The organism is Chloroflexota bacterium (assembly GCA_023475225.1).
Classification (GTDB): domain Bacteria; phylum Chloroflexota; class UBA6077; order FW602-bin22; family JAMCVK01; genus JAMCVK01.
Window position 1 is genome coordinate 1 of the sequence record JAMCVK010000008.1, and the last position, 93,459, is coordinate 93,459.

At 54.9% G+C, this 93,459-nt stretch carries 79 protein-coding genes, 1 tRNA gene and 1 pseudogene; 16 read left to right on the top strand and 65 right to left on the bottom strand.

Annotation, left to right across the window (positions count from 1 at the left end; translation table 11 throughout):
• From M1136_01245 to fabF, 6 genes are all read right to left on the bottom strand, one after another.
• Positions 1–609 (bottom strand): hypothetical protein (locus tag M1136_01245; GenBank protein MCL5074265.1); only part of this gene is annotated, 609 nt, incomplete at its 3' end.
• Between the two features lie 329 nt (positions 610–938).
• Positions 939–1,181 (bottom strand): NIL domain-containing protein, encoded by a 243-nt coding sequence (locus M1136_01250; protein MCL5074266.1) that lies wholly within the window; start codon positions 1,179–1,181, stop codon positions 939–941.
• A gap of 15 nt (positions 1,182–1,196) precedes the next feature.
• Positions 1,197–2,114: a signal recognition particle-docking protein FtsY gene (ftsY, locus tag M1136_01255; protein ID MCL5074267.1), complete on the bottom strand. Its 918-nt coding sequence runs from the start codon at positions 2,112–2,114 to the stop codon at positions 1,197–1,199.
• Between the two features lie 30 nt (positions 2,115–2,144).
• Positions 2,145–5,798 (bottom strand): chromosome segregation protein SMC, encoded by a 3,654-nt coding sequence (smc, locus tag M1136_01260; GenBank protein ID MCL5074268.1) that lies wholly within the window; start codon positions 5,796–5,798, stop codon positions 2,145–2,147.
• On the bottom strand, positions 5,789–6,535 hold the full coding sequence (rnc, locus tag M1136_01265; GenBank protein ID MCL5074269.1) for a ribonuclease III: 747 nt from the start codon (positions 6,533–6,535) through the stop codon (positions 5,789–5,791). Before rnc ends, smc begins: the two co-directional genes overlap by 10 nt.
• 4 nt (positions 6,536–6,539) lie before the next feature.
• On the bottom strand, positions 6,540–7,778 hold the full coding sequence (gene fabF / locus M1136_01270; protein ID MCL5074270.1) for a beta-ketoacyl-ACP synthase II: 1,239 nt from the start codon (positions 7,776–7,778) through the stop codon (positions 6,540–6,542).
• A gap of 316 nt (positions 7,779–8,094) precedes the next feature.
• Here fabF and M1136_01275 point away from each other — a divergent pair.
• Positions 8,095–8,169 (top strand) — tRNA-Lys (locus M1136_01275).
• Between the two features lie 47 nt (positions 8,170–8,216).
• On the opposite strand, the gene M1136_01280 is transcribed toward M1136_01275, so the two are convergent.
• The 11 genes from M1136_01280 to M1136_01330 form a co-directional block, all read right to left on the bottom strand.
• On the bottom strand, positions 8,217–9,044 hold the full coding sequence (locus tag M1136_01280; GenBank protein ID MCL5074271.1) for a putative DNA binding domain-containing protein: 828 nt from the start codon (positions 9,042–9,044) through the stop codon (positions 8,217–8,219).
• A gap of 273 nt (positions 9,045–9,317) precedes the next feature.
• A complete protein-coding gene (locus tag M1136_01285) occupies positions 9,318–10,541 on the bottom strand; it encodes a TIGR02391 family protein (protein ID MCL5074272.1) in 1,224 nt (407 codons plus the stop codon).
• On the bottom strand, positions 10,529–11,617 hold the full coding sequence (locus M1136_01290; GenBank protein ID MCL5074273.1) for a hypothetical protein: 1,089 nt from the start codon (positions 11,615–11,617) through the stop codon (positions 10,529–10,531). The genes M1136_01285 and M1136_01290 overlap by 13 nt, the downstream gene beginning before the upstream one ends.
• A 164-nt stretch (positions 11,618–11,781) precedes the next feature.
• The gene (locus tag M1136_01295) at positions 11,782–12,534 is read right to left on the bottom strand and encodes a hypothetical protein (protein MCL5074274.1); all 753 of its coding nucleotides are present in this window, start codon (positions 12,532–12,534) and stop codon (positions 11,782–11,784) included.
• Positions 12,535–12,843: 309 nt separating this feature from the next.
• A complete protein-coding gene (locus M1136_01300; protein ID MCL5074275.1) occupies positions 12,844–13,239 on the bottom strand; it encodes a DNA cytosine methyltransferase in 396 nt (131 codons plus the stop codon).
• A gap of 20 nt (positions 13,240–13,259) precedes the next feature.
• A complete protein-coding gene (locus M1136_01305) occupies positions 13,260–16,859 on the bottom strand; it encodes a DUF559 domain-containing protein (protein MCL5074276.1) in 3,600 nt (1,199 codons plus the stop codon).
• Between the two features lie 53 nt (positions 16,860–16,912).
• Positions 16,913–17,134: a type II toxin-antitoxin system HicB family antitoxin gene (locus M1136_01310; protein ID MCL5074277.1), complete on the bottom strand. Its 222-nt coding sequence runs from the start codon at positions 17,132–17,134 to the stop codon at positions 16,913–16,915.
• On the bottom strand, positions 17,134–17,388 hold the full coding sequence (locus tag M1136_01315; GenBank protein ID MCL5074278.1) for a type II toxin-antitoxin system HicA family toxin: 255 nt from the start codon (positions 17,386–17,388) through the stop codon (positions 17,134–17,136). The genes M1136_01310 and M1136_01315 overlap by 1 nt, the downstream gene beginning before the upstream one ends.
• 3 nt (positions 17,389–17,391) lie before the next feature.
• On the bottom strand, positions 17,392–20,364 hold the full coding sequence (locus M1136_01320) for a DEAD/DEAH box helicase family protein (GenBank protein MCL5074279.1): 2,973 nt from the start codon (positions 20,362–20,364) through the stop codon (positions 17,392–17,394).
• Between the two features lie 2 nt (positions 20,365–20,366).
• A complete protein-coding gene (locus tag M1136_01325; GenBank protein MCL5074280.1) occupies positions 20,367–20,810 on the bottom strand; it encodes a type II toxin-antitoxin system VapC family toxin in 444 nt (147 codons plus the stop codon).
• Entirely contained in the window at positions 20,810–21,100 is a 291-nt protein-coding gene (locus M1136_01330) for a hypothetical protein (protein MCL5074281.1), read from the bottom strand. The genes M1136_01325 and M1136_01330 overlap by 1 nt, the downstream gene beginning before the upstream one ends.
• A 284-nt stretch (positions 21,101–21,384) precedes the next feature.
• Here M1136_01330 and M1136_01335 point away from each other — a divergent pair, with 284 nt between their 5' ends.
• The 3 genes from M1136_01335 to M1136_01345 all read left to right on the top strand — a co-directional run bounded on the left by M1136_01335 (position 21,385) and on the right by M1136_01345 (position 26,041).
• A complete protein-coding gene (locus M1136_01335; protein MCL5074282.1) occupies positions 21,385–22,485 on the top strand; it encodes a PQQ-binding-like beta-propeller repeat protein in 1,101 nt (366 codons plus the stop codon).
• The gene (locus M1136_01340; protein MCL5074283.1) at positions 22,400–25,276 is read left to right on the top strand and encodes an Ig-like domain-containing protein; all 2,877 of its coding nucleotides are present in this window, start codon (positions 22,400–22,402) and stop codon (positions 25,274–25,276) included. The genes M1136_01335 and M1136_01340 overlap by 86 nt, the downstream gene beginning before the upstream one ends.
• Positions 25,277–25,549: 273 nt before the next feature.
• Entirely contained in the window at positions 25,550–26,041 is a 492-nt protein-coding gene (locus tag M1136_01345) for a cytidine deaminase (GenBank protein MCL5074284.1), read from the top strand.
• Positions 26,042–26,054: 13 nt separating this feature from the next.
• Here the strand turns inward: M1136_01345 and rtcA are convergent, their stop codons facing one another.
• From rtcA to M1136_01475, 26 genes are all read right to left on the bottom strand, one after another.
• Positions 26,055–27,122: an RNA 3'-terminal phosphate cyclase gene (gene rtcA / locus M1136_01350; GenBank protein ID MCL5074285.1), complete on the bottom strand. Its 1,068-nt coding sequence runs from the start codon at positions 27,120–27,122 to the stop codon at positions 26,055–26,057.
• Between the two features lie 236 nt (positions 27,123–27,358).
• Positions 27,359–28,483 (bottom strand): N-acetylmuramoyl-L-alanine amidase, encoded by a 1,125-nt coding sequence (locus M1136_01355; GenBank protein MCL5074286.1) that lies wholly within the window; start codon positions 28,481–28,483, stop codon positions 27,359–27,361.
• 147 nt (positions 28,484–28,630) lie between these two features.
• Positions 28,631–29,653: an ABC transporter substrate-binding protein gene (locus tag M1136_01360; GenBank protein ID MCL5074287.1), complete on the bottom strand. Its 1,023-nt coding sequence runs from the start codon at positions 29,651–29,653 to the stop codon at positions 28,631–28,633.
• Positions 29,654–29,714: 61 nt separating this feature from the next.
• A complete protein-coding gene (locus M1136_01365) occupies positions 29,715–30,905 on the bottom strand; it encodes an acyl-CoA dehydrogenase family protein (GenBank protein MCL5074288.1) in 1,191 nt (396 codons plus the stop codon).
• A gap of 127 nt (positions 30,906–31,032) precedes the next feature.
• Entirely contained in the window at positions 31,033–31,611 is a 579-nt protein-coding gene (locus tag M1136_01370; protein ID MCL5074289.1) for a 2-oxoacid:acceptor oxidoreductase family protein, read from the bottom strand.
• Positions 31,592–32,437 (bottom strand): thiamine pyrophosphate-dependent enzyme, encoded by an 846-nt coding sequence (locus M1136_01375; protein ID MCL5074290.1) that lies wholly within the window; start codon positions 32,435–32,437, stop codon positions 31,592–31,594. The genes M1136_01370 and M1136_01375 overlap by 20 nt, the downstream gene beginning before the upstream one ends.
• The gene (locus M1136_01380; protein ID MCL5074291.1) at positions 32,437–33,597 is read right to left on the bottom strand and encodes a 2-oxoacid:acceptor oxidoreductase subunit alpha; all 1,161 of its coding nucleotides are present in this window, start codon (positions 33,595–33,597) and stop codon (positions 32,437–32,439) included. Before M1136_01380 ends, M1136_01375 begins: the two co-directional genes overlap by 1 nt.
• A gap of 22 nt (positions 33,598–33,619) precedes the next feature.
• A complete protein-coding gene (locus M1136_01385; GenBank protein ID MCL5074292.1) occupies positions 33,620–33,820 on the bottom strand; it encodes a 4Fe-4S binding protein in 201 nt (66 codons plus the stop codon).
• A 17-nt stretch (positions 33,821–33,837) separates the two neighbouring features.
• Complete coding sequence (locus M1136_01390; protein MCL5074293.1) at positions 33,838–34,875, bottom strand: LLM class flavin-dependent oxidoreductase; 1,038 nt, start codon at positions 34,873–34,875, stop codon at positions 33,838–33,840.
• Positions 34,876–37,701 carry a molybdopterin-dependent oxidoreductase gene (locus M1136_01395; GenBank protein MCL5074294.1) on the bottom strand — a complete coding sequence of 942 codons (2,826 nt, stop codon included), beginning with the start codon at positions 37,699–37,701 and terminating at the stop codon, positions 34,876–34,878. It abuts the gene before it with no gap.
• A 13-nt stretch (positions 37,702–37,714) separates the two neighbouring features.
• Positions 37,715–38,839, bottom strand: a complete 1,125-nt coding sequence (locus M1136_01400) for an ABC transporter permease (GenBank protein ID MCL5074295.1) — start codon at positions 38,837–38,839, stop codon at positions 37,715–37,717.
• A gap of 1 nt (position 38,840) precedes the next feature.
• Positions 38,841–40,418 carry an ABC transporter ATP-binding protein gene (locus tag M1136_01405; GenBank protein MCL5074296.1) on the bottom strand — a complete coding sequence of 526 codons (1,578 nt, stop codon included), beginning with the start codon at positions 40,416–40,418 and terminating at the stop codon, positions 38,841–38,843.
• 98 nt (positions 40,419–40,516) lie between these two features.
• A complete protein-coding gene (locus M1136_01410) occupies positions 40,517–41,299 on the bottom strand; it encodes a flavodoxin family protein (GenBank protein MCL5074297.1) in 783 nt (260 codons plus the stop codon).
• A gap of 20 nt (positions 41,300–41,319) precedes the next feature.
• Positions 41,320–42,411: a M20/M25/M40 family metallo-hydrolase gene (locus tag M1136_01415; GenBank protein ID MCL5074298.1), complete on the bottom strand. Its 1,092-nt coding sequence runs from the start codon at positions 42,409–42,411 to the stop codon at positions 41,320–41,322.
• Between the two features lie 106 nt (positions 42,412–42,517).
• Positions 42,518–43,540, bottom strand: a complete 1,023-nt coding sequence (locus tag M1136_01420; GenBank protein ID MCL5074299.1) for an ornithine cyclodeaminase family protein — start codon at positions 43,538–43,540, stop codon at positions 42,518–42,520.
• 137 nt (positions 43,541–43,677) lie between these two features.
• Positions 43,678–44,808, bottom strand: a complete 1,131-nt coding sequence (locus M1136_01425) for a BMP family ABC transporter substrate-binding protein (protein ID MCL5074300.1) — start codon at positions 44,806–44,808, stop codon at positions 43,678–43,680.
• A 96-nt stretch (positions 44,809–44,904) separates the two neighbouring features.
• Positions 44,905–47,211: a xanthine dehydrogenase family protein molybdopterin-binding subunit gene (locus tag M1136_01430; GenBank protein ID MCL5074301.1), complete on the bottom strand. Its 2,307-nt coding sequence runs from the start codon at positions 47,209–47,211 to the stop codon at positions 44,905–44,907.
• An 85-nt stretch (positions 47,212–47,296) separates the two neighbouring features.
• Entirely contained in the window at positions 47,297–48,226 is a 930-nt protein-coding gene (locus M1136_01435; GenBank protein ID MCL5074302.1) for an ABC transporter permease, read from the bottom strand.
• A gap of 42 nt (positions 48,227–48,268) precedes the next feature.
• Positions 48,269–48,745: a MarR family transcriptional regulator gene (locus tag M1136_01440; protein ID MCL5074303.1), complete on the bottom strand. Its 477-nt coding sequence runs from the start codon at positions 48,743–48,745 to the stop codon at positions 48,269–48,271.
• A 94-nt stretch (positions 48,746–48,839) separates the two neighbouring features.
• Positions 48,840–50,204: an amidohydrolase gene (locus tag M1136_01445; protein MCL5074304.1), complete on the bottom strand. Its 1,365-nt coding sequence runs from the start codon at positions 50,202–50,204 to the stop codon at positions 48,840–48,842.
• 19 nt (positions 50,205–50,223) lie between these two features.
• Positions 50,224–52,158, bottom strand: coding sequence for an aldehyde ferredoxin oxidoreductase family protein (locus M1136_01450; GenBank protein MCL5074305.1), 1,935 nt, complete (start codon positions 52,156–52,158; stop codon positions 50,224–50,226).
• 221 nt (positions 52,159–52,379) lie between these two features.
• Complete coding sequence (locus M1136_01455) at positions 52,380–53,780, bottom strand: amidohydrolase (GenBank protein MCL5074306.1); 1,401 nt, start codon at positions 53,778–53,780, stop codon at positions 52,380–52,382.
• Positions 53,781–53,894: 114 nt separating this feature from the next.
• Positions 53,895–54,908, bottom strand: coding sequence for an NrtA/SsuA/CpmA family ABC transporter substrate-binding protein (locus M1136_01460; protein ID MCL5074307.1), 1,014 nt, complete (start codon positions 54,906–54,908; stop codon positions 53,895–53,897).
• Between the two features lie 134 nt (positions 54,909–55,042).
• The gene (locus M1136_01465) at positions 55,043–56,434 is read right to left on the bottom strand and encodes a monomethylamine:corrinoid methyltransferase (GenBank protein MCL5074308.1); all 1,392 of its coding nucleotides are present in this window, start codon (positions 56,432–56,434) and stop codon (positions 55,043–55,045) included.
• A gap of 22 nt (positions 56,435–56,456) precedes the next feature.
• Positions 56,457–57,134: a corrinoid protein gene (locus M1136_01470; protein MCL5074309.1), complete on the bottom strand. Its 678-nt coding sequence runs from the start codon at positions 57,132–57,134 to the stop codon at positions 56,457–56,459.
• Positions 57,135–57,298: 164 nt separating this feature from the next.
• A complete protein-coding gene (locus M1136_01475; GenBank protein MCL5074310.1) occupies positions 57,299–58,018 on the bottom strand; it encodes a cyclase family protein in 720 nt (239 codons plus the stop codon).
• A gap of 243 nt (positions 58,019–58,261) precedes the next feature.
• On the opposite strand from M1136_01475, the gene M1136_01480 reads away from it, so the two are divergent.
• Positions 58,262–58,507: a YfhL family 4Fe-4S dicluster ferredoxin gene (locus M1136_01480; protein ID MCL5074311.1), complete on the top strand. Its 246-nt coding sequence runs from the start codon at positions 58,262–58,264 to the stop codon at positions 58,505–58,507.
• Between the two features lie 173 nt (positions 58,508–58,680).
• On the opposite strand, the gene M1136_01485 is transcribed toward M1136_01480, so the two are convergent.
• Genes M1136_01485 through M1136_01500 form a run of 4 tightly spaced genes read right to left on the bottom strand, consistent with a single transcriptional unit; the run spans position 58,681 to position 62,779 of the window.
• Positions 58,681–59,724 carry an SPFH domain-containing protein gene (locus tag M1136_01485; GenBank protein ID MCL5074312.1) on the bottom strand — a complete coding sequence of 348 codons (1,044 nt, stop codon included), beginning with the start codon at positions 59,722–59,724 and terminating at the stop codon, positions 58,681–58,683.
• Positions 59,725–59,752: 28 nt separating this feature from the next.
• Entirely contained in the window at positions 59,753–60,268 is a 516-nt protein-coding gene (locus M1136_01490) for a hypothetical protein (protein MCL5074313.1), read from the bottom strand.
• A gap of 27 nt (positions 60,269–60,295) precedes the next feature.
• The gene (locus tag M1136_01495; GenBank protein ID MCL5074314.1) at positions 60,296–60,814 is read right to left on the bottom strand and encodes a hypothetical protein; all 519 of its coding nucleotides are present in this window, start codon (positions 60,812–60,814) and stop codon (positions 60,296–60,298) included.
• Positions 60,815–60,832: 18 nt separating this feature from the next.
• On the bottom strand, positions 60,833–62,779 hold the full coding sequence (locus tag M1136_01500; protein MCL5074315.1) for a DUF2207 domain-containing protein: 1,947 nt from the start codon (positions 62,777–62,779) through the stop codon (positions 60,833–60,835).
• Positions 62,780–62,914: 135 nt separating this feature from the next.
• Here M1136_01500 and thyX point away from each other — a divergent pair, with 135 nt between their 5' ends.
• On the top strand, positions 62,915–63,553 hold the full coding sequence (thyX, locus tag M1136_01505; protein MCL5074316.1) for an FAD-dependent thymidylate synthase: 639 nt from the start codon (positions 62,915–62,917) through the stop codon (positions 63,551–63,553).
• A gap of 20 nt (positions 63,554–63,573) precedes the next feature.
• Entirely contained in the window at positions 63,574–64,173 is a 600-nt protein-coding gene (locus M1136_01510) for a biotin transporter BioY (protein ID MCL5074317.1), read from the top strand.
• A 7-nt stretch (positions 64,174–64,180) separates the two neighbouring features.
• Here the strand turns inward: M1136_01510 and M1136_01515 are convergent, their stop codons facing one another.
• From M1136_01515 to M1136_01535, 5 genes are all read right to left on the bottom strand, one after another.
• Positions 64,181–64,801, bottom strand: a complete 621-nt coding sequence (locus M1136_01515; protein ID MCL5074318.1) for a DUF47 family protein — start codon at positions 64,799–64,801, stop codon at positions 64,181–64,183.
• A 15-nt stretch (positions 64,802–64,816) separates the two neighbouring features.
• Positions 64,817–65,800 (bottom strand): inorganic phosphate transporter, encoded by a 984-nt coding sequence (locus tag M1136_01520; GenBank protein ID MCL5074319.1) that lies wholly within the window; start codon positions 65,798–65,800, stop codon positions 64,817–64,819.
• A 441-nt stretch (positions 65,801–66,241) separates the two neighbouring features.
• A complete protein-coding gene (locus M1136_01525) occupies positions 66,242–67,624 on the bottom strand; it encodes an extracellular solute-binding protein (protein MCL5074320.1) in 1,383 nt (460 codons plus the stop codon).
• 120 nt (positions 67,625–67,744) lie between these two features.
• On the bottom strand, positions 67,745–68,581 hold the full coding sequence (locus M1136_01530) for a nucleoside phosphorylase (protein ID MCL5074321.1): 837 nt from the start codon (positions 68,579–68,581) through the stop codon (positions 67,745–67,747).
• A gap of 121 nt (positions 68,582–68,702) precedes the next feature.
• Entirely contained in the window at positions 68,703–69,503 is an 801-nt protein-coding gene (locus M1136_01535; protein MCL5074322.1) for an SDR family oxidoreductase, read from the bottom strand.
• A 367-nt stretch (positions 69,504–69,870) separates the two neighbouring features.
• Here M1136_01535 and M1136_01540 point away from each other — a divergent pair, with 367 nt between their 5' ends.
• The 4 genes from M1136_01540 to M1136_01555 all read left to right on the top strand — a co-directional run bounded on the left by M1136_01540 (position 69,871) and on the right by M1136_01555 (position 74,169).
• Positions 69,871–70,497 carry a polysaccharide deacetylase family protein gene (locus M1136_01540; GenBank protein ID MCL5074323.1) on the top strand — a complete coding sequence of 209 codons (627 nt, stop codon included), beginning with the start codon at positions 69,871–69,873 and terminating at the stop codon, positions 70,495–70,497.
• A complete protein-coding gene (locus M1136_01545) occupies positions 70,497–71,420 on the top strand; it encodes an ABC transporter permease (GenBank protein ID MCL5074324.1) in 924 nt (307 codons plus the stop codon). The genes M1136_01540 and M1136_01545 overlap by 1 nt, the downstream gene beginning before the upstream one ends.
• Before the next feature lie 28 nt (positions 71,421–71,448).
• Positions 71,449–72,330: an ABC transporter permease gene (locus M1136_01550; GenBank protein MCL5074325.1), complete on the top strand. Its 882-nt coding sequence runs from the start codon at positions 71,449–71,451 to the stop codon at positions 72,328–72,330.
• A 114-nt stretch (positions 72,331–72,444) separates the two neighbouring features.
• Positions 72,445–74,169 (top strand): ABC transporter substrate-binding protein, encoded by a 1,725-nt coding sequence (locus M1136_01555; GenBank protein MCL5074326.1) that lies wholly within the window; start codon positions 72,445–72,447, stop codon positions 74,167–74,169.
• 70 nt (positions 74,170–74,239) lie between these two features.
• On the opposite strand, the pseudogene M1136_01560 reads toward M1136_01555, so the two are convergent.
• The 6 genes and pseudogenes from M1136_01560 to M1136_01585 form a co-directional block, all read right to left on the bottom strand.
• Positions 74,240–74,758: pseudogene (locus M1136_01560) on the bottom strand (2-oxoacid:acceptor oxidoreductase family protein).
• A gap of 63 nt (positions 74,759–74,821) precedes the next feature.
• Positions 74,822–75,583 (bottom strand): thiamine pyrophosphate-dependent enzyme, encoded by a 762-nt coding sequence (locus M1136_01565; GenBank protein MCL5074327.1) that lies wholly within the window; start codon positions 75,581–75,583, stop codon positions 74,822–74,824.
• Positions 75,584–75,612: 29 nt separating this feature from the next.
• On the bottom strand, positions 75,613–76,701 hold the full coding sequence (locus M1136_01570; protein MCL5074328.1) for a 3-methyl-2-oxobutanoate dehydrogenase subunit VorB: 1,089 nt from the start codon (positions 76,699–76,701) through the stop codon (positions 75,613–75,615).
• 10 nt (positions 76,702–76,711) lie between these two features.
• The gene (locus M1136_01575) at positions 76,712–77,047 is read right to left on the bottom strand and encodes a 4Fe-4S dicluster domain-containing protein (GenBank protein MCL5074329.1); all 336 of its coding nucleotides are present in this window, start codon (positions 77,045–77,047) and stop codon (positions 76,712–76,714) included.
• Positions 77,048–77,440: 393 nt separating this feature from the next.
• On the bottom strand, positions 77,441–79,465 hold the full coding sequence (feoB, locus tag M1136_01580; GenBank protein MCL5074330.1) for a ferrous iron transport protein B: 2,025 nt from the start codon (positions 79,463–79,465) through the stop codon (positions 77,441–77,443).
• 3 nt (positions 79,466–79,468) lie between these two features.
• Positions 79,469–80,218: a metal-dependent transcriptional regulator gene (locus M1136_01585; GenBank protein ID MCL5074331.1), complete on the bottom strand. Its 750-nt coding sequence runs from the start codon at positions 80,216–80,218 to the stop codon at positions 79,469–79,471.
• Between the two features lie 187 nt (positions 80,219–80,405).
• On the opposite strand from M1136_01585, the gene M1136_01590 reads away from it, so the two are divergent.
• The 5 genes from M1136_01590 to M1136_01610 all read left to right on the top strand — a co-directional run bounded on the left by M1136_01590 (position 80,406) and on the right by M1136_01610 (position 85,638).
• Complete coding sequence (locus M1136_01590; protein ID MCL5074332.1) at positions 80,406–80,774, top strand: metallopeptidase family protein; 369 nt, start codon at positions 80,406–80,408, stop codon at positions 80,772–80,774.
• A 107-nt stretch (positions 80,775–80,881) separates the two neighbouring features.
• Entirely contained in the window at positions 80,882–82,540 is a 1,659-nt protein-coding gene (locus tag M1136_01595; GenBank protein ID MCL5074333.1) for a S8 family serine peptidase, read from the top strand.
• A gap of 135 nt (positions 82,541–82,675) precedes the next feature.
• Positions 82,676–83,227: a hypothetical protein gene (locus M1136_01600; protein ID MCL5074334.1), complete on the top strand. Its 552-nt coding sequence runs from the start codon at positions 82,676–82,678 to the stop codon at positions 83,225–83,227.
• A gap of 199 nt (positions 83,228–83,426) precedes the next feature.
• Positions 83,427–84,125 (top strand): response regulator transcription factor, encoded by a 699-nt coding sequence (locus M1136_01605; protein ID MCL5074335.1) that lies wholly within the window; start codon positions 83,427–83,429, stop codon positions 84,123–84,125.
• Entirely contained in the window at positions 84,118–85,638 is a 1,521-nt protein-coding gene (locus M1136_01610; GenBank protein MCL5074336.1) for an ATP-binding protein, read from the top strand. The genes M1136_01605 and M1136_01610 overlap by 8 nt, the downstream gene beginning before the upstream one ends.
• A gap of 8 nt (positions 85,639–85,646) precedes the next feature.
• Here M1136_01610 and M1136_01615 read toward each other — a convergent pair whose 3' ends face one another.
• From M1136_01615 to M1136_01645, 7 genes are all read right to left on the bottom strand, one after another.
• Positions 85,647–86,417: an MBL fold metallo-hydrolase gene (locus M1136_01615; protein MCL5074337.1), complete on the bottom strand. Its 771-nt coding sequence runs from the start codon at positions 86,415–86,417 to the stop codon at positions 85,647–85,649.
• Between the two features lie 119 nt (positions 86,418–86,536).
• Complete coding sequence (gene arcC / locus M1136_01620) at positions 86,537–87,478, bottom strand: carbamate kinase (GenBank protein ID MCL5074338.1); 942 nt, start codon at positions 87,476–87,478, stop codon at positions 86,537–86,539.
• A 31-nt stretch (positions 87,479–87,509) separates the two neighbouring features.
• Positions 87,510–88,517, bottom strand: a complete 1,008-nt coding sequence (locus tag M1136_01625; GenBank protein ID MCL5074339.1) for an ornithine carbamoyltransferase — start codon at positions 88,515–88,517, stop codon at positions 87,510–87,512.
• 107 nt (positions 88,518–88,624) lie between these two features.
• The gene (locus tag M1136_01630; protein MCL5074340.1) at positions 88,625–89,671 is read right to left on the bottom strand and encodes an N-acetylornithine carbamoyltransferase; all 1,047 of its coding nucleotides are present in this window, start codon (positions 89,669–89,671) and stop codon (positions 88,625–88,627) included.
• A 132-nt stretch (positions 89,672–89,803) separates the two neighbouring features.
• Positions 89,804–91,579: an adenine deaminase gene (ade, locus tag M1136_01635; GenBank protein MCL5074341.1), complete on the bottom strand. Its 1,776-nt coding sequence runs from the start codon at positions 91,577–91,579 to the stop codon at positions 89,804–89,806.
• 80 nt (positions 91,580–91,659) lie between these two features.
• A complete protein-coding gene (locus M1136_01640; protein ID MCL5074342.1) occupies positions 91,660–93,042 on the bottom strand; it encodes an amidohydrolase in 1,383 nt (460 codons plus the stop codon).
• Positions 93,043–93,157: 115 nt separating this feature from the next.
• Positions 93,158–93,459: hypothetical protein (locus M1136_01645; protein MCL5074343.1), on the bottom strand; the 302-nt coding region annotated here is incomplete at its 5' end.

Here is a 93,459-nt window from a genome sequence, read left to right on the forward strand (position 1 = left end):
TTGAAGAGTCTTCTCCCTTTGAACCGCCCTCAACCTGTTCCGTCGCTCGTACACGGCCTCCTTGTCCTTGCCCCACCTTAGCAATAAACCTTCTCCTTCTATAGAGCCGGTCTGTACTGCATATGCATCGTTTATATCAGTTAACAGCAAATCGAATCCGGATTCAACGGTGAAGGTCCCCATGCTTCGACAGAAGCTATACTCATCGCATGGCTGGAGACAATCCATCCCGATGATGATCGCCCGTTCCCGTTTTTGCAGGTAATAAGTATCGGGAACGTGATCGGAAAAGGCTTGATCTAGAAGCCAGGTAGCGTGAATATCACAGGGGTGGATCCCAAAGATGATTCTGCGGGGGGCTTCCAACGTGGGCTCGATCGAGACTTCTTCACCAGTCTTGAAACGGAATAACGTTTCCGTTTGGGGAAAGAAATATTTCTTAGGGGGAGTAATAGTGATAGGATGATCGCTCGCCATCTCTTCAATAGCGTCGATGCGAGCGAAGACGAATCCTCCATTTTTGCGCACCGGACCAACGAGCTCACCGTATGCTTTAAGGCTTTCTAAGAACGATGGCAAATCCTGCTTATAGATTAACCTCAATGCCACACCAGTTCACACTCCTTGCTTGTTATTTCAAACTGGCCAGGGCCCCTGTCCGGTCACCCGACATCCTCCCTCAAACCGTTCGGCTGAGCTGCTAGAAGGAGAACTATTCCACCATGCGGCCCTCGCTCTTAAGCCAGCAACCTATGGTAGATTCTCTCCAGAGGGACGTCTATCCATCAGAAGGATAGTTTCTATGGTCAAAAAGAGCTATCTTTCTTGTAGCCAGAAGGGGCAACATGTAGAGAGCGTTTAATATCTCCCAAAAGCCCCGCAGGTCGAAGACTCTTCGAGCTGCGTCCCCTTGAAGAGTCTTCGACCTGGAACCCCCGTCAGCCGGCGATGATGTCCCCCTCGACCGGGTCCACCCTTACTCCCTGGACACGGGCGTACTCGATGGCCTTTTCCAGGCTATCCTCATCACCCTCCATCTCCAGGATCACCCAGCCCTCATCCTGGACAACATTAGCACGGCGTATGTTTGTGACCACGCTAAACTGTCTACCTATTTGATAAATCAGAGGTTGATCCACCAGCTCCTTAGGAAAAGTAAACTTAACGCGGCGCTTGGCCATTTTTGTCCCTCCTAGCTAGGGTATTAGAGCCCCCACAAAGGTTTCGGCCTCAAATTCGCTGAGATCGCTCAGCTTTTCACCAACTCCGATGAACTTAATCGGTAGGCCCAGTTCCTGAGCTATGGCAAAGGACACGCCCCCCTTGGCTGTTCCATCCAGCTTAGCCAGAACGATGCCTGTTACGCTGGCCGCGGCTGTAAAATGGCGAGCCTGAGCGAGGGCGTTCTGTCCTGTCGTTGCATCGAGCACAAGCAGTACCTCGTGGGGTGCACTTTCATCCTGCCTTTTGAGCACCCGGCTGATCTTTTTCAATTCCTCCATCAGGTTTAACTTCGTGTGCAGCCGGCCAGCTGTGTCAATGATTAAAACATTCAGCTTGCGGGCCACTGCTGCCTGCCAGGCGTCATACACCACTGCCCCTGGATCAGAGCCTGGCTGATGGGCGATCACCGCTACCCCAAGGCGTTCTCCCCAGATCTGTATCTGTTCGGCGGCCGCTGCCCGAAAGGTATCAGCTGCGGCGATGATGACCTTATAGCCAGAGTTTTGCAGATAGTAGGCTAACTTGGCGATGCTGGTTGTCTTGCCCGTGCCGTTCACCCCAACAACAAGGATGGCATTCAAGCGATCAGGCTGCAGGGACAACAACTGCCTGTGTCCAAATATGGCTACCATCTCCTGACGGAGGATCTCCTTCACCTGGAGAGGGTCAGAGATTCGTTCTTGCTTGACCCTTTGTCGTCCTCGCTCAATCAGAGCAGTGGTAGCGGGCACGCCCACATCGGCCTGAATTAGCAGTTCTTCTATCTCATCCCAGAGGCTCTCATCGATCTGGGCCCGATTGAAAAGACCAGATAGCCTGCCGAAGAAGGAATCCCTCGTCCGGCGGACCCCATCCTCAATCTTGTCCGTCTTTCTTAACTTATTCCACATCCTACGACTCCTGGCCTGATAATCGTGTCCTTAGACTGAAACGAGCTCCTTCAGCCTTTCCTCCTTATCCTCCAGGCGTACAGAGATGGTGCGTGAGAAGCCGTCTTCGTCTTTAGAGACCCCATAGAGTATATCAGCCATTTCCATTGTACCACGATTATGGGTGACAACGATAAATTGTGTGCGTTCGGTCAATGTCCGCAAGGTCTCGCAGAAGCGCAAGATGTTAGCCTCATCCAGGGCCGCATCAACCTCATCGATAACACAAACTGGTGTGGGATGAACCTTGAGAAGAGCAAAGAGGAGCGCCACGCCGGTTAAGGCCCGTTCGCCTCCCGACAGCAGGACAAGGCTCTGCTGACGTCGGCCAGGAGGTTTGGCGATGATATCAACACCGGGCCAGGAACTATCATTCGATACAGAAGACTGAATCCTCGGACCATCTGGTTTAGTGAGCACCAAGCGGGCTGCGCCACCACCGAATAGGTCCGTGAAGTAGGAGCGAAAGGCGGCGTCGACCGTGGTGAAGGACTCGGCGAACTGACGGGCCATTGTCCGTTCCAGTTCCAGCGTGACTTGGCGCAAGGATTTGACCGCCTGTTGTAAATCCTCCAGCTGACCACTCAAGAACGTATAGCGATTTTGGACCTCCTCATACTCCTCAACGGCCCTTGGATTAGGAGGACCCATCGCCCGTAAACTATTGCGCACATATTCTAGGCGGCGTTTCACAGCCTCCTCATCCTTCTCCACCCGGTCGTTCTCTGCTACCACCGAGACGGCCTTCAGCCATTCGGCTAACTCATCATCAGAGAGGTCTTCAGGGATATTCAATTCGATGGCCATCTGCCGACGCAAACCGATCAACCGTTCACAGCAGCGCTCTTTTTTAATTGTGGTCTGCTCCTGTTGCATCCTTAGACTCATCTGCTGAGAATGCAAGGCCGCCTTCTTTTCTTGTAGTGCTGCCTGCTCCACCTCCAGGGTATTCAGCTCCTCTCCAGCCCGCTGCATGGAAGCATCCAACAGGGCTATCTCCCTCGAAATCGTTTCCCTCCGGGTTATCACGGTTGCGCTCTCCGTCTCGATGGTTGCCAGCAATTGTTCCGCCTCCTCAAGGCGGATCTTCTTGGCCTTCAGCTGGGATTCCAAGCGGGAGAGGACAGCCTCATGAGCATGTAAGAGATCAGCCTGTCCCTGCGCCTCCCGCTCCTGGAAGGCACGGGCCATCTTGAGCTGGGTCAGATGATCCGCTAAGCCCCTCTTTTTCTCTTCGAGCTCTTCTATGCTATGCCGTAACTCTTCGAGGGGGTTGTGGAAGGCAACCTGCCCCACTTCAGCCTCGCGCAGCTGCTCACGGGTGGTCTTCTCTTTGTCATCCAGCACGGTCAGCTCGGTGCTTATCTGCTGTGCAAGGGACTGCGACCAATCCAGACTGTGCCTGAGACGGATAGCATCGCCTTCTATTTGGCCCTGCGCCTCATTATTAGAATTGATGGACGAAGCGAGCTCCTGCTCCTGTTTTTCCAGTGAGGCGAGATCATCGGCCAGCTGCCTCTCCTGGAACTGCTCCTCTTGTAGGGAAAGGGCAGCGGCCTCGATTTGGGCGGTCAACCGGGCGATGGCTGAGGCGAGATCACGCCTCTCGCGTTCACGTCTTATAATGCCGCCTCGTTCTTGGGCCTGACCACCAGTAATTGCCCCACTTGGGCGCACAACTTCTCCACCAAGGGTAACCATCTGCCAACCGAGGGGACACGATTTCAGGAGGCGTCGAGCTGCGGCCAGGTCTGAGACGATTATGGTATGGCCCAAAAGATAACCAATCGCAGCCCTATAGCGCGTATCACAGTTGACCAGACTTGAGGCCACCCCGATGATGCCGGGGTGGGAAAAGGACGACAAGCCAACGGTCCTCAAGGTATCCAGGGGCAGAAATGTAGCCCTTCCGGCGGCATTTCGCTTGAGATATTCGATGCCTCTTTCCGCATCTTGCCACCGCTCAACGACGATATCCTGGGCATGAGAGCCGAGAGCCACTTCGATGGCCGTTTCCAGATGGTCAGGCACGTCAATAAGGTTGCCCACGATATCAATGATTCCCGAGAGGCGTCCTTTCCCTTCCCCCCTTTTCGCTGCCTGGAGTATCGCCTTTACTCCAGAGAAATACCCTCCATAGCCCTTGCGCCAATCGCTAAGGATCTCCAGACGTGTCTGCAGCTGCCACCGCTCTTTCTCTCTTTCCTTAAGAGCGGCATATGTGCTCTCTCGCCTCGTCCTCGCCTCAGCGACCAGGGTCTGCAAATGAGCCTTCTTTTCCTTGATCGTCTTCATTTTTTCCCCTAACTGGGCCGCTGCATGCCTGAGGGCGCTCAATTTGCCTTCGATCTCCGCTGCCAGCAGCTGATCCCTTTGTCGTGCCGCCTGGTGCTCGTCGAGAGCCCTTAATAGCACTTCCCGTCGTTCGCCCAGCTGGGATAGGCGATTACCCAGCTCAGCGATCTGAGCCGTCAGCTGCGAGTGCATCTTCTGCTTGCTGGTCAGTTCTTCAGTCAGTGGTTGGAACATTTTTTCAAGGCTGCACAAATCCCCTTCTATCTCTACAAACAGGAGATTGTCCGACTGCCCCTCTGTCTCCATCGCCCTAAGTTTTTCTTGGAGGGACAAGATAGATTCCGTCTCTGTAGAGATGGCCGCTTGCAGGGTTTCGATCTCCTCCTCAAGATCATCCCTCTGCTGTCCCAAAGCAGACTGACGCTCCTTGGCCAGGGTTAAGTGCTGCTGCCACTCTCCTAGTTGCTTGTGCAGCCCTTCGCTTTTACGCCCCCATTCCGTAAGGAGCCCTCGCTTCCCCATAATCAACCTTTGCTGTTGGGCAAGCCGTTCCTCTAAGTCTTCTTGCTCAGCCAAATTTTTGGCCAATAGCTCCTGCAAATCCTGTGCACGACCCTCTATTTCCCTGAGAGCTATCTTAGTATCATTCCATATTTGCCCGTAATAGGTCTGTAACAATCCATTCAATTCCTTCGCCAGCGCTTCATATTCCCGGGCCTGGCTGGCCTCTTTTTGCAGCGATCGCAGGCGAGGCAAGATTTCGCCGATGATGTCACTCAAGCGATTGCTATTCTGTTCGGTCAGCTGTAGCTTCTCGCGGGCATCGGCCAGGTCGTGCTGATAGCGCCTGATGTCAGCCACCTCTTCTAAAAGGGCGCGCCGCTCCTCCGGTCTCAGGCTGAGGGCGGCGTCGATGAGCCCCTGTCCTACAACGGTACAGCTATTCGGTCTCAGATTTCCCTTGAGCAGGAGCTCGTTGACATCACGCCAGCGAACACGCTGGTTATTGATAAGGTACTCATTCTCGCCTGAGCGGTAGGCCCGCCGGGTGATGGTCACTTCCACATATGGTAGAGGGAGCAGTCCAGCGCTATTATCCAACGTCAGCGATACCTCGGCCATACCGAGAGGGGCACGCTTGGGGCTGCCGGCAAAGATAACGTCTTCACTGCGTTTACTGCGAATAGCCTTGAGGTTCTGCTCTCCCAGCGCCCAGCGGATGGCGTCGGCAATGTTGCTCTTCCCGCTGCCATTGGGGCCAACGATGGCCGTGATGCCGCGACCGAATTCAAAAACGGTAGGGGAAGCGAAGGTCTTAAAGCCTTGCAGTTCTAAACGTTTCAGGTACATATCTTCCAGGCGATGAGGGCTTGACGCGCCGCATTCTGTTCTGCCTCCTGTTTACTCTTGCCCTGGCCCTGGGCCAGGGGTGCGCCGTTCAATAACACCTGAACTGTGAAGGTCTTGTCGTGATCCGGCCCTATGGCGGCGATGGTCTGGTAGGTTGGGGTAAGTCCTCGCTCTGCCTGGGCCAGCTCTTGTAAACGTGACTTGTAATCTTTAATCAGCTCCTGTTCGAGGATACGATTTAGCTCCTTCTCAAGGAGGGGTAGGAGAAGGGATTGGACAACAGATAGCCCCTGGTCAAGGAAGGCGGCCCCTAATACGGCCTCGAAGGACGCCGCCAGGATGGTTGGTCGTTGGCGCCCTCCTGTGGACTCCTCACCGCGACCCATATAGAGGTAATCCCCCAAGGAGAAACGAGCAGCGATACGGGATAGCGTCTCGGTGCAGACGAGGGCGGAGCGCAAGGTAGTCAATTCCCCCTCAGAGTAGTGAGGGTACTTTCGGTATAGATATTCAGCCGTCACTGTTCCCAGCACGGCGTCACCCAGAAATTCCAGGCGCTCGTTGGAGAGCAGGTCGAAATTTGGGTTCTCATTTAGATATGAGGGATGGATAAGCGCCTGCTGCAACAGCCGTTTATTTGTGAAGGTTATACCAATGACTTTTTGCAGGGACTGCTGAGATCGGGGCAGGCATTTAACCTTCGCTGTAGACATCTTAGACGAGATCATCTCCCCCATTGGGTTATCCCCAAGCCTTGAGGATGAGCGTCGCATTATGTCCCCCAAAGCCCAGGGAGTTAGAGAGTGCCACCCCTACCTTAGCGCGACGGGCGACGTGTGGGACGTAATCGAGATCACAGTCTGGGTCAGGGTAATCCAGGTTGATCGTGGGGGGAATGATGCCGTTTCTGATGACCAGCAGGCTGATCAGTGCTTCCAGAGAGCCGGCTCCTCCCAACAGATGCCCCGTCATTGATTTCGTTGAACTGATAGGCAGTTTATAAGCATAGGCGCCAAAGACCGTCTTAATCGCCTCTGTTTCCGCCTTATCGTTAAGCGGTGTAGCTGTTCCGTGGGCATTGATGTAATCCACTTCCTCAGGAGCAATATTAGCTTTTTGCAGGGCCCGTTGCATAGCCAGAGCTGCGCCGGCGCCACCTGCTACTGGCGCCGTGACGTGGCTGGCATCGGCCGTAGCAGCATAACCGCTGATCTCCCCCAATATCTCTGCTCCTCGTTGCTCAGCGTGAGCGGAGTTCTCCAGGATGAGCACTGCCGCTCCTTCTCCCAACACAAACCCATCACGTTGAGCATCGAAGGGACGGCTGGCCCGTTGCGGCTCAGCGTTACGTGTAGAGATAGCGCGCATCGTATTGAAGGCGCCGATGGCGATGGGCACGATAGCGGCGTCTGTTCCTCCAGCGACCATCGCCTGGGCATCCCCACGCCGAATGGTCTCATAGGCCTCGCCGATGGCGTGAGCCCCACTGGCACAGGCCGAAACGGTACAGAAATTTGGCCCTTGCATTCCAAAGGTGATGGCTATTTGTCCCGCGGCGATATCATTGATGAACATCGTGCTTAAAAATGGGCTAAGTCTACTCGGTCCCTGCTCCAGAAGGACCTTGTATTGGGAGGAGAGTGTGGCCATGCCGCCGACGCCCGAGCCGACAATCACCCCAACATCGGCGGCGTTGCTTGCGTTGATCTTCAGTTTGGACTGTTCCAGGGCTTGACTGGTTGCGGCGATGGCCAATTGAGTGAAGCGATCCATGCGGCGTGCCTCTTTGTAGGGAATATATTGGCCTGGATCGAAGCCCTTCACCTCAGCGGCGATCTTAGTCTCGAAGGCGCTGGGGTCAAAGTAAGTGATGTAATCGACCCCTGAGTGACCAGCGATTAAGGATTGCCAGGTTGAATCAACGTCCAGGCCAAGCGGCGTGATGGCGCCCATTCCGGTAACAACGACGCGCTCGTACACAGCTGTTGCTCCCTCCACCAATCGATGTATTGTGTGGCTATTATAATCGAACCTCCTGGCGGCGGCAACAGCGGTGGCTGAGAGTAGCGAAGAACGAGGGGGTGTCCGCCCCTTTGGCAGGGGTCTGGGGATGTGCCCCCCAGAGCATAAAAAAGCCCGTCCTTCCACAGGAAGGACTACCTTGGATCCGCTGTGGGGGTTTGGGGGACGTTATCCGATACTCTCCCTCTGTCCAATTTGACGGCGGAGGGCTATTTCGCCTATAATACGGCTAGCGACGCTGGGGTTATGTTTAGAATGATACCTCGATTCCCAGGGGCCGTTAGCTCAGCGGCAGAGCACCTGACTTTTAATCAGGGTGTCGCAGGTTCGAATCCTGCACGGCTCACCATGGTGGACGAAAGGTAAAACTTTTGATTTGAAAAGACTTTCGCCCTGTCACTCGTCTTGGTACAGGGGCGGCAGTATCTCCTCGCCAACGTCCCATAAGGCTTTGGTTGGGCGATCTGCCCGGCTCAAAGAAAATCTATGAATCTCGTGTCGAAGACGGCCACGCCAATGGAAGCGTATCTCGAACCCGATCTGGCCCTCCGGCACTAGATCGTCCCGACCAGGGGGCTGTGAGAGGTCGAAGGTGGCAGAACAGGTGAAGTTCTTGAGCTGGGCTCCACTCACCTGGCGCCACTCCATAGGTGGCCTGAATCGTACACCACGGAATCTCCACTCGATCGTGGGGACGTAGTCACCGGCGACCTGTTGCAGATTCCAGTTTGGCTGGAACTTGTCCTCTGTTCGAGTCAAGCTTCGGCTAAACAATTCGAAGCGGGGACAGTTCCGCTCCTCTGACCAATCCTTTTGCCCGGCCAATAATCGTTCCCTCTGCTCTTGGGGACTCATGACCTGATTGGTCTTGCCGACTCGGATTAGGGGCTTCCCGAACGCATAGAAGAGCTCGCCTTGCCTTGGGGCCTTCACTGATATGGCCACGACTGTTTTCGCATCTACTTGGTGAGAAGTCAGGCTCACATATAAGGGCGGCTCTGTAGATCTGTGTAGCTTGTTGGCAAAGTTCTCCAAGGTGTTCGTTCCCAGACTAGCCCCCACTACCAGTCCAGCGTCTGACACCCCTACCAGCACGGTTCCACCCTCGGCGTTGGCAAACGCGCAGAGCGTTTCTATAGCTTCGTTCTCTGCACTGAGACTTTCCTTGAATTCGATATAATGGCCTTCGCCCTGCTCGATCAGTTGCTCCACGTTTATGGACATAGGTCTAGCTCCCCGCTATTGTCATTTTCTTTCCTGCGGCTAGCTTCAGGTGCGGATGTGTTATTGGATTCCCTCCTTCCTATCAGTTCCTGGCGGCCAGTCTGTCGAGATAACATTGGCCGGGTTACTGCCATGAGGCAGCAGCGATGGCAATCGTCTTCATTGGACGTTCCAGCATGTCCGCCCGCAGTGTGTAGCACGGTAAAGAATGACTTCAGCAGTTCCACCTCTTCCCGATCTGGCTTCACCCGTGCCTCGATGATGCCTAGCAAGTCATGGTAGATGCCCGCTACCCCTCTCTTCAGGCGATTTTGCTTCTTCGATCCTCTTCATGAGCAAGCTTATCGTGACCATCTGGTCAAGGGCTTCGTAGCCATCCAGTTCAATTAGAGGATGATCCTTTGGCTTGTGACCTTTTGGGTTGCGAAACGCTTTGAAAACTCCTTCTGCTATCAGAGCTAAGCCTGCTTGTTCATTCTTGCCGGACTCTTCTTGAAGGTAGTCATTGAACTTGATTTTCAATTTCGCCGGCTGACCTACAAGTTTCATAGTTGCCTGTACAAGTTCAGCTTCACTCTTGTTACGAATCTCCGTCTTTTGTTGAATCAATTCATTAAGAACTTTTGTAGCCTGCTCAACCGCGGCAACGTAGGACTTATTCTTGAAGTCATGCTCAGCGATTTCTCGCACCCGTGCATGAAGAGGATAGGTGTCGAATAGCATGTCCACATCTGGCTTTTGGGTTTGTCTTGCGACTGCTTCGTAAAGCATGCCAACTGCCAGATTAGTGATGGACACCAAGTTTTCGTCTTCGGTAGCTGGACTTTCGATCGTAAAGCTATCCTTAACGTTTTCGAAGGTCTTCCATAGTGGCACGTTGTCTTGATTCCATTTTTCTTTATAGCGTTCGTACAGCCACACCATGCCGATGACGTCTTCGGGAGTAGCCTCTTGTTCACCAAGGACAGGCCATCTAGTGGGAGGTTTGTCCAGTTCCACAAGAGCAGCGGTATAAAGCACTCGGCGCATAGGTCTTCCTGTTGAGCTATTTTGGCTGCTAATACGCCGCAGCGTGTCACACTGAGAGCCACTTAGCCGCCGGACCTTGACACCGAGGATAACGCAAAACACCTGCTCCGGGTCGTTCAGGAGGGAGAATTTTCCAACTTCTTTTACCAAAAGACTATCCAGTTTGCTAAGGATTTTGTCTATCAGCGCATAACGACGGTTATCGTTACCCATAAGATGAGCACAAAGACCCAAGGCTGCGAGGTTACGTTCTTGCGACCACGCCGATTCGGAGAATGCCCAGCTGAGTAATCCAGCAAGAGATTCGCTGAACAGCGGGTTATTTGCTATTCCATCTTGGCTGAGAGCATACGTCAGCCAGGCCCAATCGAGGGGATGAGTTAGGCCGTCGAGTGCCGCTTTCCGCCGAACAATCGCCTGCTTTAGTTTCTCTTTATAGGAATAAAAGTTGAGCATCACAGGAACCATGCCTTCTCCCTCAACTTGCCTGCAGCAATGATTTGGTTCCAATGATCGGTGCCGACCTCCAGAACTAGCCGTGCAATGAGGCGAGCGTAATTTACTGTCACAGGTATGGCAGCAGCATTAAAACCTCGCCAGTTCACACGGGCAAAGTCATGAATCTGTCTTACTAGGTTTGGAAACTCCTCCACGGCCAGGGTAGACCTCTTGTCCATAGCTATGTCCAGCACCCGCGGCACACCCACTTTACGCCTCTGATTTCCCACCCGCCCATCCAGAAGCAACAGGGCTTGATGGTAGCCCAGATCCACTTTCAAGCTTGAGACGGGTATATAAGTCAGATGACTGGTGTCGAAAAGTCGGAAGCTGGAATACTCATTCAGATGCAGTAGTGCGTAAGGGATTTGTTCTTGGAGGCCATCAAGCGCTCCCTGGATCGCTTCCAGCTCTCTATAACCTGGACGCTTGTGAAGATGGACTACAATGGAATCCGGCACGTCCCTTAATTTGCGATATTCTTCCAGTGCCTCGGAGATCAGCCTCGTTAAGCCCTCAACATACTCTTCCCATCCGAAGACCGGGGCCTTGGAGTGCATAAGGAGAAAATCGCCATCCTGAGTGAAGAGAGTAACAAAGCCCACGAGAAATCTTCTGTTAATATCCTGAACGCGACTAACGCCCAGAACAAGTTGTTGTCGCTTCATTGGATTAGCAACGACCCACGGAGTCCCGCCCACCTTCGCATAAATTGCTAGTGCAACATTTTCCAAAACCCAGGGGCGCTGATTTGGATCCCCCAGTTTCTCGCCAATTACCACCTGATTCGGGACACCATTGCCAAGAAGTTCACCCTTGCATGCCTGATACAAGGGACTGTTACGCCTGGATGTCAGAACGAAGATTAGGTCTAAATCCTGAGTGCTCAGGCCGGTTGATGCCTGGCTTATTTCTTGGGCATTCTCCAAACTTATGGATCGCTCTCCCTCGAAAGAAAGCGGAACCCGGAAAAGTCCATGGAAGCCAACAAAACCGCCTTCACCTTTTGTAAGGCCCTCAACTAGCCGCGTCTTAACATCCTGCATCGTAGCAGGATAAATGATCCCACAGCGAATATGAGTCTTCCTAAACAAATTTGAGTCGTAGGGGCCGAATTGTTTTAACCCTTGTCTGGGATTCAAAGCAACAGCATAGGTGGAGGAATAATTAAAACGGAGTTGGGCTTGGGGAAAGACCTCGCCGTAAAGATTCATCTGCCCTCCCCTCCCAAGATAATACGGGTCGGTTCGTGATGGAGCGAAACCGTTATGTCGCAATGAAGTCGGAAGTCAGGGAAGCGGCGAACGAATGGGAGGATATGGTCAAGTAATCGTTGGCGTGCCACTTCTGTATTGATTCTCCCAGTTGGTAAAAGGTCTCCTTGGATTTGCCGAACTTCCGAAAATGTTTTACTTCCGAAGCGTTCCCTAATGTCATGGGCGTTCAAGGGTTTGTTCGACTGGTCTTGAAGAGTGTAAGTCACGTCAACTATTAGGCCAAAGGCAAGTTCGTCTGTTTCACGATTCTTCAGGAAGAGACTACGGAGGTCAAAACCTCGGTAGAGGCGGACATTGCCATCACTAGTCGACTGATATTCTGTCCAGTTAAACACTTCGCAGCGTCCTTTTCGCTCAAGCGGCGTATAGCGCTCCTGCTTGACACGATCGATAAAACCTTCGAGAATCATCCGGGAGGTGAGGCGTGGCCTATCTGGAAGTGTGACATTCGTTTCACTAAAACCTTTTGATCGAAGTAAGTCACAATCTTCGCCATAGCCGTAAACCTCGTCGCCTTCAGCGTAGACCCAAACTCTCTTCCCACATTGTGCTAGCCCGTTACGCAAAGGGCGAAGGTCAGGATATAAGCCGCGATCCGCCCCAAGGAATAGCATTGGGTCAGTAGGCACTTGGACACGAAACAAGTTCAGATAAAGTCCAACATCCAATCTCGCGGTAGCCATCATCTATCTTGTGCTCCCAACCGTAATCTTTTGCGCACCCTCTTCACCTTTTGTTTAGTTTAGGAAAAGCAAGCATGTAGTTCAACACCAATTCAGCTCTTAGAGCAGCCTCTCTACGGCAGTTTATGTGGCCGCCTCTTTATCTTCGCATAGTGACGCCGAGCTTAGTGCTGACAGTGTCTGAGTGAGCTTCCGTGGGACGCGGCACACTACCTTGCGTTTTGGTTGCCAAATGATGCCTTTTACTCGATTTACAGCAATAGCTCCTACGGAATATTGAACGGACTGTAAAAATACCCGATCCCTTGCGGTTCAAGGCGGTTGCCGAACAATGGCTGTAGTCGAATTTCCTGGTTGCGCCAATTGGTTGCATGGATCATGGACATAGTGGGGGTCATTATACAGACGCAGTTTGCCATGTCCCACGCGGCTAAACCCTTGACAGAGAGGCCCACCGACGATCACGTCTACGCTCTCGAGTCCGTGTTGTTGAATAAAGGACTGCGGATCAGTGATTTTCGCTATATCAGCCTGTGCACTCCAGCCTTTGAAGTTATGTGCGTGCGTCTGGCAAGCTGGAGGGTCAACGTCAACACCAAGGCCGATTTCATAGCCAGCCATATGGAACCCCAGACTCATGCCGCCTGCACCGCAGAACAAGTCTAAGACCACCGGTCTGGACTGCTCTCTTTTCGTTATCTGTCTCATGCTATTCATAGCTACCCTGGTCACTGCGATACTTGATACACCTTCAGCACTTCATCCCCGTAGTGATTGATGACCTTGACAGCGATCTTCCCGGTCTTCGGTGGGTCGAACGGCCGGCTGACAGTGGAGTAGAGTGAGGCCCAGGCAACCTCGTCTATCTCAGCCTTGAGGGCCCGCTTGAGCTTGTCGTAGGGTTCATCATCACCGCAGAAGTAGGCCTGACGCACAAAGAACGCCTCGTCATTGTAATCGGTGTCGATGAACCAGCAGGCGATGTCATCGGTAGAGTGACCACGCACCTGCCCGGTGGTGGGGTCATACACGTCCAGGCCCTTGATCTCCACCGTCAGCTTGCCGTCTTTCTGCTTCTTGACCTCGATGTCCGGCTCGCCGAAGACCATGAACAGGTTCCCCACCCCGGTCCTTTTCAGGAACTCATCGCCCATCTGGAGGTCAGGGTTAATCTTGGCGCTCAGCACCTTCAGCTTCCCATACCTCTTCGCCTCTTCATTCACATGGGGGTCGAAGGCAAAGCCGCAGACGATGAGCAGGTCAAAGCCAATCCCTCGGACCGCTTCCTTGGCCGCCTCCTTTACCAGCTCCGCCCCCACCGTGCCATGCTCCGGGCCAATGCACACGGCGACTCGCTTCGCCTGGCCATTCCCCTCGTATTCGCCTTCGCCGTGGATGTATAGCCCGGCGTAGGGCTCCAGGCGGTCAAACTTGATGCGCTCCTGCTTCTCATACTGCTGGACGCCCGCCTTCTTCAGGTTCTCCAGGACCATGGTCTCAAACTGGCCCGGGCCGGCACTTTTAGCCGCAGCTTCCTGGGTTTTGGGCACTGCCTGCTCAGCGGAGAGGACCCGGTGGGGGGAGAGGCTTTCTACGGTGAAGGGGCCGGTTACCCGAACCACCTTGTTCTCCTCGTAGGGCTGGTCGTAGAGGGTCTCGCTTTCCGCGTGCCGGGCGATGGCGGCGTCAATCTCCGCTCGGGTCATGCCCTCCTTGATGTCTGGGTTGTTGGCAATGGACTTAAGGGTGACGTGGGGCACCCGCCGGTAGACGAAGCCTTTCTTGATGTCCCCCTCGGTAGGAGGCAGTGGCGAGGGCGGAGGCTGGTCCGCCAGCTCCACCTGCCTACGGATACCCTCAGGGGTATCCGCCAGGATGTAGTAGGGGAAGCGGGCGGACATCAGGCGGGTGCGGGCCAGGGCGATGGCCACCCGGCTGGTGTCGATGGTAATCCACCTGCGCCCCCACTGCTCGGCCACATAGGCCGTGGTGCCGCTGCCACAATTGTGCACCGCACACACTTCGGTGATGAATGAGTGAGCGTCCTCCACTTCGAGATCGTAGACCTCTTCTTCCGTCTGCTCATACGCCAAGTTGGTAATCTCAACGGGACGGCTATCGGGACCAAAGTACACGACATCGCCCACTTGCAACGAGTCCGCACGCCGCCACTGCCTGTAATGATCCTCGGAAGGTTGCGCCGCCTGGAGAGCCCCGCGGATAGTGGTGACCACTCCCTCCAATTGGTGTAGAACTTCGTCATTGGTGAACCGCAGAATATCTAAGCCATGCGCTTTGAGATAGGCATCCCGCTCCCGATCGTAGGCGCTGGCTTCCGAATTGAAATGAGTATCTCCGTCTACTTCCATCACCAGTCCGGCCTCCCACGAATAGAAGTCGGCGATATAGAGGCCGATAGGATGTTGTCTCCGAAACTTCGCGCCCAGTTGTTCGCCGCGCAAGGCGCTCCAGAGGCGCCTCTCAGGAGGGGTCATCCCCTTGCGCAACGCTCGAGCATGCTGAAAGTGGACTATCGGCACGTGACGCCACGACCGCTCGGCGCCGTAGGTCAGGGGTCGCCGGCGACACAGGACCCGATGATCAGCGGTGACCCACAAGGTTTGCGGACAGGCATCGTGCTGGATGCCGACCATTATCCCTTTGTAGGATCTGCGAATGATACGGAGAACTCGATGAGGCTCGCCGCCGTGGCCTAGGACGAAGTCGCCGGGTTTGAGGGATTCGATGGGGAAGAACCCCACCCCAACCCTCCCCGTCGACGGGGATGGAGGCCCCACCCCAACCCTCCCCGACATCAGAGAGGGAGACGCTGCCCCGGCCTTCCCCAAACTTGGGGAGGGAGGCCCCACCCCGGCCCTCCCCGTCAACGGGGAGGGAGCTCTTTCGTTCCCCCCGTTGACGGGGGGATTAAGGGGGGCCAGAACCCGCGTGCCCTTCCGCACACAGGTGGGGTCCAGCACCAGGTCGCCAGGGTCAGTGGTCATGAGGAGGCAACGACTAATTACCCTTGTTGGAGTCTGAACCACAAATATCTTTTCTTCTCGCCGCAGGAAGCCGCCCATTGCTGTATCATCCCATGCGCTATCCAAGGAGCGGATTGGGTAATCGTCTGCAAACCTACGATAGAAGACGTTCTCACCCTTCCTCTGTATTCGGCCCGTTTTGACCAGATTATTCAGTCCCTCAATAGTGGTAGACCAGTGTCTACCGGGTCGCGGAACAAAGTCCTTACCGTCAAACCTAAAGACGTAGGAACCTTTTTGACTTTCACCTTGGGACGTTAAGTCTGTCAAGCCAAATCGTTTGCCGTCAGGAATTGCCTCGTCGCCGTCTAGCTGTTCTCTGGTTAATTGTACTGAGGTGCCGTTTGGTAGCATGACCCAGTCGTATTCTGTCCCATTAGAGGAAGTTCTAGGAAGGTGAAGGCGTCTGTACTTAAGGTGAGAGGAATCCTTCCCATACCAAAGTAGAAAGTTCGTTACGTTATCAATATAAATAGCACCTCTTCCTCCCGTGGTCCTAAAGGATATTTGACTTACAAAATTCTCACTCCCAAACACTTCATCCATCACGCATCGCACCAGATGCACATTCTCGTCCCCAATCTGGACGAAGATGGAGCCGGTATCCGTCAGCAGGTCTCTTGCCACCACCAAGCGGTCCCGCCAGTAGGCCAGGTAGGAGTGGATGCCCAGCTTCCAGGTGTCGCGGAAGGCCCTTATTTGCTCCGGCTCCCGGGTGGCGTCCTCGGCCCTGCCGTCCCGCACATCCCGCTTCCGGGTGGAGACCTGCCAGTTGGAGCCGAACTTGATGCCGTAGGGCGGGTCCAGGTAGACCATCTGCACCTGCCCCTTGAGGCCCTCCTTCTCGGCCAGGGAGGCCATCACCAGTAAGGAGTCCCCCAGGATCATGCGGTTGCTCCACCCCTGGGAATGGCGGTAGAAGTCTATGCGCTCGGAGAATTCTATGCCGTCGAAGTCCTCAAAGAGGCTGACCTGGCGGGGCTTGCCCTCAGCCTGCTCCCGGCGCAGGTCTTCAATGATGGCCCTAGGGTGGATGTGCTCCTGGATGTAGACGGGGACAGCGGGCACCTCCAGGTCGTGCCCGTCCTGCTCGTCCTTGCCCTTCCAGACCAACTGGGGGTCAAGCTCGGGCTTCCTGGGGTAGCGCAGGATGTATGGCGCCCGCTCTTCCTTCACCGCAAAGTCGGCCAGCTCCGCTGTGGGGATGTTGAGGCGCTTATCCTTGTGATGGGCTACATATTCAACCATTTTGTCTTGGCTGGTTGCTCTTCTCTTGCGTGCCATCCCTAAGCCACCTCCAAAAGGGTCGATTTGCCACCTGAGGATGGTAGATATGTCTAATGAGACGCCTGGTAGATGACCGGACGGTAGCGTGGTGGAGGGATAGGCTTTCCCGTCTGGCGTGCCGCTTCCAGCCAGGCCACCTTGGCCCGCTCCAGCTCCGCCAGAGCCTGCTCAGGGGTCTCCCCGAAGGCAGAGCAGGACTCCAGGTCCGGGAGGTCAGCGATGTAGCCGCCATCCTCTTCACTGTAGAAAATATTGATGTGGTAGTCGCCCATTACTCATCCTCCAACTTTAGATTATACCGCTCCACCAGTCGCAGGAACTGCCGAATCTGGTAGGGCTTGGCTTCACCCCTAACGGACTGGAGGTTGACCAGCTGGGCAATGTCGGGATGAGCGAAGATGTAGTGACTGCCTGACACGCGCACCAGGCGAAATCCGAAGCCCTCAACCAGGTTCCTCATATCAGCAAATGCCACGTTCTGTAATGCTCCCTGGGTCAAGCGTCTGAGCAGCGCTCTGCGGTTCATCGTTCATCGTGCCCTGGTGCGACTGGCATCGTTGGCTTTCAGGAAAGCACGGATCAGGTTTTGGGCATCCCAGGGGTCTTGAATCTCCAGGAAGGCCCACCGCCCAAAGCCACCGTGGTTGTTGACCGCCGGCACCCACAGGGTTCTGGCGGTGTCTACCTTGGCCTCCTTATCCTTTTTACGTTCACCAGTCACCTCAATGACCAGGGTGAGCACTTCGCCCTGGGGGTCTCGGAGGCGGACAAGGAAGTCAGGCTCGTAGTTCTTCTCCTCCCCATTGAGGATATAGGGAATCCTGAAGCCCAGTCCCTGGTTCTTCACGTAGCTAACCACCTCCTCCATCTCCTCCAGGGCCTGGGCCATCTTCTGCTCCCACGACCCGGTGTCCGCCACCACATGGCTCACATGGCACCTGTCCGGCCGGGTGACGTAGACGGGTTTGGTGGTGTCAAAGTCAACGTAGCGGGTGGAGCCAAGGGTATCGTAGGGCCGCAGAATGGGTTTGAGCGCCCTGGTACCCTCTGTAGAATGGACGATGGCCCGGTAGATTCGGTCGGCGGCATCGTGTGCCCTCTCATGGAGCAACAGAAGCTGGGGGAAGGTGCCGTCCTTACAGACCACGCACATTTCAAGCCACTCTCTGGTGATGCCCAGCACCTGGGGGAAAAGCCAGGGCTTGAGATTGCCCTGGTCATCCCGGAAGTATTTCTCCAGCACCAGCTTGGCCAGGAGGAAGGCAACCTCCTGAGTCCGCCGCCTGCGCAGGTCGTCCAGCGTGTGGATGCTCATCTCGCCAACGATGGGAGCATTCTCTGTCCTGGTGGGAATATCGGCGGTGGAGAGGACTATCTTGGAGTCGTCGGAGAAGGCAGCACTTAGCCTTTCACCGGCGAAGTCATAGCGGTATCCCACCAGGCGGGGGAAGGTGACCTCCAGGGCTATGCGCTCGGGCAGAGCACGGATCCGGGTTGGCATAGCACCCGGCCTGGGGTCGGTAGCCGAACCCGAGCAGGGAATGAAGGAGAAAGGCACGCCATAGACCTCAGCGTACTGAGGTTCAAACGCGCCGTAGTCGTTAGGCGCATAGCTGGTGCGGCGAAGGCCACGCCCGACCACCTGCTCACAGAGGAGCTGGGTGCCGAAAGCCCTCACCCCAAGGATATGGGTGACCGTGTTGGCGTCCCATCCTTCTGAGAGCATGGAGACGCTGACCACGCACTTGATGTTTTCACCCAGCTTGCCTGGCTTGCCGACTGTGTTCATCACTTCTCGCAGCATGTCCTCGTCGGTTAGCTGCTCTGGGTCGCGGCCGGGGAACCTGGCCCGATACTCGGCCTTGAACTCTTCTATCTCAGCAGCGGCTATCTTCTTGAACTCAGGGCTCATCCCCTCGCCGCTCTCCAACTGCTCGCTGTCAATCAGGAGGGTGTTGGGGCGGGCTCGCCACCTGCCATTCTCTTCGTTGTCGAATACAGGGAGGGCGCCCGGAACCACTATCCTGGTGCCGTCTAAGGGTTTATCCCAGCCGGCGATATAGTCGTAGACCAGCTTGGAGACATTGGTATTGTTGCAGACGATGATGAAGACCGGAGGAGTCCCCTGTCGGTGAGACTCCCACTGCCGGTAATATTTTTCGTAGTTGCTGTAAAGGCTGTGAAGGGCTCCCTGCAACTCGGCTGGAAGCTTGGGTTCACCTTGTACGGCCTCGGTGCCCCGGCCCTTCTTGGGGAGGGCGTCCCGAATGCTCATCCACAGGTTGCGATAGGTTGGCAGGTCTTGCCGCACCTGGTTGTCGGAGACGGGCACCCTGGGCACCTTCACGATGCCGGACTCAATGGCGTCAATCAGCGAGAAGTCGGATATCACCCAGGGGAACAGAGTCCCCTCTGGATAGCCGGAGCCTCGCAGGAAAAATGGCGTTGCCGACAGGTCATAGACCACTTTAACCCCGAGCTTTGCCTTCACTGCCTCCAGGCCCGATATCCAGACTCGAGCCTCCTCGTCCCGCTTCTCAGCCTCCCTGCGCTCGTCTCCCGTTAGCCTGAGCTCTTCACCACCAACACGGCGGCGGTAGCAATGGTGGGCCTCGTCATTGATAACCAGGATGTTTCGCTTGTTGCCCAGCTCTCGGCAGACACGGCGCACCATCTCATCGGGAGTCTCCTTAAAGCCTCCAGCCTCTTCTCCGGATATGGCCAGGGCCTTGGTGAGCCGGGCCCCCTCGAAGCGCTCCCTCAGCAGGAAGGCGTGGAAATTGGTGATGATGATCTTTGCCTTACCAAGCTGCTGTATATTCTCCGGCGGGATGACATCTCGCAGGCGATAGTAGTTATCAGGGTCATTGGGGAGCAGGACACGCAGCCGATCTCTGATGGTTATGCCGGGTGTCACGATCAGAAATGAGTCCGAAAAGCGGGCATCCTGAGGGTTCGCCATCTTGTTCAAGGCATGCCAGGCGATGAGCATGGCCATGACCACTGTCTTGCCGCTACCGGTGGCCATCTTGAAGGCAATACGATAGAGCTCCGGATTAGCCTCAGCGTTGGCCTGGCGCAGGTGGTTCTCTATCCAGGCGTCTCCGTATCTCTTGGCTACCTCTGTGATGTAGATAGCGGTTTCCAGGGCCTCAATCTGGCAGAAGAACAGCTTCTTATCGCGCTCGGAGTTGCGCCAGTAGTCCAAGAGGCGTCGCGTAACTTTTGTGACTCCCTGGTAGCCACCCCGCCGCCATATCGAAGCCCTGCTTCTAACCTGATTGATAAAGGTATTCTCTTGGATGCGGTCCTGGGTCCACTCCGTCTCGAAGCTCAGTTGCCTGCCCCTCTTTTTAGGAGGGGGGATAGGGATGAAGTAAGAGCTGATACGCCTCTCGTTGACTATCTCGTCGGTGATGCCATCATCAGAAAACTTAAAGTGGCGTGTAGGCTCTTCAAAAGGGGGGTTTAGAATGGGATTCTCTATGACAACATCTGGCATGGCTACCTCCCCACCTCAATCTCTCCTATCCATTTCACCAACTTAAAACTGGGGCTGGTTGCGCGATAGAATCGCTCATCCGCCGTCCACAACTCGCACCCCATAATGTCTGCCAGTGACAGATAGTGGTCGTCGTAAGCCGCTTCCTGACGCAATTGAGCTGCAAGCTCAATTGCTTTACGGTGAAGGCCACGGGGCTGCCTAAGCTCTATTCCAGCATTAAGTAAGCCGTCCAACAGAGTAGTGGCGGCCACTACCGAGATTTCTCCCCGTAGCACTCGACGGTAGAGGGCATTGGCTACCTCAACCGGCATGAGATAAGGAGCCACAGGTTGAATGCCAGCCCTTGCCCAGGTGCGGGCAAGGGCCAAAGCCCTGTCGGTATGAACCTCGTTCACCAGCCACTTAACAGCTAAGCTGGCATCTATCACAACGGACCCATTCATCAAGTCTCCGCCCTCGCCGCCCTGGCTTCGCGGATTAGCTCCGCCGAATCTCCAGGAACCTGTCGCCCTCCAAATACTGCGGCCTGAAGCGAAGACAGGCGATTAAGAGCTTCCTCACCGAAAGGCAGAGATTTAGCCTCTTCTGACTCATCCTGGGCCAGCTCCTTCTCTATGGCAGTAAGGCAGTACCGGCGCATGCTGATTCCCTTCAGAGCTGCTATCACCTTTAGTCGACGCTGCAAGAGGGGGTCCAGGTCAATGGTGAGTCGTTTCCTCTTATTGGCTTCCATTTGCTACCTCCAGCTAGGCTCCATTGTTCACGGGTAGTATAGTGCAAATGCAGAATTGCGTCAAGCATGCACTGAGAGACTGTCGAATAACACCCTAAAGATTGAGGGTCATGGACAAATTCGGCGTTGTTTGACAGCCGGAGGGCAAGGGCTTACAATGGTACCAGATGGCAGCGGGGCGTGGCTGTGTAACAATCAAGAGTTGAACTTGGGAACTTCCGGCTGACAGGAAGTCAGCCGACGGGTAGTATCGCGCTAAGGGTGTTTGTCCTGCGGAGAAGGCCATGGGCAGGCTTAGGGCCAGAGGCAGGGGGTGGCTTTCCGTAGGGATAATCCTGTCCATTTTGCTCTCCAGCGGCCTCTTGCCCTATACGGTCACCCCCGCGTCTGAGCCCCTCAGGGCACTCGAGTCAAGCCTAGCTAGCACCCCTTGGCCCATGTTCCGCCACGACCTCCAACACACCGGTCGCAGCCCCTATATCGGCTCCCCGGTGCCAATCTTGAAATGGGTGAACGTGGCCGGTTACTACAATGCCCTCCCTCCCTTCAGCTCCTCGCCCACCCTCGGCCCCGATGGCACTATCTATGTGGGGGTAACCACCCCTGCCCAACTGGTGGCGGTGAGGCCTGACGGGGGCACCAAGTGGGCCTTCGATATCAGCGCAGGCGTATACGCTGACGTCAGATCATCGGCCGCGGTGGCCGCAGACGGCACCATCTATATCGGCGCTCAGATTGACCGAGCAAGCGGGATGCTCTACGCCATCAACCCGGATGGCACCTACAAATGGGGCTTTTGGGTGCCCGCATGGGTCCGCTCCTCTCCGTCCATCAGTGCCGATGGGTCCGTCTATTTTGGCGCTGGAGATGGCAAACTGTACGCCCTTAACCCCAGTGGCACGCTACGTTGGGAATTCGCTGCTGGCGGCGCCATATCGTCCTCCCCGGCAGTCGGCAGCGACGGCACCATCTACTTCGGGGATGCCCGCGGCGTCCTCTACGCCCTGAGCCCTGACGGTAGCCAGAGGTGGAGCTACCCCATCGGCGCCAGTATCACCGGCTCTCCCGCCATCGGTTCCGATGGCACCATCTACATCGGCGCAAATGACAACTATCTCTACGCCATAAAAAGCGATGGCACCCTTAGATGGCGCTTCGTCACCGTTTCCAGCATCTACTCCTCCCCGGCCCTGGCCAGCGATGGCACCATCTACATCCCCTCCTCTACCTTCTTATATGCACTTATATGCAGTCTACCCCGACGGCACGCAGCGCTGGAGGGCAAGTATCGGATACGGGGTGCGCTACAGCCAGCCAACGGTGGGGGCCGATGGCACCATCTATCTCGGCAGCGAGGGCAACGGCCTTTACGCCCTCAATCCTGACGGCTCCCTCAAGTGGAACTATGTGCCTCCCAGCCCATACAGCCGCTACTTCAGCTATAGCTCAGTGACCATCGGCTCGGATGGCACCCTCTACGCCCCAACCTACCACGCTCTCTTCGCCCTGAAAGGTGAGTTTTACGTCTCTCGGGTGAGCCCAACCAATGGGGCTACCCGGGTGGGCACCAATACCACCATCTCCATCGTCTTCAGCGACGCCCTGGATCAAAGCAGCCTGACGGCCAGCAATGTGCAGCTCCTCTACTCCGGTGGCGCTGTGGCCACCAGCCTGGGCTATGACAGCGCCACCAAGACGGTTACCATCACCCCCACCCAGTCACTCCAGCTCCTTACCGCTTACACTGTGAGGCTCAGCACCGCTCTAAAGAGCACCCAGGGCGTCCCCCTCCTCTCGGAGTATGCCTTCTCCTTCCTCACCGCGGGCGCCAACGAATATCTCTGGCAGGAGTTTACCTGGCATGGCATGCCGTACCGGCTCCATACCGTCTGGAGCGCCCCCCTCAGCAGCACCAACCAGGCGAGACTTCGCCAGACCTATCTGAGGCCCGCCAGTGCGCCCACAGAATTCGGGGCCAGCCTGACCCGACTCTATGCCCTGGGAGGGGGTGACTACCTGGTCACCGATGCTGAGTTGAACCAGGAGCGCCTCGTCTCGGCCCAGAGGCTGGGCTTCTACCGCTACATATCCAGCACCTATGCTACCTACCCTTCCTGGATTCAGGATGGTGATCTAGAATGGTCGCAGAGGTCGCGGGATAATTGGCTCGGCAACGGCCTGGCCTGGATCGCCGAGCAGACAGGCAACCCTCCTGCTGAGCCCCCGGAGACCCGGGACGTCTACAAGGCCATCATCGCCACTGCCATGGCTTCCAACGCACCCCCCGATGGCTGGCTCAGGGAATATGAGGATGCTACTGAGCGCATGAACCTGGTGGTGGGCGCCGGAGGGACTGTGGAGAGCCTGCGCAGCGCTCTGGCCGATGAGGGCTACATCCGCCAGCTCTCCTCTCGGGCGGCCAAGGTCAACTCCGGGTTGCTCAAAGCTCTCAACCTGGCCATGGCCGGGCGGAGCGTCACCGCCGAGGCTATGCGCATCACCTTCACTGCCCACTGGCAGGCCAGCGTGGTGGCCGAACACAGGGATTACCTCATCTCCATCGCCCAGGACGATACCGGAAATGCTGAGCTGAATCGGGCCATCTGGGACCTGGTCAACTTCGATGAAGACGCTCTCCAGCAGCGCCTGGCCGAGACCTTCGCCCGGTCCATCAATGAAGAGATCCTGAACGTGCTGCGCGATCTGCTCAAGGATACAGCGGGCAGGGTCAACCCGCTGCTGGGGGCGGTGCTCACCGGGCTGGACATCGGCTTCTTCATCGCCTCCTTCACCGGGTGGGACCACTTGCGGGCCGATAGCTACCAGGCGGCTGACCAGGGAAGGGTGGAAAGGGCCTTCCTGCGCTCCTGGAAGTGGGCGGTGGCCTCGCTCCTCTCCAGCCCCACCCCCGACCTCAAGGCGCTGAGCCTCCCCTCGCTCGTCTACCGTCTGCGGGCCACATCCGCCGCCGAGTTCTACACCATCTGCGTGGAGATGCTCAACATCATCGAGCAGAACCCCTCCCCTGACTGGCTGATGAACCAGTTTGGCTACCACAGTGCCAAGGAGAACAAGCCAACCTGGGCGGCTATGGCCAACGAGTACCGGGACAGGGCCGGGGATGCTATCCCTGAGTCGGTAGCTGCCACCCTGGCCATCACCGACCTGGTATCGCTGCTCCTGCCCACCGCGGTGCTCACCGCCACCACGCTCCAGGTGAGCGCCTACTCGCCAGTGGACCTGCTGGTGACCGACCCTCAGGGCCGCCAGGTGGGCTACAATGTCTCCCTCGGCCAGGAGGTGAATCAGGTGCCAGAGGCCACCTACTCCGGGCGCACCGCTCATCCAGAGGTGGTGAGGATGCCTCACCCTGGCCAGGGATCCGTGAGGGTGGAGGCCACCGGCACCAGCACCGGGGCCTATACCATTACTGTCCAGTCCCTGGCCTCGGCGGGTGAGCACCTCTCTGGCACCTCCTGGTCAGGGCAGGCCACCAGAGGCCAGACCTATCGCTACCTCTTCGATTCCTACTCCGGAGGGCAAGTAGTGCCTCGCACGGTTAGGCCTCCCATCACCAGCGCCTCGCTCAGCGGTAGCCTAGGTAGTAGCGGTTGGTACACCTCCAATGTGGCCATTTCCCTAACCCCCATCGCCAATGTCTACCCCGTCTCTAGCACCGAGTATAGCCTGGACGGAGGTACCACCTGGATCACCTACACCCAGGCTTCGCCCTCGGTTTCCCCCCTGAACGTGACCGCTGAGGGGGTGACCGTGATCAAGGCCAGGTCTAAGGATAGCGTGGGAAACGTGGAGGAGCCAGGGCTAAGCATTGTGGTACGCATCGATAAGATGCCGCCTGTCACCTCGGCCCTGCGCAGTGGCACACAACGCCCCAATGGCTCCTATACCCTACCCTATATCATAACCCTACAGGCCGCCGACAACCTGTCCGGCGTGGCCCCGGGGAGGGGAACGCGTTACAGCCTGGACAACGGTGCCACCTGGCGCACCTACTTCCTTCCCTTTTCAGTCAACACCGACCAGCCCGTTCTCTTCAGGTCTACCGATGAGGCCGGGAACCTGGAGGGGATCAAGAGCGTCAGCTCCACTCAGAGTAGCTGGGGTTATAAAACGTACCTGCCCATCATAATAAAGGACTTCTCCGAGGGCTGGTGACCTCTCCTTCTGCATCCCTCGTCGATTTCGATTGTTGCAATCTGTTTTACAGTCGCGTATCATATTGACGGCAAATCCGAAACTTAAGAATCCCTTTCGCCAATGTACTACACATTGCTATCGCCATGGTCGAGGACTGAACTGTAATCCCATTTCAACGATATTCTCAGTCTGGGACCCGGTAACGATGGCTGGGAAGTTCAAAGAATGGTGCCCGGGAAAGAACCCATCTACCAGCCTCAGAGGCTGATCAAATCAAGGAGGAATTTCACCGTGAAGACTACCACTTACAACGCACTGAACGAAACCCAAAAACGATTGTTGGACGCGGCAGAGAAGGCTACGGAAAATGCTTATAACCCCTATTCTCATTTCTCTGTGGGCGCCGCATTGCTAACTCAGGACGATCAGATCATCGCTGCCGCAAATGTTGAAAACACGGGCATGGCTAGCATCTGCGCTGAGAGGGCGGCCATCTGCCGGGCCAACGCGATGGGACATAGGATGTTTAAGGCAGTGGCTATCATCGCCAGGGGAAGCAAATTTGGTTCGCCGGTTGATTTGGCTACGCAAGAAGTTACCTCGCCCTGCGGAAGCTGTAGGCAGATGTTGTACGAATTTGCCCAGGTCTCTGGGCGTGATCTGGAGACGATTCTCTCTACAACTAAGAAGGATAAGATCGTCCTCACTTCCATAAATGAGTTATTGCCCCTGGCCTTTGGTCCGAAAGACTTGGGGATCGACGTCACAGAATATCAAAAATAAAGAAGATGTCTGGTCAAGCAAACTGGGTGGGCGTGAGTCCGATGCCACGCACCTTAATCTGATGACCGAGGCGCTCTACCTCGGCCCCGAATTGCTCGATCAACCAAAGGCTAGTGCTGACATGGTCCGTTATTCTGGGTACTAGATATTCACTGACCCCATCAGCCAGGGCAGCGTAGATCAGGAGCTGGTCGGCCGAGTACCTATCAACCGTGGCCCCGCTAGCGATGTCCTCAAGAAGGCTTTCAGCCACGTACCTGCCGATCTCCTCCGAGCTTCTACCTCGCTTTCCGGCCCTATCGGACCCAATGAGGCAGCCGCTATCAGTCTCGGCCCAAACAGCCAGGCTGGCTCCTTCCTGAAGCGAAGTCTCGTCCCAAACCCCCTCTATCTCCACCTTATAGCCCCTTGCTCTCAGGACCTTCTGGCATTCCTGGGCCATTCGTTCGCTGACCTTTCTTTCTCGGAGGTGAGAGGAGAGGGCGATTCCCCTGATGCACTTCACCTGACCCTGTTCAGGTAAGATCAACGGCTTTAGGGCCGTTTCCAATGGTTTAGCTGTTATCTCGATGATCCCTGCCCCTCTGGGGACGTAGCCGGGTCGAACAATCTTCAAATCGGCACAAATGCCCATCTTTCTGAGGGTGGGGAACAGCACATGCTGCATATGATGGGCGGAAGGGGCAAAATCCTGGAAGAGTCCACCGGAAATACGGCAGGTCGTTTCTTTGTCAGCAAAGCAAGCCAGGAGTAAGATGGTCATGGCCAGCATCGACGTTGAACCGGCCGTGCCTATATCCCATTCATAGTAACCTCCCCGAATCTCGCCTCCGGGCTCGTAAGTTAGCTCAGGCGAGCCAAGGCTTACCCCTGCAACTCTGGCAGTGCTCATTCTGGAGCACGCCTCTACCACCTTTAGATGCTGGTGTTGTAGCCCCGGCTTGGGCCTGGCGGCTCTTATATTCGTCAGGTGGAGCCTGGTGCCGACCAGCGAACACAGGGCGATGGCGTAGCGCACGATGGTGCCGCTTCCTGAGCCTGTGGAGCCGTTGATATCCATTATTGTGGTCGTCGCCCTCACCCCCTTAATCCCCCTCTCCCCAAAGCGGGAGAGGGGGGAAATTGGGTTCTAGGGCGGAGGGTGCTCCCTCCTTGACCTCCCCGAGGAGAAGTAAAACTAGGGCAAAGCCCCGGAACCCTGTAGGGGGCGTGCTTGCCACGCCCCTATATACCCCTTGACCTCCCCACGAGAGAAGGGGTTCAAATTGTATCCAGCCGCAATCCTGTGAGGTGGTGTCGAAACACGCCCCTATCCTTCTATTTAGCAGCCCAGTCAAAGTACCTGATTATGCCCTCAAGGTAGCCCTCAGCCACCGCCTGAAGGATGCGCTCTTGCTTTAGCAGTGAGGCCTCATAGTCGTTACTGACGAAGAGCGGTTCACCGATGACCCCAGGCATCTGGCTCGGTCGTTCGAACCCAGGGTTGGCACCCAACATAAAGGCGTGCTTGTAACCGAAACGCCTACCGATTATGGTATCTTGTCTGATCCCCCGGTCGATGACCTGAACGCCAGCGCGCTTTAGGCTGCCTACCATCGCCCCTTGAATCAATTCAGCCAGCTTTTTGTTCTTATCCCCAAAGGGGCGGTCTTTGCAATAGTACGTCTCCGTGCCTCTCAAAGTGGGGTCATCGTGTCCATTGAAATGGATGGAGATGATTAAATCCGCTCCAGCGTTGTTGGCCACGTCCACCCGGGCCTGAATCTCCCGCTTTATCATTTCCACTAGGTTATCACCCGTAAAACCGGTAAGGGTATAATCTCCCTCCCTGGTGAGGACTACGGCAAATCCCTTGGCGCGCAAAAGGCTGGCCAGATGTTGGGCGACCCTGAGGTTCAGGTCCTTCTCTACCAGATCCGCCTTGCCCGTGCTATCCCGGTGCACGGCCCCTGGATAGCGAGGGCTGCCGTGACCAGGGTCGAGGCAGATCAATCGTTGTCCACTCACCCTTCTAGTGGGAGGGAAGGGGCTTGGGGATAGAGGCGTAGGGGATGGGGAGCCTATATCTGTTGATGCCTTGGCTGGTGGTGGCGCAGCGAAGGGTGTATTCGTTGGTTTGGTTGGAGCGACGGTGTTCGCTGGGGATGGAACAGAGATGTTCGTTGGAGTTTCTTTTGGTGCGCTGGAGATAGCGGTCAAGGTAGGTGTCGGGAAGGCCGAGGTGCCCACAGCACCAGTCGGCGGGGGTATAGCAATAGTCGGCGTTGGGACTGTTACGTGGACAGGTGAGACGATGGGGGCGTTTTTCTCGTTGGTCGCTTCAGGTGTGTTGTTGGGCGGCTGTGGACCACAGCCGCCCAACAACAATAGCCAAATAAGTATGATCCGGGTGAGCAGCACATTACAGGCAGCCCCCTGGCCCTTCCTAATGTTCAACTTCATCTTATAGACATCTACCCCCAAACCCCCACCTGCGGCGGGCAGGCCTGCAGGGGGTTCAAGGTCGCCCGGCGGAGGTTTGGGGCACCCTTACCAAGCTGCGCCCCCCTTGGAACTCCCGCTCTCCGCTACTCTCGGTGGATCTGACCACTACTTAGGCAAGAACTGGTTAGTATAATAGGCATTCAGCTCTAGCCTCTTCTGCATCCCTCCGTATTTCTCTAACAAGTCCAGGGTCTGTTTCCAATCCTGCTCAGATTGCCAGCCAATCGGCTTCCCTTCGGTGGCTTTAGTACGAATCAACTGGAAAGTTGGGGCCAGTTGCTTCAATACTACCTCTTTTTTCTGCTGAGGAAAGCGCTTCTCCAAAATCTCGGCCGCCTCTGCCGGATGCTGTACCGCATACTCCCACCCTTTAATAGTGGCTTGCACAAAGCGGCGCGCCAGCTCTGGCTTCTCCTCAATCGTCTTGTTGTGGGCAATTATACCACTCCCCAACAGGTTAATACCATAATCCGCGAACATCATCGCGTTCAATCTGATGCCCAAAGTATCCTCCAGGGCGGGAAGTTGGTTATTCGAATAGGCCGTGATAGCGTCAACCTTCTTTTGGAGAAATGCTTGGGACTTAGCTGCCGCTTCCAAAGAGACTTGATTGACCTTGTTGCTATCGATCCCGGTGGCTGCAACGAAGGCCGGGAAGATTTGGCTCACGGCATCACCAGGCGTCTGGGCAAGCGTTTTCCCTTCCAGGTCCTTAGGTTCCTTTATGCCCGCTGCGGGATAAGAGATTATGACCGCGGGACTTTTAGGCAGTGTACATGCTATCACCTTAATAGGAACCCCAAGCCCTACGGACCTGGCCACTGTAGAGATGTCAGAGTAGCCAAAGGTGTCCGAAAGGTTACTGACAAGCTGAACCGTGCTCGCTGAGCCCTGCCCTTCGAGAATAGATACGGAAAGCCCATTAGCGTCATAATAGCCCTTTTCCAGGGCTACGAAGAAGGGGGCATATTCGCCCTTGATCTTCCAACCCAGACGGAAGGTAACCTCCTCCTTTTTCGCTGGCGCTCCTACCACAGTGCAGCCTGAGACAAAGAGCAACACCACCAGGGATAACACGCTTAGCCAAGCCGACGATCTGAAATGCTTCGTCTTAATTATTGGCATCATCCACCGCTCCTTTTTCGCTTAAAATTGGTGTTCCAGTTCATGGCTACGACATCTCACAGGGCTAGTATCCTTGAGCCTTCGGTTGCGGACAGTGCAGCGGCTTATCCTTGCGATAGCCGAGGGCATACTCGGCCTGCATCAGGGTGTGAATCTGAGCTGTACCCTCGTAGATCACAGCTCCCTTGGCGTTCCGGAAATAACGCTCAACGGGATATTCGTTCGAATAGCCGTAGGCCCCGAAAATCTGCACCGCATCCTCCGCGGCTTGCATGGCTACATCACAGGCGTACCACTTGGCCAACGATGTTTCTCGTGTATTACGTATCCCCTTATTCTTTAGATAGCCAGCGCGGTAGACCAGTAAGCGCGCCGCTTCAGTGCCAGCTACCATATTGGCGATCATCTGCTGCACGAGCTGGAACTTACCGATGGGCTGTCCGAAGGCATAGCGCTCGTTGGCATACTTCACACAGGCATCGATACAGGCCTGGGCCAGACCAACCGCCCCGGCAGCTACAGTGAAGCGTCCCTGATCGATGGCCGACATAGCGATAGTGAAACCCTCTCCCTCCTGTCCCAACAGATTCTCCTTGGGGACACGGCAATCCTGGAGGATGATTTCGCCTGTATCTCCGGCGCGCACGCCAAGCTTCCCATGAATGGGGGCATTGGAAACTCCAGGGAAACTGCGCTCCACGATGAAAGCGCAGATCCCCTTGTGCTTCTTTTGCCGATCAATGGTGGCAAAAATCAGGAAGTTATCGGCCACATCAGCCAGGGAGATCCACATCTTGGTTCCATTCAGGATATAATAGTCACCATCCCGCACAGCCGTCGTCTCAATATTGGCGGCATCCGATCCACAGCCCGGCTCGGTGAGCCCAAAGGTGGCCAGCTTTTCGCCCCTGGCTTGGGGCAGAAGGTACTTCTGCTTCTGCTCCTCGTTCGCCCACTGGAGCAGGGTCAGGCTGTTCAGTCCGACGTGGACGCTGAGCACGACACGGAAGGCGGTTTCCACACGCTCGATTTCCTCGCAGGTGAGGGCCAGGCTGATATAGTCCAAGCCCCCACCGCCATATTTCTCCGGTATGGGTCCGCCCAGCAATCCCAACTCAGCCATCTTGTCTACGATGCTTCGGTCAAAGTAGCCCTTCTCGTCGTTCTCCTGGGCCTTTGGGGCGATCTCTTTCTGAGCAAAATCACGAACCATATCCCGTACCAGTTTTTGTTCCTCAGTCAGCTCGAAGTCCATTGATTACCCTCCACATATATATGTATAGCAGGCCAACAGAAGGGTTTCGTCCCTCTACACTCCCCCATTCTGCGGGAGAGCAAGGATATGGCCTGGGGCAGGGCCCTCTTAACGCCGCACATGTCCTCTATGCTTCAAAGTTGCTTAGCTCTCCCCGCACATCCTCCCCCACCTGGAAGCCCACGTGCAATGCCTGGATGTTGATCTCTTGCGCTGCGGAAGGCACTCTGGAGCGGATCGCCTTTTCCAATGCCTGGAGGGAAACAATCCACGTCAGACTGGCGATCACTCCCAATGCAACCATATTGGCCACCATCGGTTGGCCAAGCCTATCCCTGGCCAGCGCGGTCAAGGGGAGAGCATACACCAGGCCATTTATCTCCGCTACGTTTCGGACATTAGTAGAATCAACAATCAAAACGCCGCCCTCCTTCAAGTTTGAAACATAACGATTGCACTCCCGCTGGGTCAGGGCTAATAACACGTCAGGGCGGCTTACAGCGGGGTAGTCGATCTCCTCATCGCTGATTATCACCTCGGCCCGGCTCGGCCCGCCGCGCGAGGAGACACCGTGCACCTCTGTCTGGATGACGTGCTTACCTTCATGAATGGCTGCTTCGGCCAGGATGAGCCCACTCATCGCTAACCCCTGTCCGCCGATGCCCACCAGCTGCACTTCATACCGGCTAGCCATCTGCCCTATCATCCCTCGCCGCCTCAATCACCTTAGCATACTCCTCAGTCCACTCAGGAGCATCTATCTTGACCATTCGTCCAATCACCCGCTTATCGCCCAGCTCTTCTAGACTCAACTGGGCCGCACGCTGCGCCTGTACGGTATGTTTCCGTTGCCAGCGCAACATTTCAATGGCTGTAGGCATCTCATTCCTCCGTCCGAATTGAACCGGACATTGGGCGATCACTTCAACCACAGAGAACCCTTTATGAGCGATAGCTTCGCTGAGCAGGTCGATCAGTTGGTGCACATAATAGGCCGTACCCCTGGCTACATAGGTGGCCCCGGCCGCCTTGGCCAGTTCGCAGAGATCAAAGGGACGCTCAAGATGCCCTTTAGGAGCGGTGGTAGCGAGGCGTGCTCTAGGGGTCAACGGTGAGTACTGTCCACCAGTCATACCGTATATTTCATTGTTGATGATGATCGCCGTGAGATCAATGTTACGTCGTGCCGCATGAATGAAATGATTACCGCCGATGGCCGCACAGTCGCCGTCGCCCATAGGTACGATCACCGTCAGATTGGGATTGGCGATCTTGATGCCCGTAGCGATGGCCAGGGCGCGCCCATGTGTGCCGTGAAAGGCATCGAAGTTGAGATAGTTATAAATGAAGCCGGAGCAGCCAATGCCGGTGCCAATCACGATTTCATCCTGGTTCAACTGCAAGCGCTCGATGGCCCGCAGGAGGGCACCCATTACCGTGCCGATGCCGCAGCCGGAACACCAAATGGTGGGCCAGCTCCCCTGGCGAATATACTTTTCTAATAGGACGGATGTGGAGGCAACCGATGCCACTATCCACCTCTCCAATTGAGCGGGGGGTCATCAGTCAATACCCGCTTTAAGACCTCCAGGATTTGTTCCGGCGTAATTAACACTCCATCGTAACGGGGCAAGGAGATAACCTTTGTTCTCCCTCCGGCTGCCTCACGCACCTTCTCTACCAGCTGTCCCGCGTTCATCTCCGGTACGACGATCGCTCGTACTCTTTCAGCAGCCGCCCGTACCTCTTCTTCAGGGAAGGGCCAGAGGGTTACCCCCCTGATCAGCCCCACTTGGAGTCCCATAGTCCTGGCTATTCTCATGGCCGCTCTGGCCGAACGGGCCACACAGCCATAAGCAAAGAGCGCTATCTCGGCGTCATCCATCATCTCCTCAACTGTGTGGACGATCTCCTCCCGATGACGCTCTATTTTGGCATGAAGACGGCTAATCAGGGCCCTGGCCGCCTGCGGATCACCCGTCGCCTCGAAGCCATTCTCATCATGCATGCTGCTGTTGGCATACCAGTGATAGCCGCTGCCGAAATCGGCCATCGGAGGAACATCAGAGGGAATGGCGGCATACGGTCTGTATGCGGCGGGCAGTACGGTCGGCCGCGGTCGGTCGACTATTTCTACCTCACCAGGTAGTTCGATATCCTCGCGCATACGGGCGATGATGGCATCAGAAAGAAGGATGACCGGGGTGCGGAATCTCTCTGAAAGGTTGACTGCCCTGACGGTGAGGTCGAAGGTCTCCCTGACCGACCAGGGCGATAGAACGATAATTGGATGATCACCATGCGTACCCCAGCGGGACATCATCACGTCTCCCTGGGCCGGTGAGGTGGCCATACCCGTGCTGGGTCCCACCCGTTGGACGTTGACGATGACGCAGGGCACCTCCATCATGATAGCCAGCCCCAGGTTCTCCGCCTTCAGGGAGAAGCCCGGCCCACTGGTGGCATCCATCGCCTTCAGACCGGCCAGAGAGGCACCGATAACGGCCGCCAAACTGGCGATCTCGTCCTCCATCTGGATAAACTTGCCGTCTACCTCAGGGAGACGTTTGGCCATCAGCTCCGCTATCTCTGAAGAGGGGGTTATCGGATAGCCGGCGAAAAAGCGGACGCCGGCGGCGAGGGCTCCCTCCACACAGGCTTCATTGCCTGATAGCAACTGTATCTTCTTCACTCCAATATACCCATACGTATGGCTAACTGGCTATCTGGATGGCGAAGTCCGGACAGATGAGCTCGCAGAGCTGGCATTTGGTGCAGGCCTCCGGCTGTTTCACCAGAGGTAATCCATCCGTGGCGGCCACAAATACGCCTCTTGGACAGATAGCGACACAGATCCCGCAGCGTTTACACCAATCGTTATTTATCAATATGGAGACGGTATCCTGATCAATCATAGGATCAACAACTCTCCCTAAAGGATAGCCGAGGCTTGCAGTATGTGCACTCGTGGCCGGACCTCTTCAGCAAAAGATCTGATAGTCTCTTCTAAATCATCCTCAACGGCAGGCATCGGATAGATCGTGATTTGATCCACCCCCAAGCAGAGCATCTCGTTCACCTTCTCAGCCACCTCGACAGCGTTTCCGGCCAGAGAAAGATGATCCACGAATTCATCCGGCACCAGGTCTGCCACCGCGGAGACCAGGGCGGGGTCGTGGCTGTAGCCAATCTCGGCTATCTTTTGCCTTAGTGCCAGCGGTACCTCCAGGCCGAGAGGGGCCATAAAGTTGAAGTGAGGATAGTCGGACATAAGCTGCCGGGCGATCCTTGGCTTCACCGCTGCCTTGGCCAGGCGCGAGTCAGGACAAACACAAGTATCGATCCTGGCCACAAACTCGATCTCTCTGGGGTCCCTGCCCCGCCGACGAGCGCCGTTGGCTACCAGTTCCTGGGCTGGTTTAATAACCCGTTCTGAGACACAGGAGGAGATGATCACCCCGTCAGCCACCTCCCCGGCCAACTCTAAGGTCTTCGGGCTATTACTGGCAATGTAGATGGGGATATCGGGCCGCGTGGGGAAGTCCAGTTTGCCACTGAAGCTGGTCGCTTTGCCTTGAAAATCGACCTTTCCCCCAGCCAGAAGAAGACGAATCAAGGCTATCGCCTCTCTTATGGCCAAGGCCGGCTTCTCACGTTGAAGACCCATCTCCGCGAAACCAGAATATCCAGCGCCGATGCCCAAGACGGCCCGCCCGCCGGAGATTTCATCTACTGTGGCTATGGCTGCGGCGGTCATAGCCGGGTGCCTGGAGTAGGGATCAGTCACACAAGGGCCGAGCACGATTCGCATCGAATGCACCGCGCAAAGCGCCAGGCTGGCATACACCTCGCGAAAGAATCGTTGGTCGGCGTACCAGAAAAAGTCGTAGCCGCATGCCTCACTCAATTTGACCATCTTGACCAATCGTTCAGCTGGATGACGACCAAGAATGAGCACACCTGCTCGCACTTAGTTTCCTCCCTGACCAGGATAAGCGGGTCTGCTACTGCTCGGTACCCCCAACCCCCACTCTTCGACACTCTCTTGTCGATCCAGTAAGGCCCGGCGGATCTTCTGCGGCGTGGCTGGTAGACTGGTTATCCTTACCCCTGTGGCATCATAGATGGCGTTGACGATGGCTGCGGCCGTAGGTACGGTGCTTATCTCTCCAACCCCCTTCGCCCCAAAAGGACCATGTGGTTCTTCGTCTTCCACAATGATCGGCAGCACCTTCGGGGCCATCTGGAAGGTAGGGATACGATACTTATTGAAGTTCAGCGTCTTTGTGATGCCCCTTTCAATGACCATCTCCTCCAAAAGGGCATAACCCACACCCATCGTGCAACCGCCCTCGATCTGCGATTTCACCAGAAGGGGGTTGATGGCCTTGCCAACATCGTGGGCCGCGATGATGGCTAGAACCTGCACCTGTCCCGTGTTTTGATCCACTCGTACGATAGCAATCTGCGTGGCAAAGCCATAGGACAAATAGGTTACGGCTGTTTCGGAGCGCACGGTCTCTGGACTCAATGGGGTGGTGGGGGGTGGATAATACCTGCTTGAGCCAAGTACCTGAAGCCCCTGTTCGTGGGCGACGGTCAGAACGTCGTTGACGGAAAGGGATTTCTGGGGATCAGCGCGGGCAACTATATGTCCATTCTTGAATACCAGCTCCTCTTTCTTGACCTTCAACTTGTGTTCGGCCAGCCCGAGTAAGCGCATCCTGGCCTGTTGGGCTGCTAGGAGAGTGGCATTTCCAATGATGAAGGTTTGCCGTGAAGCGGTCGTGGCTCCACATGAGGGGGCCATAGCTGTATCACCACTGTAGACTTGCACCCGTTCTAAAGCGATCCCCAGCTCCTGAGCGACCATTTGCTGAAGTACTGTGTTTATGCCCTGGCCAAGCTCGGAGGCACCTATGTGAACGAAGAGCTGGCCATCCTCTCCCAGGACGATCTCTGCCCCAGCTGGCTCGTCTCTCCCATGACCAAACCCCACATTTTTGAAGGCACAGGCAACCCCCACGCCAATACCAGATTCTCTTGGCATCTTCTTTAATTCTTCAGCTGCTCGTCGGATAGTCTCTGTCAACCCAACGCTATGCTGTAATACCTCGCCGCTGGCGGTTACAGAGCCGACTTTGAGAGCGTTTTTCAAGCGGAGTTCGAGGGGGTCGATGCCCAACTTATGGGCCAGGGCATCCATCTGCAATTCGTGAGCGAAGGCGACCTGTGGCACTCCAAAGCCGCGCATAGCTCCAGCCGGCGGATTGTTCGTGAATACACCTATGGCCTCCACACGCACGTTAGGAACGGCATAGGGACCGATAGCATGCACAGCCGCATTCCTGATTGTCGGCAGGCTCAGCGAAGCATAAGCCCCTTTGTCGCTAATTATCTGCGCCTCCACAGCGGTTAAAAGTCCATCTCTAGTAGCCCCCGTTTTATAGCGCATAAGGAAGGGGTGTTTCTTCGGATGAACGATCATCGATTCTTCGCGGGAGAAGACCATCTTGGCTGGCCGACCGGTCTTGAGCGCCAGCAGGGCCACATGAATCTGCAACGAGATGTCATCCTTACCTCCAAAGGCGCCACCGGTAACCGTATGTACTATGCGCACCTTCTCCTCAGACAGGCCCAGGGCTTGGGCAACCTGTCTCCTATCGCCAAATGGATCCTGCGACCCGACGTAGACGGTAACCCCCCCGTCATTGTCAGGAACAGCCATCCCCGCCTCTGGCTCAAGGAAGGCGTGCTCAGCGAAGGGGGTATCATAGGTATTCTCTATGACTACGTCGGCCATGCAGAAGCCTCGCTCAATATCCCCTTTATCGATGGTTATCCGATTGGCTATATTGCCCTCGGCGTGAATCTGCGGGGCATCCGGGGCTAAGGCCTCCTGCGCTGAAAAAACAGCGGGAAGCTCGCGGTATTCCACCACGATCTCCTGGCAGGCTCGAGAGGCGACTTCGGGAGAGATAGCCGCCACCAGGGCTACGGCATCGCCCATATATCTCACCCTGTCCCGACAAAGGACTGGTTGGTCAGAGAAGATGATACCAAAGCTGTTTTCTCCAGGCACATCTTCCGCAGTCAAGACGGCCTCTACACCGGCCATCGCCCGTGCCTTGGAGGTATCGATACGGATAATCTCAGCGTGGGGCAGTTGTGCTCTTAAGGCTTGACCATAGAGCATATTGGGGAAGAACAGGTCAGCGGCGTAAATAGCCCTTCCGGTCACCTTGTCTTTGGCATCGCTACGCAGGATCGATGCTCCCACCAGAGTCGATGTCTTCAGTTCAACAGTGGTCGAACGAGGACGATGACCAGTCATCGTTTCAGCTGCCTCTTGAATGGCGCGCACAATCCGCTGGTAACCGGTACAACGGCAAAGGTTTCCAGCCAGGGCCTTTCGTATCTGCTCTTCGGAGGGATGGGGTTGGGCGTCTAGTAAAGCCTTTGCCGCCATTATCATCCCTGGTGTACAATAGCCGCATTGCACGGCACTGTGTTCAATGAATGCCTCTTGCAGGGGATCCAGCTGCCCGTTGGTACCAAGTCCCTCGATGGTCACGACCTCTTGTCCCGATGCCTTCAGCGCCAGGGTACGGCAAGCTTTAATGGCCTTACCCCCCATAATCACGGTGCAGGCTCCACAATACCCCTTACCGCAACCGTTTTTGGTCCCTGTCAAATGCAGCTGTTCCCGCAATACATGGAGGAGCGTAGCCTCCACGGGTACAGCAAGACTGTACTCCCTACCGTTGACCATCAGGGATAGAAGAAAATTCTCCATCTCTTCCTCCGGCTCAGTCCACCTTCTCTAGTTCTATCTTGCTTTCGACCGGGGCGATGGGGGAAACGAATCTCACTGCCGTTCTACGCAGGATTAGTAGCCAGCGACCTAATTCTGGCGCGGCAGCTGTGATGATAATTACGGCCTGGATAACCAGATATAGCTCTAAAGGAATGTGGGTCACTCTCATCATCACCATGCCCCCCTGCATTAATGCTCCAAAGACGAAGGCGGCGACAACTATGCCAAACGAATTGTGGCGGCCCAAGATACCCACAGCGATGCCTGTCCAGCCGTATCCCGGTGAGAAATCAGAGATGAAACGCTTATGCAGGCCAAGAACCTCGCCCGCGCCACCAAGACCAGCTATGGCTCCGCTGACAAGCATAGCCAGAAAGATGTTTCTAGCCATGCTTATGCCTGCATCCTCTGCGGCCAGTGGCGAGAGACCGGAGGCTTTCAATTCATAGCCTAAAACCGTCTTCTCCAGGACAAAATAGATCACTACCGCGCAAAGGAGGGCGAGAAAGATTGCTGCCGATAGCTGACTCGGTGGTAACAGATTGGGTAATTGAGCACTGACAGCCACAACGGCAGTTTGGGGGAAGTTCGTCTCACCCGGCGATAAAAAGGGATAGCTCACCAGATAGCCGGTGAGGAGGATAGCGATAAAGTTCAACATCACTGTAATGATGATCTCATTTGCCCCCGTCTTTATCTTTAATATGCCAGGGATAAGGCTCCACATCCCCCCAGCCAGAGCCCCCGCAGCCAGGGCCAAGGGGAGATGAATAAAAATGGGCAAGCCGGTGATGTATATCCCGGCCAACGCAGAGGTGAGGGCACCCACGTACAGCTGCCCTTCCAAACCAATGTTGAACTGACGGGCCTTGGCGGCGAAGGAGAAGGCCAGTCCAGTGAAGATAAGGGGTGTAGTCTTAGCCAACGTTTGGCTCAGGTAATAAGACCCACCAAAGGCCCCATGAAACATCGCCGCATAAGCAGCGATCGGCGAGTAGCCAGCGAGAAAGATCACGATCGCACCGATTAACAGAGAGAAGACGGCTGCAAACGCTGAGAAGAGTATCTGGTTAAACCTTCCGTTACCGACCAACCATTTTCCAAAGGCAGATTTCAACCTATTCACCTCTGTTTTGCCAGGAGACCATACCCGTTTCTTCCACAGCCACGGGCTCCGTTCGTCCGATCTCAGCTGCCTTCTTGCCCATCATCAGTAAGCCTATCTCTTCTCGGGCAAATTCTCGAGTCTTTCTGACATCCATGATCTTACCCTCATAGATGACAGCGATACGGTCGCTTAGGGCGATGATCTCATCCAAATCTGTGGAGATCAACAGTACCACCCTGCCCTGGTCTCTGACCTCCACCAGTTTTTGATGGACGTATTCGGTGGCTCCGATGTCCAGCCCTCTTGTTGGCTGAACAGCGATAACTACTTCTGGGTCCTTACCGAATTCCCTGGCCACGACCAATTTCTGCTGATTACCTCCCGACAAGTACTTGGCTTGAACCTGCTCGCTAGGGGTTCTTATATCGAATGCAGCGATAAGCCTTTGGGCATAAGAGCGAATGGCTTCGTGGTCCAGGATAAAGCCCTTAGCGAAGGGTAGTCTGTAGTGCACGCCAAGGATGAGGTTATATTGCACAGTGAAATCGGGGATTAGACCACGGGCCTGTCTGTCCTCAGGTATATGGGCCACGCCGGCGGCATTGATTTCCCTCGGACTCCTATTACAGAGGTCTCTTTCACAAAACAGTATGCAGCCTCGGCTAGCCCGCCGCAGCCCTCGCAAGGCCTCGCACAACTCAGATTGCCCATTGCCCTCAACACCGGCGATCCCCAGGATTTCCCCGCGGCAGAGCGACAGGTTGACCCCATTCACGGCCGGTAGATGCCGAGCATCGTAAACCACTAAATTCTCTATCCTAAGAGCCTCCACCGGCTGCTGAGCCTCCCGTTTAGGCACCTCGAAAAGGATATCTCTTCCGACCATCATCCTGGCCAGCTCCCGAGGCGTCGTTTTGCTCTTCTCGACGGTGCCAATAACCTTTCCCCTGCGCAACACGGTTATGCGATCACTGATGGCCATAACCTCTTTTAGCTTGTGGGTGATAAAGATGATTGTTTTACCCTCTGCTTTGAATTGTCTTAAGACATTAAAAAGGTTATCTATCTCTTGGGGTGTCAGAACGGCCGTAGGCTCATCCAGGATGAGCGTTTCGGCTCCCCGGTATAGGGCTTTTAGTATCTCTACCCTTTGCCTTAGTCCAACAGAGAGGCTGGCGACCTTCGCCTTTGGATCAATCCTGAGCCCGTACTGCTTGGAGACCTTCTCGGTGTACTCAACGGCCTTGTCGAAATCAAAAAGGAGTTTATCTGTAAGATCCGTTCCCAGGACAAGGTTCTCTGCCACCGTAAAAGGAGCAACCAACATAAAATGTTGATGGACCATACCGATCTTCAGCCTGATGGCGTCACTGGCATCTCTTATTTCAGACCTGATCCCATTCACGACGATATCGCCACTATCCTTATGATAGAGGCCATAGAGAATGTTCATCAAGGTAGTCTTTCCGGCCCCATTCTCTCCCAGAAGGGCGTGAATCTCCCCTTTGCGCACGGCCAAATCTATGTGATCGTTGGCCACGACGGGACCAAACCTCTTGGTGATGCCTCGCATCTCTATGACATTCATCGATCCATTCTCCTTAAATGATGGTAAGGGGTCCGGATAAGGCAACGATGGCCGGGCCTTGCTTACTAGTCATCGTGACCCTCAGCCAGTAATCCTCACTACTCCTCACCGCTGAGGCTTTCAGCGGCTTCCCTCTCAGCGCGGTCAAAAACCTCCGAATGGACGAATCCTCTGGGCCAAGCCAGCTCCTGGTCGGGCAATTGGGCCAGTCCGGCTCTTACAATCTTGGTCAGCTCCGCAACACGTTTCCCTAGGCACCTCACCGCGTTCAGCCCAATCTCATCTTGCAGAACAGCTTGCTTCTCCCCGGGCTGGTCGGAATGAACAGGGTAGGGGAAACCCTGAGTAGCCATAGCACCCCAATGTCCACCGATGCTGGTAGCTGGACGAGCTGGCCCTACCCCACAGACGATCATGTCGTGGATGTAGAACCAGCGGTGGATGCTATCAATCGTTGCCTCTTGACCCCCATTTCGTTCTGCCGCGATGGCGATGGCCCCACCAACTTTGTTACGGAGATGAAAGCCCATCTCGATGGCCATAGATTTATCCAAGACTGTCTTCAGCTGAGCCGGCACCCCTCCCCAATAAGAGGGGGCTCCGATAATGATCCCATCAGCCCGCATCATCGCCTTAAGGATCTTATTGATGTCATCCCTATCTTCACGATAACACATACACGGACGCTCTAACGATGGCTTGCGCCAGCAGGGATAGGTGGCCCGACATCCGCCCTCGATCTTCATCTCTGCCAGAGCTAAAAATTCGGACTCAACACCTGGAATCTCCTCAGCGGCCTTGAGCGCCTCTTTAACCAGTATTTCCGTATTCCCACCTCGTCTAGGACTTCCACATATACCCAGGATTTTAACCTTTGCCATACTGCTCCTCCCACTCATACTTATTCCAATCTATGGACTGAATCAACCAGGTTCCGGGTGACCTCCTTCACAAACGAGGAGAGTAATCTTACTGTGTTTTCTACATCGTCCCACTTGACCAACTCGTTAGCCGAGTGATTGTATCTGGCCGGTATGAGGACCGGGCAGGTGAGTACTCCCTCTCGCGAGGTGTGGATCACACTGCCATCGGCGATCGCCCCCGGCTTAATTTGGAGCTGATAGGGGATGCCCTCCTTCTGAGCGATGCTTACCAGGGCCCTACTAATGAGCCTGCTGGAGAACAAGCCAATTTGGGCCCCGAAACCAACACGACTGCCATATTCCTCCATCAAGCGAACTACAGGGCCCTTACCGAGTTCTATTTGGGGCCCAGCATCATCAGGGAAGTTTCCGGTAATGTCGATATGGATAGCCACGTCCGGATCCACCGCATAGGCAGCCGTCCTGGCTCCCCGCAGTCCTACCTCATGCTGGGCAAGTCCTACTCCTACAACTGTGACCTCGTGTTTCTCGTGGGCCAGCCATTTCATAACCTCAATTAGGACGGTCAGCCCAATACGATCATCTACAGACTTGGTGGCGATGATCCCGTTCCTCAGTTCCATGAAATGGGGAACGAAGGTGACCATATCGCCAAGACATACCCCTTGCTGCTCTGTCTCTTCCTTATTAAAGGAACCGATATCGATGAACAGCTTATGAAAAGGAGTGACCCGTCTCTTTTCTTCCTCTGTCCAGGCGTGGGTGGACGGTAAGCCGATCACGCCGGGTACTGCTCCCTGCGCTGTCTTTATGATCACCGACTGGGTGGGCAGGACCCGGTCATCGATCCAACCCACCTTCTCAAATCGGATAATTCCGTTTCGTTCGATGGAGGAGACCATCAATCCGATCTCATCCATATGGGCGGTCAACATCAGCACAGGGCCGGCTGTACCATGCCCTTTCTTAGAGGCGATGAGATTGCCCAATCTATCGACAGACAGATCATCGACGAAAGGGGTAATCTCCTCTTTGATTATGGTTCGCAGTTCACCCTCATCACTGGATGCCCCCGAGGCGGACACAAGCCTTTTGAATAGTTCCTTCATTAAGTACAACCTCCTTGACCTGACGGTAGGCGCTTAGATGAAATGCTACAACTCGCTATCCTTGTATACTTAACTTTGAGAAGAGAGGAACAGCTGGAAGCGACGTCTACGTCCAATAGGGTTCTCTCCACAGCTCTAACCATTGCCCAATGTCCATTTCTTTAGCCTGTTTATAAACCCTATAGGCATTTATAAGGTCCTCAACCCCCAGTCCCAAAGGGCTAAGGAATATCTTTTCTCTGTTGTTCTCCCAACCAGGCTTTTTTCTGTTCACGATCTCGCCTACGGTGGCATAGATATCCTCTTTCCTTATTAAGCCCTGGCGGTACATCTCTCCCATAACCACTGGGATGGTAAACTGCCGTGGGCCATCGATGACGATCTTATCCGAGCGCAGGATAACCTCAAATTTGGGATCGTTATCCGATATATTGGAATAGAGCGACCCATCCTTAATCCAATCAGCCTCCACGTACCTTTGATCAAGGGAAACGGTCGTTGCTCCCACTACGACATCCGAGCCCTCCACCGCCTCCTTAGTGCTGTTCACCGCCCTGATGTTGAGCCCCAGTTTAGTCCCCATGTCCGCCGCATACCCCTTGGACCTTTCCTGATTGAGGTCGAAAACCTTCACTTCTTTTATGTTCTTTAACACCTCATTAAGGGCCATAAGTTGCGTCCGGGAGATGACCCCAGCGCCTAACAGTCCGATTACTTCCGAATCCGGGCGAGCCAGGTACTTAGCCCCCACTCCTGTTACAGCTCCCGTGCGCATGGCACTAAGGATCATTCCATCCATGATGGACAGAGGGTGGCCGGTACTAGGATCAGTCAGAATCACGATGCCTGTAGCCCGGGGCAGCTTAAGTTTAATAGGATTGTCGGGATTACTGGGAGTCCATTTCAAACCGGCTACGTCGACATCGCCACCAATATAGGCTGGATGCATGGTGATACGCCGACCAGCCTGACCGCCGAACATAATCATTGGGGGATCAGGCTCTATACACTCGCCCTTATCCAACATGGAGAACACCTTCTCCACACCCTCGATCGTCCTGGCCATATCTAGTCCACCGGCGGCGATGACGTCCTCCTGCTTCAAGTAAAGAAACTTAACTGCTCGCACTCCTGCTTTGCCTCCTTAAATTACTGCTGAAGCCATTATAAGATTGTGGGGTTTCCAGGTTGCACCGACCCCACGCCGTGGGGTCGGTGCAACCGAAAGGATATACTCCAAGAACAAGTTATCCAGCGCAGGCTCTCCTAGAGCTTGCCGTGCTTCTTCAGGAAAGCCTCCACGCCAGCTGGATCATCAGGAACGACTATTTCACCTGAGACGACCTTCTGCTTCAGGTCCTCCACCTCTTTCTTGATCGCTGCCGTTACCAGGGGATGGGCATCGTCGATGGTGACCCAGACACCATTTTCCTTCAGGCCAAGGTAGAACCGTCCGGGCTTAAAGGTACCTTTGACCACCTGCTCGATAACGTTATACACCACTATATCCATATTGGCGACGTAACAGAGGAGTATGTTGTCCGGGGCGAGATACCGTTGATCCATGAAACCGATCACATACTTATTCTGTTTCTTGCCCGCCTCGATCACACCAAGGCCACTGGCGCCAGCAATGGTGAATATTATGTCTGCCTTATTGGCGTATTGGGCCAAGGCTAGATCCTGTCCCTTGACTGGATCATCCCACGAACCAACGAAGGTGGTGAGGAGCTGCGCCTTGGGATTGACCCATCTCAGCCCGGCCTCGAAGCCACCCCCATACTTCTTCATCTGGGGGATCTGTACCCCACCAATGAAGCCCGTGACGTTCGTCTTAGTTATCCGCCCGGCCACCACACCGAGCAAGAAGGCTGCCTCCTCCATCTTGAAATCGTAGGAGGCAATGTTCGGCGCATCTACCATCGCCGTGATCGTCAAGAACTTCTGGTTTGGAAATTCAGCCGATAACTTCTTCAACACCGGCTCACCGATATTTCCGGCGAAGATGATGAGGTCATACTTACCGGTGCGGGCCAAATCTCGCATATATCCCTCAATCTCGGCGAAAACCTTGGTTTCGACATAGTCGAAGTTTACCCCTAACTTCTCCTTAGCCCTCTTCAGACCCTTCATCGCGTAGTCATTGTATGACCGATCGCCTAGCGCTCCGAAGAAGACTTCGGCTACTCTAACCTCCTTCTTTGGTACCGCTGTAGGGGTAGCTGTTGGGGCCAGTGTGGGTGTTGGTGCAGCTACAACAGCCGTGGGTGTTGGGGGAGCAGGAGGTTTGGTCGGCGTTGGCGTAGGGGCCGCCGCTGGGGCACAACCGGCAAGGGCAATAGAGACGGCCAAAAGCGCGGCTATAACCACTGTTAACCTTTTGCTAATCTTGTTCACCGCTCGTCCTCCTTGGAAAAAATTTGTCCGAAACACGCAGGATCCAGTGATTCACACCTCGATGTGGATCGATCGGAGTTAGTAACGACAACCTGGCTAACTGCTGGCTTCCACCTCCTCTCGGCATTTCCAGCTGACTGACCGAACCCCATTCATCTCCCTGGCCCGTCGTGTCTGAAGGATTCTCTGCGGCGTAGCCGGTGGCTTCGTGATCCTGATACCTATTGCATCGTAGATAGCGTTCAGGATGGCCGCCGGGGTCGCGTCAGTGCTGTGCTCCCCTACCCCCTTAGCCCCATAGGGGCCAGTCGGATAAGGACATTCGATGATTACAGCCGCGGACTTGGTAGGTATGTCGGTAGCTGTGGGGATAAGATATTCGGTCAAGGTCAGGTTGAGGATAAAGCCGTCCTTGGTCGGCATATCTTCCATCAGGACGTAGCCAAGCCCCTGGACGGCTCCACCAAACAGCTGTCCCTCAACGTTAGCTGGATTAAGGGCTTTACCGCTGTCATGGACGTTGACTAGTTTTAAGATATTGGTCTCACCTGTCTCCTCGTCCACCTCCACATCAGCTATGGCCGTGATGAAGGTATGGCCGGAGATAGCATGGCTGGCTTTGAACCAGGCGTTGGCCACCAGGCATGTCCCTTCAAGATAGGCAGCCTGAGCCACCTCGGCTACAGGAAGTCCCCAATCCGGCCGCTCTTCAGCGAAGATCCTGCCCTTCTTGACCTGCAGCATATCCGGGGTCATCTCTAACTTCTCAGTCGCCTTCTCACACAGGATGGCCTTTACCTTATCAGCGGCCATCTTTACCGCGTTCCCCAGGACATAGGCCGACCTCGAGCCTACCTGCGGTCCAGCTTTAAGGGTAGCCGCTGTGCTTCCCGTTATGACCGCAATCGAGTCCAAGGGGATCCCCAACTCCTCAGCAACTATCTGGGCTACCACCGTAGTGATGCCTGTTCCTATCTCTCCCACCCCTACACGCACAAGGGCCGTGCCATCAGGAAGAACTTCAACGCTGGCACCGCTCCCAGTCATTGGACCCATCGGTTTGCCCGATATATCCCAAGTCGGCATAGCCACAGAGATTCCTCGCCCCACCTTCTTTTGAGGAGCGGAAGGCTCAGGCCGTGGGCCAGCTACGGTCAAGGCCATCTCCATAGTCTTACCCAGGCTCACTTCCCCATCAAGAACTACTCCTGGCACGCCTGGAATCGCCCCCTCTTGCAAGGCATTCTGTAAGCGAAACTGAACGGGATCGATCTCCAATCGCTGGGCCACCGCCTCCATCTGAGACTCGGTGGCCGTGATCGCCTGCGGCTCGCCATAGCCGCGCATGGCACCTGAAACGGGGTTATTGGTATAAACGGCCAGGCCATCCACCTTGATGTGAGGCATGTCGTAGGGTCCTGGGAAGGAGGAACACATCACCTGCAACACATAGGGCGAAGCTGAAGCATAAGCTCCCGCATCAGCGACAACGTCTACCTCGATAGCCGTCAACTTCCCTTCTTTGGTTGTGCCCATCTTATACTTAAGACGAACCGGATGACGCTTGACGTGCATCAAGGTTGATTCTTCGCGCGTCCACACCATCTTGACTGGTTGACCAGTCTTTAAGGCCAAGAGGGCCAGATGGATCTGGAGGGAAACATCAGAACGGCCACCAAAATGCCCCCCCGCCGTAATGGCTATCACCTCAATCTTGCTTTGTGGCCAGCCTAAGGCCTTGGCGATGGCAGCCCGGATATAGACCGGATCAGAGCATCCAGTATAAACTGTTAGCTCCCCTCGGGCATTGATCGTCGCCACACCGGACTCTGGTTCCAGAAAAGCATGCTCCTGACGTGGCCAGCGATAAGTTTCCTCGATGACCACGTCGGCTTGAGCAAAACCCCGCACAATATCCCCTTTATTGAAGTGGTATTCGCTACAGATATTCCCTCCCTTGTCTTCATGCACCAGCATTGCCCCTGGCTGTAGGGCTATCTCAGGTTCAGCGATTACCTCCAACTCCTGGTACTCCATTTCAATCAGTTCAATGGCTCGCTGAGCTATCTCCGCTGAGCGCGCTGCGACCAACGCGATTGGGTCGCCTACTCTCCTGGCCTTCTCCCCTATAGCCACCAATACCGGCTGATCTGCAATTGCCAGGCCGTGTCGGTTAATGCCCCGGATGTCAGCGGCTGTGACCACAGCCTCCACCCCCCAGAGATTCGCCACTTTGCTCGTGTCAATACTCAACACCCTGGCGTGAGGGAAGGGACTACGCAAGGTCCTGGCAAACAACATCCCCGGAAGGTAGATATCGCCGCCAAATTTGGCCGCCCCAGTTACCTTCTCCAGGGCATCTATACGTCTGACCGGATAACCCACCACTTCAAGATCGGTCATTTCTAGACTCTTCCAGGCAAGCGAATCATTGCCGCCTTGAAGCCCTGCTCATAGCCAGCACATGCAGAAAATAGTCTGTTCAACCCTATTTTTCGCCCCTCTCGAATGGCCTCCCCAGAGCAGCCGGGGCCACAACCCGGCCAACGACTAGGGTCATAACGATGATGGTCAACACATAGGGGATCATTTGCAGTAACTGGACAGGGATATCAAGAGTCAGATGTTGTTGCACGGCATCAGCCAGGGTGAATACTATGGAGGCAACAAATACCCCTAGAGGATTCCACCGTCCGAAGATGTTGGCTGCCACAGCGATCCATCCCCTACCTGCGGTCATATTCTGTTGGAAGAAGTTCAATTGCCCCAAGGAGAGAGATACCCCTCCCAGACCAGCCAGAGCGCCGCTCAGAACAACACAGAAATAGCGAGTTCTATTCACATTCAGGCCAAGACTATCGGCCGCTTCTGGATTCTCCCCGATTGCGCGCAGCTTTAGTCCGATAGAGGTCTTAAAGAGGACAATTTGGGCGAGGATGACGACAGCAAAGAGGACAAAAACAAGAGGATTCTGCCGATCGAACAATATACCTAAAAGGGGAATGTCCTTCAGCAAGGGAACGGATACGGTTGGTAGGGCTGTTACCATTTCCGACTGACCCTTATTACCCCAGATGACCTGTAATAGGAAAGTAGTTAACCCTAAAGCAAGCAGAGGAATGGTTATCCCACTAAGAGCTTGATTTACTTTAAGATTGATGCAAAGTACAGCGTGCAGTAAGCCAAAGATAGCGCCGAAGATGATACCGGTTAGGACCCCCAGCCATGGATTCCCTGTATAAAAGGTTGTCAGCGCCCCGCCAAAGGCGCCCATCAGCATCATTCCTTCTAATCCAAGGTTCATTATCCCTGAGCGTTCAGAGAAAGTACCACCGATAGCGGCCAGGGCGATGGGGACACACATACGCATCGCGGCAGCCAGAATAGACATGGGTACAGCCGCATCAAAGCCGATCATGCCTGATCCTCCCAAGCACAACCTTTCATTTTAACTACTGTGCTAGCGGGAAAGTCCGTCGGTCTCAACCCTTTCCTTGAGGCGTCTCAGGAGACGATCTAATACCTCTAACTCCTCCCCTTCATAGCAGGCCATCATGCGAGTCAGGAACTCTCTATAAGGCTGTTTGACCTTATCCCGAAGCTCCTGTCCTTTCTCGGTGATCTCCACCATAATGACCCGCCTGTCCTCATCATGGGGAACTCGCCGCACTAAACCATCACGCTCCATGCGGTCGATGAGCGTGGTCGTATTACTATTGCCCCGAAAGAGCTTTTGACTCAACTCAGTCAGAGAGGTGGCTCTGCTCTCCGATAGGTGTCGCAAGACACCATACTTAATGGTGGTGATGTTCCAGCGCGACATCTCCTTTTCCACCCTTCTGGCGACAGCGTCATGGGTCCGGCGGAGCAGTACGTACGTATCTATCGCTCGCTGAGAGGCTTCAGTTGTAGACTCGGAAATCTGTTGCGGTCTCATGGCCACTCCTCTAAATTACATATGCGGATATTACGGATATTAAATATATCCGCAATATACTTCCCTTATCGGCTGTTGTCAAGATGGGCGCTGTTTACTGGAGGGCAGCCCGTTGAATCAAGTCTTCAGCTACAGATTCAGATCTGGAGAGCACCTCTCCTTCGTCCACCGTTAAAACTCTCCTCCCCTCCATCACTATTCGGCCGTCAATGACCACTGTATCCACATCACTGCCATTGGCACAATACACCAGAGCAGAGATAACCCGGTGAATGGGGAGGGTATGCGCCTTCCATAGATCCACAAGGACGATATCCGCCTTCTTGCCCGGTTCAAGCGAGCCTATCTTGGCTTCCATACCCAAGGTTTTGGCTCCCCCAAGGGTAGCCATCTCAAAGACCTGTTCACAGGGGGTAACGGTTGGGTTCAAGTGATGAACCTTATGCAGAAGAGCGGCCGTTTTCATGACACCGAACATATCCTGATTGTTATTAGCTGCCCCATCACTGCCCAGGGCGATGTTGATGCCGGCTCGCAACATCTCGGGCAGGCGGGCCACCCCAGAGGCTAAGAACATATTGCTGACGGGACAATGAATCAGGTTGCCTCCGCTTTCAGCCAGCAGGGCGATCTCCTCGTCACTGAGCCACACCCCGTGTACCACGTGAAAGCGTGGCCCCAGTACCCCCAGGCTATGTAGCAATTGGATCTCCCTCATACCATAATCCTCAAGCGTCGCTTCGACCTCGGACCGACTCTCGGCCACATGGGTATGGATACAGGTTCCATATTTATCGTAGAGGGATTTAAGGGCCGTAAACAGGTGCGGTCCACTGGCAAAGATGGTCACAGGAGCAGGGCAGACACTGACCATTCCTCGACCCTCTCCCTGCCACCTGAGCAGCAGTCTCTCCATTATGTCTAGATCTTCTTCCAAAGAGTAAGCGTAGAGAAATCTTGGAATACCCCATTTTTCTGCCCGTGGCGTGTGGTAGCGAAGACCTCGGGCTATGAGGCCTCGCATCCCGGTTTGTAGATAGGCCTTGGCTATGTTGTCCACTACGGACTCGCTGGTGTTCACTGTATGGTTATCCACAATGCACGTAGTTCCCGACTTGATTGCCTCCACACAGCTGAGGAGCGCTCCTGCATAGACGTCTTCTGCCGTTAAAACTGTGGCTATGGGGTAGATAGCCTTAGTAAGAAAGTCGATCAGGTCTTTATCGTCGCCCAACCCTCGCAGGAGAGCCTGAAACATATGGGTATGAGCATTTATCAAGCCAGGTATAGCTACCTTCCCCCTCGCTTCGATTATCCGGTCCGCGCCGGTGTACCTGAGATCATCAGTCGTCCCTACGGCGATGATGCGGTCATCCTCTATAAGGATAGCGCCATCTTTTATTATCCGTCTCTCAGCATCCATACTTACTATGGTGGTATTGACGATAGCCGTGAGCACTTTTCTCTCCTCCAACCTATCACTTTACTAATTTACCATACTGCGCCAGCCTTTCGGCCACTCCTTCCAGGCCAAGCTCCTGTAGGCATTTCTCTGTCTGCCAACTCGTGGCCAGGTCCCAGCCCTGTAGGGTATAGTACTCCTCCAACATTTGTTCCCACTTCTTGTGCTCTAGCACTTCTCCAGCGAATGGCCCTGATTTAGTGGGCTCCCTCATCAGCCGTTCTGGAGGGAAATCATCCTGGCGCGTGAAGCCAGCGTGAAGAGTGTTAAAGGCCTTCTCAACGTTATGGAGACGTTGACCGAGACGCAGCAGTTCCCCACTGGAGAGGTTAGTGCCTGTAGTGGCTGAGAAAAGTAGGGCGAGGTCCTCGGGATCAATTAAGTCGCTATCCAGCCAGCAGGTTAGGAAATAGCATATCCCCAACATATCGACCACAGCCTTAAACTTCTCAAACCAGAAAACGACTTGGGCTTGTCCCTCGTAGGCGGTGAGGTTACCGGCGGCTGCTGTACCATAGAGGGCTCTTCCCAACTCCGGCGATATGCGCCGGAAGCCGGTACTTGGAGCACCGTCAAGGTGTCCCCCACCCCGTGTGCTGGTTACAATACCCAAGGCCCAAGATTTGCTTATCCTCATCCCCCCCTCGTTCATATCCGCCCCTTTTATATGCATAGCGTAGCGTTCAGAACCTCTACCGATGGTCTTGGCTGCTTGTCTCACGCCCTGGGCTAAGAATTTCCCGAAGTCCTGCCGATAGGCTAGCTGTTCCACCAACTTTAGAGCAGCCTGATAATCACCCCAATTGAGCTGCAGCCCTCCCGTATCTTTGATATTGATGATACCACGTTCGTAGAGCTCGCAGGCCCAGGCCAGGCATACCCCAGCCATATCTGTATCCAAACCCAGTTGGTTACACAGGGCCTGAGCCTTGATGAGCGCAGGGGGGTAATCAATATCAAGATTGGGGCCAAAGACCCTGATGGTGTTAGCCTGTATCCCCTCACAGCGTATGCCGGCGTAGGGTCCCTCTTTTATACCATAGAAATGGCCACAATAGACAGGACAGTTGAAACAAGCTAACCTTCGCCGCTCAAAGTTGTCCTTAAAGACCTGCTCTTTTATCTTCGCCGATCGCTCGGCAGGCCAGTAGTCATCCTGGTAATTACGCACGGTTTGAGGTTGCGTACCATAAGCTCCTCCAGCTGCATAGGCATAATGCGTTCCTCCAGTGCGAAGCAACCCTGCTCCGGATGATTCTTCGATCTTTCGTAAGCAGCGCCTCACATGCTCCAACAGCGTATCTGGATCGTAGACCTGAATCGGCTGGGTGCCTCGAACAGCGATGGCTTTCAGGCGTTTAGAGCCCAGTACAGCCCCTGTCCCACCCCTGCCCGCCGCTCTGCCTCTCTCGATGATCAGACAAGCACCCAGTACCAGGTTTTCTCCAGCCGGACCAATACTGGCCACCCGCAGGCGATCATCATCCATCCTCTCCTGTAACCAGCTCTCCGTCTCCCAGGTAGTCTTGCCCCAAAGAGGAGAGGCGTCCAGGAGCTCAGCCTTATCATCCTGGATAAGCAAAAAGACCGGCTGAGATGCTACTCCTTCAATTATAAGGGCATCAAAGCCGGCAAACTTCAGTTCTGGTCCGAACCGTCCTCCGGCGCTGGAGGAGGCTACCCCACCGGTAAGGGGGTTCTTCGTATCAACGTTCAAGCGCCCTGAGGCTGGAGCAATAGTACCCGTGAGGGGCCCGGTGCTTAACACTACCTTATTACCCGGCTCAAGGGCGCCAACCGATGGCTCAAGCTCCTGGAACAAAACCCACTGACCAATCCCACGTCCACCTATCATCTCTCGGGCATAAGCCTCAGTCGGCTCTACGTTTATCTTCGCCGTTGATAGGTCCACTCGCAGGATCTTTCCTGTCCAGCCAAGGGTCTGTTCCACCACCTACACCTCATCACCATAACTAGAGCCCGTTATTTTAGATTCAGCGATGGCCTTTACTTTCAAAGGATAGGCCAGGTGAACCTTGTCCCCCAGCTCCCCCAGCCAGTCGTGTATCATTGTTCTCCTCATATAAGGTTTGAGTTTCCCCCACGGACCAGCTGTCATGCGACGCTGCTCCTGCCATCAGTGGAATGCCCTCATCATCTCGTGTATCCCAGCTATAGGGTGGGCCACCTGGAACACGGTTGAACACCTGTCCTGGCTAAAAGCGCCTGGGCACGTCGTCTTGCTTCAGCCAAGACCTCCTCCTCATCCAGGGTAAGAACATGGCCATCCTTGACCACTACTTTTCCATCTATAAGCACAGTGTCAACATCACCTCCACAGGCGCTGTAGACTAACCCTGAAACAGGATTGGGACAAGGGGTTAGATGGGGCTTGTCCATATCGATGATGACCAAATCTGCCTTCTTGCCAACCTCCAAGGAGCCGATCTCACTATCTAGCCCCATAGCCTTTGCCCCATTGATCGTGGCCATCTCAACTACTTGTTCGGCCGGCATCACCGTCGGATCGAGGGTGATGCCATTGTGGATGACTGCAGCGAGCTTCATCTCTCGTACGAGATCGTAGGTATTATTACAGTGACCACCATCGGTGCCCAAGCCCACGTTGACCCCTTGCTGAAGCATCGCCGGAATCGGGGCGAAGCCGTGTCCTCCTTTCATATTAGAAGAGGGACAATGCACCACATGCGTCCCCATCCGAGCAAGGGTGACTATTTCAGCCTCTGTTAACCAAACAGCGTGGGCCAGGAGGCAATTTGGCCCCAACAAGCCAACGCTTTCAGCAAACTCAACGGGCAGCAGACCGAATTCACTCTTCGTATACTCCACGTTGGTTTTCACCTCAGCCAGGTGTACCGTGATACCCAAGCCCCTTTTCGCGGCAATCTTGCTGATCTCCTGGTACAGACCAGGCGTGCATCCTCCCAGTGGGCGAGGACCGAACCAGACCTTGATGCGACCACCGCCCACCCCATCCCACTTATCGTGCATGGCTAAGGCTTCAGCCAGGCTGGCCTGGCGATCCTCCTCCAAACCGCTGTGCATAATATTGTACATAATATTTAACGCCGCGGCACGACCAGGACTGGGCCGATCCATCACCGTCTTAGATAGCACCGCCCTCATCCCAGACGCTCTTACCACCTCAGCTATTCCATCAAACCCATAGCGGCTGGCGATCATCGACTCGACGAAGGCCGTAGTGCCCGAGCGCAACATCTCCAATAGACAGAGGGCGGCGCTGGCCCGCCCGTCCTCCACAGTGTAATTCCCCTGCAGTACCAAAATTCTTTGGCCAAGCCTCTGTAACTGAGGTAGATCATCGGCACAGCAACGGAGCATCGCCTGGGCCAGGTGAACGTGGGTATTAATGAGGCCTGGCATAATGAGCTTGCCTGTAGCCTCGATCCGTTCCTCAGCGGGGAACTGCTTCCTCATCTCCTCCGTCTTTCCTACCCCCACGATGCGGTCGCCCTGAATGGCAACTGCTCCATCGAGGATGATACGTCGTTGCGCATCTACAGTGATAACAGTAGCCTTCTCAAAAATCATGCTCCCCCTCCAGGCGAGTATATTGGGACACAGGGTAGATCCATTGGTGTTGGCCTTGTCAACTTCACGGATAACGGATGAACTTGAGCTGTACTAACTGAGAGGCAGACGCACCTACTTAATGGTAACCGCCGCCGGATCAACCTTCTTCAAGCCATCGACGTAAACGAACGGCTTGAAGTTAGGTACCACCGCTCCCTTCAGGGCCAGACCCGCATCTATGGCCCATTGGGCCTGTCTTTGCCACTCGTTGAGCAACCCCTGGCTCAGCTCAGTCTTAATCTGATACTCATCCCATATAGCTTCCACCAGAACTGGATCCCACTTCGTTCCCTTGACCACCAGCTCGATCGCCTCCTTCTTGTTCTGCTTCAGGAAGGCGTCGGCTTTGAGCATCACCCGCAAGATACGCTCAATTGTCTCCGGATTCTGCTGAGCATAGTCTTGAGTAGTAGCCAGCAAGGAGTGACCAGTATACTGGGGATAAATAAATTCCACATAGTTGTCCCCCAGGGCCTGCTTCGCCTTGAAGAAGTTGGGTTGCCAGCTGAAGAAGGCATCGATATTGCGGGCAGACAAGGCCAGAACCATATCGGTCGGGACTACGTTCACCACCTGCACATCGGCCTCGGTTAACCCGTTAGCCTTGAGGAAGGAATGCATAAAATATTGGGCGTTGGTCCCCAGGCTGGTACCCACCTTCTTGCCTTTCAGGTCTTTTGGGGTAGTTATCCCAGCATCCTTACGCGCTACCGCCCGCCAAGTCGTGTACCTCTCTGTATCGGCGATGATGGCTATCTTCTGCCCCTGAAAGGCAGCGAAGACGATGGGTATCTCGGCCACCGTAGCCAGGTGAGCCTTCCCTCCTAGGACAGCCTCCAAGGCGGCCCGACCAGTGGTGAAGGTCACCTTCGTCACCTTAATCCCTTCTTGAGCCCAAAGCTCCTTAGCATCAGCGATAGGGATCTGGGCCCAGGCTGGCGAAGGTGTCTCAGCAATGATCAGTTCCACCGGTTTCACGGCCACCTTCGTCGGTGTTGGTGTTGGGGCAGCCGCGGGGGTACAGGCGCTGGAGGCGAAACTGAGCAGTACAACGATGATTATGGGTAGCGAAAACCATCTTTTCACCGAAAGTCTCCTTTCATAAAACTAAAATACTGCACTTTAAGATACGATCAACCATCAGCACCTATGGTTTTGTTTAGCACCTCCTCAGCGAGCGACCAGGACTGCCTCAGTTAGCAACTGCTAAGCACCCTTGGCTATGAGAACGCGCTGCCCAGAGGCACACCTAAGTCTATAAGCTCTCGCTTCACTTTGAGATAGAGATCAAGCCACTCTCGGGCTGGCTGAAGTGTCCCCAAATCGAAGCACTCGACGAAGCTCTTCCCCTTGGGGGGATCTTTAAGGCTATCCTCGTACTTCGCCAGGAGGATCTTGACAATCTCGTTAGCTTGTTCGCGTTTCAATCCGGCTGATCGCTTTAAGACCTCGCCACAAAATTTGCACTCCAGAGGGGTTAGGTAGTTGGCGTACTTACCGCCGGCCGAACGGGGTCCGATCACAATACTGGCTCCCGAAACAGCGAAGTTCAACATCACGGCAGCTGACTCATAGAGCAACATCTCCGTGCCAGGACCAGCCACCTGATTAGTAACCGAATTAGTGATTAGATGGGTATTGCGACTCAAAGCTTGAAAGACGACGCTTATCGTCCACTGGGCATGGCGGCCGCAGTTGCCCATGTAGCGCAGGTCCAGCACGCCAGAGGCACCGCAATGACACTGGTGAACGACGTATTGCAACAGGGAAAAGGCGATAGCTGAAAGGGCAGCCCCCTCCGGTGGCCCGGAGTAGCCACCGATCATGGAGGAGGCCCCAGAGAGGATCACCCCACCACAGTTCAAGGCATGGACCACTTTATGAAGGGAGGTATAGGTAGTTTTGAGCTCGGCTGGGGAGAGGACAAGAGCGATATCTGTTGGTTTAAAGCCACCCGGTAGACCATAGCCACCCAATTGCCCAAACTCGGTTGTGCTGGAGATAACCGCTGTCGCGGGCATGCCTGATCTACCAGCCCGCCAGAGCGCCTCGTGGTGCATCTGGGCATGGAGCCTTCCAGCGAATGTTTCATAGGGGGTAGCGGACAATATGGGTCGGCCAAATACAGTCTCCAGGGAACCACCCTGGGCGATGTCTACCTCCCGGTTTTGGACAATGCCCTGCATAAGAGGCACCCATAGGTCCTCGGAGACCACTATGCCCAAGGGGGCCGTAAAGGCTGGGGGATGTGGATCTTCCGGCTGGCGCGCTCGCAGAATCACTGTTTCTCGTCCCTCGCCGACAGGTAACTCACGCGGCGCCCGCTGAATGGCTGATCGCAATTCATCCTCACTCACCTTGATTACTCTCTCAGTATTTAAGCAAAGCATGCCCACTTCAACGGCCAACTCAAAACCAGCCTTAAAGAAGGCGTCAGCCAGAGCATCGTCGCTGTTTATAGGGTGCTCTGGGGTGCAGGTACCTTGCAGGTGGTAATCCTTCAACTTCTCGGCTACCCTGGGGGGAATAACACGCATATCCCAGTCTTTAACTGCGCAGAGCGGGCCGGTGTGGGCTCGATCGAGAATATCCAGGATAGTAAAGACAGACATTGAATACCTCTCTCTTTTTCTCTTAATTTGCGCTGGTTTTTGTGGCCGATTTCATCAGCTCTTTACAGACCCTCACGGCCTCAGCGGCATCACGACCATAGGCATCGGCCCCTATGGAGTGGGCCCACTCTCGCGTCACCGGTCCACCGCCGACGATAACCTTGTACATCTCTCTTTCACCACTTGCTACCAGGGTAGAGATGAGATATTTCATATAAGGCATCGAGGTCGTCAGTAAAGAGCTCATAGCAATGATATCCGCCCCCGTGTCCCGCGCTCTAGCCAGGAAGGTAGACACCGGAACATCCGTCCCCAGGTCAGTCACCTCAAAGCCATTCACCTGGAGCATAACTCCCACCAGGTTCTTTCCTATATCGTGGATGTCGCCTTGCATCGTCCCAATGACCACTCTGGCCAAAGACTTTACCGCTGAGTCTCCCTGTCTGAGGACGGGTTCCAGAACTTTATTGATCTCCTGGACGACTTCTGCGGCCAACATCATCTCCGGCAGAAAGATCTCAAACCGCTCAAATTTATCCCCAATCTTCCTGAGAGTGGGGATGATGCACTCATCGAATATTTGGGGTGGGGTCAGCCCAACAGTTAACGCCTGCTGGGCCAGCTCGTGCCCCCGTGTGGTTTGTCCTTGACTTATGGCCGCCATAAGGCTCGCCTTGATCTCCTCGACTGATGTGCTCATTACTATCTCCCTTTTATATTTATAAACGTATCAATCCCTGAAAAATCCCATCTTAGGGGATTTAAGAGGATACACCCCTACCTCCCCTGCTCACAGCGGCCAGGACAGCAAAGGCCCCCTCTACTCCCTATCGAACGTACCTTGGAAGAATCTCTAGGTATCTTTTAAGAAAGGCCCCCTTCGATGGCAATTACCCTGGCCGGTGCTCCATCAGATCCCTTTATCTTCAAGGGGAGGCATATTAGCCAGACCCGTTCCCTGCTGATGGCCCCTAGATTAGTTAACCACTCGATCAGAACGATTCCCTTCTTAAGAAATTTACGGTGGTTTGGACTACCTTTCCCCGAAGGGCGCAGCGCCCCACAATGTGGGCATGCGACAAATGGTTGAACCTCAGCCATAAAGTCAAGGGCGAGGGATTTGATGCCTCGGCCGATAAGCCAGTCGCAGGCATCTGTGGAAAGCCAGATCATAGCGCGCCAGAATCTCTCTGTTCCCCAAGGCCCTCGCTCCGTCCAGCCGCTGCGCAGGATGACTATATCGCCCTCTTTCACCTGGGCCGTGGAGGAGCTGAGATCCGCCGCAGTAACACCCTCACCTGGGTGTTTATGACTCAAATCAATGAGGACCGCTTCCCCCACCAGCTGTTCCAGGGGGATTTCATCGTTGGCCAGCCCATCCTCATAAAAATGTTTGGGGGCATCTATATGGGTGAAGCTCTGCGTAGTGGTCTGTATCTTCTGCATAAAGAGGCCATCTTTAGCAATCGTGGCGAAGGTTTCAATCCTCGTCGGGGGCTCCTCCTGGCCGAAGGTCACCCTGGCTGGATATTTGGTCCAGGCATCTTGCGAAGATATGCTCAACGTGAGATCGATCAAACGCACGGGTAAAATCCCATCCTTGCCACTGGCTGAGCGTGCTCAGCGACATTATGATCAATCAGCTATCTAGCGTCATTGTTAGGGGGATATAAATTTGATATGCGGATATTTCGCTTGCAAAATAGTTTAGCAGACAAAGTACAGATTGTCAAGGCTTTTTGCAACCAAATTTGGTAGACAGACCCTCTAAGGCATAGTATAATTAGTCCCTGGCAGTGACCAACGCCAGAAAGGTGGTGAGAAAGCATGGCCCTGATGATAACAGAGGATTGCATCAGTTGTGGTGCCTGTGAACCGGAGTGCCCCAATCAAGCGATCAGCGAAGGGGAAACTATCTATATCATCGATCCGGATAAGTGCACCGAATGCGTCGGTTTCTACGATGAGCCGCAGTGTGCCTCTGTTTGCCCCGTCGATGCCTGTGTGCCAGACCCCAACCGCAGGGAGACACGGGAGCAACTGCTCGCTAAGAAGGAGCGCCAACACAGCTAAAGTATCCCCTATTTAGGGGCAAATTCGTGCCCTGCCCTCAAAGGAGAAGGTTTTTCTCAAGTGTGCCTTTGGCGTGACTCACATCGTCAGGAGTCACGCCTTTTCTATGTCAGCTAAACCCTCTCCTTTAGCAAGAAGAATTAAACAGACAAGACGATAGATGCTCTGCCCTATTAGTCGGTTGATTCGACCTTGGCTCCACAGTTCGGACAAAAGCGGGCTTCGGGTGGTAAGGGCGCTTGGCAATTGGCACAAAGCGGTGCAGACCCAAACCTGATGCCACAATTCGGGCAGAACTTAGCATTGGCCGCTACCTGGGCCCGGCAATTAGAACAGAGGAGAACCTGCTGGCTGACGCCCTGTGCCGCCTGAGTAATAATCTGCGGAATCATCATTCCCAGACCGGCGCCCAAACCGAGCCCCATACCTGTCGCTGCACCCTCACCTGTACCACCACCACGCGCCGCATCTCCCATCGCGCGCCCTGCCTTCATTTGCAGATAGGCAGCCATATTGGCCGTCCCAATCGCTTCCAGGCCAGAACGCTCATCGATGATCCGCTGCACATCTTCGGGTGGGGTAATGGCTCCAATATAGAGCGTCTTTAAGTCAACACCCAGAGCAGCGAAGTCTCCTTTTACCTTAGCCCGGATACCGATAGCCAGCTCATCGTACATCTTGGGCAGGTCGAGGATCGAGCGGAGCGATTCACCGAGGAGGTCATTCAGCCTGGACACGATGATCCCTCGCCAGAAGCTCTCGATCTGCCCCGTAGTATAGATCCCCTGCGTACCCACAATCTTATTAACGAACAGCAGCGGCTCACTTACCTGTATACTGAACGTGCCAAAGGCACGCAAGCGCACCATGCCCAGCTCGCTATCGCGGAAAGCGATTGGCTCTGGCGTGCCCCATTTCAGATCGATGAACTCTCGCATATTTACAAAGTAGACCTCGGCCTTGAAGGGTGTTTCCCCCCCAAAGGGGATACCGATGAGTCCCACCAGGAGCGGAAGATTAGCCGTCGTCAAGGTGTGTCTGCCCGGACTAAATGTATCGAGTGCCTTTCCATCACGGAAGAAAACTGCCTTCTGGCTCTCTCGCACGATCAGCTGAGCTCCCAGCTTGAAGGTGCCAGATCCCTCCTCCGGCACCCGATGCACTATCTCTTGCCCTGTTTCGTCAAAGTATTCGATTACCTCTAAGAACACGGACATCGTTGATCCTCCTTTCACTCAAAGCGAGCTAGCGACCGCTAACAATCTCCTGGCGTTGTCCGAAGAGACGATTGAGGTCCTCCACCTTAACCGCTAGATCACCCGCTGCGCCCTCTAGGGGCTCCCTGTTAGCCACTTTCTCCACCAGCGCATCAACCTTCTTGACCACCTCGTCCACTCCAGCCAGGAGCCCGGCATCGAAGCGATAGAGCCGATCCAGCTCTGCCTCCCGCACCTCGAGGGCATCAAACCAACCTGCATAACCGTAGCTAGCTATCCGCAGGTGATCGATCAACAGTTGCAGTTTCGTAAAGGCCAAATCTACAGCTGGCAAGGAGGTTAATTGCCCTGCCCCAGCCAGTTGCACCTCGACCTCAGATAATCTATCTCGCTGTTCGGTAAGGCGATCAGCCACGTAAGTGCGCAACAGTTTGTCAGCGTCGCGGCGCATCTCCCGATCCAGATAGCCACCGAAACCGGGAATACGGCTCAGTAAGCGCTTAAACTCCGCCTGTTCCTCGTAAACCCTATCCTGAAACTCCATGAATCCCACCTCCGTCCGTAATGTGCTTTACAGAAATATCTCTGCGCCGCAGAACTCACACTTGATGATGCCCTTACCAGCCAAAGTGAGGGTTGCCCCACAGTTGGGACATTTATTTCCCTCTTTAAGCTGCGCTGCCTCTTGAGCATAGAGCAGCCCCTGACTCCAATCGATATAGCCAGTGAAGAGCTCCCGACCGACCAGGTCGTAGATATACCCCTTTATCTGTTCCCGGCTTGTTCGTGTCTCCAGGGCCAGATCGCTGAGACGAACCTTGCCCCGGGCCTGGACTATGTTGAGGATCTTCCTTTCTGTTTCCACTTCAGCATATGCTCTTTCCTCGGCGCGCCCTTTCGACCAGAGATATATACCACTACCTAGCAGGGGAGTAACAAGGATGAAGAGGAGGATCGAACCCAGTAGCATTGCAGGCATATCAGCCTTACCAGATTGAAGGCCACCGAGAAGCCATAGTCCACCCATTGCGCTGATACCTACCCCAATCAGGAAAAGTCCGCCACCGATCATTTTACCACCGCCGATCATAGGTACACCTCGTCCCCATCAGTCTGCTCCTCCCCCGCCGCCCCCGCCACCACCACCGCCTCCAGCCCCACCACTCCAACCTCCACTCCAACCACCACGGGAACTGCTTGGTGCACTGGTGAATACGTGAGAGGTGGAGGTAAGCATACTGAAGAGGCCATCGCTGATGCTCTGTAAACTGCTGAACATTTGATCGCTGCCCTCCTGAAGGGTTGGGAGGCTAGTCCCACTGCCCGGTAGTCCTCCTCGCCTGCTGGAGGGATAACCGTAATCGGGAACCCTCCAGGAGCGGGGGCGTGGATAACGCCGTGGATAGCCTTCATCAGTAGGGACGACCGGCGGGAGACTTTCATACCAGGGCGGGGCCGGTGCACCGATCTGAGCAAACTTGTGTACCCAACTACGCTCTATCCCAAAGGCTATGGCATAAGGAAGATACTTATCAAAGATATCTGTCGCTTCCTTGAGGTTCGTATAGCGCTGAATGTCGGTTAGATACTTGCCGAAGGCAAGCCACCTCGCCCTCTCCTCCGCCCCCTTGGGTGTGCGTCTCGGCATCACCGTGGCTACAGCCATTAGCCCCAGAGCCGGGAACCCAATGCCTAGAAAAGGACAGATAGCCAGATTGGCGTACCGGGTGAGGGCAGCTAGAGCCAGCCCACCCCCGGCTGCTGCCAGAACCAAGACGACACAGCCGGCCAGCCTATAATTGCGCCGCACCCTCTCAGGATTGGCCGTAAAGAAACCAAGCTTCACCACCTCATTGTAGAGATCATCTTTCAGAGAAGGAAGCTCAGTGTAGAATCGTTCCCGCAGACTCGATAAGCGCACCTGGCGGGCACTATGGAATAGGGCCTTGACAAGCGCCTTCTCGTAGGGACGTAGGGGCTGATCCGTGTCCAGTAATTCGTAATAGAAATCCCTTCCACTCCAGGAATCCCCTTCCTGCTTCTCAGTTATCTTGATTATCCCTCGCCTGGCCAGGTCAATGAGAGTGGCGATGATATCCTTGAGGTCGGCCTTCTCATCGATCAGCGTGCCCACTACACCAGGGGGCGAATCGCTTGGGGGATTAGACAGATATTCAGCGGCGAGACGCACCGGTCGATCACGCCCCCGTCGATACCAGAGCAGCCAGAGAAAGACGATACCGAGCACAAGGGAGAAAAGCCCGACTACCAGAAATCCCAAATCGACGAGGGGACGCCACCGCTCATTATAAGCATCCATACGGTCGGCTTCGCTTTGCCAGGCAGGAGGTTGGCCTTTTACGATGCCGTGAGGGAAGCGCATACCGACCTCCAGTCCCCGGTCGGGAGGAATATCGGTAGCGTAGAACTCAATAGTTTGCTCACCCAGAAGGCGTGTTTCCGCTTTCGTATCAAAGGAGGCTAGCTGCAATTGAGCCGGCGCCACGGGTGCCGGTAGATGTACGGTTACCCTGGCCGACCTGATCGGTTTGCTGTGCTCGGCAAAGATCGCCTTCCACTGGAGGCGATCACCTTGTTCGTAGAAGGCGAGGGCCCCACGAACTAGATACTTGATCTGAAAGGTGCGGGCCCTGCCGCTGGTATAGGGAAACCACCAGTCGATCCGCAGAGCGCCGTCCTCTACACTGGTCGTGAAACCGCCAATAGTTTCACTTCTCACTCTGCGATATGGTTGATCACCCTCCCAAACCTCAACCCCCTCGATGGATGCAAGGCGGTCGGTGGGGATCCAGCGGTAGGCGTGGTGGAAAGAACCGATGGTGAAGACGTATTTCTGTGTCTCTACAATCTGAAGGGCAGAGTCTGGTCGAACGATGATATCAACGTTGATATAGTCCCAATAATAATTCTTGGGCTCATCGGCCTGAGCGATGCCGAAGTTGCCCAAGACTGAAAGGAGGATGACAAAGAGTGCCCAGGCATATCGTGTCTTCATCACACTTATCTCAGCCCGTCGACGAAGGAGGCTTCCCATCTCAGCCTCCGCCATTATAACAGCGCCCCGGTGAGTGGTCAAACGGGCGCATATTTCCCCAAGAAAAACTTGACAGATGGTCGATCGGGGACGTACCATAGCCCAAGGTAAATTACTTGCGATCCGAGGAGATGGATGATGGATGTTGAGCTAATCGCCATAACACCCGATAGCCAAAAGGTGATTGAGCGGGCTGGTCGAACCTGTTACCTTTCCTTTGAAAAGGAGGGGCCAGGAAGCGATGAAAGATTGATAAAACAGCTCATTAATAGCGGACACCTCTCCGTTCTCGAGCATGCCTATGCCACCTTCAGGATACGGGGTTGCTCCAGAACCTTCACCCATCAGCTGGTCAGGCACCGTCTCTGCGCTTTCTCGCAGCAATCACAACGTTATGTAAACGAAGCGAACTTTCAGTTCGTGGAACCAACCTCCATCCAGAGCAATCCTGAGGCTCACGACCTCTTCTTAAGGGTGATGGAGGTGTGCAGGGAATCTTATAAACGATTGTATGAGCTGGGTATCCGCAAGGAGGATGCGCGCTACGTCCTTCCCAATGCGACGCAGAGCGAGATCGTAGTCTCAGCCAATTTCAGGCAATTCAGGCACATGATAGAAGAAAGATGTTCCTTACGGGCCCAATGGGAGATCAGAGAGGTGATGCTCCAGATCCTACGCATCCTGCAACAGGCAGCTCCGGCGGTCTTCGCTGATTTCAAAATCGACGAGGAACGGCGGATCGCCTATCGCATCACCCCGGCGATGCCGGTCTAATAACTTTTTGAGGAGGTCCTATGCAAGCACATCCAACCCTAACCATGACAGAAACCGTATTTCCGAAGGTGACCATCTTACGTAATGTTCTCTTGATCCTCTTCTTTAGCCTCTTCACGTCCATCTCTGCTCAGGTTCGTCTTGAGCTGCCCTTTACCCCTGTCCCCATCACCGGGCAGACGCTAGCCATCCTGCTGAGCGGTGCTCTACTGGGCAGTCGCCGTGGGGCCCTCAGCGTGATGGTTTACATCGTGGAGGGGGCTTTGGGCCTACCGGTGTTCGCTGGGGGTACGGCCGGATTGACCAGGTTGTTGGGAGTGACCGGGGGGTATCTCATTGGCTTCGTCCCAGCAGCTTTCACTGTAGGGTTGCTGGCTGAGCGGGGCTGGGATCGGCGCATATCCAGCGCTATGGCCGCTATGTTTATCGGTAACGCCCTCATTTATTTGTTCGGTCTGCCATGGCTTGCCCTTGTCACCAGAGCTGATCTGGGCACAGCCGTTATGCTGGGACTGCTCCCTTTCCTGCCTGGAGATGTGTTGAAAATAGTTTTAGCTGCCTTGGTTCTGCCCTCTGGCTGGGCTCTGCTGCGACTCAATAGTGCGGGGCGAACGAGGTAGCAAGAGTTCAGGTCATCTTGACTACAATATTGCCGATTATATTGGCCGCTTCGTCGCCTCGATCGGCCGCGTTGCTCAAGTGCCGGTATATTTCGCGCAGTTTCAATATGTAAACAACGTCGTCGAGCGATTTCACGCTCTTGAATAATTCGGTGAGCGCTTCCCGATAGATGCTTTCAGCTTGATTCTCCAGGCTCTTTGCTCTCATCGAATGCTCAGCAGCCACACCAGGATGTTCCTTCAACCGAAGAACGGCATGATAGAGCTCCTCGGCAGCCTGGCACAGGGTGGAGGCCATCTTGTAAAGATAAGGTGTAGGCTGCACATCCAGAATGGTCATCTCATCAATGGTACTGTAGGCATAGTCAAGGACATCGTCTATGGCCCTGGAGAGGGCAAATATATCTTCTCGGTCGATCGGGGTCACGAAAGTGCGGTTCAGCTCATCGACCAGGATCAACCGGAGCTCATCCTCCTCCTGCTCCAGTTGAACGACCCGCTTGGCCATCTGGGGATCACCATCTTTAGCAAAGGCTTCCAGAGCCTCGAGCCCTTCGCGCGTCTTTTGAGCCTGGGCAAGGAGTAGATTCAGGAAGTTGCTCTGCCGTCGTTGGAAAAACCATCCCACTTTGTTCCTCCTGTTCTAGCTGAAGACGGTGATGATCGTCTTACACAGAATGGCTCCGATCAACGCCGTGGCCGGTAGGGTTATTAACCAGGCAGCGACGATATTATTGACTACCACCCAGCGCACTTTAGAGATGCGCTCAGCCGAACCGACACCAATAACGGACGAGCACATTACCTGCGTCGTGCTCACCGGCCCACCAAGTAAGGCGGCGCTGAGGATGACCGAGGCCGCCGCTGCCTGGGCCGTGAAACCGTGAACGGGGCGGATGCGGTAAAGCCCCACTCCCAGGGTCCTTATTATGCGCCAGGCACCGATACTTACTCCCAGGGCAATAGCCCCGGCGCAACTGGCTATCACCCAGGTGGGCACCACGAACACTGGTTGCGTCCCAAAGGACACCAGTAAGAAGGTGATCACACCCATCGTTTTTTGGGCATCATTGGTGCCGTGGCTGAGAGCCAAGGCGATAGAAGTGAAAACCTGGAATCGCTTGAAGAATAGGTTGATGCGCGGTGTAGCCCCACTGGCCAGGAATAGGATCAGTTTGAGGCCCAGGTAGCCGACCAGCAGGCCAAGGAATGGCGCCATTAACAAAGCGATGAGTATCTTGATTAAACCAGCCGTTTGAATGGCCGAGATGCCTGTTGATATGGCCACCGCGCCAATGATTCCCCCGATGAGGGCATGCGATGAGCTAGAAGGTAAGCCCTGATGCCAGGTAAACAGATTCCAGCCAATGGCGCTGAGCAACGCGGCCAGGATGACCATAACATTTACGGTCGCTGGATCGACAAGGTCTCGGCCGATAGTGGTGGCTACGGCCACACCAAAAATGAAAGGGCCACAGAATTCCGCTATAGAGGCGATGGCCAGCGCCTTACGCGGCGACACAGCACCCGAAGAGATGATTGTGGCAACGATACTACCGCTATCGTTGAATCCATTGAGGAAGTCGAAGAGTAAGGCCAGGGCGATCGCTGTTATGAGCCAGGTCATTCCTTGCATCCCCACGTTGACTACAAAATGTTCCTTAAATCCCTTCTAAGTTGTTGACGATACCATCAAATATAAGATCGCAAAAGATACCGAATGCCGATGCGGTTGCAGAGTAGAGCCTCAGTTGAGCGGAATGCGTCCCTGATGGCTTGATTCTCGTCGTCCAACGCGGTAGGGCGGGTGGAGGTAGGCCCCCGGCTTTACACCTGCCTTGGAGCAACCCGATTGCCAGAGATTCAAGCTATAGGGGTGAGGGCAGGGCCCGCCAAACGACGAAGAGGGGAGCAACGCCGATCTTGGTTAGTGCCTAAGTATAGTACTGTAAACGCCGTTCCTCAGCCTCGGCATGAGCCGAGACCCAGGTCATCCTCTTCCTAGATATAAAACCGCTGGAGCAGTTACCTGGTGGGGCATAATCTATGCCCCACCAGGTAATCCATTCTACTTGGCGTACTTCTTCAGCTCGGCATCAATCCTGGTCGCCGCCGTTTTGATCGTGCTCTCCACTGGCAGACCCCTGATGATGTCAGCCAGGGCCTGGTTAACTAAAGTGCCATACTCTGTATAGCCAGGTGTCTCCGGGCGAGCGTGTCCCCACTTGACCAGCTCCAGATAGGAGAGGTTCAAGGGGAAGGTCTGAAACTCCGGTATCTGGGCATAGGCCGATTTGCGGGCTGGAAGCATGCCGATATTCTTAAACCAGATCGGCGCCATCTCCTTGCTGGTCATAAACTTGACGAACTCTTTGGCTTCCTCCTTATGCTTGGCCCCAGAGGTCACTGTAAGCATAAGATTGCCCGTATGGGTGATGGGCGTCTTCAGGTAGGGCAACGGCATGATCGACCATTTCATGTCCGGATACTTTTTCAAGACGATAACAAAGTCATCCGGGCGCATGGCGGTGGCCGCCTTGCCCGTCTCGAAGGCATCAGGGACTGTCGCCTGAGGAGAGAGCTTCCACTTGTTGAAGAAGTCGGACATAAATTGGAAGGCCTCCAGCGCCTGCGGCGTGTCGATGTAGCCGGTTACCTTGGTGCCCTCCGGGCTCATCCCCATAAACGTGGGCGTGCCCGGCTTATCGTTGGAGCGAACCATCGGTATCCAGTCATAGTTCGTCCCCAGGCTGCGTGTCACCAACCCCCAGACCTTGGGGATGCCATCGGGAGGGATGGGACCGACGACCTTGCGCAGGGCCTCAGCGAACTGGGGCCAGGTCCAGGCCTCCTCCAGGGTCCGCGGTAGCTTAATGCCCGCCTCATCAAACATCTTGGTGTTGTAGAAGATGAGGATGGAGGACTGGATGTACGGCCCAGCGTATAATTTGCCCTGCCAGGATCCCTCCCTCACCGAGGCCTCGACGAAGTCAGCCATATCCTCTTTGGTGTAGATAGCATCCAGGGGGATAATGGAGCCAGCATAGGCGTAGGCCTTGATGTTCGGTCCATCGGCGTCGATCACATCGGGGGGCTCACCGGAGGCCAGGGAGACAGCGATCTTGCGGAAGACCTCCGCGAAAGGCACTGCTTCATACTCTATCTTGATGTTCGGGTGCTTTTCCTCGAACATCTTGATCATGGTCTTAAAGGCGCTAAACCTTGGCTCCCCAAGCAAACCCAGGAAGCGGAGGGTAACCGGTGCCGCTGGCTTAGTTGGCGTCGGTGGCACTGGCGTCGGAGTGGCCACAGCCACCGGCGTCGGTGTCACCGCTGCTGGGGCGGGTGGCTTGGTCGGCGTCGGTGTTGGGGCGGCGGCTGGCGCACAGGCACCCACTACGAAACTGAACAATAGGACGACAACGATCGGCAGCAAAAACTGTCTTTTCACGGAAAGTCTCCTTTCACAGAACTAAAACACCGCATTACACATTTAGGGTAAAGTCAACTCGAAGAGTCTTCGACCACCAACGTCGCTTTATACATCACCTCCTCTCCGAAGAACTTTAATTCATTCGGCCTGAAGCAGGGAAGGGAAGAGGTGACGCTTTTGGTGTCGTTCCTTTATTCCATCCCATTCAGCCAGTACCCGCACGGCCTCGCAAGCAGCCTGACAGGCCTTGTCATAATCGATCGGTTTTCTCACCCGGGTGATGCGGTTAGAGCCGGTGACACAGATGCAGCCGGCCCTCAGTCCGAAGAGGTTAGCCAACACAAAGAGGGTAGCAGCTTCCATCTCAAAGGTGGCGATCTTGGCCATACTCAGGTCTTCGATGTGATGGTCAAGCCTTGAGGGCCAATACCCGCCGGGGATAGGATTAGCCTCACCGGCGTAGAAGGAGTCGTTGCTGGCCGTGAGTCCCACGTGATAATTGAACCCCAGGCGTTCGCAAGCCTCGATCAGGGCCAGGACGACCTCGTAGCTGGCCACGGCGGGGTATTCGTCACCGATGTAGGCGCGGGGCGCGCCGGTCAAGCGCATCGCTCCGGTGTGGATGACCAGGTCGCCGGGCTCAATGTCCTTCTGTAAGCCCGCGGCCCCTCCCACCCGGATGAAGGTATCCACGCCGATGTTGGTCATCTCCACCACAGCGATATCGGTGGAGGGGCCACCAACGCCGGTGGAACAAGCGCCAATGTCTACCCCTTTATACCTTCCCCTGGCCACACGAAATTCACGGTGATATTTGACCTCCTCGTATTCATCCCAGAACTTGCCGATGCGCGGCACACGTCCGGGGTCACCTGGGGTTAGGACGTATCTGGGTAGATCGCCCTTCTTTACCAGCAAATGCTTCTGGAGGCCTTCGAACTCACTCGGTGGCGTGAATTCAGGTTTCGGTCTCATCGGTGAACCTCCTTAAGAATTTTTATTCGCCCTCAGCCCATGTCCGCTCAGCATTGAGTATCAGATGTATCACCACTGATATTGTAGCATTAATCTAGCAGTTCGCAATACGTATGGCCACTTAATCCCTGACCTGTCCACCATCCACGTTGATCGCTTCACCACTGATATTGCGGGCCCCTTCGGAGGCCAGAAAGGCGACAGTACGGGCGATATCTTCAGGTTGTTGCAGGCGGTGGAGCGGGATGCGCGCTTCTAGAGTCTCCTTAACCTGTTCAGTGGTATTGCCGCTTCGCTTGGATTCTCTATCAATGAGTCCTTTGATCATCTCCGTGTATACTGTGCCTGGACAGACAGCGTTTACAGTGATGCCCCGTGGTCCCAGCTCAGCGGCCAACGAGCGGGTGAAACCGATCACGGCCGCCTTGGAGGCGCAGTAGTTGCTGGCGTAGGGGAAGCCCATCCGACCTGCTATAGAGGCGATACTAACGATCCGGCCTGCTTTCCCCCTGGCCAGCATGTCCTTAACTACAGCCTTAGTACAGAAAAAGGTCCCCTTGGCGTTCACCGCAAAGACGAAATCCCATGCTTCCTCAGTGAGTTCTGCGATAGCGGCTGCAGCGTTGGCGCCGGCGTTGTTCACCAGGACATCAATGCCATCGTAACGATCAGCTATTTGGCGCACTGTCTCCTCAACCTCCCTGGCCTGGGTAACATCCATTTTGAGGCGAAGCAGCCTTCCCTTAGCGGACTCGTCCACCTCCCAATCTGGCGGCTGCAGATCGGTAGCTGCTACAATGGCCCCCCGTTGTAGGAACTCAAGGGCGACGGCCTTGCCTATACCCCGCCCAGCGCCGGTTACTAAGATGACCTTACCCTCGAAATCCTGTGGTACGGTCCTCAGGTTTGTATCTTGATCCATTGTTCCTCCTTAAGCACCCCTTTTTTTATGGCATTACATATCAATCCGCATCCCCTGACCGGGAACAACGGGATTCCACGTCCTTGGCAAATTATATGGTCAGATAACACCGTAGTCAACGACTAGCCTGAGAGCGTTGTATAGCCCCCCCAAACCGCCGCAGGGGGTTTAAGGTAGCCTGCGGACTTTTCGCACTTTCTAGGATCGGGTGTTTTGGACTATTGTTACAGGGCTACATATTGCTATAATACAAAGGGCTTATAATAGATTTTAGTCCCCCATCAAAGCTGGACTCCCCCATATATCTGACAGTATACCAGTCTGACCTGGGTGGTCCGAATACGAGGCGGAGAGGAAGGTTAACTGGATGGAAACCAATGGGCCTAAAGTCGGAGAGAAGGTCTTAAGCCTTACCTTCGATGGGGGACCTACACCACCTCATACGGATAATATTTTGGGTGTATTGAAACGCTATGGGGCCCGGGCCACCTTCTTTCTGCGAGGTGACCAGGTGGCCGCCCGCCCTGAGGCTGCCCGTCGAATTTGTGCTGCGGGACACGAGATCGGTAATCACAGCTATTCACATCCAACCCTACCAGCGACAAACTTTCAAGAGGTAGAACGAGAGATCCTCCGTGCTGAAAAAGTAATCTTAGCTACGACAGGGATCAAGGTGCGGTTATTTCGTCCTCCCTGGGGCCAGACTGATCCGAAGATAGACGCATTGATTGCCCGCTTGGGCTATTCGAAGGTGCTTTGGACCTACAGTTCGCGCGATTGGACATTACCTGGATCAGAGACTATCGCCCGTAACATCGTTGATGGCGCCGCCGATCAAGCCATCGTGGTCATGCACGACCACATCGCTCAGTTACCAGAGGCCTTAGAGCTAGCCCTGCCACAATTACGGGAATATAGGTTTGTAACGATATCCGAGATGCTGGAGCGAGGGGCCAAGTTACCATCACAGCTGAACAGGGAGTCGACTCCCTGATGCTGCGTTATATCCAGATCAGACTGCTGATATCGATACCAGTGATACTGGGAGTTGCGACAGCCGCCTTCCTGATGCTCTATTCTCTGCCTGGCGATCCGGTGATGGCCATGCTCGCTCAGTCAGGGGCACCGGCCGAGACTGTCGCTCGACTTCGTGAGCAGCTGAGACTCGACGACCCGGGCTATGTACAATATGGCCGCTATATGTGGAGTCTTGCTCACGGGGATCTGGGCCGCTCTGTCTTAAGCAACGTCCCTGTTCTTGACCTGATCTTGGAGCAGCTGCCCAGTACCCTTCAGCTGGCTGGAGCGGCCATGCTTATAGCTACCGTTATGGGCGTATCCTTGGGAACCCTCTCCGCTTTGCGGCCCAATTCTTGGCTCGACGATCTGAGTATGCTGTTGGCCCTGCTCGGCGTCTCGATGCCCAGTTTCTGGTTTGGCTTATTACTTATCTTCTTCTTCTCACTGCGGCTTGGTTGGCTACCAGCCACTGGGGCAGGCGGTTGGGAACGATTGATTATGCCCGCCTTTGTCCTCGGTTTCGGCTCAGCAGCGGTTATCGCCCGTATGGTACGCTCGGGCCTGCTAGAGGTCTTGGCGCAAGATTACATTCGGACGGCGCGTTCGAAAGGATTGATTGAACGAGCCGTCATTATGCGTCACGCCCTTAAGAATGCCCTGATCCCGGCCGTGACGATGATCGGTCTCCAATTTGGATTTATGCTGGGTGGATCAGTGATCACCGAGACAGTCTTCTCCCGTCCCGGAGTGGGAAGATTAGCTATCACGGCCATCTTGAACAAGGACTTTACCGTAGTACAGGGCACAGTGCTCTTCATCGCCGTCATGTATGTAGTAGTGAACCTACTTGTTGATCTATCTTACGCCTACTTGGATCCCCGTATTCACCATGAATAGCGTCGGCGGATTAAGGATAAAAACACGAGTGCACAGAGTTGTTGCTACGGCCATTCAGCCGGCGGAGGGGAGAGGCATTTGGCCTGATTGGCTCTTGCGCTTGGCCAAAAATAGAGGGGCGACAATAGGACTGGCCATTTTCATTTTATTGGTGCTTTGTGCCCTCTTTGCCCGTCAATCTGCGCCGTACGATCCCCTAGAGCAATCCTTGACCAACATGCTCCGTGCGCCCAGCCTGGCTCACCCTTTCGGCACCGACCAATTTGGACGCGATGTGCTTAGTCGAGTGATTTATGGCAGCCGTATTTCGTTGCCGATGGGATTCGTCTCAGCGGGCATAGCAGCCTGTTTTGGGGTCATTCTTGGTCTGGCGGCCGGCTACTACGGAGGCTGGATCAACGCCCTCATAATGCGCTTAACCGATGTAATGCTAGCTTTCCCCACCATCCTTTTATCCTTAGGTATCGTAGCCATGCTAGGACCTGACCTGAAAAACGTTATGATCGCCGTGGGAATAGCCGGGATTCCCAACTATACACGCCTCGTTTGTGGTTGCGTTCTCTCGGCTAAGGCGAATCTGTACGTGGAAGCAGCACGGACGATTGGTTGCTCCAATCGACGGATAATGTTCGTGCATATCCTTCCCAACGTCTTTGCCCCAGTGATCGTCCTCTTTACACTCGGCATAGCCTGGGCCATTCTCACGGCCGCGGCTCTCAGCTTCCTGGGGCTCGGGGCTCAGCCACCAACCCCAGAATGGGGCTTGCTAGCCAGCGAGGGGCGCAATTATCTCCGTGATGCCTGGTGGATCACTACTTTCCCCGGTTTCGCCATTATGATTACCGTCTTAGCTATCAACAAGCTGGGCGATGGGCTGCGAGATGCCCTCGACCCTCGCTTGAAGATATAGATGGCTGAGAATGTTGCTGAATATTCTTAACTCAGAGAGGAGTAACTTAACACTGGAAACACAAAACGGTTCTAAGTCAGAACCGGACAAATTAAGTCTTCAGGGAGGTTATCTGTGAGAACACACAGTAGATGTCTGTGGGTTGAAACAAGTCATCTTCTGACTGGTTGCATCTTGCTGCTCAGCCTTGTCTTAGTCGGATGCGTTGCACAGCCTCCTGCTCCAACGTCTACACCGACCAAGGCGCTTGGAGCGGTTACGCTGGCCACTTCAACGCCAACACCGGGTCCGACGGCTATCCCTGTTCCCACCACACCAACCAGGGTTCCGGTTAAGGGTGGAGCGCTGGTGTACGGCTTGAGCTTTGAGCCGACGACATCGCTCGATCCCCACATTGGCTCTTCCTTCGATGCCCAGGTGATGATTATGAACGTCTTCGATACCCTGGTCGTGCAGGATGAAAGGGGGTTCCATCCAGGTTTAGCCGAGTCATGGGAGATAGCGCCAGATGAACTGAGCTACACTTTCAAGCTGCGTAAGGGGGTAAAATTCCATGACGGAACGCCTTTCAACGCCGAGGCGGCTAAGTTTTCCTTCGACCGCATCGCTGATCCAGCGTTAAAATCGCAACAAGCGACAGCTCTGCTGGGTCCATACAAGTCCTGTGAGGTGCTGGACGGGTATACCATAAGGGTTAACTTCAAGGAGCCTTATGGTCCGTTCCTTGATGCCTTAAGTCAAACCTGGTTGGCCATGGTTTCACCGACTGCGGTGAAGAAGTGGGGACCGGACTTTGGCCTCCATCTGGTAGGAACAGGGCCGTTCATGTTCAAAGAGTGGGTGCGCAAGGATCATCTCACTTTAGTACGTAACCCGGACTACAATTGGGCCTCACCGATCTTCAAGCATCAAGGTCCGGCCTACCTCGAGAGCATCACCTTCAAGTTCATCCCTGAGGAGGCGGCTCGCGTAGGAACGTTGGAAACAGGAGAGATTCAGGTTGCTGAGGATATGCCCTACCGAGAAATAACCCGCTTCGAGGCCGATCCAAGGTATAAGATGTTCCTTAATCCTATACCTGGGCAACCCCACGTGTTGATGCTCAATGTCAGCAAAGAACCGACCAACGAGTTGGCCGTGAGACAAGCCCTGAACTATGGGATCGATCAAGAGGTGATAGTCAAGAGCTTCTTCTATGGGGCAGTGACACCAGCGCATAATGTGCTCTCGGCAGCCTCGTGGGCCTATGATAAGAGTGTGGAGAGCACATATAAAAATGACCTTAACAAGGCCAAGGAGCTGCTGGAAAAGGCCAGATGGAGGGTCGGCCCAGGTGGCTTCCGGGAGAAGGACGGCAAGCGACTAACCATCGTCTTAAACACCATGCCTTTCAACCGCTATCCTGAGGTATTGCAGATAGTGCAATCACAATGGAACCGCTTGGGAGTCGATACCAGGCTCACCGTTATGCCTACCTATTACGCCTTCTTGTCGGCTGCCCAGCGGAATGAACACAACGCCATGCCCCTCTTCCAACCAGCTATGGATCCCAACGTACTGAGTACCAACTATCATTCCCGGAACAACATGAATTACGGCTGGACGAAGAGTGCCAACGCTGAACTGGACCAGTTACTGGACGAGGGTACGCACACGATCGACAAGGAGAAGCGTAAGCAGATCTACGCCAAGGTGCAGCAGATCATCATGAAAGAGGCTATGATTGTGCCCCTTTGGGAGGCTTATCAGATAACGGGCGCTCGGGCTGAGGCAAAGGATCTGCGCTTTGACCCCCGGGGTTGGTATCCTTTGCTTTATGATGTGTACATTCAAAAATAGTACCTAATCTTACAGTGTGGGACTGAAACTGTAGTGTGCTATTGGATCTGGCTCCCTCAAAAAAGGCGACGCCGCGCCGCAATGCCTGTTCGTTCGCCTCTAAGAGATGGCGACGACGCACCTGAAGCACTTTAGGGAGCGAGCTAATGACGGCCTCGAGGGGAATAACCTCCGTCGCTCTGATCAAGGCACCAAGGATGATCATATTAGCCAGACGATCGTTGCCAATCTCATGGGCTAAGTCGTTGGCTGGTATCTCGATAACCAGAATGTCAGCTCTGGTAACCTTTTCCTTCACCAATGATGAATTGATGACTAAAGTTCCCCCTGACTTCAATTTTGGTTCATATTTTTCCTTAGAGAGGGAATTCATCACAATGGCTATGGTGGGACGAGTGACGATCAGCGAGCCTATCTCCTCGTCAGAAATGATGACCGCGGCGTGGGCCGTTCCACCACGCTGTTCTGGGCCGTAGGCCGGCACCCAGGCTACGTGCTTACCCTGCTTCATACCGGCATAAGCCAGAAGCTGAGCGGCAAACATCACCCCCTGCCCTCCAAAACCGGCGACGATCACCTCTTCATGCATATTTGCTACCCTCATTCAAGATTAGCAAGATTCAGGGCGAATAATCAGGATACCACCCGCCTGTCACCCTCTAAGCTTAGTTAGCTCCTCGCTGACCCTATACTCCCCAAGGGGATAGTGTGGGATCATATTCTCTGCTAACCAGGTTAGGGCCTCGATAGGTCGCATTCGCCAGCCGACTGGACAGGAGCTCAACACCTCAACCAGGGAGAAACCCAGACCGGCCAGCTGCGCCCGGAAGCCCAGTTTGATGGCCGATTTGGCCTTAGCTACATTAGGGGGATTGTTGACCGCTACCCGGGCGATGTAGGCCGGACCATCCTGTTGGGCTAATAGCTCACATATCCTAACCGGATTACCAGCAGCTTTAACATCTCGGCCGCCTGGCGTTGAGGTACTGTATTGCCCAGCCAACGTGGTGGGGGCCATCTGTCCGCCAGTCATCCCGTAGACGGCGTTATTCACAAAGATAACCGTGATTTGCTCTCCACGGATCGCTGCGTGAACTATCTCGGCCATACCGATGGCCGCCAGATCGCCATCCCCCTGGTAGGTAAAGACGACCTTATCTGGGCGGACGCGCTTAATCCCTGTGGCTACGGCCGGCGCTCGCCCGTGGGCGGCCTCCGTGCAGTCAAAGTTAAAATAGTCGTAAGCGAAGACAGCACAGCCGACTGGCGCTACGCCGATCGTGCACTCACGGATAGACAGCTCATCGACTACTTCAGCCACCAAACGATGAATGATGCCGTGTGTACAGCCAGGGCAGTAGTGAGTTGGCGTTTCGGTCAACGCCTCCGGCCGCTTGAAGACGACCTTCACCATATCTAGCAAGGCTACCAGCCTCCCTTCATCTAAAATTGAGTAGGGACTGCTGGGGTGATTTCCCGTAGTGCTGTAGCCAGTTCCCTTAGCGACTCTAAGGCTTCCTCTGCAGAAAGGACCACACCCCCCAGACGGTTGACAAAAGCAACGTGTGGCCCGTGACCAACAGCCAGCTGCACATCTTCCAACATCTGGCCCATGCTCAGCTCCAGCACCAGAAAAACACGCACCCTCTGGGCCAGCTCGGTTAATGGCGCATAGGGGAAGGGATAGAGGGAGATGGGACGAAAGAGTCCAGCAACGATGCCTTCCTGACGGGCCCATTTGATAGCCGTTCGAGCTACCCTGGCCATTATGCCGTAGGCCACGACTACGATCTCAGCATCATCCAGCAGTACTTGGGTATAGCGCACCTCATTAGACCGAATGGCCGCGTACTTTCTCTCCAAATGGCGGATATGCACCTCGAGCTGCTCGGGTTCAAGATTGATGGACCTGATCACATTTCTCTCCCTCCCCTTGGCTCCAGTAAGAGCCCACGGTTTGGGAGGCGCTGACACCTCGAACTTACGGAGCTCGACAGGCTCCATTACCTGCCCGATCAGACCATCTGCTAAAACTATCGTCGGATTACGGTACTTATCAGCTAGGTCGAAGGCGAGGGCCGTTAAATCCATCGCCTCTTGAACCGAGGATGGGGCCAAAACGATCGGGTGATAGTCGCCATGCCCACCCCCCTTAGTGGCCTGGAAGTAATCGCCTTGGGCGGGTGCAATACCCCCCAGGCCAGGGCCGGCCCGCATGACATTGACGATGACGGCTGGCAACTCGGCGCCAGCCAGAAAAGAGATACCCTCCTGCTTAAGGCTGATGCCAGGGCCACTGGAGGAGGTCATAGCCCGGACGCCAGCTGCGGCGGCTCCGAAAACCATATTGATGGCTGCCACCTCGCTCTCAGCCTGGAGGAATACTCTTCCCAATTGGGGCATTTTCGCGGCCATATACTCCAGTAGCTCTGACTGAGGGGTAATTGGATAGCCAAAATAGGCCTGGCAACCGGCCCGAACCGCCCCCTCGCCAATGGCTTCGTTACCCTTCATTAATATCTTTTCGCCCATCTGCTCCTCCTCATCGAGGACGTTCGGAAACGCCGCCTCTGCGGGAGGGATGGTTCGCCGTTCGGTAAACAGTTATAGCTACATCGGGGCACATTCTGGCACACAGTGTGCAGCCCGTGCACTCACCCTCCCGTCCATTGGCTGTACTACGCCATGATTCGAACGGATGCCTCATGGAGTGTGGGGGTAAACGCTCCCCACCCCTCCACATCATCGCCGGGCGGTATCCCTTATGATTAAAACGATCAGCCAAGACTAGCACTCCCGTGGGGCAGACACTAACGCAGATTTCACATCCTTTACATCTTTCCTCATCGATAACCACATAACCCCGGGTTGCCCGCATTGTCGTCTTCATCACTAAAAGCGCTATGCCTCCCAGTCTTCTTAGTCATACAACAGCTCTAGGCCTGAGGTAAACAAAGCAGGACTTAGGGATTGCCTCTTTGGATCAAGAACTGAAGACCCCACCTGCATTAGTGTAGCATATCATTAAAGCCAGGACTAGTGGCCCAAGTTAGGAGGTTCAGCCTGACTGTAGCTGGCGGAGGCTATCGACCTATTCGGGGAAATTCATAGCCACAATGGGGGCACATCACCAGATCGCAGCGCCAGAGCTTTGGGCACGCCTTACACCCCTCAGCCTCCGCCGCTGTGAATCGACGGCCACAAAAGGGGCACTGATAATTTGTATTCTCTCTAGTGATCTTATCCCTCTTGACCTGATCCTTCACTTATCTCACCATCCAAACAAGGGAAGCAGGCGCCAAACTATACCGCCTATGATGATGGCTAGGGAGATCGTAAAGCCTGTTATCAGTAAGGCCCTTCTCCAGCCAAGCTCCTCACCCAGAACAGCGATCGTCGCCACGCAGGGAATATAAATAGTATTGACCAGGGCGTAAACGAAGATTTGATTTTGATTCATGAAATGAAGGAGATCGCTTGCTCCTCCTCCATATTGGACGATGGCCAGAGTAACCAGGAGCTGCAAGGCCAACTCTTTACGGAGTACAGCGAAGATCAGAGTTAGACCAGCCACCGGTGGCAAACCTAACCAGCCCTGCACGATCGGGGCAAGGGGAGCGGCCAGGTTCCAAATATAACCGGTCTCGTAAAGTGCTCCCAGGACGATACTGCCCACCAGAACGATAGGAGCAGCCACAAAGACGAAGGACTGGAAACGGGCCCACGTCTTCCGCAGAGTCGCCCCAAAGGAGGGCATCCGGAAAGGAAACATCTCCATCACCAGCCCAGTCGAATGCCCTGGCATCACCTTATTTAACCCCAGGCCAACCAACCCGACGAGCACCAAAACAATGGCGTAAATGCTCAGGGCAGGTAACCAGCCAGCGTACAATGACACGGCCCCTAAAATGACTGCTGTGCGAGCACTACAGGGCACTAAAGTGATCAGGGTACTGGCGATCAGACGCTCACGCATTGTAGGCAAAACCCGTGTACTAATTACAGCTGGGACATTGCAACCTGCGCCGGCCACGAGTGGGATGATGGCTCGTCCGTGTAGCCCCAAGTTATGCATCAGGCGATCGGCGAGGAAGGCAACCGAGTTGAGATAGCCAGTATCCTCAAGCACAGCCAGGAGAAAGTAGAAGGTCAGCACGTAGGGTATACCGACAGCCAGCGCGGCTTCGATGCCAGCGTCGAAGCCCCAGAGGAGGGTCTTGGCCAGGACAGAATCTCCCAGAACGAAATGAATCGGCATAGCGATGAGCGGTGAGACATAAGCCGCCCAGAGATCGCTGAATACTGTAGATAAGAATGCACCAACATAAAAAAGGAAGGCGAAGGTGGCGGCGAGCACGATCAGGAGAATGGGGATTCCGGTCAGAGGAGCAGTGGTGTAGCGCCATAAGCGGTTGGCCAGCGTTTCTACCCTGGGAACGGTCGTCTGAACTTGAGCGGTAATGCTGCCAGCCAAACCATGCCTTTCACGGGCGATGCGCAACGGTGCGGGCTCGCCGTGCTTGTAGGCGATCTGCTCAGACATCTCCTGGGCTTGATCCAGAATCTCCTTTCCCTGAGGCGAGGCGGCTACCATCTGAATGAATTCCGGATCCCCCTCCAACAGGAGGATGGCTATCGCTCGTGGTGACAGTCCATATGGCAAAGCGACCTCGTTCGCTATAAGAAATTGACTAAGGGCAGAGATCGGCTCCTCGATATCCCGACCATAAGGTGCGTGGCGAACATCAGACTTGTGCCCTCTCCGCGATGCCTCGAGCGTCGCCTTCAATAGTTCGCTGATGCCCTCGCCCCGCGTGGCCACGGTGGGCACTACGGGCACGTCCAACAGCTGTGACAAATGCTCCACATCGGTAATGAGCCCTTGCTGTTCGGCCTGATCGACAACGTTCAAGGCCACCACGATCGGTAAACCCAGATCCAGGAACTGAAGGACCATATAGAGATTGCGGGCCAAGTTAGTAGCATCAACGATCATGACCACCACATCAGGATGACCATCCAAGACTGCTTGTCGGGCTACCCATTGATCCTCTGAGATGGCGCCGATAGCATAGGTACCAGGTAAGTCGATAACACCAATGGTGTGTCCATCAAACTTGGTCGTCCCCATATTGACTGTAACCGTCTTTCCCGGATAATTGGCCGTGACCACGGCCATCCCGGTAAGTTGATTAAAGATGCTTGACTTACCTACGTTGGGGTTACCAGCTAGGGCAACGGTAAGATCGGTATCAACCTTGATCTTCTGTAAAGCGCTGTGGCAAGATAACGGCATCGTTTATATCCCCCCGTTCGGATCCTGCGGCGGTGATCTCCAACCCCAGCGCATCTTTCTTCTGCCTCGCCCAGCGATCCTTCCTCTGCCTCGCTCAGCAACTGCCATCGCCTTTACCCGAATCTTGGAAGCCACCTCTCGACCAAGGGCATACTTAGCCCTACCAACCCGAACCAAAAACGGACCGTGAAATGGTCCTACTTCTTCCACCTCTATCTCTGTCGATGGTAGCAGCCCAAGGGTGGCCAGATACTGAAGCATTTTGGGCTCCTCCTCATCAACGCAGATGATGACCGCTCTCTCCCCTGGCTGAAGATCATCCAGGGAGCGGGTCGCCTCCTCCACGAGCGTGCCATCCTTCTGGGGGATGGGGTAACCGTGAGGACACGTCCTCGGATTTTCCAGGAACTTCTCCAGACCCTCGGTTGCTTCGGCCGAGAAGACGTGTTCTAATTGGCACGCTTGATCGTGGGCCTTGTCCCAGGGAATGCCCAGGATATCGGTGAGAAAACGCTCCGCAAGCCTATGCTTACGAATCAATCTGAGGGCCATCTCCTCCCCTTTGGGGGTCAAGACAGTGCCCAGATCCTCCGTCCGGCTGACAAGTTCCTGTTGGGCTAATTTCTTTAACATCTCGGCCACAGACGATGGAGCAACCTTAAGCCTCTTCGCCAGGCGAGAGGGATGTACCGGGTGTTCCTCCTGTTGTAGCTTGTAAATGGCCTCAAGATATTCATCAATAGCTGACGACACCACTGTCCTCCTAATTTGGCGATCCAAAATATTTTATTTAGGTTAACCTAATTAAGATTATAACCGCAATCTGAATGCTTGTCAAGTCCAAATCCTCCAAGCACACCTACCATGGGGTAAACTCCAGTTGACCCCCTAGTGATGTAGACCACCGTGGTGTTAAGATAAGGCTGGAGGATATGTGCCGATGGACAGATACAGCTTTGAGAGGATGGTAGCTAGAGCAATAGATGAGCTCCCTCAGGAGGTGCTCGAGAAGATGGCCAATGTGGCCATCGTCATCGAAGATAAGCCCGGGCCAGAGCATCTGGAAGAGGCAGGGCTTCACCCTCCCGCAACCCTCTTTGGACTCTATGAGGGCATACCTCTGACACAGCGAGGCAGTGGCTACACGCTGGTGCCACCAGATAAGATAACCATCTTCCAAAAGCCCATTGAATCATCTTACCATTCCTACGGGCAGATCAAGCGAGCTGTGCAAAGGACGATCATACACGAGATAGCCCACCACTTCGGCATCAGCGATGCCGAATTGAGCCGATTGGGCTGGGGCTGAAAGAGACGCTTGACTGATGCCTCAGTGAGCATATAATTAGAGCGGTGAAAGCCACTCCCCTGAAGACACCTCCATCTTGGAGAAACAATACAAACCAAGGAGGATGCATGCTCCGCAACATTAAGCGCTTGCCCCTTTTTCTCTTAATAGCTGTTCTCCTATTCACCCTCCTCCCGACGAACCTCACCCAAGTAAGAGCCGCCGCCCTGAAAGAACCACCCCCAGGGACATTCGTGCCCGGCCGCATCATCGTCAAGTTCAACCCCCAAGCCAACCAGGTTGCCCAAACTATTCTGGGGATGATGTATGGACTCTCCCGACAAGAAACGATACCGGCCATCGGCGCCGACATTTACACCGTCACGCCTGGTGAGGAGAAACAGATTGCCAAGGCACTCACCGCTTACACCACCGTACAATATGCGGAACCAGACTATACGCTGCATATCAGTCGTACCCCCAACGATCCGCTCTTCGCCAGCTATCAGTGGAACCTGCGCAAGATTGGTGCCGAGGCCGCCTGGGATATCAATCAGGGCAGCTCAGACATCACCGTGGCCATCCTCGACAGCGGCATTGACCTGGGGCATCCGGATCTACAGGCTAAGATCGTCCCCGGCTACGATTTCGTCAATGACGACAGCAACCCCTCAGATGATAACGGGCACGGCACCCATGTGGCTGGCATCGTAGCTGCCTCCACCAATAATGGGGTCGGCATAGCTGGCCTCTCCTGGGGAGCCAAGATCATGCCCATCAAGGTGATCGACGCTAATGGCGAGGGCTCTACCAGCAATCTGGAGAAGGGCATAATCTGGGCTGCGGACCATGGGGCGAAGATCATCAATATGAGCCTGGGTGGCGAAACGTCCAGTCCCCCTTCGTCTTTGCAGGAAGCTATCAACTACGCCTATCAGAAAGGTTGCCTGCTCGTCGCTGCCGCCGGTAACAATGGCTCCAGTACCCTCTTTTATCCGGCCTCCCTCGAACACGTCATATCGGTGGCCGCCACAGATCAGAATGATGCCCGGGCCTACTTTTCCCAGTACAATGCCTACGTTGATGTGGCCGCCCCCGGGGTTGGCATAGCCAGCACCTTTCCATGCAGTATGGCCTCCTATCCTTACGCGCTCGGTAGTGGTACCTCCCAGGCTGCTCCCCACGTGGCCGGACTGGCGGCCCTGGTCTGGTCAGTGAATCCCAACCTGAGCAACGATCAGGTAGAACAGATCATCGAGAATACGGCCGATGATCTCGGCCCCAGTGGCCGGGATGACTATTACGGCGCCGGGCGCATCAACGCCTACCGAGCCTTAATTGAAGCCCAGAAGACGGCTAGTATCATCGTTCAGGTCGACACACCAGCCCCCGGCAGCTCCGTTTGGAGAGCGGCCTCCATCAACATCAGCGGCTGGGCCATTGACCAGGGCAGTCCCAGTGGCACCGGTATCAATGCTATTCGCCTTTACCTGGATGGGACGGCCTGCTCTGGCACGCTGCTGGGCACGGCCTCCTATGGACTTCCCCGTCCAGACGTAGCCGCTATCTATGGCCCTAAATTTCAGAACTCGGGTTGGAGCTTCACCTGGGACGCGACGACCACCACCCTGGGTCAACACACGCTACTTATCTGTACCGATAGCAGTCGATTGGGACTGGTCTCTAAGACGATGGATGTCATCATGGCCACCCCTTTCGTCAAAGACCTCAATCGACCGTACATCTATTTTCCTCTCATCATGAGGGCCTACTCCGGCGCCTGGTGACTTCTCAGCGCCGAAATCCCCACAAACTTCCCATTAACCCTTCATAACTTCTTCATACTGACCTGTTACAGTCTATAGCGAACGAGACGTCTCGCGTACGGTACAGGTCAGAAATCTCAAAAGGAGGTAATAAACGTGCCCAAGAAGATTTTGATCGTGGCTGGCTTAGCCTTGGTGGCCATGCTACTGGTCTCCTCGGTTGGTATGGCCTCGGCTGCTCCACCCACCCCGACACCGCGCGCACCCTATGCTGGCGGTCCATATGGTTATCTGGACAAGCCGACCTTGCAACGGATAGCAACCCTCCTGGGAACAACGCCGGATGAGATCATCAGCCAATTGACCCAGGGGAAGACCATCCTGGAGATCGCTCAAGCCAAGGGGGTAAATGAGGAACAGCTCCTGGATACAATCCTGGCGCCTCAAAAAGACCAACTCCAGTTGCGGGTGAAATACGGCTACCTGACCCAAGCGGAGGCTGATGCCAGGCTACAGGTGTTGAGAGAGCAGGTTCGCCTACGGATCAGCCAGCCAACGCCATCGTCCTACGATGATGACGATTGGCATTGCCCGATGATGCGGGGTGGCTGGGGCTCCGGCTTCAGTGGCGGGGGCTTTGGCCAAGGCATGATGGGCGGTGGTATGATGGGCGGTGGTATGATGGGCGGCTTTGGACGGGGGTACTAAACCAGTCCTGAATCGCCTGCCGAATCCGTCGACCCTTAAGGGGACGCGACCATGGTCGCGTCCCCTTAAGAACGTTTGAAAAAAAGGGTCTGTATGCCTATTGGTTATATGCTAAAATAACAAGGTATGGCTGAAGGTGGGAGCATAGCTGCCCCTGGGCACAACGACTTACTCGAACACGAATTGATCAGGAAAATATATGGCCAAAAAGAAGATCCTTGTCGTGGATGACGAAGCAAAAATAGTCAGTCTGGTGCGTGCCTATCTGGAGAGGGACGGTTATCGGGCAGTGACTGCCAGGGATGGTCAGACAGCCTTGCAACTTGCTCGCCGCGAGAGACCAGACCTGGTCGTGCTCGATCTCATGCTGCCAGAGATTGATGGACTGGAAGTATGCCGTACCCTCCGCCGGGAATCGAATATCCCCATTATTATGCTCACGGCGCGCGATGAGGAGACGGACAAGCTCATCGGCCTGGAGCTGGGGGCCGACGATTACATTACGAAGCCCTTCAGCCCCCGCGAATTGGTGGCCAGGGTGCGGGCCGTCCTGCGTCGGACAACGGCCCCAGCGGATCAACCTGAGCAGATAGCTATAAGTGGCCTGGTAATCGATACGGTCCGCCATGAGGCCTCTGTCCACGGTCAGCTCTTAAAGCTCACACCCAGCGAGTTCAAGCTGCTGGAGGCGCTGGCCCGCCATCCAGGTCGGGTTTTCACCCGTCTCCAGCTCCTCGATCTCGTCCAGGGGGAAGCCTATGAAGGGTACGAACGCACTATAGATACCCATATCAAGAACCTCCGCCACAAGATAGAAGTGCTCACCGAGGGTGTGGGTTTTCGAATCACCACGGTATACGGCGTCGGTTACAAGTTTGAGGTAAACAAAGGTGCGTAGCCTGGGCTTCAAGCTCACTCTATCTTTCCTTGCCGTGGCTTTCATCGCCGTCGGTACCGTGACCTACCTGGCGGGACGCGGCACGCAGAGCGAATTCGCCTCCTATCTGGAGCAGGGTCCTACTACAGCACGCCTGGAGAGGGCGCTTATGGCTCTCTCCGCCTACTACGCCAAGAACGGCAGCTGGGCTGGTGTTCAGCCCCTACTGTCAGATTTGAGTCAGACACAGGGAGAACCACTTCTCCTTACCGATGGACGAGGGAAGGCGCTGGCCGATTCCGGCCAGGGGCTGACCGGCCAGTCCGTAGATGAGAATACTTGTGGCACCTGGTCGTCCCCCATAGTAATAGGGAATAAACAGGTTGGTGTGCTTCATCTCCTGCCCAAGGGAAACGGATCCGCTTCAGAATGGTGGGGAATGATGAGACGCATGATGGGTGGAGCCCCAAGCAACACCGGGCGGGGAATGATGCAGCGGTGGATGGGTGAGATGGGAGGCATGATGGGACCAGATATGATGATGCCTGGAGGAACGACGAACATGAAGGTGATCGGTCCCCCGGAGAGGGATTACCTCCAGGCGATGAGCCAATCTCTCTGGCTGGCGGCCATCATGGCCGTAGCCGTGGCCGCAGCCCTGAGCCTCCTCCTCACCAGACAGATCACGCATCCCCTGCGCAGGGTAACCGTTGCGGCCAGGCGCATCGCTGGTGGTGACCTCTCCCAAAGAGTAGATGTACGATCCAGGGACGAGGTCGGGGAGATGGCCTCAGCCTTTAACGCTATGGCGGAGGCTTTGGCCAGAAACGAGGAGCAACGGCGTCAGCTTATGGCCGATATCGCCCACGAGCTGCGGACGCCACTCTCAGTCATCCAGGGGAATCTGGAGGGGATGCTCGATGGAGTAATACCCTTGACACCTGAGCAGCTCACTTCCGTACACGAGGAGAGTCTGCTGCTAGCCCGCCTGGTGAACGACCTGCGCGAGCTATCTCTGGCAGAGATGGGGCAACTGCCGCTGGAACGAGTCCCTACCGATATAGCCGAAATTATTAACAAGGCTGTAGATAAGAGACAGGCACAAGCGCAGGCGAAGGACATCTTCATCGAAGCAATGCTGCCCGTTGGCTTACCCCAGGTGGCGGTCGATGCCGGTCGCATCAGCCAGGTCATAAGCAATCTCCTGGATAATGCCCTTCGCTACACCCCAGTCGGGGGGCAGATCGTTATCAGAGGTAAGGTTGTGCCTGAGAGCCAGCCAGGCATTAAGACAGATTGGTTGCAGGTCTCTGTATCTGATACTGGCCCTGGTATCTCTCCGCAGGCGCTGCCCTATGTCTTTGACCGTTTCTACCGCGCCGATAAATCCCGCTCACGGGCGACTGGTGGATCTGGCATCGGACTGTCCATCGTTAAGCAGCTCGTCCAGGCGCATGGGGGAAAGGTTTGGGTCGAAAGCGAGCTGGGTAAGGGCAGTACTTTTTACTTCACTCTGCCCCTCAGCCAAGTGTAGCCGAAAGTTCAACAACCCGACAGGATGTACGTATCGCCTTCCCTGGCCAAAGCAACATTTCCCCCATAGATTTGCTTGACCTCCTCCAGACACTTTTGGAGATCAGTTGCCTCCCTGCCGATGTGAGTGAGCACAAGCATCTTGACTGCGGCTCGTCTGGCGATCGTCCCAGCTTCCACTGGGGATAGATGTCCTCGTTCTGGTCCCTCCTCAGCGGCTTGGCGAAGGGTAGCCTCACAGAGGAAGAGATCAGCGTCCTTCGCCAGGGAGACCAGCGCTTCGGAGGGGCCGCTGTCAGACGAATAGGCTATCGTCTTATCGCCCATTACAGTCATACCGAACGTCGGGATGAAATGTCTGACTGGCATAAAGCGAATGATGAGTTCCCCAACACACAGGGGCTCCAGGGGATCGTACTCCTGCACTTCGAATACACTGCTAAGGAAGTCCGCAGCTTCAGCGAAAGCGGCCACAATGTGCTCTAACACCATTTGACCGCCCGGTGGCAGATAGAGGTAAGGGCGCCTCTCCAGTCGGTGTCCCAAGCCATAAACGAGAGCGTAACGATAGGGGATCAAATCGAGGAAGTGGTCGGGGTGCATATGGGAAACGATGATGGCTGAAATGGCATCGTAGGCGATGTGCTTGCTGAGGTTGCCGCACACACCGTTACCACAATCGAGCAGGAGCCGGGTCTCCCCCTGTTCAAGCAGATACCCTGAGCAAGCACCCCCCGCATTTGTCCAGGCTGGGCTACTCCCCAGTATGGTAACCCTCAATGAAGTGTCTCACTGTGGCCCGATAGGGCTATTTTTATTCCTGCGGTGCGCCTCACCGCCGGCGGTGAGGCGCACCGCAATTCAGACTCACTAAAGGTAATTATGCAGTCAAACCCTAATCAGGGCACTACCCAGGTACCCGTCTCTCCCCGTAGAGCCTTCTCAATCGTTTCCGGCCTGGTGATCAGGGCCTTCTTACCCCCCTTCTCCAGGAAAGAGATGATGGCCTTGATTTTGGGCCCCATGCTCCCTGCCGGAAAATGTCCCTCGGCCAGGTATCTCTTCGCTTCGGAGAGAGTCATCCGGTCCAGATATTGCTCGTTTGGTTTCCTATAATTGATCGCCACCTTCTCCACAGCCGTGGAGATCAGGAGTAGATCAGCATTGATACTGCTGGCTAGCAGGCTTGAGGCATAGTCCTTGTCGATTACCGCCTCAGCACCCTCCAGACCGCCATCCTCCCTCCTGATAACAGGAATGCCACCACCCCCGACGCCGATCACCACAAATCCAGCGTCGATCAAGAGCTTGATGGCGTCTCTCTCTACGATCTCCTGGGGGATGGGCGAAGCCACTACGCGCCGGTATCCCCGGCCAGCATCTTCGACGATAGCCCAACCTTGCTCATCTCGATATTTCTCTGCCTTCTCTTTATCGTAGAAGGGGCCAATCGGCTTAGAAGGCTTCTGGAAGGCTGGATCATTCCGATCAACAACAACCTGGGTGACGACAGTCGCCGCCTGCTTCTTTATTCCTCGCTTCAGGAACTCGTTGTACAACGCCTTCTGAATCAAGTAACCAATAGCCCCCTGTGTGTCAGCCCCGCAAGAGTCGAGGGGAACAGTATGCAACACATGACTGGCCAGCTCAGAGCGCAACAGGATGAATCCCACCTGGGGCCCATTGCCGTGTGTGATGACCACATCCCAGCCCTGCTCAATCATACCGGCGATGTGCTCGCAGGTTTCCCGCACTGCCTCCGCTTGGTCAGGGACCGTCTGATGCTGCGGGTCTTTAATGAGCGAGTTACCTCCAATAGCTACTACAGCTACCTTTGACATATTCGACTACTCCTTTTCTCTCTACTACAGTTTACAGATCGGCCATCGTCAGGGCCATGACCGCTTTCTGGACGTGTAATCGGTTCTCAGCGACATCATAGATAATCGAGCGCGGGCCGCTAGCTACTTCATCAGTGACTTCAGCACCTCGATCGATGGGCATCGGATGCGTGTACAAGGCATTATCAGTGAGCTCCATCAGCTCCCTGGTACAGATCCATTCAGAGTGCTTCATGGCCATCTCTATCTCTTGTTCCTTCGTCCACTGGTAGCGTTTGGGGCTCATCCAGTTACGCGAGTAAACGATATGCGCCCCCTTATAAGCCTCTTCCAGGTTGTGCGTTATCCCAAACTTGCCCCCCGTGGCGGCCACATTCTGGCGACAAGCCTCCATAACTTGAGGATCCAGGTCATACCCCTCGGGATAAGCCAACGTCACGTTCATGCCCAGCCTGGTATTGATGAGCAGACTCTCCTGCACTGAACACCAAGAACGCACCAGGGCCCCCTTTCCCCAAACCATGAGGAGCTTCTTACCCCTTACGTCTCCCAGGTGTTCGCGCGCTCCCATCACATCGGCCAGGCCCTGACAGGGATGATACTTGTCATGGGCCATGCTGATGATGGGCACGTCCGACCAATAGGCGTACTCCCGGAGCAAGGCGTCTCCCTGCCCGTATTCCTCGATGGCATCCTCCAAGATACGAATGCCGATGCCAACAGCATAGCGGCTCATCACCTTGGCTGCATCTTCAACCGTCTCGCCAGCGGTTGTTTTCGTCTTCAAACGCATCGCTTTGGGCTCTAAGAACTGGGCATGACCACCCAGCTCTGTCGCAGCACACTCAAATGATTGTCTGGTGCGTACGGAGGGATTATAGAAGAACATGAAGAATGTTTCGTTCTTCAGACAGTTGCCCAGGGGATGATTGTAGCGACGCTTCTTCATATCTTTAGCTAAATCCAAGACGGCCTCGATCTCCTCGACCGACCATTCCTGTGTTGTAATTAGGTCCCTGCCCTTCAAATTAACGGCCATTGCTAACTTTCTACTCCTTTCTCATTTACTATTTTAAACACCCCTAACCAGCGATGGCCAGCATTGGCTGGCCATCGCTGGTTATCTCCTTGGCGCTGACTACTACCCTAGCGCATCGTCAAGGACATGATCGCCTTTTGGGCATGTAATCGATTTTCGGCCTCATCGAAGACCACAGAGTTAGGTCCATCGATGACCTCGTCGGTGACCTCGAAGCCCCGATCACAAGGCAAACAGTGCATGTACAAGACATCCTTCTTGGCCTTGGAGAGCATCTCCGCATCGCAGATCCAGTGCTTGTTCGCGTCGAAGAGCTTTTGGGTAGCCTCCAGGTTTATTTTCGGCGCCTCAGGTGGGATGTTGTGGACCGAAGTCCAGGCTTTGGGGTAGACTACATCAGCCCCCTTGAACGCCTCGGCCATATCATTGCTGATCCCAAACGAGCCACCATAGCGTTTCACATTATCCTTGACCGCCTGAATTAAATTGGGATCGAGCTCTAACCCCTTGGGGTGAGCCAGTACAATATTCATGCCGAATTTCGAAGCGACACTGATGGCGCTTTGAGGTACAGCTAAGGGCTTCTCCACACTGGGAGAGTAGGCCCAGCTCATCACAAACTTCTTGCCGCGGACATCGCCCAGCTTCTCAATCATAGTCATTACGTCAGCCATCCCCTGGCAGGGGTGATACATGTCGCACTCCATGTTAATTACGGGGATATGAGCCCAATGGGCAAATTCCCTGATCATAGCGTTGGCTTTACCATAGATCCAGTTCACCGGCTCACCGTAGCAACGGATGGAGATAGCATTACCCATGCGGGAGAGGGTACGAGCCACATCGGAGACCCGCTCTGTTGTATAGGCCTTCTCCATGCCGGCCAGGGCCGGGGCGTAAATTTTCCCTGGCTCGAGGAAGTGGGCATGTCCGCCGAGCTGAGTCATACCTGCTTCAAAGCTGTTTCGGGTACGCAGAGACATATTGTAGAAGATCATGAAGAGGGTCTTGCCCTTCAAAATGTGATTGTGTAGTTCGCCGGTGGCATACCGTCTTTTCAGATCAAAGGCTACCTCTAGGATCGTCTCCAGCTCTTCCTTGGTGTACTCAAGATCGGTGATCCAATCTCTGCCCTTAAAGGAATCGGTCTTCACTGTTTGATCCTCCTTAAAGAAGAATAGTTTGGCGGGGCTCATCATAGCATCCACCGTAAGTCTTGTCAAGCAAAACTTTACAATTGCCCTATTCTGTTAACCATTAGCCAACTACAAGGATACTCCAGAACTTTAGGGCGCATCAGGGAATAGGCCGATCAACCGCTGGGAGCGCACATCAATCAGTCCTCGATCAGAGAGCCCGAGTTCAGGGACACTGGGCAAGGAGACAAAGCTCAGGCTCATGAACGGGGCTCGAGGGGCACCGTCCAGCTCTGCAGCGGCCCGGTTCAGCGCTTCCATCTGTTGCACAAGTACCTCATAAGGCTGGTCGCTCATCAATCCGGCCAAGGGTAAAGGCACCTTTGCCGTCACCTGACCATCTTTGACCACTGCGAAACCACCCTTCATCTCAGCAATGGTATTCACACAAATGGCCATATCAGTATCACTGCTACCGATGACAACAATGTTATGGTGGTCGTGACAAACAGAGGAGGCGATCGCCCCATTTCGAAAACCAAAGCCACTGATGAAGCCGAGTCCGACCCGTCCTGTTCGTTTATATCGCTCTACGACAGCTATCTTAAGGATATCCCGCTGCGGATCGGGAAGGACAAACCCATTCCCCACTTTCAGCTCTTCGATGGCTATCTTACTCATATTACTAATCGGTTCTTTGGCCATGACCCTTACTTTTACCGTTTCCTCCGCCTTGCTGCATCTGATAGCGAAATCAGTCGGCTGGCAGGGACGGGGCAGATTGATGGTATCAAGAGCCCAGGCTGGGTAGGTTGCCACTGTGGGCTTCTCCAGTAATTCCCCATCTCTGGCCACCACGCTACCATCAACGATCACAACCTCGGCGTGAATGTCATTAAGGTCGCGGCAAAGGACGATATCAGCCAACCGGCCAGGGGTTATACTACCGACGAGATGATCCACTCGATAACGCTCAGCACAATTTAGGGAACCCATCTGGATGGCTGCGATGGGATCGATGCCCAGGGCGATGGCCCGGCGGATACAATGGTCGATGTGTCCCTCATCGACTAGGTCATTGGCATGCTTATCATCAACACAGAAAAAGGCGTGCCGCGTGGGCAATCGCTCCCGGAGGATACCTTGAATCACCTCTGTAAGGGTGTAAGCTCCCCTACCCTCCCTGACCATCGCCTTCATGCCCAGGCGGAGGCGCTCTAGATAGGCAGCTATATTCAGGCTGTTATGGTCATCAAGGATCCCAGCGGCGATATAAGCATTCAGATCCAGGCCTTTCAGTCCAGCCGTATGCCCATTAACGACCTTGCTCGCCTTGAGAGCCGCTATCACCTCAGCGATATACTTCTCGGAAAGAGATAAAACCTTGGAGGGATCTAATTCACCAAGGCTGACTGTATCCTCCCACCCCAGCATCTCCGTGATCTCGGACAGCTCCAGGCTAGCCCCGCTTGTCTCTAAATCAGGCGCAGCCGGCACATGGGAAGGGACACAGAGGAAGAGGCGAAGGGGTAATCCTTTGATCATGTCCAGCAGCAGACGGATGCCCTCTACACCTAGCACATTGGCGATCTCGTGTGGATCGGCAAAGACGGAGGTCATACCACGGGGAACAATGATGCGAGCTATCTCTGCCGGTCCGAGGGCGCTCGATTCAAGATGTATATGCCCATCCATAAAGCCAGGCAGGGCAAAATAACCTTGGCAATCCAGGACATTTTGACCCTGCATAGCGCCAACTGGGGTTAAGACAGCGATGCGCTGACTGCTGATCAAAATATCGCTATCATAGACCTGCTCTGCATAGACGTTGACCAGGCGACAGTTCCTCAGGATCAGGTCCGGCGGTCTCCTCTGTAGAGCAGTATCAACGATCTCCTTGATAATTGAATAGGTGATTTGATTCATCTCACCCTCCTTAAGACACCCTAACAATCGCTCAGCCCTTTTGCCAGTACACGCTCTCTCACCAGGCCTGGCATACACAGCTACAGGATAGGCCATCTGGGAAACGGTTGAACACCTGTCCTGGCTAAAAGCGCCTGGGCACGTCGCCTTGCTTCAGCCAGGATCTGCTCCTCATCCAGGATAAGAACATGGCCATCCTTGACCACTACTTTTCCATCTATAAGCACTGTATCAACATCACCTCCACAGGCGCTGTAGACTAACCCTGAAACAGGATTGGGACAAGGGGTTAGATGGGGCTTGTCCATATCGATGATGACCAAATCTGCCTTCTTGCCAACCTCCAAGGAGCCGATCTCACTATCTAGTCCCATGGCCTTAGCCCCATTGATCGTGGCCATCTCAACTACTTGTTCGGCCGGCATCACCGTCGGATCGAGGATGATGCCATTGTGGATGACTGCAGCGAGCTTCATCTCTCGTACGAGATCGTAGGTATTATTGCTATGACCACCATCGGTGCCCAAGCCCACGTTGACCCCACGCTGAAGCATCGCCGGAATCGGGGCGAAGCCGTGTCCTCCTTTCATATTAGAAGAGGGACAATGCACCACATGCGTCCCCGTCCGAGCAAGGGTGGCTATCTCGGCCTCTGTTAACCAAACAGCGTGGGCCAGGAGGCAATTTGGCCCCAGCAAGCCAACGCTTTCAGCAAATTCAACGGGCAGCAGGCCGAATTGGCCCTTCGTATACTCCACATCGGCTTGCACCTCAGCCAGGTGGATCGTGATACCCATGCCTCTTTTCGCGGCAATCTTGCTGATCTCCTGGTATAGATCAGGCGTGCATCCTCCCGGTGTGCGGGGACCGAACCAGACTTTGATGCGACCATCGCCCACCCCATCCCATTTATCGTGCATGGCTAAGGCTTCAGCCAAACTGGCCTGCCGATCCTCCACCAAACCGTGGTACATAATCTTTGACGCTGCGGCATAGCCGGGCATGTCCATCACTGTCTTGGACAGGACAGCTCTCATCCCAGACTCTCTTACCACCTCAGCTATTCCATCAAACCCATAGCGGCTGACGATCATCGACTCGACGAAGGCTGTAGTGCCCGAGCGCAACATCTCCAATAGACAAAGGGCAGCACTGGCCCGCCCATCCTCCGCAGTGTAATTCCCTTGCAATACCCAAATCCGCTGTCCAAGCCTCTGTAAGATGGGCAGATCATCGGCACAGCTACGGAGCATAGCCTGGGCCAGGTGAACGTGGGTATTGATGAGCCCTGGCAAGATAAGCTTTCCTGTGGCATCGATCCGTTCCTCAGCGGGGAACTGCTTCCTTATCTCGTCAGTCTTCCCCACCCCCACGATGCGGTCGCCCTGAACGACGATCGCTCCATCGAGGATGATACGACGTTGCGCATCTACAGTGATAACAGTAGCCTTCTCAAAGATCATGCTTCCCTCCATGCGCCTATATTGCGACACAAAGTGGCTCTACTTGGGGCAGGCAGTTGCCCGCCCCAAGTAGAGCGGGTCATCCTGAGGTGTACTAGCTGAGAGGTAGACGTCCCTACCTAACTGTAATCGCCGCCGGATCAACCTTCTTCAAGCCATCGAGGTAAACATACGGCTTGAAGTTGGGCATCGCTGCTCCCTTCGGGGCCAGACCCACATCTATCGCCCATTGGGCCTGGCTTTGCCACTCGTCGAGCAACCCCTGGCTCAGCTCAGTTTTGTACTGATATTCCCCCCATGTAGCCTCCACCAGAGCCGGATCCCATTTCGTTCCTTTAGCCACCAGTTCGATCGCTTCCTTCTTGTTTCCTTTCAGAAAGGCGTCGGCTTTGAGCATCACCCTCAAGATACGTTCGA

Bases quoted from the DNA above. Each gene is read 5' to 3' on its own strand.
- M1136_01250 (MCL5074266.1), bottom strand. From the start codon at position 1,181: ATGGCCAAGCGCCGCGTTAAGTTTACTTTTCCTAAGGAGCTGGTGGAT.
- ftsY (MCL5074267.1), bottom strand. From the start codon at position 2,114: ATGTGGAATAAGTTAAGAAAGACGGACAAGATTGAGGATGGGGTCCGC.
- smc (MCL5074268.1), bottom strand. From the start codon at position 5,798: ATGTACCTGAAACGTTTAGAACTGCAAGGCTTTAAGACCTTCGCTTCC.
- rnc (MCL5074269.1), bottom strand. From the start codon at position 6,535: ATGGGGGAGATGATCTCGTCTAAGATGTCTACAGCGAAGGTTAAATGC.
- M1136_01280 (MCL5074271.1), bottom strand. From the start codon at position 9,044: ATGTCCATAAACGTGGAGCAACTGATCGAGCAGGGCGAAGGCCATTAT.
- M1136_01285 (MCL5074272.1), bottom strand. From the start codon at position 10,541: ATGGTTCCTGTGATGCTCAACTTTTATTCCTATAAAGAGAAACTAAAG.
- M1136_01290 (MCL5074273.1), bottom strand. From the start codon at position 11,617: ATGCAGGATGTTAAGACGCGGCTAGTTGAGGGCCTTACAAAAGGTGAA.
- M1136_01295 (MCL5074274.1), bottom strand. From the start codon at position 12,534: ATGATGGCTACCGCGAGATTGGATGTTGGACTTTATCTGAACTTGTTT.
- M1136_01300 (MCL5074275.1), bottom strand. From the start codon at position 13,239: ATGAGACAGATAACGAAAAGAGAGCAGTCCAGACCGGTGGTCTTAGAC.
- M1136_01305 (MCL5074276.1), bottom strand. From the start codon at position 16,859: ATGGCACGCAAGAGAAGAGCAACCAGCCAAGACAAAATGGTTGAATAT.
- M1136_01310 (MCL5074277.1), bottom strand. From the start codon at position 17,134: ATGGGCGACTACCACATCAATATTTTCTACAGTGAAGAGGATGGCGGC.
- M1136_01315 (MCL5074278.1), bottom strand. From the start codon at position 17,388: ATGAACCGCAGAGCGCTGCTCAGACGCTTGACCCAGGGAGCATTACAG.
- M1136_01320 (MCL5074279.1), bottom strand. From the start codon at position 20,364: ATGCCAGATGTTGTCATAGAGAATCCCATTCTAAACCCCCCTTTTGAA.
- M1136_01325 (MCL5074280.1), bottom strand. From the start codon at position 20,810: ATGAATGGGTCCGTTGTGATAGATGCCAGCTTAGCTGTTAAGTGGCTG.
- M1136_01330 (MCL5074281.1), bottom strand. From the start codon at position 21,100: ATGGAAGCCAATAAGAGGAAACGACTCACCATTGACCTGGACCCCCTC.
- M1136_01335 (MCL5074282.1), top strand. From the start codon at position 21,385: ATGGGCAGGCTTAGGGCCAGAGGCAGGGGGTGGCTTTCCGTAGGGATA.
- M1136_01355 (MCL5074286.1), bottom strand. From the start codon at position 28,483: ATGAAGTTGAACATTAGGAAGGGCCAGGGGGCTGCCTGTAATGTGCTG.
- M1136_01360 (MCL5074287.1), bottom strand. From the start codon at position 29,653: ATGATGCCAATAATTAAGACGAAGCATTTCAGATCGTCGGCTTGGCTA.
- M1136_01365 (MCL5074288.1), bottom strand. From the start codon at position 30,905: ATGGACTTCGAGCTGACTGAGGAACAAAAACTGGTACGGGATATGGTT.
- M1136_01370 (MCL5074289.1), bottom strand. From the start codon at position 31,611: ATGATAGGGCAGATGGCTAGCCGGTATGAAGTGCAGCTGGTGGGCATC.
- M1136_01385 (MCL5074292.1), bottom strand. From the start codon at position 33,820: ATGATTGATCAGGATACCGTCTCCATATTGATAAATAACGATTGGTGT.
- M1136_01395 (MCL5074294.1), bottom strand. From the start codon at position 37,701: ATGGAGAATTTTCTTCTATCCCTGATGGTCAACGGTAGGGAGTACAGT.
- M1136_01405 (MCL5074296.1), bottom strand. From the start codon at position 40,418: ATGAATGTCATAGAGATGCGAGGCATCACCAAGAGGTTTGGTCCCGTC.
- M1136_01410 (MCL5074297.1), bottom strand. From the start codon at position 41,299: ATGGCAAAGGTTAAAATCCTGGGTATATGTGGAAGTCCTAGACGAGGT.
- M1136_01415 (MCL5074298.1), bottom strand. From the start codon at position 42,411: ATGAAGGAACTATTCAAAAGGCTTGTGTCCGCCTCGGGGGCATCCAGT.
- M1136_01430 (MCL5074301.1), bottom strand. From the start codon at position 47,211: ATGACCGATCTTGAAGTGGTGGGTTATCCGGTCAGACGTATAGATGCC.
- M1136_01435 (MCL5074302.1), bottom strand. From the start codon at position 48,226: ATGATCGGCTTTGATGCGGCTGTACCCATGTCTATTCTGGCTGCCGCG.
- M1136_01440 (MCL5074303.1), bottom strand. From the start codon at position 48,745: ATGAGACCGCAACAGATTTCCGAGTCTACAACTGAAGCCTCTCAGCGA.
- M1136_01455 (MCL5074306.1), bottom strand. From the start codon at position 53,780: ATGATTTTTGAGAAGGCTACTGTTATCACTGTAGATGCGCAACGACGT.
- M1136_01465 (MCL5074308.1), bottom strand. From the start codon at position 56,434: ATGTCTGTCTTTACTATCCTGGATATTCTCGATCGAGCCCACACCGGC.
- M1136_01470 (MCL5074309.1), bottom strand. From the start codon at position 57,134: ATGAGCACATCAGTCGAGGAGATCAAGGCGAGCCTTATGGCGGCCATA.
- M1136_01480 (MCL5074311.1), top strand. From the start codon at position 58,262: ATGGCCCTGATGATAACAGAGGATTGCATCAGTTGTGGTGCCTGTGAA.
- M1136_01485 (MCL5074312.1), bottom strand. From the start codon at position 59,724: ATGTCCGTGTTCTTAGAGGTAATCGAATACTTTGACGAAACAGGGCAA.
- M1136_01490 (MCL5074313.1), bottom strand. From the start codon at position 60,268: ATGGAGTTTCAGGATAGGGTTTACGAGGAACAGGCGGAGTTTAAGCGC.
- M1136_01495 (MCL5074314.1), bottom strand. From the start codon at position 60,814: ATGATCGGCGGTGGTAAAATGATCGGTGGCGGACTTTTCCTGATTGGG.
- M1136_01500 (MCL5074315.1), bottom strand. From the start codon at position 62,779: ATGGGAAGCCTCCTTCGTCGACGGGCTGAGATAAGTGTGATGAAGACA.
- thyX (MCL5074316.1), top strand. From the start codon at position 62,915: ATGATGGATGTTGAGCTAATCGCCATAACACCCGATAGCCAAAAGGTG.
- M1136_01510 (MCL5074317.1), top strand. From the start codon at position 63,574: ATGCAAGCACATCCAACCCTAACCATGACAGAAACCGTATTTCCGAAG.
- M1136_01520 (MCL5074319.1), bottom strand. From the start codon at position 65,800: ATGACCTGGCTCATAACAGCGATCGCCCTGGCCTTACTCTTCGACTTC.
- M1136_01530 (MCL5074321.1), bottom strand. From the start codon at position 68,581: ATGAGACCGAAACCTGAATTCACGCCACCGAGTGAGTTCGAAGGCCTC.
- M1136_01535 (MCL5074322.1), bottom strand. From the start codon at position 69,503: ATGGATCAAGATACAAACCTGAGGACCGTACCACAGGATTTCGAGGGT.
- M1136_01540 (MCL5074323.1), top strand. From the start codon at position 69,871: ATGGAAACCAATGGGCCTAAAGTCGGAGAGAAGGTCTTAAGCCTTACC.
- M1136_01545 (MCL5074324.1), top strand. From the start codon at position 70,497: ATGCTGCGTTATATCCAGATCAGACTGCTGATATCGATACCAGTGATA.
- M1136_01565 (MCL5074327.1), bottom strand. From the start codon at position 75,583: ATGGTGAAGGTCGTCTTCAAGCGGCCGGAGGCGTTGACCGAAACGCCA.
- M1136_01570 (MCL5074328.1), bottom strand. From the start codon at position 76,701: ATGGGCGAAAAGATATTAATGAAGGGTAACGAAGCCATTGGCGAGGGG.
- M1136_01575 (MCL5074329.1), bottom strand. From the start codon at position 77,047: ATGCGGGCAACCCGGGGTTATGTGGTTATCGATGAGGAAAGATGTAAA.
- feoB (MCL5074330.1), bottom strand. From the start codon at position 79,465: ATGCCGTTATCTTGCCACAGCGCTTTACAGAAGATCAAGGTTGATACC.
- M1136_01590 (MCL5074332.1), top strand. From the start codon at position 80,406: ATGGACAGATACAGCTTTGAGAGGATGGTAGCTAGAGCAATAGATGAG.
- M1136_01595 (MCL5074333.1), top strand. From the start codon at position 80,882: ATGCTCCGCAACATTAAGCGCTTGCCCCTTTTTCTCTTAATAGCTGTT.
- M1136_01605 (MCL5074335.1), top strand. From the start codon at position 83,427: ATGGCCAAAAAGAAGATCCTTGTCGTGGATGACGAAGCAAAAATAGTC.
- arcC (MCL5074338.1), bottom strand. From the start codon at position 87,478: ATGTCAAAGGTAGCTGTAGTAGCTATTGGAGGTAACTCGCTCATTAAA.
- M1136_01625 (MCL5074339.1), bottom strand. From the start codon at position 88,517: ATGGCCGTTAATTTGAAGGGCAGGGACCTAATTACAACACAGGAATGG.
- ade (MCL5074341.1), bottom strand. From the start codon at position 91,579: ATGAATCAAATCACCTATTCAATTATCAAGGAGATCGTTGATACTGCT.
- M1136_01640 (MCL5074342.1), bottom strand. From the start codon at position 93,042: ATGATCTTTGAGAAGGCTACTGTTATCACTGTAGATGCGCAACGTCGT.